The organism is Bradyrhizobium sp. AZCC 2289, assembly GCF_036924615.1.
In the GTDB taxonomy this organism is placed as follows: domain Bacteria; phylum Pseudomonadota; class Alphaproteobacteria; order Rhizobiales; family Xanthobacteraceae; genus Bradyrhizobium.
The window spans coordinates 6008867-6122331 of record NZ_JAZHRY010000001.1 but is presented as its reverse complement, the minus strand read 5'-3'; the positions used below and the strand labels follow the sequence as shown (position 1 = coordinate 6122331).

Annotated in this window: 107 protein-coding genes, 1 other RNA gene and 3 pseudogenes (2 of these 111 running past the window's edge); 33 read left to right on the top strand and 78 right to left on the bottom strand. The window is 63.0% G+C overall.

The genetic code is table 11. The annotated features are described in order from the left end of the window. A protein-coding gene (locus V1289_RS29075; RefSeq protein ID WP_334400990.1) for a M3 family oligoendopeptidase crosses the window boundary here: on the bottom strand, positions 1–857 show its 5' end (the start). Its footprint begins 1033 nt before the window's first position; the window shows 857 of its 1890 coding nt (coding positions 1–857); its start codon is at positions 855–857; the stop codon falls past the left edge of the window. 139 nt (positions 858–996) lie between these two features. Here V1289_RS29075 and V1289_RS29070 point away from each other — a divergent pair, with 139 nt between their 5' ends. From V1289_RS29070 to V1289_RS29060, 3 genes are all read left to right on the top strand, one after another. Further along, entirely contained in the window at positions 997–2496 is a 1500-nt protein-coding gene (locus tag V1289_RS29070; RefSeq protein ID WP_334400988.1) for a sigma-54-dependent transcriptional regulator, read from the top strand. A gap of 348 nt (positions 2497–2844) precedes the next feature. After that, on the top strand, positions 2845–5019 hold the full coding sequence (locus V1289_RS29065; protein WP_334400986.1) for a L,D-transpeptidase family protein: 2175 nt from the start codon (positions 2845–2847) through the stop codon (positions 5017–5019). A 267-nt stretch (positions 5020–5286) separates the two neighbouring features. Continuing rightward, a complete protein-coding gene (locus V1289_RS29060) occupies positions 5287–6894 on the top strand; it encodes a DUF882 domain-containing protein (protein ID WP_334407725.1) in 1608 nt (535 codons plus the stop codon). Between the two features lie 167 nt (positions 6895–7061). Here the strand turns inward: V1289_RS29060 and V1289_RS29055 are convergent, their stop codons facing one another. From V1289_RS29055 to V1289_RS29045, 3 genes are all read right to left on the bottom strand, one after another. Continuing rightward, complete coding sequence (locus tag V1289_RS29055; RefSeq protein WP_334400984.1) at positions 7062–8828, bottom strand: adenylate/guanylate cyclase domain-containing protein; 1767 nt, start codon at positions 8826–8828, stop codon at positions 7062–7064. Between the two features lie 98 nt (positions 8829–8926). Continuing rightward, complete coding sequence (locus V1289_RS29050; protein ID WP_074273204.1) at positions 8927–9199, bottom strand: DUF2312 domain-containing protein; 273 nt, start codon at positions 9197–9199, stop codon at positions 8927–8929. Positions 9200–9539: 340 nt separating this feature from the next. Next, positions 9540–9842, bottom strand: coding sequence for a DUF1244 domain-containing protein (locus V1289_RS29045; RefSeq protein ID WP_334400981.1), 303 nt, complete (start codon positions 9840–9842; stop codon positions 9540–9542). A 246-nt stretch (positions 9843–10088) separates the two neighbouring features. Here V1289_RS29045 and V1289_RS29040 point away from each other — a divergent pair, with 246 nt between their 5' ends. Further along, positions 10089–10694, top strand: coding sequence for a DUF1036 domain-containing protein (locus V1289_RS29040; RefSeq protein WP_074273202.1), 606 nt, complete (start codon positions 10089–10091; stop codon positions 10692–10694). Further along, entirely contained in the window at positions 10691–12127 is a 1437-nt protein-coding gene (gene pyk / locus V1289_RS29035; RefSeq protein WP_334400979.1) for a pyruvate kinase, read from the top strand. Before V1289_RS29040 ends, pyk begins: the two co-directional genes overlap by 4 nt. Positions 12128–12236: 109 nt before the next feature. On the opposite strand, the gene V1289_RS29030 is transcribed toward pyk, so the two are convergent. Continuing rightward, positions 12237–12665, bottom strand: a complete 429-nt coding sequence (locus V1289_RS29030) for an OsmC family protein (protein ID WP_334400977.1) — start codon at positions 12663–12665, stop codon at positions 12237–12239. 90 nt (positions 12666–12755) lie between these two features. Next, positions 12756–13430, bottom strand: a complete 675-nt coding sequence (locus V1289_RS29025) for a TetR/AcrR family transcriptional regulator (protein ID WP_334400974.1) — start codon at positions 13428–13430, stop codon at positions 12756–12758. Positions 13431–13840: 410 nt separating this feature from the next. Between V1289_RS29025 and V1289_RS29020 the strand changes: the two genes are divergently transcribed. Beyond that, positions 13841–15352: a hypothetical protein gene (locus V1289_RS29020; protein WP_334400973.1), complete on the top strand. Its 1512-nt coding sequence runs from the start codon at positions 13841–13843 to the stop codon at positions 15350–15352. Here the strand turns inward: V1289_RS29020 and V1289_RS29015 are convergent, their stop codons facing one another. The 36 genes and pseudogenes from V1289_RS29015 to V1289_RS28840 form a co-directional block, all read right to left on the bottom strand. Next, complete coding sequence (locus V1289_RS29015; protein WP_334400971.1) at positions 15353–16558, bottom strand: ABC transporter substrate-binding protein; 1206 nt, start codon at positions 16556–16558, stop codon at positions 15353–15355. 165 nt (positions 16559–16723) lie between these two features. Then, positions 16724–17143, bottom strand: a complete 420-nt coding sequence (locus tag V1289_RS29010) for a DUF3052 domain-containing protein (RefSeq protein WP_334400969.1) — start codon at positions 17141–17143, stop codon at positions 16724–16726. Between the two features lie 10 nt (positions 17144–17153). Then, on the bottom strand, positions 17154–19076 hold the full coding sequence (gene ftsH / locus V1289_RS29005) for an ATP-dependent zinc metalloprotease FtsH (protein WP_074273196.1): 1923 nt from the start codon (positions 19074–19076) through the stop codon (positions 17154–17156). 280 nt (positions 19077–19356) lie between these two features. Beyond that, the gene (tilS, locus tag V1289_RS29000) at positions 19357–20400 is read right to left on the bottom strand and encodes a tRNA lysidine(34) synthetase TilS (RefSeq protein WP_334400965.1); all 1044 of its coding nucleotides are present in this window, start codon (positions 20398–20400) and stop codon (positions 19357–19359) included. 47 nt (positions 20401–20447) lie between these two features. Next, positions 20448–21500 (bottom strand): tol-pal system protein YbgF, encoded by a 1053-nt coding sequence (gene ybgF / locus V1289_RS28995; RefSeq protein ID WP_334400963.1) that lies wholly within the window; start codon positions 21498–21500, stop codon positions 20448–20450. Positions 21501–21727: 227 nt separating this feature from the next. Then, complete coding sequence (gene pal / locus V1289_RS28990) at positions 21728–22219, bottom strand: peptidoglycan-associated lipoprotein Pal (protein ID WP_309179844.1); 492 nt, start codon at positions 22217–22219, stop codon at positions 21728–21730. Positions 22220–22505: 286 nt separating this feature from the next. Then, positions 22506–23243 carry an N-acyl amino acid synthase FeeM domain-containing protein gene (locus tag V1289_RS28985; protein WP_334400960.1) on the bottom strand — a complete coding sequence of 246 codons (738 nt, stop codon included), beginning with the start codon at positions 23241–23243 and terminating at the stop codon, positions 22506–22508. A 210-nt stretch (positions 23244–23453) separates the two neighbouring features. Beyond that, positions 23454–23768, bottom strand: a pseudogene (locus V1289_RS28980) (efflux RND transporter permease subunit); the annotation flags it as partial. Between the two features lie 568 nt (positions 23769–24336). Next, positions 24337–24978, bottom strand: a complete 642-nt coding sequence (locus tag V1289_RS28975; RefSeq protein WP_334400956.1) for a DUF1109 domain-containing protein — start codon at positions 24976–24978, stop codon at positions 24337–24339. A 214-nt stretch (positions 24979–25192) separates the two neighbouring features. Continuing rightward, positions 25193–25537, bottom strand: coding sequence for a hypothetical protein (locus V1289_RS28970; RefSeq protein WP_334400954.1), 345 nt, complete (start codon positions 25535–25537; stop codon positions 25193–25195). A 2-nt stretch (positions 25538–25539) separates the two neighbouring features. Then, on the bottom strand, positions 25540–25806 hold the full coding sequence (locus V1289_RS28965) for a hypothetical protein (RefSeq protein ID WP_334400952.1): 267 nt from the start codon (positions 25804–25806) through the stop codon (positions 25540–25542). 165 nt (positions 25807–25971) lie between these two features. After that, on the bottom strand, positions 25972–26157 hold the full coding sequence (locus V1289_RS28960; protein WP_334400950.1) for a hypothetical protein: 186 nt from the start codon (positions 26155–26157) through the stop codon (positions 25972–25974). A 307-nt stretch (positions 26158–26464) separates the two neighbouring features. Continuing rightward, the gene (locus tag V1289_RS28955; RefSeq protein ID WP_334400948.1) at positions 26465–27064 is read right to left on the bottom strand and encodes a cytochrome b; all 600 of its coding nucleotides are present in this window, start codon (positions 27062–27064) and stop codon (positions 26465–26467) included. A gap of 115 nt (positions 27065–27179) precedes the next feature. Then, a complete protein-coding gene (locus V1289_RS28950) occupies positions 27180–27503 on the bottom strand; it encodes a hypothetical protein (RefSeq protein ID WP_334400945.1) in 324 nt (107 codons plus the stop codon). Between the two features lie 416 nt (positions 27504–27919). Continuing rightward, positions 27920–28186, bottom strand: a complete 267-nt coding sequence (locus V1289_RS28945; protein ID WP_334400943.1) for a pentapeptide MXKDX repeat protein — start codon at positions 28184–28186, stop codon at positions 27920–27922. A gap of 221 nt (positions 28187–28407) precedes the next feature. Then, positions 28408–28698, bottom strand: a complete 291-nt coding sequence (locus V1289_RS28940; protein WP_334400941.1) for a hypothetical protein — start codon at positions 28696–28698, stop codon at positions 28408–28410. A 147-nt stretch (positions 28699–28845) separates the two neighbouring features. Further along, positions 28846–29403: a sigma-70 family RNA polymerase sigma factor gene (locus V1289_RS28935; protein ID WP_334400939.1), complete on the bottom strand. Its 558-nt coding sequence runs from the start codon at positions 29401–29403 to the stop codon at positions 28846–28848. 102 nt (positions 29404–29505) lie between these two features. Next, positions 29506–32703, bottom strand: a complete 3198-nt coding sequence (locus tag V1289_RS28930) for an efflux RND transporter permease subunit (protein ID WP_334400937.1) — start codon at positions 32701–32703, stop codon at positions 29506–29508. Continuing rightward, a pseudogene (locus tag V1289_RS28925) lies at positions 32700–34134 on the bottom strand (efflux RND transporter periplasmic adaptor subunit). Before V1289_RS28925 ends, V1289_RS28930 begins: the two are co-directional and overlap by 4 nt. Further along, positions 34131–35372: a TolC family protein gene (locus tag V1289_RS28920; RefSeq protein WP_334400935.1), complete on the bottom strand. Its 1242-nt coding sequence runs from the start codon at positions 35370–35372 to the stop codon at positions 34131–34133. The pseudogene V1289_RS28925 and the gene V1289_RS28920 overlap by 4 nt, the downstream one beginning before the upstream one ends. Continuing rightward, positions 35369–35773, bottom strand: coding sequence for a FixH family protein (locus V1289_RS28915; protein ID WP_334400933.1), 405 nt, complete (start codon positions 35771–35773; stop codon positions 35369–35371). Before V1289_RS28915 ends, V1289_RS28920 begins: the two co-directional genes overlap by 4 nt. A 98-nt stretch (positions 35774–35871) precedes the next feature. Further along, entirely contained in the window at positions 35872–36243 is a 372-nt protein-coding gene (locus tag V1289_RS28910; RefSeq protein WP_334400931.1) for a hypothetical protein, read from the bottom strand. A gap of 85 nt (positions 36244–36328) precedes the next feature. Further along, positions 36329–38662 (bottom strand): putative bifunctional diguanylate cyclase/phosphodiesterase, encoded by a 2334-nt coding sequence (locus tag V1289_RS28905; RefSeq protein WP_334400929.1) that lies wholly within the window; start codon positions 38660–38662, stop codon positions 36329–36331. Positions 38663–38847: 185 nt separating this feature from the next. Then, positions 38848–40185: a Tol-Pal system beta propeller repeat protein TolB gene (tolB, locus tag V1289_RS28900; RefSeq protein WP_309185201.1), complete on the bottom strand. Its 1338-nt coding sequence runs from the start codon at positions 40183–40185 to the stop codon at positions 38848–38850. A gap of 43 nt (positions 40186–40228) precedes the next feature. Further along, complete coding sequence (locus V1289_RS28895) at positions 40229–41158, bottom strand: cell envelope integrity protein TolA (RefSeq protein WP_334400927.1); 930 nt, start codon at positions 41156–41158, stop codon at positions 40229–40231. 112 nt (positions 41159–41270) lie between these two features. Beyond that, complete coding sequence (locus V1289_RS28890) at positions 41271–41741, bottom strand: biopolymer transporter ExbD (RefSeq protein ID WP_334400925.1); 471 nt, start codon at positions 41739–41741, stop codon at positions 41271–41273. A gap of 39 nt (positions 41742–41780) precedes the next feature. After that, positions 41781–42491 carry a protein TolQ gene (gene tolQ, locus V1289_RS28885; RefSeq protein ID WP_334400923.1) on the bottom strand — a complete coding sequence of 237 codons (711 nt, stop codon included), beginning with the start codon at positions 42489–42491 and terminating at the stop codon, positions 41781–41783. 1063 nt (positions 42492–43554) lie between these two features. Next, positions 43555–44040: a DUF2852 domain-containing protein gene (locus V1289_RS28880; protein ID WP_334400921.1), complete on the bottom strand. Its 486-nt coding sequence runs from the start codon at positions 44038–44040 to the stop codon at positions 43555–43557. A 119-nt stretch (positions 44041–44159) separates the two neighbouring features. Further along, positions 44160–44900, bottom strand: coding sequence for a TetR/AcrR family transcriptional regulator (locus tag V1289_RS28875; protein ID WP_309179864.1), 741 nt, complete (start codon positions 44898–44900; stop codon positions 44160–44162). A 296-nt stretch (positions 44901–45196) separates the two neighbouring features. Continuing rightward, entirely contained in the window at positions 45197–45616 is a 420-nt protein-coding gene (locus V1289_RS28870; protein ID WP_334400919.1) for a YciI family protein, read from the bottom strand. Between the two features lie 112 nt (positions 45617–45728). Next, a complete protein-coding gene (locus V1289_RS28865; protein ID WP_334400917.1) occupies positions 45729–46145 on the bottom strand; it encodes a YciI family protein in 417 nt (138 codons plus the stop codon). 300 nt (positions 46146–46445) lie between these two features. Continuing rightward, positions 46446–46637 (bottom strand): hypothetical protein, encoded by a 192-nt coding sequence (locus V1289_RS28860; RefSeq protein ID WP_334400914.1) that lies wholly within the window; start codon positions 46635–46637, stop codon positions 46446–46448. Positions 46638–46798: 161 nt separating this feature from the next. Next, complete coding sequence (locus V1289_RS28855) at positions 46799–48010, bottom strand: serine hydrolase domain-containing protein (RefSeq protein ID WP_334400912.1); 1212 nt, start codon at positions 48008–48010, stop codon at positions 46799–46801. Between the two features lie 70 nt (positions 48011–48080). Beyond that, positions 48081–48449, bottom strand: coding sequence for a nuclear transport factor 2 family protein (locus V1289_RS28850; protein WP_334400910.1), 369 nt, complete (start codon positions 48447–48449; stop codon positions 48081–48083). 213 nt (positions 48450–48662) lie between these two features. Further along, a complete protein-coding gene (locus V1289_RS28845) occupies positions 48663–49307 on the bottom strand; it encodes a glutathione S-transferase family protein (RefSeq protein ID WP_334400908.1) in 645 nt (214 codons plus the stop codon). A gap of 132 nt (positions 49308–49439) precedes the next feature. Continuing rightward, positions 49440–49820 carry a cupin domain-containing protein gene (locus tag V1289_RS28840; protein WP_334400906.1) on the bottom strand — a complete coding sequence of 127 codons (381 nt, stop codon included), beginning with the start codon at positions 49818–49820 and terminating at the stop codon, positions 49440–49442. A gap of 65 nt (positions 49821–49885) precedes the next feature. Here V1289_RS28840 and V1289_RS28835 point away from each other — a divergent pair, with 65 nt between their 5' ends. Beyond that, a complete protein-coding gene (locus V1289_RS28835) occupies positions 49886–50674 on the top strand; it encodes an SDR family NAD(P)-dependent oxidoreductase (RefSeq protein ID WP_334400904.1) in 789 nt (262 codons plus the stop codon). A gap of 3 nt (positions 50675–50677) precedes the next feature. On the opposite strand, the gene V1289_RS28830 is transcribed toward V1289_RS28835, so the two are convergent. Then, a complete protein-coding gene (locus V1289_RS28830; RefSeq protein ID WP_334400901.1) occupies positions 50678–51253 on the bottom strand; it encodes a histidine phosphatase family protein in 576 nt (191 codons plus the stop codon). 5 nt (positions 51254–51258) lie between these two features. Then, a complete protein-coding gene (gene cobS / locus V1289_RS28825) occupies positions 51259–52011 on the bottom strand; it encodes an adenosylcobinamide-GDP ribazoletransferase (protein WP_334400899.1) in 753 nt (250 codons plus the stop codon). 58 nt (positions 52012–52069) lie between these two features. Between cobS and cobT the strand changes: the two genes are divergently transcribed. Further along, positions 52070–53086 (top strand): nicotinate-nucleotide--dimethylbenzimidazole phosphoribosyltransferase, encoded by a 1017-nt coding sequence (cobT, locus tag V1289_RS28820; protein WP_334400897.1) that lies wholly within the window; start codon positions 52070–52072, stop codon positions 53084–53086. 67 nt (positions 53087–53153) lie between these two features. Beyond that, on the top strand, positions 53154–53603 hold the full coding sequence (locus V1289_RS28815) for a hypothetical protein (protein ID WP_334400895.1): 450 nt from the start codon (positions 53154–53156) through the stop codon (positions 53601–53603). A gap of 21 nt (positions 53604–53624) precedes the next feature. Here the strand turns inward: V1289_RS28815 and V1289_RS28810 are convergent, their stop codons facing one another. From V1289_RS28810 to V1289_RS28785, 6 genes are all read right to left on the bottom strand, one after another. Further along, on the bottom strand, positions 53625–54035 hold the full coding sequence (locus tag V1289_RS28810; RefSeq protein ID WP_309179880.1) for a VOC family protein: 411 nt from the start codon (positions 54033–54035) through the stop codon (positions 53625–53627). 52 nt (positions 54036–54087) lie between these two features. Then, positions 54088–54624 carry an SRPBCC family protein gene (locus V1289_RS28805; protein ID WP_334400894.1) on the bottom strand — a complete coding sequence of 179 codons (537 nt, stop codon included), beginning with the start codon at positions 54622–54624 and terminating at the stop codon, positions 54088–54090. A 37-nt stretch (positions 54625–54661) separates the two neighbouring features. Next, positions 54662–55075: a DoxX family protein gene (locus tag V1289_RS28800; RefSeq protein ID WP_334400892.1), complete on the bottom strand. Its 414-nt coding sequence runs from the start codon at positions 55073–55075 to the stop codon at positions 54662–54664. A gap of 75 nt (positions 55076–55150) precedes the next feature. After that, a complete protein-coding gene (locus V1289_RS28795; protein WP_334400890.1) occupies positions 55151–56428 on the bottom strand; it encodes an RNA polymerase sigma factor in 1278 nt (425 codons plus the stop codon). After that, positions 56425–56793 (bottom strand): YciI family protein, encoded by a 369-nt coding sequence (locus V1289_RS28790; RefSeq protein ID WP_309179883.1) that lies wholly within the window; start codon positions 56791–56793, stop codon positions 56425–56427. The genes V1289_RS28795 and V1289_RS28790 overlap by 4 nt, the downstream gene beginning before the upstream one ends. 149 nt (positions 56794–56942) lie before the next feature. Beyond that, positions 56943–57251, bottom strand: a complete 309-nt coding sequence (locus V1289_RS28785) for a hypothetical protein (protein WP_334400887.1) — start codon at positions 57249–57251, stop codon at positions 56943–56945. Positions 57252–57342: 91 nt separating this feature from the next. Between V1289_RS28785 and V1289_RS28780 the strand changes: the two genes are divergently transcribed. Further along, positions 57343–58308, top strand: a complete 966-nt coding sequence (locus tag V1289_RS28780) for a 2-hydroxyacid dehydrogenase (RefSeq protein ID WP_334400885.1) — start codon at positions 57343–57345, stop codon at positions 58306–58308. Between the two features lie 60 nt (positions 58309–58368). Here the strand turns inward: V1289_RS28780 and V1289_RS28775 are convergent, their stop codons facing one another. Both V1289_RS28775 and V1289_RS28770 read right to left on the bottom strand, forming a co-directional pair. Continuing rightward, a complete protein-coding gene (locus V1289_RS28775; RefSeq protein WP_334400884.1) occupies positions 58369–59025 on the bottom strand; it encodes a dihydrofolate reductase family protein in 657 nt (218 codons plus the stop codon). Positions 59026–59122: 97 nt separating this feature from the next. Next, positions 59123–59782 carry a TetR/AcrR family transcriptional regulator gene (locus V1289_RS28770; protein WP_334400882.1) on the bottom strand — a complete coding sequence of 220 codons (660 nt, stop codon included), beginning with the start codon at positions 59780–59782 and terminating at the stop codon, positions 59123–59125. 96 nt (positions 59783–59878) lie between these two features. Between V1289_RS28770 and V1289_RS28765 the strand changes: the two genes are divergently transcribed. Then, positions 59879–60523 carry a glutathione binding-like protein gene (locus tag V1289_RS28765; RefSeq protein ID WP_334400880.1) on the top strand — a complete coding sequence of 215 codons (645 nt, stop codon included), beginning with the start codon at positions 59879–59881 and terminating at the stop codon, positions 60521–60523. Positions 60524–61003: 480 nt separating this feature from the next. On the opposite strand, the gene V1289_RS28760 is transcribed toward V1289_RS28765, so the two are convergent. From V1289_RS28760 to V1289_RS28725, 8 genes are all read right to left on the bottom strand, one after another. Further along, on the bottom strand, positions 61004–61471 hold the full coding sequence (locus tag V1289_RS28760; RefSeq protein WP_334400878.1) for a nuclear transport factor 2 family protein: 468 nt from the start codon (positions 61469–61471) through the stop codon (positions 61004–61006). An 83-nt stretch (positions 61472–61554) separates the two neighbouring features. Beyond that, positions 61555–62004, bottom strand: coding sequence for a tol-pal system-associated acyl-CoA thioesterase (ybgC, locus tag V1289_RS28755; RefSeq protein WP_334400876.1), 450 nt, complete (start codon positions 62002–62004; stop codon positions 61555–61557). Positions 62005–62086: 82 nt separating this feature from the next. Next, on the bottom strand, positions 62087–62998 hold the full coding sequence (locus V1289_RS28750; protein ID WP_334400874.1) for a metallophosphoesterase: 912 nt from the start codon (positions 62996–62998) through the stop codon (positions 62087–62089). A gap of 109 nt (positions 62999–63107) precedes the next feature. After that, entirely contained in the window at positions 63108–63527 is a 420-nt protein-coding gene (locus V1289_RS28745) for an NUDIX hydrolase (RefSeq protein WP_334400872.1), read from the bottom strand. Next, positions 63527–64573 carry a Holliday junction branch migration DNA helicase RuvB gene (ruvB, locus tag V1289_RS28740; RefSeq protein ID WP_334400870.1) on the bottom strand — a complete coding sequence of 349 codons (1047 nt, stop codon included), beginning with the start codon at positions 64571–64573 and terminating at the stop codon, positions 63527–63529. Before ruvB ends, V1289_RS28745 begins: the two co-directional genes overlap by 1 nt. Beyond that, entirely contained in the window at positions 64570–65187 is a 618-nt protein-coding gene (gene ruvA, locus V1289_RS28735) for a Holliday junction branch migration protein RuvA (RefSeq protein ID WP_334400868.1), read from the bottom strand. Before ruvA ends, ruvB begins: the two co-directional genes overlap by 4 nt. Beyond that, a complete protein-coding gene (gene ruvC, locus V1289_RS28730) occupies positions 65184–65711 on the bottom strand; it encodes a crossover junction endodeoxyribonuclease RuvC (RefSeq protein ID WP_334400866.1) in 528 nt (175 codons plus the stop codon). Before ruvC ends, ruvA begins: the two co-directional genes overlap by 4 nt. A 193-nt stretch (positions 65712–65904) precedes the next feature. Next, positions 65905–66651: a YebC/PmpR family DNA-binding transcriptional regulator gene (locus V1289_RS28725; RefSeq protein WP_334400864.1), complete on the bottom strand. Its 747-nt coding sequence runs from the start codon at positions 66649–66651 to the stop codon at positions 65905–65907. Between the two features lie 200 nt (positions 66652–66851). Here V1289_RS28725 and V1289_RS28720 point away from each other — a divergent pair, with 200 nt between their 5' ends. From V1289_RS28720 to V1289_RS28700, 5 genes are all read left to right on the top strand, one after another. Further along, complete coding sequence (locus V1289_RS28720) at positions 66852–68612, top strand: methyl-accepting chemotaxis protein (protein ID WP_334400861.1); 1761 nt, start codon at positions 66852–66854, stop codon at positions 68610–68612. Between the two features lie 28 nt (positions 68613–68640). Next, on the top strand, positions 68641–70068 hold the full coding sequence (locus tag V1289_RS28715; RefSeq protein WP_334400858.1) for a methyl-accepting chemotaxis protein: 1428 nt from the start codon (positions 68641–68643) through the stop codon (positions 70066–70068). 90 nt (positions 70069–70158) lie between these two features. Beyond that, complete coding sequence (locus tag V1289_RS28710; protein WP_334400856.1) at positions 70159–70731, top strand: inner membrane-spanning protein YciB; 573 nt, start codon at positions 70159–70161, stop codon at positions 70729–70731. Positions 70732–71331: 600 nt separating this feature from the next. Continuing rightward, on the top strand, positions 71332–72528 hold the full coding sequence (locus tag V1289_RS28705; protein WP_334400854.1) for a serine hydrolase domain-containing protein: 1197 nt from the start codon (positions 71332–71334) through the stop codon (positions 72526–72528). 183 nt (positions 72529–72711) lie between these two features. Beyond that, on the top strand, positions 72712–74397 hold the full coding sequence (locus V1289_RS28700) for a flavin-containing monooxygenase (protein ID WP_334400852.1): 1686 nt from the start codon (positions 72712–72714) through the stop codon (positions 74395–74397). A gap of 296 nt (positions 74398–74693) precedes the next feature. Here V1289_RS28700 and V1289_RS28695 read toward each other — a convergent pair whose 3' ends face one another. From V1289_RS28695 to V1289_RS28665, 7 genes are all read right to left on the bottom strand, one after another. Continuing rightward, on the bottom strand, positions 74694–76043 hold the full coding sequence (locus V1289_RS28695) for an IS5 family transposase (RefSeq protein WP_334400850.1): 1350 nt from the start codon (positions 76041–76043) through the stop codon (positions 74694–74696). Between the two features lie 179 nt (positions 76044–76222). Continuing rightward, positions 76223–77998 (bottom strand): adenylate/guanylate cyclase domain-containing protein, encoded by a 1776-nt coding sequence (locus V1289_RS28690; protein WP_334400848.1) that lies wholly within the window; start codon positions 77996–77998, stop codon positions 76223–76225. A 60-nt stretch (positions 77999–78058) separates the two neighbouring features. Beyond that, complete coding sequence (locus V1289_RS28685) at positions 78059–78883, bottom strand: TIGR00282 family metallophosphoesterase (RefSeq protein WP_334400846.1); 825 nt, start codon at positions 78881–78883, stop codon at positions 78059–78061. A gap of 3 nt (positions 78884–78886) precedes the next feature. After that, positions 78887–79462: a 5-formyltetrahydrofolate cyclo-ligase gene (locus V1289_RS28680; RefSeq protein ID WP_334400844.1), complete on the bottom strand. Its 576-nt coding sequence runs from the start codon at positions 79460–79462 to the stop codon at positions 78887–78889. A 158-nt stretch (positions 79463–79620) separates the two neighbouring features. Then, positions 79621–79781: non-coding RNA, 6S RNA (gene ssrS / locus V1289_RS28675), on the bottom strand. Between the two features lie 87 nt (positions 79782–79868). Then, positions 79869–80252, bottom strand: a complete 384-nt coding sequence (locus V1289_RS28670) for a cell division protein ZapA (protein ID WP_334400842.1) — start codon at positions 80250–80252, stop codon at positions 79869–79871. Next, complete coding sequence (locus V1289_RS28665; protein WP_309179911.1) at positions 80249–80569, bottom strand: DUF4164 domain-containing protein; 321 nt, start codon at positions 80567–80569, stop codon at positions 80249–80251. Before V1289_RS28665 ends, V1289_RS28670 begins: the two co-directional genes overlap by 4 nt. Positions 80570–80886: 317 nt before the next feature. Here V1289_RS28665 and tkt point away from each other — a divergent pair, with 317 nt between their 5' ends. The 8 genes from tkt to V1289_RS28625 all read left to right on the top strand — a co-directional run bounded on the left by tkt (position 80887) and on the right by V1289_RS28625 (position 90322). Beyond that, positions 80887–82872 (top strand): transketolase, encoded by a 1986-nt coding sequence (gene tkt, locus V1289_RS28660; protein WP_334400840.1) that lies wholly within the window; start codon positions 80887–80889, stop codon positions 82870–82872. Positions 82873–83011: 139 nt separating this feature from the next. Then, on the top strand, positions 83012–84019 hold the full coding sequence (gap, locus tag V1289_RS28655) for a type I glyceraldehyde-3-phosphate dehydrogenase (protein WP_334400838.1): 1008 nt from the start codon (positions 83012–83014) through the stop codon (positions 84017–84019). A 122-nt stretch (positions 84020–84141) separates the two neighbouring features. Beyond that, entirely contained in the window at positions 84142–85338 is a 1197-nt protein-coding gene (locus V1289_RS28650; RefSeq protein WP_334400836.1) for a phosphoglycerate kinase, read from the top strand. 112 nt (positions 85339–85450) lie between these two features. After that, positions 85451–86518, top strand: coding sequence for a class II fructose-bisphosphate aldolase (gene fba / locus V1289_RS28645; RefSeq protein ID WP_334400834.1), 1068 nt, complete (start codon positions 85451–85453; stop codon positions 86516–86518). Positions 86519–86631: 113 nt separating this feature from the next. Next, positions 86632–87669: a class I fructose-bisphosphate aldolase gene (locus V1289_RS28640; protein ID WP_334400832.1), complete on the top strand. Its 1038-nt coding sequence runs from the start codon at positions 86632–86634 to the stop codon at positions 87667–87669. A gap of 2 nt (positions 87670–87671) precedes the next feature. After that, positions 87672–88352, top strand: coding sequence for a thiamine phosphate synthase (locus V1289_RS28635; protein WP_334400830.1), 681 nt, complete (start codon positions 87672–87674; stop codon positions 88350–88352). Between the two features lie 8 nt (positions 88353–88360). Further along, positions 88361–89437 (top strand): tetratricopeptide repeat protein, encoded by a 1077-nt coding sequence (locus V1289_RS28630; protein ID WP_309179917.1) that lies wholly within the window; start codon positions 88361–88363, stop codon positions 89435–89437. A gap of 90 nt (positions 89438–89527) precedes the next feature. Further along, positions 89528–90322: an inositol monophosphatase family protein gene (locus V1289_RS28625; RefSeq protein WP_309179918.1), complete on the top strand. Its 795-nt coding sequence runs from the start codon at positions 89528–89530 to the stop codon at positions 90320–90322. A gap of 125 nt (positions 90323–90447) precedes the next feature. On the opposite strand, the gene V1289_RS28620 is transcribed toward V1289_RS28625, so the two are convergent. Both V1289_RS28620 and V1289_RS28615 read right to left on the bottom strand, forming a co-directional pair. Continuing rightward, the gene (locus tag V1289_RS28620; RefSeq protein ID WP_334400827.1) at positions 90448–91473 is read right to left on the bottom strand and encodes an SAM-dependent methyltransferase; all 1026 of its coding nucleotides are present in this window, start codon (positions 91471–91473) and stop codon (positions 90448–90450) included. A 50-nt stretch (positions 91474–91523) separates the two neighbouring features. Further along, positions 91524–91703, bottom strand: a pseudogene (locus V1289_RS28615) (DUF1295 domain-containing protein); the annotation flags it as partial. A 181-nt stretch (positions 91704–91884) separates the two neighbouring features. Here V1289_RS28615 and V1289_RS28610 point away from each other — a divergent pair. From V1289_RS28610 to V1289_RS28600, 3 genes are all read left to right on the top strand, one after another. Continuing rightward, entirely contained in the window at positions 91885–92883 is a 999-nt protein-coding gene (locus V1289_RS28610; protein ID WP_334400825.1) for a flagellar motor protein MotA, read from the top strand. Between the two features lie 172 nt (positions 92884–93055). Then, on the top strand, positions 93056–94084 hold the full coding sequence (locus tag V1289_RS28605; protein WP_309179921.1) for a peptidoglycan -binding protein: 1029 nt from the start codon (positions 93056–93058) through the stop codon (positions 94082–94084). Between the two features lie 144 nt (positions 94085–94228). Then, complete coding sequence (locus V1289_RS28600) at positions 94229–94474, top strand: hypothetical protein (RefSeq protein WP_334400822.1); 246 nt, start codon at positions 94229–94231, stop codon at positions 94472–94474. 12 nt (positions 94475–94486) lie between these two features. On the opposite strand, the gene V1289_RS28595 is transcribed toward V1289_RS28600, so the two are convergent. Further along, positions 94487–96343 carry an ABC transporter ATP-binding protein/permease gene (locus V1289_RS28595; protein WP_334400820.1) on the bottom strand — a complete coding sequence of 619 codons (1857 nt, stop codon included), beginning with the start codon at positions 96341–96343 and terminating at the stop codon, positions 94487–94489. A 180-nt stretch (positions 96344–96523) separates the two neighbouring features. On the opposite strand from V1289_RS28595, the gene rpmE reads away from it, so the two are divergent. Next, the gene (rpmE, locus tag V1289_RS28590; protein WP_074273128.1) at positions 96524–96751 is read left to right on the top strand and encodes a 50S ribosomal protein L31; all 228 of its coding nucleotides are present in this window, start codon (positions 96524–96526) and stop codon (positions 96749–96751) included. A gap of 219 nt (positions 96752–96970) precedes the next feature. Here the strand turns inward: rpmE and rcdA are convergent, their stop codons facing one another. Both rcdA and V1289_RS28580 read right to left on the bottom strand, forming a co-directional pair. Then, the gene (gene rcdA / locus V1289_RS28585; RefSeq protein ID WP_334400818.1) at positions 96971–97483 is read right to left on the bottom strand and encodes a protease adaptor protein RcdA; all 513 of its coding nucleotides are present in this window, start codon (positions 97481–97483) and stop codon (positions 96971–96973) included. A 408-nt stretch (positions 97484–97891) separates the two neighbouring features. Then, entirely contained in the window at positions 97892–98083 is a 192-nt protein-coding gene (locus V1289_RS28580; protein WP_334400816.1) for a DUF1192 domain-containing protein, read from the bottom strand. A 108-nt stretch (positions 98084–98191) separates the two neighbouring features. Here V1289_RS28580 and V1289_RS28575 point away from each other — a divergent pair, with 108 nt between their 5' ends. From V1289_RS28575 to V1289_RS28565, 3 genes are all read left to right on the top strand, one after another. Then, complete coding sequence (locus V1289_RS28575; RefSeq protein ID WP_334400814.1) at positions 98192–99190, top strand: NAD(P)H-quinone oxidoreductase; 999 nt, start codon at positions 98192–98194, stop codon at positions 99188–99190. Between the two features lie 119 nt (positions 99191–99309). Further along, positions 99310–102186 carry an EAL domain-containing protein gene (locus tag V1289_RS28570; protein WP_334400812.1) on the top strand — a complete coding sequence of 959 codons (2877 nt, stop codon included), beginning with the start codon at positions 99310–99312 and terminating at the stop codon, positions 102184–102186. Positions 102187–103180: 994 nt separating this feature from the next. Beyond that, positions 103181–103477, top strand: coding sequence for a hypothetical protein (locus V1289_RS28565; RefSeq protein ID WP_334400810.1), 297 nt, complete (start codon positions 103181–103183; stop codon positions 103475–103477). 454 nt (positions 103478–103931) lie between these two features. On the opposite strand, the gene ltrA (V1289_RS28560) is transcribed toward V1289_RS28565, so the two are convergent. The 3 genes from ltrA (V1289_RS28560) to V1289_RS28550 form a co-directional block, all read right to left on the bottom strand. Further along, the gene (gene ltrA, locus V1289_RS28560) at positions 103932–105257 is read right to left on the bottom strand and encodes a group II intron reverse transcriptase/maturase (RefSeq protein ID WP_334397564.1); all 1326 of its coding nucleotides are present in this window, start codon (positions 105255–105257) and stop codon (positions 103932–103934) included. Positions 105258–105837: 580 nt separating this feature from the next. Continuing rightward, positions 105838–106938 (bottom strand): group II intron reverse transcriptase/maturase, encoded by a 1101-nt coding sequence (gene ltrA, locus V1289_RS28555; RefSeq protein ID WP_334407723.1) that lies wholly within the window; start codon positions 106936–106938, stop codon positions 105838–105840. Further along, complete coding sequence (locus tag V1289_RS28550) at positions 106829–107170, bottom strand: hypothetical protein (RefSeq protein ID WP_334408023.1); 342 nt, start codon at positions 107168–107170, stop codon at positions 106829–106831. Before V1289_RS28550 ends, ltrA (V1289_RS28555) begins: the two co-directional genes overlap by 110 nt. Before the next feature lie 576 nt (positions 107171–107746). Between V1289_RS28550 and V1289_RS28545 the strand changes: the two genes are divergently transcribed. Continuing rightward, positions 107747–109537 (top strand): adenylate/guanylate cyclase domain-containing protein, encoded by a 1791-nt coding sequence (locus tag V1289_RS28545; protein ID WP_334400808.1) that lies wholly within the window; start codon positions 107747–107749, stop codon positions 109535–109537. Positions 109538–109726: 189 nt separating this feature from the next. Here V1289_RS28545 and V1289_RS28540 read toward each other — a convergent pair whose 3' ends face one another. The 3 genes from V1289_RS28540 to V1289_RS28530 all read right to left on the bottom strand — a co-directional run bounded on the left by V1289_RS28540 (position 109727) and on the right by V1289_RS28530 (position 112357). Next, the gene (locus tag V1289_RS28540; RefSeq protein WP_334400806.1) at positions 109727–111214 is read right to left on the bottom strand and encodes a hypothetical protein; all 1488 of its coding nucleotides are present in this window, start codon (positions 111212–111214) and stop codon (positions 109727–109729) included. A gap of 289 nt (positions 111215–111503) precedes the next feature. Next, complete coding sequence (locus V1289_RS28535; RefSeq protein WP_334400804.1) at positions 111504–111638, bottom strand: hypothetical protein; 135 nt, start codon at positions 111636–111638, stop codon at positions 111504–111506. A 461-nt stretch (positions 111639–112099) separates the two neighbouring features. Continuing rightward, positions 112100–112357 (bottom strand): DUF7662 domain-containing protein, encoded by a 258-nt coding sequence (locus V1289_RS28530; protein ID WP_334400802.1) that lies wholly within the window; start codon positions 112355–112357, stop codon positions 112100–112102. Between the two features lie 158 nt (positions 112358–112515). On the opposite strand from V1289_RS28530, the gene V1289_RS28525 reads away from it, so the two are divergent. After that, a protein-coding gene (locus V1289_RS28525; RefSeq protein WP_334400800.1) for a sensor domain-containing diguanylate cyclase crosses the window boundary here: on the top strand, positions 112516–113465 show its 5' portion. It continues 553 nt past the right edge of the window; the window shows 950 of its 1503 coding nt (coding positions 1–950); its start codon is at positions 112516–112518; its stop codon lies beyond the right edge, outside the window.

Below are 113465 nucleotides of genomic sequence, written 5' to 3'. Positions count from 1 at the left end.
GCGACGTCCTGGAAACCGCGCCAGCGATCGGAAATCTCCTTGTCCTTGGCGAGCGTGTTGGTGATCAGCGCAAAGGTGCGCTCATTGTCCTTGAAGGTTTTTGCCAGCGCCTGGCCCGCCGCCTTGCGCTTTTCCGGCGCGCGGTCCTGCAGCAGGTTGAGCGTCGGCTCGATCGCCAGTTCTTTTCCCGAGACCTTGAAGCGCAGGCCGGAGATGGTCTGGTCGAACAGCCGGTTCCAGGCGGCATAGCCGCTCTGGGATTTTTCGTGGAACAGCTGCTCGACGCGATCCTCGAGCTGATACGGCTTGTCCTTGCGCAGATCCTCGATCCACGGCCGGTAATGCCCAAGCTCGGGCGTCTGCAGCGCGCGTTCGATCACGCTATCGTCAACACGGTTGAGTTCGAGCGCGAAAAACAACAGATGCACCGACGCATTGGTCATCCGTTCGGCAACGTCGCCGTAGAATTTGGTGATGGCGGGATCGACGCTGTCGCCGGCATGAATAAGGCCGGCATAGGAGCCGAGCCGGCCGGCGAGATCGTCGATCGCCTCATAGCGCCTGACCGCTTCGGCCAGCCATTTGCCGCCGTCTTCTTTTGCGGTGTGTTCCGCAAGCTTGCCTTTGTAGTCGGTCTCAAACGCGACGCAATCTGCATCCATCTTTTGCAAATCACGCGTAACTTCCGGCGCGTCGATACCGGAATAGAGATCGGCCAGATTCCATTCCGGCAATTTGCCCGGCTTGGTTGCAGATTTGGCCGCGGGTTTGGTCGAAACTTTGGACAAAGCTTTCTTGGCGGTGGATTTGCGTTGAGCGGTCGACTTGCGGAGAGCTGACGAGGAGCGCGAGGTCATCTTGTTCGAAACCTGTGTTCAATCAGAGAAGCTGCGACGGTGGAATGAAAGCGGGACGGCAAGGTTTAAGAGGGCGTTAATCGGCATCGGCGACAGTGCCCCGATTCGAGACAGATAGTCGTAACGCGCGGGGAAAACCATGGCTGCCTCCATTTTGATTGCCGACGACGACGCCGTACAGCGCCGTTTGGTTGAAAACATGGTGCAGAAATGCGGTTACGAGGCCGTCGTCGTCGCCAGCGGCGACGCGGCCGTAGCCTTACTGACTGCACCGGACGGCCAGGAGATCGACGCCGTGGTGCTCGATCTGGTCATGCCCGGCCTCGATGGCCTCGGCGTGCTCGCAAAAATTCGTGAAGCCGGCCTGAGCGTCCCCGTCATCGTGCAGACCGCGCATGGCGGCATCGACAATGTAGTGTCCGCGATGCGCGCCGGCGCCCAGGATTTTGTAGTCAAGCCGGCCAGCTTCGAACGGCTGCAGGTGTCGCTGCGCAACGCGCTCAATACCTCGGCGCTGAAGGGCGAATTGCAACGCATCCGGCACAGCCGCGAGGGCCGGCTGACCTTTGCCGACATCATCACCCGCAGCGAAACCATGGCCGCCGTGCTGCGCACCGCGCAGAAGGCGGCCTCTTCCACCATTCCGGTGCTGATCGAGGGCGAATCCGGCGTCGGCAAGGAATTGTTCGCCCGCGCCATCCACGGCAGCGGCGAGCGCAAATCAAAGCCGTTCGTGGCGGTCAATTGCGGCGCGATCCCCGACAATCTCGTGGAGTCGATCCTGTTCGGCCATGAGAAGGGCGCCTTCACCGGCGCCACCGAACGCCACATGGGCAAATTCGTCGAAGCCACCGGCGGCACGCTGTTTCTCGACGAGGTCGGCGAATTGCCGCTGGCCGCCCAAGTGAAGCTGCTGCGCGCGCTGCAGGAAGGCACGGTTGAAGCGGTCGGCGGCCGCAAGCCGGTGAAGGTCGACGTCCGCATCATTTCCGCGACCAACCGCAAGCTGCTCGACCTCGTCAAGAACGGTCAGTTCCGCGAGGATCTGTTCTATCGCCTGCACGTTTTGCCGCTGACGATCCCGCCGTTGCGGATGCGCCGCGAAGACATCCCGCATCTGTTGCGGCATTTCCTGGCGCGGTTTTGCGCCGAAGAAAATCGCACCATCACCGGCATCAGCGGCGAGGCGATGGCGCATCTTTCGCAGCTCGATTGGCCCGGCAACATCCGCCAGCTCGAAAACACCGTGTATCGCGCCGTTGTCATGAGCGAGAGCGACCAGCTTGGCCTGGCGGATTTCCCGCAAGCCGCAGCCCACAATGTTCCGGACGGTCATGTCCAGCACAGCGAACCCCTGATCGTTGGGCCTTCGACCGCGCCGGCCATGGGTTCCGGTATTGAAGTACCTATGACGCCCCTCGCGGCCGTGGGCAGCCTTGCGATGCTGACCAGCGCCGGCGAAGTGCGGCCGCTCGAGGAGATGGAGAACGAGATCATCCGGTTTGCGATCTCGCATTACCGCGGCCAGATGTCGGAAGTCGCGCGGCGGTTGAAGATCGGCCGCTCGACGCTCTATCGCAAACTCGACGAAGCCGCCGCCGACGATCCGGCCGAGGGCGGCGCGAACACCACAAGTTGAAGCGGTTGCGCGATTGTGGCGGTCCGGCGGCGACGCGCTGAGGTCGAGGAACATCTCGCTTTCCAGAACATTTGAACCGTGGCTTGCCGGTGACAGACAAACCTCCTGGAGCGTGGCAAAACCGCGCAACCTGAATGCAAGTGTGTGTGTTCGAGGTCAGTTTGTCGTGAGTTGCCCCGCATGGCGCTGGCTGCATGAGAGGGGCCCATGTATCGTCTGCGTTTGAAGCGTTGCGTCACAAGCGTACCGACTTTTGAACGATCAGGCCGGCGCTTTCGCGCAAGCTGTGATGGACGATGACCAACGACTGTTCCATGCCGGGGCAGTTTCGCCCAAGGGGGTGTGACGATGCGTGACTGTTCGAAGAGCCGTGCTGGATTTGACCGCGTGCTGATGGCCGTCGCGGCAACCTTCCTCACGGTGACCGCGACCTCTGCCCTGGCCCAGGATACGCCCCACGCCAGCGCCGCAGAACTCGCGATCGATGCGGCAATCCCGCGTCCCGAACCGGCAAACGTCCCGCCGCCCACCGCAAGTGATTTCAAGATCGACACTACCGCATTGGTGCCAGACGCCGGCAAAACGGCAGAACCCAAAGCGACTGAAGCGACTGAGAAGGCGCCAGAGACGAAAACCACCGAGAAGTCAGTCGAGCCCAAACCAACCGAAACCGCTACCGCTCCTGCGCCAGCTCCCAAAGCAAGCGACACCGCGACCGTAACGCCCGCGGCCGCTCCGGCTGCGACCGCTGTCGCGCCGGCCGCCGAGCCGGCCAAGGAGCTGGTGAAGGCTGCCAGCAATGTGGCGCCGGAAGATCAGCCGGTCGCCGACAAATTGCGCGAAATGCTGGGCGGAAAATCGCTGCGCTACTTCGATCGCAAGGCCGAGCGCGCCGCCGTCGAGAAATTCTATGGCGCCCGCGAATACGCGCCCGTTTGGACCCAGGCCGGCAAATTGACCGACAGCGGCAAGGGCGTCGTCGCGCGCCTGAAGGATGCCGCCGCCGACGGCCTCAATGCCGCCGACTACCCGGTGCCGGATTTTGCCGCCGCGACTTCGCCGGACGCGCTGGCCGACGCCGAGATGAAACTGACCGCCAGCATGCTGGACTATGCCCGTCAGGCCCAGAGCGGCCGGATGCACTGGTCGCAGGTCTCGGCCGACATCCTCTATCCGGAGCATCCGACCGATCCGGCGGAAGTGCTGGCGCATGTGACGACGGCCAATGACGCTTCCGCAGCGCTCGATGGCTACAACCCGCCGCACAAGCTCTACAAGGAATTGAAGGCCAAGCTCGCTGAACTGCGCGGCCAGGGCGAAGGCGCGGCGATCCAGATCGCCGACGGCCCGGCGCTTGTCTTCAAGCCCGGTACCAAGAAGCAGCCGGCCGTGGCGCCGGAAGATTCGCGCGTGCCGCAGCTGCGGGCCAAGCTCGGCGTTAGCGAAAACGCTGATGACACGCATTACGACGCCAAGGTCGCCGAGGCCGTGCGCAAGTTCCAGGAAGGCGCCGAACTGAAGGCGACCGGTGTCCTGGACGACCGTACCGTCAAGGCGATCAACAGCCCGAAGCGCGACAGGCAGATCGACACCGTGATCGTCAACATGGAGCGCTGGCGCTGGCTGCCGCGCCAGCTCGGCGCGTCATCGATCGGCAACGCCTATGTCATCCTGAACATCCCGGACTATACGCTGAAGGTGATGCAGAACGGCGGGCAGGTCTGGACCACCCGCGTGGTGACCGGCAAGCCGGGCCAGCACGCCACCCCGCTGCTGACCGAGACGATGAAGTACATCACGGTCAACCCGACCTGGAACGTGCCGCCGTCGATCGTTTACAACGAATATCTGCCTGCCCTGCAGCAGGACCCGACCGTCCTGCAGCGTATGGGACTAAAGCTTGAGCAGAATCGCGACGGCTCGGTCCACATCTCGCAGCCGCCCGGCGAAGCCAATGCGCTCGGCCGCATTCGCTTCAACTTCCCGAACAAGTTCCTGGTCTATCAGCACGACACCCCGGACAAGAATCTGTTTGCCAAGGAAGATCGCGCCTTCAGCCATGGCTGCATGCGGGTGCAGAATCCGGATCAATACGCCTCGGTGTTGATGAACATCGAGCAGCCGAACGACCGTTACACGCCGGAGAAGATCCGCAGCATGTATGGCTCGAGCGAAATCGACCTGAAATTCGCGACGCCGATCCCGGTGAACATCACCTATCAGACCGCCTTCGTGGATGATGCCGGCAGGCTGCAGATCCGCAAGGACGTCTACGGCCGCGATGCCACCATGCTGTCGATGCTCAAGGGCGGCCGAAGCAAGGATCTGGAAAACGTGATGGCGCATTCGCAGCCGAGCTACGGTGGTGGCGGCCGTCCAATCCTGCCGGCCGGCGTCAGCTTCGCCAGCGACAACAGCTCTTCCGGTCCGTCGTTCTTCGAGCGGCTGTTCGGCGGCGGGTCGCCGACGCCCCCGGCTCCGGTTGGCCGGCGCCAGCAGCCGCGGCGGGTGATCACCCGTTAACCCCTCGCTGGTCGCGGACAGCCTGAATTTTTAAACAAAATCAACGATTTTGCCCGCTGGGCGAGATCGTTTACGTTAACCATTATCGGTCTCGGTTTCGGCACCGGGCACTTTTTCGCCACACTCGACGGGTTAGGTTAAGCCTAACTTGGGAGGCGGGAAGGTAAACTTCGGTTAACCCTCTCGCTTTAAGAAAGCGTTCATCCTCTTTCGCTGGGGTTTTTGCGGAAGAGCTCATTGATCGCTCGTCGACTGGGTGGGCTCATAGTGCTGGCTGTTCTCGCACGCCAATTCAATCCGCTGTCGCTACCGAAGGCCGGATATCAAATCGGCCTGACTTCCCTGTTGCTCCTCGCCGGAGCCGGGTCGGTGCACGATGCGACCGCGCTGAACGAGACCCGCACGCTTTCCTTCCATCACACCCATTCCGACGAAGACCTGACCGTCACCTTCAAGCGTGACGGGCGCTACGACGAAGAAGCGCTGAAGCAGCTCAATCACTTTCTCCGCGACTGGCGCAGCCAGGAACAGACCACGATGGATCGTCATCTGTTCGACATCCTCTGGGAAGTCTACCGCGACGTCGACGGCAAGAAGCCGATCCAGATCATCTCCTCCTACCGCTCCCCCGCCACCAACGCCATGCTCCGCCGCCGCTCTTCGGGCGTGGCCCGCTTCAGCCAGCACATGCTCGGCCACGCCATGGATTTCTACATCCCGGACGTGCCGCTGGAGCAGATCCGCTTTGCCGGGCTCAGGCTGCAGCGCGGCGGCGTCGGCTTCTATCCGACCTCGGGATCGCCGTTCGTCCATCTCGATACCGGCAGCATCCGTCACTGGCCGCGCATGAACCACGACCAGCTCGCCCGGGTGTTCCCGGACGGCCGCACCGTGCATGTTCCCTCCGATGGCAAACCGCTCAAGGGCTATGAGCTCGCGCTGGCCGACATCGAAAAGCGCGGCGATGACGCCGCGACCGTGAGCAAGCCGAGCCTGTTTGCAAGACTGTTCCGGGGCAAGTCGAGCGACGACGACGAGGAAGCCGGCGCTACCGCTGTGGCCGACAAACCGGCACCGGCGACCGTCGTGGCTGCCGCCGCATCCGCAAAATCCGCCGATGCCAAGCCTGCCGACGCCGTACCGATGCCGCGCTCTAAGCCGCAGGTCACAGCGACCCTGCAATTGGCCTCGGCCGACGCGCAGATCGTCCCGGCGCCGAAGTCCGGGCCGGAGACCAGGCAGGCTGCTGCGGACAAGGCTGAGCCGCAACCGCAGAGCCCGGCCGACATCATCAACGCCCGCGGCTTCTGGGGCGACATCCCCGCCGCGCCGAACCAGGCGACGCCGGCGCAGGTCGCCGCCCTCAACGCCCGCGCGGCCATCGGCGCCGCCGATCCGCAGCCGACCGCCAGCGTTTCCGAGGCTTTCAAGAGGGCGCTCGCCTATGCACCGGCCGCCACCTCGCCGGTCGACCGCGCCAACGTCGTCGCGGCCTCCGCGGCGATCCCGCACAGCGTCCGGCCGACGCACAATGCCGCCGCCGCGACCGAGATCAACACGGTCGTCGCCAAGGGCCCGCAGGGTCAGGGCAGCGTGATCTCGACATCGACCCGGATATCGGCCGCCAAGGGCAACGATGTCTGGATGCGAGTCGTGATGCTGGCGCCGAGCGCGAGCGACGCGATGTCGACCACGGTGATGGGCGATACCGACATGACCCTGATGCGCGCCTTCTTCGTCAAGCCGCAGGCCTCGATCGCGATGACGTTCTCGGACGATCCGATGATGGGGATCGTCTGCGACCGCTTCACCGGATCGGCCACCGCCAAGCTCGCGACCCAGTCGTTCGTGCTGCGCACCGCGTCGCTGCGCTAAGCCCTGCTGCTTCCACACAGTCTGAATCGTCGTCGCGAAAGCAGGAATCCATACGACGTGTTCTGTCGTTGGCGCACGGTGTCGGACGCCCCCCTGCGCCGCCTGCCGGCGCCCAAGACAATGTCCAGGACAATTTCATTTTCCTTCCGCGTTTCCGCACCGCGGCGTCAGGCCGGCAGGCCCGCCTTGAGGAGACCGGCCTGATGACGCTCGCGGTCGACTTCGCGCTTGTAGTGCTGGGTGCCCAGGTAGGCAGCCGTCGAGAATTTCGGCTCGTGCTTTAGCGTCTCTGCCGCGTGCGCGGTGGCCGCTACCGGGTTGCCCATCTGCGCGAACGTGGCCGCGAGGAAGGCATGATGCGTGTGGTCAGGCCGCGTGATCCGCGAAAAGGCCTCGGCGGCTTCGGCGTATTTCTCGGCGCAATAGCAGGCGCGCCCGAGGTGGCTCCAGAAGCGCTCCGGATGGTAGGGGTTGAGGCGCATCGCCTTCTTGATCCAGTCGATGCCTTCCTCCGGCCGCCCCAGCCAGGTCAAGAGCTCGCCCTGCTGCACGACAACGAGGTCGTAGTTGGGGTTGAGCGCGAGCGCCCGCTCCTGGTGATACGCGGCCTTGTCATGGTCGTCGCGGTTCAGATTCAGTGCGGCGAGAATCCGGTGCACGTCGCTGTCATTGTCGTCGAGCGCCAGCGTTATCTCCAGCTCCGCCGCCACCTGCTGGAAGGTGGCATCGCGATCGGCGCACCAGTCATAGACCCAGGTCTGGCCCAGTACGCATGCCTTCCAGGCGTGAGCATGAGCATAGTTCGGGTCGAGCGAGAGGGCACGCTCGAGCAGGCGCTGCGCCTCGGCGTTGTCCTCCCGTGTCGAGCGGTGGTGCCGAATCTTGGCAGCCAGCACGCACTCATAAGCCGCCATACTGTCGGTCGGCTTGCGTTTCGCGCGGTCGTGCGTGGCGGCCTCGACCCGGCCGGGGAGCGTCGCGACGATTGCGCGGGTCATCTCGTCCTGGATCGCGAAGATATCCTCGAGCTCGCGGTCATAGCGCTCGGCCCAAATGTGCCGGTCGGTCTCTGCGTCAATCAGCTGTACGGTGACACGGATGCGACTACCTGCTTTTCGCACGCTCCCTTCCAGCACGTAGTCGACGCCGAACTCGCGCGCGACCTCCTGCACGTTCACCGCCTTGCCCTTGTGCACGAAGGTTGAGTTGCGCGAGATGACGAGCAGGTCGTGGAAGCGTGACAGCTCCGTAATGATGTCCTCGGTGAGGCCGTCCGCGAAGAACTCCTGCTCCGGATCGCCGCTCATGTTGGCGAGCGGCAGCACGGCGATGGACGGCTTCTTGGAGAACGCTGCCGCCGCCGCAGCATGCGTCGCACCCTCTGGCAAGGCTTTTGGATCCGCATCGAGCCGAATCCGGAAGACACGGATCGGACGGGCGATGTTCTTGACACTCTGGTCCCCGAGATCCTCGAATGCGACGTCGTCCAGCCGGTTACCGACCTGATCGCGCACCGCGCCCGAGATACAGATGCCACCCGGCTCGGCAAGCATTTCGAGCCGCGCCGCCACGTTGACGCCGTCGCCAAAGATGTCGTTGTCCTCGACGATCACGTCGCCCAGATTGATGCCGATGCGGAACTGGATCCATCGCGCCGGCGCGACGTCCGCATTGCGCCGCGCCATCCGGCGCTGAACCTCGGCCGCGCACAGGACGGCGTCGGCGACGCTATGGAATTCGACCAGCATTCCGTCGCCGGTGGTCTTGATGATGCGGCCGTGGTTCTTCGCGATCGCCGGATCGATGAGCTCGATCCGATGGGTCTTGAGACGCGCAAGGGTACCCGTCTCGTCAACCTCCATGAGTCGGCTGTAGCCGACCATGTCGGCGGCAAGGACCGCTGCGAGCCTGCGCTCTGGTCCAGGCACGTCCATCTCTACGGTTCCTTGACCGAGCAGATGGCCGGCAGTCTAACAGATGCGAGGCCGTTGCCCAAGCTGGCATGCGCCGGAAACGGCTCGCCGCCGGCGCCTCACAGCATCCCGAGCGCCTGCATGTAGGTTTCCAAAATGGTCTCCTCCTCGGCGCGCTCGTTGGCGTCCTGCTTGCGCAGGCGGACGATGGTGCGCAGCGCCTTGACGTCAAAGCCGTTGCCCTTGGCTTCGGCATAGACGTCGCGGATATCGTCCGAAATGGTCTTCTTTTCTTCTTCCAGCCGCTCGATGCGCTCGATGATGGCCTTGAGCTGGTCTTTTGCGAATTTCGTCGCGGGTTCGTCCTGAACGGCGGCGGCAGAGGTGGCCATCGGGTACTCCTGAGGGAACTGACGGATGAGGCTGAAAGATCAAGCGCCGCACGCTTTGCCGCGCGGCGCTTTTCCGGTTTGACCCTCAAGAGTGCGGTGCCTTGCGTCAAGGCAACAACGCATTCATCCACAGCGCGCCCACAGGAAGGTCGTAGCCGGATGAGCGGAAGCTGCATCCGGGGAAACCCCAGTCGTCATGGCCGGGCAGAAGCGCGAAGCGCGTCTTCGCGCTAGATGTCCCGGGCATCCACGCCTTGGCGACATTAAAGGAAGAAGACGTGGATGGCCGGGACAAGCCCGGCCATGACGGGACGCTGGAGAAGAGCGGAAGGATAAAGATTCAGTGCCCGCTCTGGGCCTTTTTCATCGCTTCGAGCTGCGCGGGGCTGGCGCTGCCTTGAAATTTCGACTTCCAGGTCTCATAGGGCATGCCGTAGACCGCCTCGCGGCTCTCGTCCTTGCTCATGGCGGCGCCCTTGCCGTCGGCCTCTTCCTTCATCCAGTTGGACAGGCAGTTGCGGCAGAATCCCGCCAAATTCATCAGGTCGATGTTCTGGACGTCGGTGCGGGAGCGGAGATGCTCGACCAGACGCCGGAAAACCGCAGCTTCAAGTTCCGTTCTGGTTTTGTCGTCAATCGTCATGGCCGTGATCCCGCGGTTTGGCGAGCATGATCCGGAAAACGGGGCAGATCGGCCCTCAGGACCAGGCTCCAACAATCAAATCGAGCATATTGATATCAGGTAGGAATTGTCACAGATTTTGCCACATCCGCGCGCAAAACTGGATGTTATCGGTGGTATTTTGGCCCCCGAGGTGGGAGACAGCCTCCCAGCCGGTTCCCACCGGGCCCAGGCGAAATCGTCAATCATTTGATATAGCTTCGCTGCATGACTGCAAAAGATTCTCTGCCTTCCACCCCCCTTTCCGCTCGCCTGACCGCCGGACTGATGCCGGTGCTGGCGTTTGCGGTGATGTGCCTGTGGAACAGTTCGGCGGCGGCTGATTTTCGTCTCTGCAACAACACCGCGAGCCGGGTCGGCATCGCGCTCGGCTACAAGGACGCGGAGGGCTGGACCACCGAGGGCTGGTGGAACGTGTCATCGCGCAGCTGCGAGACGCTGCTGCGCGGAACGCTTATCGCACGGTACTATTATATCTACGCCCTCGACTACGACCGCGGCGGCGAATGGTCGGGGCAGGCCTTCATGTGCTCGCGCGACAAGGAATTCACCATCAAGGGCACCGAGAATTGCCTGGCGCGCGGTTTCGACCGCACCGGCTTCTTCGAGGTCGATACCGGCGAACAGCGAGCCTGGACCGTGCAACTGACCGAAGCCAATGAACAACCGGCGCAGCGGGTACCGGGAATTCCTGGCACCGTCGGCCCAACGGGGCCCGGCGGCCTTCCTCAGGGCCTGCCCAACTCGCCGGGCGGAACGCCTCCGGGCGCGTCTGGTCTGCCACCAGCCGCAGCACCCGGAAGCAAGCAATGAGACGTCTGCGTCGTATCAAGATCCTCGCGACCCTCGGCCCCGCCTCTTCCGACAGCACGATGATCCGCAAGCTGTTCGAAGCCGGCGCCGACATGTTCCGCATCAATATGAGCCACACCCCGCACGACAAGATGCGCGAACTGGTCAAGACCATCCGCAATGTCGAGAGCAGTTACGGCCGGCCGATCGGCATCCTGGTCGATCTGCAGGGCCCGAAGCTGCGGCTCGGGTCGTTCGCCGACGGCGCAGTCCAACTCCATAACGGCCGGAGCTTTGTGCTCGATTCCGACAAGACGCCCGGCGACGAGACCCGCGTCCACCTTCCGCATCCGGAAATCCTGGCGGCGCTGCGGCCCGGCCATGCGCTGCTGCTCGACGACGGCAAGGTGCGGCTGATCGCGGAAGAGACCTCGCCCGAGCGCGCCGTGACGCGGGTGGTGATCGGCGGCAAGATGTCGGACCGCAAGGGCGTCAGCCTGCCCGACACCGACCTGCCGCTCTCGGCGATGACGCCCAAGGACCGCGCCGATCTGGAAGCCGCGCTGGTGACCGGCGTCGACTGGATCGCGTTGTCGTTCGTGCAGCGCGCCGAGGACGTCCTCGAGGCCAAGAGAATGATCCGCGGCCGTGCCGCCGTGATGGCCAAGATCGAAAAGCCGCAGGCGATCGACCGGCTTGCCGAAATCATCGAGGCGGCCGACGCGTTGATGGTGGCGCGCGGCGATCTCGGCGTCGAACTGCCGCTGGAGCGGGTACCGAGCCTGCAGAAGCAAATGACGCGGATGGCGCGCCGCGCCGGCAAGCCGGTGGTGGTGGCAACGCAGATGCTGGAATCGATGATCCAGGCTCCGGTGCCGACCCGCGCCGAAGTCTCGGACGTCGCCACCGCCGTCTATGAGGGCGCCGACGCCATCATGCTGTCGGCCGAGTCCGCTGCCGGCAAATTTCCGGTCGAGGCGGTCTCGACCATGAACCGCATCGGCGAGGAAGTGGAGCGCGATCCGACTTATCGCGGGGTGCTCAACGCGCAGCGCGCGGAGCCGGAGCCGACCGTCGGCGACGCCATCGCCGACGCCGCGCGGCAGATTGCCGAGACCCTCGATCTGTCGGCCATCATTTGCTGGACCAGTTCAGGATCGACCGCATTGCGGGTGGCGCGCGAGCGGCCGAAGCCGCCGGTCGTCGCCATCACGCCGAACATCTCGACGGGCCGCAAGCTGTCCGCGGTCTGGGGCGTGCATTGCGTGGTCGCGGAAGACGCGCACGACCAGGACGACATGGTCAACCGCGCCGGCTCGATCGCTTTCAGGGATGGCTTCGCCAAAGCCGGCCAGCGCGTGATCATCGTCGCCGGGGTGCCGCTCGGCATCCCCGGCACCACCAACATGGTGCGCATCGCCTCCGTCGGATCCGGCAGCGACGTGGATATGTGACGGCGCCGTAGATGCCCGCACCGTCATTCCGGGGCACGAGTCAGCTTGAACCTCAGATGCGCAATTGCGCATCGTAGTTCGCGTCTTCGACGCGCTCCCGGCATGACAGCTAACCCTGCAGTATCGCGTCGAGCGTGATCTTCGTATTCAGCAATTTCGACACCGGGCAACCGGCCTTGGCCATACCGGCCAGTTCCTGAAGCTTAGCGTTATCAGCGCCGGGAATCTTTGCCGTCAAGGCGAGATGCACCGAGGTGATGGCAAAACCCTCGCCGACTTTTTCGAGCGTGACGTCGGCCCTGGTTTCCATGTGTTCTGCAGTGAGCTTGGCCTCGCCCAGGATCAGCGACAGCGCCATCGTGAAGCAGGCGGCGTGGGCCGCACCGATCAGTTCTTCCGGGTTGGAGCCCGGCTTGCCCTCGAAGCGGCTGGCGAAACCGTAGGGATAGTCCTGCAGCGCACCGCTCTTGGTCGAGATCGCGCCCTTGCCGTCCCTGATACCACCCTTCCATTTGGCCGATCCGGATGTCGTCGTCATCTGTTGCTCCCTTAATCACCGATGGAGGTATCGATCACGCGTAACCTGACGAAAGGTTGCGTCAAAGGAGTGTCGCCGACTGATGATTTTTTAGGCCCCGACCAGCGCCTTCGCCGGCAGCACCGCCTGCACCACGAGGCCGCGGGCGCGGGCGTCCATCACGCCGACCGCGCGCAGCGCCAACAGCGTCACGGTCTGGACCGCGTCGCGCAGTTTCGCGGAATCGTCGGTATGGTCCGGCGCCAGCGGTCCGACCAGCGATTCATGCAGTGCACCGAGCAGGGCGGTGGCCGCAAGCGCGGTGTCCTGCGCCGGCAGATGGCCCGCGCGCACCGCGGCATCGATCCGCGTTCCGATCTCTCCGGATATTTCGCGGCGGCTGGCGAGCCTTGAAGCCGTGACATCGACATCGACCGGCTCAGCCAGAATGCCCCAGGCGAGCTTGCGCTCCGACAGCACATGCACCGCGACCGTGGTGACGGCGGCGGCCAGCGCCGACGAGGGGCCAGGCGCCGCATCCGCGGCGCGGCGGATCGCGGCCAGTTCGTCGCGCGAGACTTCCGCGATCAGCTCCGAAATCAGGTCGGCCTTGGAGGGGAAATAACGGTAGACAGTGCCGGCCGCGACGTTGGCGCGAACCGCCACCGGCGCGATCTGCACCGCGGCCATGCCGCCGTCGGCGGCGGCACTCCGCGCCGCTGCCAGAATGGCGCTGCGCCGCGCCGCCAGCCGCTTCACCACCTGATGGGTTCGCCGGTACACCATGGCGCGTTTCCCCCGTCCCCGGCGCGGTTGCCCCCGATTGGCGGGCAGAACGCGCGCATCTTCAATGTTTTGAGCGATTGAGCGCCAATCGCTTTGAAGAAGTGAACAACTATTCAGGCCGGATGACAAGACGCAAAGCAAATATGACAGCCTGGAGGATATCGCAGGCTTCCGGGTCCCACGGCATCCCTGCCGGATTCGGGGCGACCCAGCCGCTGCGCGGAACAGCGCAAAAATGTTGAGTTTTATCTTCCGAAATCACTGAGCGGTTCGGTTAACTCCTCCTTCGCCAAACATCGTCATTTTCCCGCGCTCGCGCGCGCAATTTTACCGGAGTGTATGGTGGCCGTGGTCGAGTAGCGGAGCCCCGGCGCCATCCCTTGCGCCTGTCCCACCCAGACAAGATGCAGATGTCCATTTCCTTCGCTAACCCGATCGCCAACGGCGCCAATATCCGCAGCTTCGCACGAGCGCTGGTACCGCTCCTTGCCGGTGCGGGAGCCTATCTGCTGTTTTTGTCGATGGGCGAGATCCTGCTGCGGGATTCCGACACCCTCTGGCAGATCAGGATCGGGCAGTGGATCGTCGAGCATGGCGCCATGCCCTACACGGACGTTCATTCGTTCACCCGGTTTGGCGAGCCCTGGATGTCGAGTTCCTGGCTCTCGCAGGTGCTGTTTGCCGTCGCTTATGGATCGATGGATTGGGCCGGGCCGGTTGTCCTGACCTCGCTCGCGATCGGCGTGACGGTTGCGATCTTCATCTATCTGCTCGAGGAATATATCGACCCGGCACGCTCGATCCTGATTGTCACGCTGGCGGTGCTGATGTCGGCAACGCACTTCCTGGCGCGCCCGCACATGTTGGCGTTCCCGGCGATGGTGGCTTTTATCGGCGGGCTGATGGCGGCCGCGGATCGTCGCGATCAGCCGTCGTGGCTGTTGTTGCCGGTGTTGGCGCTGTGGGCCAACCTCCATGGCGGCTTCGTTCTGGGATTGGCGCTGGTCGGACCGATCGGACTGGAAGCGGTGTGGTGCTGCGAACCCAGGCGCCGCGTTGCGCTGGCCGCGCGCTGGGCGTTGTTCGGCCTTGCCGCCGTTGCCGCGTGCTGCTGTACGCCCTATGGCTGGAACACCTTGCTGGGCGCCGTGAAAATTCTCAGCCTGGGCAAGCTGCTGACGCTGATCTGGGAGTGGATGCCGGCCAATTTCGGCTCCATCAGCTTCTTCGAAGTCGCGCTGCTCGGGCTGATCGGCCTCGCCTTCTTTCGAGGGCTGGTGCTGTCGGTGCCGAGAATCCTGCTGCTGTTGGGCCTGATCTGGATGGCCCTGTCGCATGTCAGGAACATCGAGGTCTTCGCATTCCTGGCCCCGCTGGTTCTGGCCAAGCCGTTTGCCGAGCAACTGGGAACGGGCCAAACTGCCGTCGTTCGAGAACTCCAGTCCCGGTCCCGTGTCGTGATGCTTGCCGCGCTCGCGGTCGCCGTCGCGGGATGGGCTTCCACGAAGACGTTCGCCGCGCATCATCCGTTTTCGTTCTTCGAGGCCCAGACCCCGGTCGCCGCGGTCGACGTCCTCAAGCAACGGCAGGCGCAGCGGATATTCAGCACGGCTCCGTTTGGCGGCTATCTGCTTTCCCGCGACATCAAGACTTTCATCGACGGCCGCGCCGAACTGTACGGCGAACAATTCGTCATCGATTACTTCGATGCGATCGAGGCCAAGGACGTCGATCTCCTGCTGCGCCTGCTTGAGACGTACCGGATCGATGCCACCCTGCTGAATCCGACGCTGCCCGCAACCAAGTTGCTGGATCACCTGCCGGGCTGGAAGCGGCTGTATGCGGATGACATCGCGGTCATCCATGTCCGCGACGACCGGCCAGGGACCACGCAATCCTCGGTGCCGGAATCGCCCCGCTAATCAATTCCCCGTCTGCAATTCGCCGAAACGCTCCCAGCTCTTGCCGCTGAAGCGCATGAACTGCATCTGATCGACCGGGACGTGGTCGGTCGGCGAGGTATTGATCTTGATGCCCGGCAGCAGCATCGGCAATTCCAGATCGTGAATCGAATAGGCCTGCTTCAGGATGTTCTCGGTCGACAGATCGTCGCCGCAGGCTTTCAGCACGGCCTCCAGCGCCATCGCGCTGTTGTAGGAATTGACGTAGTTGGTGTCGTGCTGGTCGGCCTCGGGCACGTATTTGGTCATGAATTCCCGCCACCCCTTGACGCCGGCATCGTCCTTCCAGGCGGGATCGTCGGGGTCTTTCACATAGGCGGTGGAGAGAATGCCGATGCCGGCCTCCAGCCCCGCGGGCTCCATCACGGTCGAAACCCAGACCGCGACGTTGGAGAGGAAAATCATCGGCCGCCAGCCGACCTCGTAGGCCTTGCGGATCGATTGCGCGGCGAATTTCGGCGTCGCCGCGATCACGAACAGATCGGCGCCGGAAGCCTTCAGCTTGACGATCTGCGAGTCGATGGTCGGATCGGATATTTCGTAGGTCGCGCCGGTGACCAGCGAATCGTATTTCTCACCGAGCACGTCCTTCAGCCCCAACAGATAATCACGGCCGAAATCGTCGTTCTGCGAGATGACGGCGAATTTGGCATTCGGATTTTTCGCCAGCGCATAGCGCGCGTAAAGCCGCGCCTCGTAGCGGAACGGCCCCTGCACGCCCAACGTCGCCTGCGGGTATTGCGTCAGGTCGGCAAATTTCGAGGCGCCCGAGCCGATGAACAATTGCGGGATGTTCTTGGCCTGCAGATATTTCGCGATCGCGGTGTTGTGGGCGGTGCCGATCGAGGAGAAGATCAGCGCGACTTCGTCGCTCTCCACCAGCCGCCGCGTCTGCTCCACCGTCTTCGGCGGCGCGTAGCTGTCGTCGAGCGAGATCAGATTGACCTTGCGGCCGTTGATGCCGCCGCGCTCGTTGATCATCCTGAAATAGCCGACCTCGCCCTTGCCGAGCGCGCCGAACGCGGACACCGGCCCGCTGTAGGGCATGGTCTGCCCGATCCTGATTTCGGTCGCGGTGACGCCGCGGATTTCGGCGGCGGTTGAGGCCCAAGGCAAAGTCAGCACCGCCAGCGCGCTCAGCGCGCCAAGTCTCGTGACGAAACGCATCGACGCCTCCCCCCGTTTATTTCGCCGCGCTCAAATGGCGACCGCGGCCGGCGCGGTTCGTCCGCGCTCTCCTGACGCGGAAACATGCCATGACGGGCGGATGGCCGCCAATCGTAATCATTATGAAACAGAAGCAAAAGGCAGCTTGTGGCAATAAGGCCGGGACTATTTCGGTCGCTTGGCCCGCTGGTCCTTCGGAATCACGAACTTCAATCCCGACCAGAGGTCATCGATCGCACAGACCTTGATGTCGATGAGGCCGAGCGGAAGCGCCGTGTCCCGCACCACGACATCCGTCAGATCGGTCGCAACGCCGGAAGCCTTCTTCGGCCACGACACCCAGATCATGCCATCCGGTTCGATCGCGGCACGATAGCTGCCCAGCTTGCCGGCGAGCCCTGCAGCTTGCGTGGCGAACACATGCACCATATCAAGCGGCGGCTTCAGCCTGACGGCCACCGTCACGTCATCGGGCAATTTACCGACGATATCGCTGTAGCCCGCAGGCGCGTGGCCTACAAAAATGCGAAAGCCCGGCTTGATGCCGAGCTTTTGCACAACCGGTTTGCCGGAATAGCCGGCCACGGCCCAGTCTTTAAGCCTGCGGCTGCGGCTCCAGGCCGGCATCCGGATCGGGACGCGGGCGCGACTTGCCGGCCGGCGGCACGGCCGAGGCACGCGGCGTGGTCGGCTCGAGCACCGACTCGCGGTTCGGCTTCTTGCCCTTGAGCAAATCCTGAATCTCGTCGCCGGAAAGCGTCTCGAATTCGAGCAGGCCTTTTGCCAGGGCTTCAAGATCGGCACGCTTCTCGGTGAGAATGCGCGTCGCTTCGTTGTAGCCGTTTTCGACAAAACGCCGGATCTCGGTGTCGATCTTCTGAACCGTCGCCTCCGATGCGTTCTGGGTGCGCGACACCGACATGCCCAGGAAAACCTCGTCCTGGTTTTCGCCATAGGACACGGTGCCGAGCGCCTCGGAGAGGCCCCAGCGCGTCACCATCATGCGCGCCAGCCTTGTGGCCTGCTCGATGTCGGACGAGGCCCCGGAGGTGACCTTTTCGCGGCCGAAGATCAATTCTTCCGCGACACGGCCGCCCATCATGATGGCCAGGCGTGAGGTCATCTGCTCCAGCGACATCGACAGTTTGTCGCGTTCCGGCAATTGCATCACCATGCCGAGCGCACGGCCGCGCGGAATGATCGTCGCCTTGTGGATCGGATCGGTCGCGACGACGTTGAGGCCGACGATGGCGTGGCCGCCCTCGTGATAGGCCGTCAGCAATTTCTCTTCCTCGGTCATGACCAGCGATTTGCGCTCGGCGCCCATCATCACCTTGTCTTTGGCTTCTTCGAATTCGGCCTGGGTCACCATGCGCTTGTTGCGGCGGGCGGCGGTCAGGGCGGCTTCATTGACGAGGTTCATCAAGTCCGCACCGGAGAAGCCGGGCGTACCGCGCGCGATGGTTTTCAGGTTGATATCCGGCGCCAGCGGCACCTTGCGGACGTGAACCTTGAGTATCTGCTCGCGGCCGACGACGTCGGGATTGGGCACCACCACCTGGCGGTCGAAACGGCCGGGACGCAGCAGTGCGGGATCGAGCACGTCGGGACGGTTGGTCGCCGCGATCAGGATCACGCCTTCATTGGCTTCAAAGCCGTCCATCTCGACCAGCAACTGGTTGAGCGTCTGTTCGCGCTCGTCATTGCCGCCGCCCAAACCTGCACCACGATGCCGGCCGACCGCGTCGATTTCGTCGATGAAGATGATGCAGGGCGCGTTCTTTTTCGCCTGCTCGAACATGTCGCGGACGCGGCTTGCGCCGACGCCGACGAACATTTCGACGAAGTCCGAGCCCGAGATCGTGAAGAACGGCACATTGGCTTCGCCCGCGACCGCACGCGCGATCAGCGTCTTGCCGGTGCCGGGAGGGCCGACCAAAAGCACGCCGCGCGGAATCCGGCCGCCGAGGCGCTGGAATTTGCCGGGGTCGCGCAGGAATTCGACGATCTCCTGCAGGTCCTGCTTGGCCTCGTCGACGCCGGCGACATCCTCAAACGTGACGCGGCCATGCGCTTCGGTCAGCATCTTGGCGCGCGACTTGCCAAAGCCCATCGCCTTGCCGGCGCCGCCCTGCATCTGCCGCGACAGGAAGATCCAGACGCCGATCAGCGCGATGAACGGCAGCCATGAGACCAGCAGCGACACGAACCACGGCACGTTGTCGCCGGGCGGCTTCGCGGTGATCGTGACCTTGCCGTTGTACAGGCGCGAGACCAGCGTCGGGTCGTTCGGCGCATAGGTCTGGAAACTGGAGCCGTTGGTGAAGGTGCCGTGGATCTCCGGCCCCTGGATCACGACGTCGCGAACGTGATTCTGGTCGACTTCGCTCAACAACTGCGAAAATGAGATGTCCTGCGAGGACGCGCGCTGACCCGGATTCTGGAAAAGCGTAAACAGCGCCAACAGCAGCAAGACGATAATGACCCAGAGGGCGAAATTCCGCAGATTGGCGTTCATCGATCTTCCTTCGTGGTCGCGCGGATCGCGGCCTCTTATCCTTTGGCAGGCGCCTCAGGGAATCCTCCTGGAGAATCCCGTCGGCCGACTGCCTACAATCTAGGTGTCGCTGGGGTTGATGCCAAGGGAACTACGCAGGACTATTTAGCGCATCCTAGCGCGATTCCCGGTCAAATAATGGCGCTGAAACTGGTGTTTTTCGGGGGTGGTTAAGAGTCCCCGGCGATTTATGGCCGAGATCGCGGCTTTCGATCAGGGTCCACACCGGAAACCCGGCAAATCAAGGGGCCATCCGACGGCGGCGAGGCGGCGCCGGTTCGACCCGGATTCGACCGCCGATGACGCCGACGACCGCGCCGGCGAGGGTCTGTTTCAGCCTCGGCCGGCCGTCCGCTACCGCCCGGTCCAGTGCCGCCAGCAAGGTCTCGACCTTGCCGAGTTCGGCCGGCCCCTCATGACCGACACGATCGATCGCGCGCTTCAACAGCCGCAGCCGGATTTCTTCAGGGATCGCGGCAAAGGCGTTTGCGTCGAAGCTATTGGCGTCGACTCCGGCGCGCGACGCGCCACGATCCCGGAGCGCGAGATAACGCTCGGCGCCATCGGCCAGCACTTCCACGGCGGCATTCGCGCGCGCCAGCCGCGCCGCCAGCCGCGCGAGATTCCTGGCATCGCCGCCCTCCTCCGCGAGAACGGGCATGATCGCGCGCAACCGCGGCCGGGTGAAGCCGGTGTCACGGTTGGTCGGATCGTCGGCAAAACCGACTTTGGCCTTGTTCAGCGTCGCGATCAGCCGTGATTTCGAAACATCCAGCAGCGGTCGCGCGAGCCGCACGCCGTCGCGCTCGCTCTCGCGCGCCATCGCCGCCAGCCCCGCGATGCCGCTGCCGCGCAGCATCCGCATCAACAGCGTCTCGGCCTGGTCGTCGCGGGTATGTGCGGTGAGGATATGCGTCGCGCCGTGCTTGCGCGCGGCTTGCGCCAGCAGGCGGTATCGCGCGGCGCGGGCCGCGGCCGGCAATCCGGTCTTTGGCTTGGCGCCGGTCCAGCGCAGGGTCTGGTGCGGCAGATCGAGCGACTTCGCCAGCCGCTTGACGTCACGGGCTTCGCGCGCGGCTTCCGCGCGCAAGCCATGATCGACGGTAACCGCGATCAGCCGCGGGCCGCGCGTCAACGCACGGCGCCAGCGTGCCGCGAGCCACATCAACGCGACGGAATCCGGACCACCGGAAATCGCGAGCACGATGGCAGGCGCGGCTTTCCAGTCCGCGAACAGATTTTTCGCGTCCTGGGCCGAAACCGGGAAATGGTCGTCGTCAGGCATGCCCGCGCCGTTGAGGCCGGAGCCCAACGGGCTCCATCAACACCGCTCTAGCACTTAACCCGCTTTTGCTCACGGTCAACGGCGGCTTTGACGCCAGCCGAGGCGCGCGGATATTTCCGCGTCACTTCGCCGAACGCGGCGCAGGCGGCTTCCTTTTCCTTCAGCGCCGCCAGCGACTGGCCGAGCCGCAGCAGAGCGTCGGCCGCCTTGGCGGATTTGTCGAATCTGGTGGTCACGCCAAGAAAGGTTTCGGCCGCATCACGATATTGCTGGCGCTGGAAATAGCTCTCGCCGAGCCAGTATTGCGAATCCGCGATCAAGGGATCGCTCGGATATTTCTGCGCAAAATTCTTCATGGTCTCTTCGGCCAGCGCATAGTCCTTGCGCTGCATGTAGCCGATGCCGAGATCGAACTCGTCCTTCGGCGTCGCCGAGGGCGGCAGCGTGGTCAGCGCGGCGCCGGCACCTGGAGCGCGCGGCGGTGGAGCGCCGGCACCGGCCGGGCTGGTGTTGCCAAGGTCGAGCGGCTCGCCCGGCCCGCGGCCGCCGGGAGCGCCGACCCCGGCATCGTTGGCGATCGGCAGCTGACCGCCACCAAGCGCGCGCGGCGCGCCGGGCGCATTCGGATTCTGGTTGGGGTCGAAGGCGTCACCGCGGCGACGGCCCGGGGCCTGCGGCGCCTGGGGCTCCTGAATGATTGGCGCCGGGGCTGCGATCTGCGGCTGCTGGTCATAGCCGCCCTGAGGTTGGCCGTAACCCGGCTGAGGTTGCCCGTAACCGGGCTGCTGGGCCTGAGGTTGCCGATAGGCCGGATTGGGCTGCGCCACGGGCGGCAATGCGGCGACGCCGGGCTGGGCGACGGGGGGCTGGCCACCGGGCGCCACCGGCGCGCCGCCGAGCTGCCGCAGCCGCTCTTCGAGCTGGCGGTTGCGGTATTGCAGCTCCTCGTTCTGGCCGGTCAGTTGCCGGAGCTGGTTTTCCAGCCGCTGGATCCGCATTTCCGCATCGGCATCGTCGGATTGCGCAAAAGCCTGGGAAGACAAAGCCAGCATCACGACGATCGCCGCGACGCCCGAAGAGTTAAGAAACCTGGATGACATTTTGCCCTGTCGACGAAATCGGCGTGACATTAAAAGCGGAACACATTGAGAGACGGAGTACGCCAGAATTGTGACTGGCGCCCGCGAATCCGGCACTGGATCGCGCTTATGGTTTAGTCTCGGCGCCCAAACAAGCAAGCGGCGGTGATCCCGGATTCTATCGCGCGCCCAAAATAAAACCGGCGCCCGAAGGCGCCGGTGAGAAATCTCTGAAAACCCGAACGGGGTCAGGAACTGGCGTTCAGCACCGTGACGGCGCGGCGGTTCTGCGACCAGCAGGAAATATCGTTACACACCGCGACCGGACGCTCCTTGCCGTAGGAGATCGTGCGCATCCGGCTCGGATCGATCCCGCGCGAGGTGAGATAGGTCTTCACGGACTGGGCGCGCCGCGCCCCCAGCGCGATATTATATTCGCGGGTGCCGCGCTCGTCCGCATGGCCCTCGATGGTGAAGGCATAGCGGTTATAGGTCTGCAGCCACTGCGCCTGCTTTTCCAGGGTCGCGATCGCCTGCGGGCTCAGATCGGTCTGGTCGCTCTCGAAGAACACGCGGTCGCCGACATTGACCACGAAGTCCTGCTGGCTGCCCGGGGTCGCCGCACTGGCCATCGCGCCTTCGGCGCCGAGGTTACTCCTGGCGCAGGCGCCCATCGACAGCGCCACCGCAAGCACCGCGGCCAGCTTCAATCCCTGGAGGATACGCATCTGATATTTCATTCCGGAGCCTCCACGCTCACGTTATTCCACTGTCATCCGGTCTACAGGGCGATGGTTAAGCGAACGTTCCGTCAACCTTGATGGGATGTTGCCAAACCCGATCAAATGCCGACGAACCGCGAAAAGCAACCGCGATGGTTAATGGTTTGTAAATGTGGCGCGACGGTGAAGGCAAGCGCCAACGAGGCCGGAATCACCGGTTCCGGCGTTCATTTTCGGCCCCTGACGGGTGGCTGACGGGATGACGGAGCAGATTCGCCGCTCAGCGCCGGTTCAGCCCTGCCGTTCAGGAATTGGGAACGATCGATGTTCGCTCCAACGGCGCCACCATGTCCAGTGGCAAATCGTGCCCGCTGCGGCGTTCGAACAGCATGCGCCGTTCAAAAGCGGTGGAGCGCATCATCGGATAACGTTCGAAAACCTTGTCGCGCAAGGCCGGAAAATCCGCCGCCATCAGCCCGACCGGCTTCAAGAGGCCTGGAAAGAACCGCGGCTCGGCGATCGTCTCGTGCAGAAACACGCGCCGATAAAATGCCTGATGCTCGGCGCGGACGATGGCAAGCCCGAGATCGGCGTTAAAATACTCACACGCCATGTAAGCCAGCCGAAGCGTGACATAGGGCAGTTCCGGAATGCGCCCCGCCGTATCGGGATCGGCGACGAAGCGGGCCGGATCGATGATGACCTCGCCCCGATCGAGCCTGGGGTAAAGAATCTCGCCGAATGCTTCCGCCGAGCACGATTCCCGCCATTCGGGCGTCAGCACACTGATCCGAACGGAACTGCAGAGGTCCCCCTGAATATAGACGCCGAAGGTCCAGGAGTTGGGCAAGTCGTCATATTGATCGGTGACGCGTTGCGCGGGCGATTCCGCGACGGCGCCTTCGCGAAGATAGGCCCGGTAGCGCAGGTTATAGATTTCTTCTTTTTCCTGCGGAGTTTCGGCGAGACGATAGTCGACTTGGTCTAACAGGTCCGAACTTCGTCCGACGGCCGTGGAAGATACTTCGGCCGGGGACCTCATATGATACTCCTTGGACGTCTGGGATTTTTGAACAACTTGTGCGAGCGAAGGAAAGATTAACAGCTAGTTAACGAAATTGCAAAGGGATCACGACGTTAGGGTTAACCTGGAACCGGGTTGGCGCGCTCCGATGACGCGCTCGACGACCCGTAAAGTTACGGGATTATCCTTGATGCAATTCTACTGGATCGATGGTTCGCTAGGATTTCGCTAGGATAATGAGCGGACGATTACCTTTCCGGCGCGCGACAGGCTCCACCCCTTGATCAAGGTGTACACGGCCGGTATCACAACCAGCGTCAGTGCCGTCGAGGAAACCATTCCCCCGATCATCGGGACGGCGATCCGCTGCATCACCTCCGATCCGGTGCCGGTGCTCCACATGATGGGAAGCAGCCCGGCCATGTTGGCGACAACCGTCATCATCTTGGGCCGCACGCACTCGACCGCTCCCAGCATGACCGCTTCGTGCAGGCCGGCCCGCGTGAACGGGGTTCCTTCCGCCAGGCGTCTGGCTTCCAGTTCGCTGGATTCCCATTCCTATCCGTGGTTGCGAGGGCCACGAACGCTCACTCCATTTTGGTGCACAAACATGAAAGGGTTGCGGAGGCCAGTGCTCATCCGCAACCCTTTGCGCGTCGGGCCGAGTTAATAGACCGCGGCCGACTCCGCGTGCGCTCCAATGGCGCGCTCTATTGCACGTTTGCGGATATCATCGAGATTTTGGGCCACCCTGGTAACGCGGCGAGGATCTAACGTCATTCGGATTCAGCACGGGCCGCAGAGGTTGCTCCGCTCGGTCGTAAGCGAGCGCGGAATTGAAATCGCTTTGCGAGCCAACAGTTCTGGTTTGCGCGCTTTGTCTGGCATCACTCGGCCAATAGCTTTTGTCCGTGATCGTCGAGCCCGCGTGGGCCGTCGCAGATATCGCCACCAGTGGCAGCAAGAGTGAAATCTTGAGAAGGTGTTTTGTTAACATGGTCCGGCTCCATCATTGTTGGAAGCGCGTCATGTGTGCGCTTCTAACAATGAGTTCGGAGCAAATCGTCTGGCGGTTACATCACCCTGACGTGACGCGGGCTGACTCCGCGCGTCACCAACGCAATAGTCGCGGCCCCAATGCTGCGCCAGCCAACGTGCACAGCACAATCGTGCCGCCGTACCAGACCGCGACGAACGGCAATGAATCGTCGGTGCAGTGAAGCGCGTAAGCCACCGCGCTGATGCCGCCGGCGACAAGACCGGCGAACGCGCCGGCCCGGCGCAGGTCGGTCGGCGCCGCCTGGCGCACCGCCCAGATCGTTAACGCAAACGGTACGATGGCAATGATCGGGATCGACAGCAGACATTCCAGCCACTCATCACCCGCGACCATTCGGTCCCAGTGCGAAACGGGCGCCGAACCGAGGCTGACGAGCGCCAGCGCGACGATCACCAGGAACGGCAGAATGACGACCAGCGTGCCGTGCCTCAGCGCACCGCCTGGACGGGACAGCCTGGTCAGGTAGGTTGTCGCCGTACCGGCGATGGCTGCGGCGAAGGCGATCTTCAGAAACAAGAATGTCCACGCGCCGACAGTGGAAAGACCTGTGCGTGGGCCAAGCCCGACCAGGATGGCAGCGACAGCAAGCAGCGATCCAGCGGCAACCGCCATGGCGATACGGCGGCCGACAGCTCTGAAGTCCGCTGGGTCGATGCGCGCGCTCAAGACCTCAACAAGATCGTCGGTTTTCATGGTCCGTTCTCCGTATCCCGCCAGCCTCCCGACAGGCGCCATCTTCCGTCCTACCCATTCTTGCTGTCTATCGCATAAGGCATTTTGCGTCCCTCTTCCGGCCAATTCGGAACGTTTCACCTTCGGGTTACGCGATCACACGGACGTGATGGCGGAGGTCGAGGCATGCCATCGAGGAGCGCTCCGCCGATGGCCGCCTCCGACCAGCGCCTTGCTACTTCTTCTCGTCCTGCTTCTCGCTCGCGCCATGATCGGAATGGCCCATGCCCTGGCCGCAGCACTTCATTTTTTGCATGCCCGACATCATGCCCATCATGCCGTTGCCATCCGAGCCCATGCCCATCATGCCGCTACCGCCGGCGTCCGTCCCCATCTTATCTGCGGCCGGCGGCGTCGCAGATTTCGCGGACGAGTCTTGCGCAAGAACAGCGGAGCCAGCGGCAATACTCACCACGACGACGAGTGCTGCAATCGCCACTTCCGCACGGCTTCTAATAAGCCTTGGCTGTTTGGTTTCCATCGAGAATGCTCCTTTGATTTCCAGTTGCTCGACCGACATGATTAAAAACCCAGGGCCCGCCTTGCGCCTGCAAGCTCGCCGATCCCGCTGCCGCCGTTCATCGCCGCGACGAGCAAGAGGAAGCTCGTCAGAAATGCGACTTGCGGCAGCGAAGTGGTGGAAGCCGGCCAGTCGAAGCTCCACAGGGCGCTTGCGAAGCCGCCTCCCGAGAACGCGCCTTGAATTCCGCCGTATCGGAGGAGCCGGCCTTCCAGGCGAGTCAGAGCCGGCACGGCGTAGACGGTTGCGGTCTTGGATAACGTAACCATAGGTAAGCTCCGGCTTGCTGGCAGCGGGCAGATCCCCGCGAGTCGAACCTTGTCGGTGAAGAGCGCTTCATGCGCCCCTTCTGCAGATGAGTTCGGGACTCTTCGATGGCCGGTTACATCATCACGCGCAGGTGAAGAGGGCGAACATAATCTCCAGCCGCGGGCTCACGATGAAGCCTGCGTCGACCTGGAGGAACGATCGCTGAAGCGACGTGCGAGGTCGAAGCAAAACCGTACGACGGCGACCGCCGCGACGGCGGCCAGCACAACCAGTAACAGAGCGGTCAGCGCCAGAGCCGCGTCGGCGAGCCGGATGCCGGCAATCGTCAAAGCGCCTGTGCCCGTATTCATGCAATTCATCATCATGTCAGCACACTCACTCCGGATGCGCCTTTAAGATTGCGACATTCGGCTCGCTACAAACGGCCTGAGGAGAGCGGCCACGGCGAGGAGAAGTGCCAGCGCCACGAGGACATGGAGGACCGGTGCAGATGTGAGGACGACCAGCAACTGCGCGGACAATCGGCCCGTAAAGCCAAGGGCTTGCGCAACGATCCCGTTCGAACTCATGTGGTGCATGTGAGACATCGTGTGGTGCATTTCAGACATGCCTTCCATGTTGGCGTTCCTCCATCCTTTTTCGTCGTTTGCTCGTGGCTCATTCAGCCGGTCGGGTTTGTGAATTCGCGAATCGCGTGTGAAGCGATACCGATCCTGCTCGTTTTCCAAGGACTGGAATCATTCTGATCAGGATCGTGTCCCGAACGACAAAATGGTGGAAAAGCGCCGCCAGCACGTGAAGGGAAATCAACGCAAGAAGCGTCCAGACAAAGAAAACATGAACGTGGTACGCCGTCATCGCGCTGACCGGACCGCCGATGGAAAGGCCGGAGCCGAGAAGATCGATGTTCGGCAACCCGGGAACGGTCATGCAGCACCCCATCTCTGAGGCGACGATCCAGCCGGTCAGCGGCGTCAGCACCATCAAGGCGTAGAGCGTCCAATGCATGGCCTCTGCGACGAGCTTGGGAATGCGAGATCCGCCGCTCTCCTCCTTGGGCCATGGCAACAACGTCCGCAGGAAGAGCCTGATGACCACGAGACCAAGCACTGTGAGGCCGGCGTAGGCGTGTGCGGCAAATGTCTCCTGGCGCGGGCCGTTTCCGTAGACGGCGCTCAAGCCGAAATACAGCGCAAGGATCATTGCCCAGGCCGCGCCCCAGTGGGCGATGACCGAGACGATGTTGGGTCGTTTCAATTGTTGGGTCACCGGTATCAATGGATGTGGGGGGGAATTGCGAAGCCGATCTTGTGGTCAAGACCGGCACATCTGGCGGATATGCCGGTCGGACCGACGTCAATGCCATTTGAGCTTAGCGACCGCCCGGATGGGTGTGCGCGAACTCACCCTGAAATGCAATCAAGCCCGACTTCGGCCCGCCCAGATATCGAGGCCCAGAGGATTCCGAGGTCTGGCCGATCGCAGCGAATGCGTCACGCGGCGCATGTTGCGTGCTGACAGTACGGTAGGCGCTGGGGCCCACTTCGCTCGGCCAATAACGCGTGTCGGAAATCGTCGCACCCGCATTCGCGGTAGCCGACATCGCTACCAGCGATGCCAGAAGGGAAATCGCAAGAACGGGTTTGGTAAACTTCGCCGACATTCTTAGCTCCTTGTCATTTGAAGAGCGCTCCATGCGCGCTTCTACAAACGAGTTCGGAAACTTTTGTGGGCCGGTTACTTAATCACGGCGAGGTGAAAACGAAGAACCGGGCCGCTGCAAAACCGGCCGTCGACGTGGCTTCTCGATTATTCGTCGCTGTTCCTGCCGATGATGGAAGCCAGCGCCTTCAGGCCGCGGTGAATGCTGATCTTCACGTTCGATTCCGACATGCCGTAGCGTGCTGCGGTTTTGTCTCGCGGCGAACTAGCTTCTTGCAATCCGAGAGAGCATTTTTGGGCCAGCAGTCGGGGCGTGAGTGACGCACCTTTTTGGCCGCGATTTATTGGCCAGGCCAGAAAAAGCAGGCCCGTTCGGTTGGCGAACGAGCCTGCTGCGGCGAGCGGAGAATCGGACGCTCTACTCTACTCGCCGATGGACGAAGAGTGGGGTCACTTCTTCGCCTCATCCTTCTTCATAGCGTCGTGGGACATTGCATCGTCCTTCTTCATGGCATCGTGAGACATCGCATCGTCCTTCTTCATGGCATCGTGAGACATCGCATCGTCCTTCCTCATGGCATCGTGGGACATTGCATCGTCCTTTTTCATGGTATCGTGGGACATCTTGTCTTGCGCGAAAGCAACAGAGGCAGACGCTGCTCCCAGCGAGATGATGACGGCGGAAGCGAGAAGCAAAACGCGAGAGGCACTTTTCATAGTCTGTATCCTTTCAAGAAGGGCGCTCCATGCGCCCTTCTGCAAATGAGTTCGGAGCTTTTCGTCGGCCGGTTACACAATCACGCCGACGTGAAAACAGAGAAGAACATTGAATTCGCATAGCCCGGCCGGTATCCCTGCTAGATTTTGAGTGCGCGATATTCAGCGCGCATCAAAATGATCAAGGATGCCGGCCGGGCCGACGTCAATGCCAATTGAGCTTAGCGACCGCCCGGATGGGTGTGCGCGAACTCACCCTGAAATGCAATCAAGCCGGACTTCGGCCCGCCCAGATATCGAGGCCCAGAGGATTCCGAGGTCTGGCCGATCGCAGCGAATGCGTCACGCGGCGCATGTTGCGTGCTGACAGTACGGTAGGCGCTGGGGCCCACTTCGCTCGGCCAATAACGCGTGTCGGAAATCGTCGCACCCGCATTCGCTGTTGCGGACATCGCCACCAGCGATGCCAGGAGTGAAATCGAAAGAAGAGGTTTGGTAAACTTCGTCGACATTGTATGCTCCTTTGTCATTTGAAGGGCGCTTCGTGCACGCTTCTGCAAATGAGTTCGGAGCTTTTCGTGGGCCAGTTACACGATAACGCCGACGTGAAAATGAGCGATCGAGCCGCCGCAACGCCCGGCGCCGACGCAGCTTCTTGATTATCCGTCGCTGTTCCTGCCGATGATGGAAGCCAGCGCCTTCAGGCCGCGGTGGATGCTGATCTTCACGTTCGATTCCGACATGCCGTAGCGCGCTGCGGTTTCGGCAACGCTCTTGCCCTCCAGCTTGACGGCTTCGATCGCCTGGCGCGTCCTCTGCGGCAGCCGGCCGAGAAGTTTCGCCATGTCGTGCGTCCCCTCGGTCGACGCGTGGTCGTCCGCCGCCATCAGTTCCTGATGATCGTCGATAGGGACATCCATCCGCGACATCTTGTTGCTGCGAAGGTGGTCGATCAGCTTGTAGCGCGCGATTGCATGAAGCCAGGGCGTGAACAGTGCATCGGGATCGTAGGTGTGACGCTTGAGATGGACCGCCAGCAGCGTCTCCTGGACCAGATCTTCCGCCTCCTCGGCGCCGCGTCCCGCCCCCATCATCCTGCGCTTGTAGTAGGCGCGAAGACGAGGCGCGAGCTTCGCGAGCAGCGTGCGGTAGGCGGCCGCATCGCCGCGCTGGCTTGCCAGCATCAGTCCTCTAAGCTCAGCTTCGGTGGTCGTCATGCCTGCGATACTCTGTTAGTTCGCTGATCGCACGGATTTGGTTACGTAGCCGGGCGTTAGCCAAGGAATCTCTTCGTTGGCGAACCTTTCGCCCTGAGGGCGTCATTCCGCTGCCTGCGAACGGTTGAGGGCACCGGCCGTCGTCCGAACCTCGAGGCCCCCTTGAACCGGAACAGCCGCATTCGGCTCTCGGGGCAACCCAAATCCCTTGATCAAGGCATAGACAGCCGGGATCACGATGAGCGTCAGGATTGTGGATGAGATCATGCCGCCGATCATCGGGACCGCAATACGCTGCATCACCTCGGAGCCGGTGCCGGTGCTCCACAGGATCGGAATGAGCCCGGCCATGATGGCGACGACGGTCATCATCTTGGGTCGCACACGCTCGACCGCGCCAAGCATGATGGCTTCGTTCAGGTCTGCTCGCGTGAACGGCTTGCCTTCCGCCAGCCGCCGGGAGTGCAGTTCCTTCATAGCCTGGTCGAGATAGATCAACATGATGACGCCGGTCTCCGCCGCGACCCCGGCGAGCGCGATAAAGCCCACGGCCACCGCGACGGACATGTTGAAGCCGAGCCACCACATCAGCCAGAAACCGCCGACGAGCGCGAACGGCAGCGACAGCATCACGATCAGCGTCTCGGTCAACCTTCGGAAATTCAGATACAGCAGCAGGAAGATGATCAGCAGCGTGACCGGCACCACGATCTTCAGCCGGGCGGTGGCGCGCTCGAGATATTCGAACTGACCGCTCCAGACGACGTAGTTTCCGGGAGGAAACTTTACGCTCGCGGCCACGGCCGCCTTGGCATCGGCGACGTAGCCGCCAAGATCGCGGTCGCGGATATCCACGAAAATGTAGACCGCGAGCTGGCCGTTCTCGGTCCGGATCGTCGTCGGACCGCGCGTCAACTTGATGGCGGCGACCTCACCCAGCGGAACAGTCCCGCCGCCCGGCATGGCCACCAGCACATCACGCGCGATCGATTGCGGGTCGCTGCGCAGATCGCGCGGATAACGCAGATTGACACCGTATCGTTCGCGACCTTCAACGGTCGTCGTGATCGTCTCGCCGCCAAGGGCGGACGAGACAGTGTCCTGCACATCGCTGACCATCAGACCATAGCGCGCCAGCGCTTCCCGGTCGGGCGCGATGTCCAGGTAGTAGCCCCCGATGACACGTTCCGCGTAGGCGCTTGAGGTGCCCGGCACCGACTTCACGACGGTTTCGATCTGCCGTGCCAATTTCTCCATCTCCGTCAGGTCTTTACCGATGATCTTTATGCCGACCGGGGTGCGAATTCCGGTCGCAAGCATGTCGGTGCGTGCCTTGATCGGCATGGTCCAGGCGTTGGAGACGCCCGGAAACTGCAAAGCCTTGTCCAGCTCGGCGATCAGCCCGTCGACGGTCAGGCCCGCGCGCCACTGCTGTTTCGGTTTGAGATTGACGATGGTCTCGAACATTTCGGTGGGAGCAGGGTCGGTCGCCGTCTCGGCCCGTCCCGCCTTGCCATAGACCGACTCAACTTCAGGAAACGTCTTGATGATCTTGTTCTGGGTCTGAAGGATTTCCGCTGCCTTGGTCACCGAGAGCCCCGGCAACGTCGTCGGCATATACATCAGCGTGCCTTCGTTCAGGCTCGGCATGAACTCGGTTCCGAGCTGCCGGGCCGGCCACAGGCTGACCACCAGGGCGACAAGCGCAAGAAAGATCGTCAGCGTCTTGGCTTTCAATACCCCCTGGATCAAGGGCCTATAGATCCAGATCAGGAACCGGTTGATCGGGTTCTTGTGCTCCGGAATGATCTTGCCGCGAATGAACAACACCATCAGAACCGGAACCAGAGTGACCGACAGGATCGCCGCCGCCGCCATCGAAAACGTCTTGGTAAAGGCGAGCGGGCTGAACAGCCGCCCCTCCTGCGATTCCATGGTGAAGATCGGCAGGAACGATACCGTGATGATCAGAAGGCTGAAAAACAGCGCGGGGCCGACTTCGCTCGCCGCTTCGATCAGAACGTCCAGCCGCGGCTTGTCGGGAGGCGCACGTTCGAGATGCTTGTGCGCGTTCTCGATCATGACAATGGCGCCGTCGATCATGGCGCCGATCGCAATCGCGATGCCGCCGAGGCTCATGATGTTCGAGCCGATGCCCAGCACCTTCATGGCGGCGAAAGCCATCAGGATGCCGACCGGCAACATGACAATCGCGACAAGAGCGCTACGCACATGCAGCAGGAACACGATGCACACGAGCGCGACGACAATGCTTTCCTCCGTGAGCGTGCGCTTGAGCGTCTCGATCGCGTTGTAGATGAGGTTCGATCGGTCATAGACCGGGATGATCTCGACGCCCTTCGGCAGGGCCGACGCCATATCGGCGAGCCGCGCCTTCACATTGTCGATGACGTCAAGTGCGTTTTGGCCGAAACGCTGCAGTGCAATGCCACTGGCGACCTCGCCCTCCCCGTTGAGCTCGGTGATGCCGCGGCGCTCGTCAGGACCAAGCTCGATCCGCGCCACGTCTTTGAGCAAGACGGGCGTGCCCTTTTCGACTTTCAGAACGACATTGGAGAGATCGGAAATGCTTTTGACATAGCCGCGTCCGCGCACGATGAATTCGAATTCCGAGAGTTCGACGGTACGGCCGCCGACATCCATGTTGCTGCCGCGGACAACGTCGCGCACCTTCGCAAGCGGGATATTGAGCGACCTCAAACGGTTCGGATCGACGATGATATTATATTGCTTGACGAAGCCGCCGACGCTTGCGACTTCGGCGACACCCTCGGCCTTGGAAATGCCGTAGCGTATGGTCCAATCCTGCAGGGATCGCAGGTCGGCCAGCGATTTGTCTTTGGACTGCAGCGCGTATTGATAGACCCAGCCAACGCCAGTCGCATCCGGTCCCAGCGTCGGCGTGACGCCGTTCGGCAGCTTGCGCGCGGCTGCATTAAGGTATTCCAGCACACGCGAGCGCGCCCAATAGATATCGGTGCCATCCTCGAAGATAATGTAGACGAACGAGACGCCGAAGAAGGAGAAGCCCCGCACCACTTTCGATTTCGGAACCGTCAGCATCGCGGTCGTCAGGGGGTATGTCACCTGATCTTCGATGACCTGCGGCGCCTGGCCTTTGTAATCGGTATAAACGATGACCTGGGTGTCGGAGAGGTCGGGAATCGCGTCCAGCGCCGAGTTTTTCAGCGCATAGACCCCGGCTGCTGCAGCGAAGACCGCGCCGATCAGGACCAGCATCAGGTTGCGGGCTGACGAGTCGATGAGCCGGGCGATCATTGCGATTTCTCCCCGGAATCCAGCCCATTGAGCGCGGCTTTGAGATTGCTTTCGGCGTCGATCAGGAAATTCGCGGAGACGACGACCTTGTCGTTTTCAGCGAGCCCTTCCTTGATCTCGACGCGGCCAGCGCCGCGCCGTCCGAGCCTGACGGCGCGTGGCTCGAAACGCCCCTCGCCCTTGTCGAGCAACACAATCTGCCGTTCGCCGCTATCGATGACCGCACTGTTGGAGACAGTTAAAACCGGAGTCTCCGCACCGGTGGTGATTTCCACATCCGCATACATGTCTGGCCGCAACAGATCTTCCGGATTTGGTAATTCGATTCTGACCCGTGCGGTCCGCGTCTCCGCCATCAGGTGCGGATAGATCAACGTGACGTTGCCGGCGAAAACCCGATCGGGATAGGCCCGAAGCCGGACGCTGGCCTTTTGTCCGACATCGATCAGGGAAAGATCGCGCTCCGCGATATCGGCCAACACCCAGACGACATCATGATCCGCGATCCGGAACAGAACATCACCCGGAGCGGCGCGCATGCCGTTAACGGCTACGCGCTCCACGATTTCGCCGTCCTGCGGCGCGAGCCAGCTCACATAAGTCGGGATTTCGCGCGTGCGCTCGATCTCGGCAATGAACTTCTCGGGGGCATCCAGATTTTCAAGGCGCCGGCGTGCGCCTTTCAAGGCTTCATTGCTGATGCCGGCGGTGGGGCGGGCATTGAGCGCCGAAAGATATTCGGCGGCGGCGCTCGACAGGCTCGGGCCGTAGATGCGCATCAGCCGCTGTCCCTTATGGACATGCGAGCCGGTGGTGACGTTTTCGACGGTGTCGATGAAGCCTTCGAAACGCAGCGATACGACCGCTTTGCGGCGCTCGTCTTCCTGAACGGTGCCTGGTGCACGAACCACCGTGCTCAGAGTGCGCCGCTCTGCCACCTCGGTCTGAACACCCGCCTTCTGCAATTTGCCCGGGCTCACCTTGACCGAGGAATCGTCGTCTTGCTCGCCCTCATAGACGGGCAAATAATCCATTCCCATCGAATCCTTCTTCGGAGTCGGCGAGGTGTCGGGAAGGCCCATCGGGTTGCGGTAGTAGCGGATTTTGCCTCGATCCCCGCCTTTAGCAGTCGTAGTTTCCGGAGCCTGCTGCTCGAAACTCACGTCTTCGCTGGCGCGGACCGCGAGATAGTCTTTGCCCGCCCGAAGTCTTCTTCGGAGTGAGCGAATAGTCCGGTAATCCGTCCGGATCGCGGTAGTAGATGACGGCTCCGGTCGCGGCTGACCGGGCCGGGCTCGGTTTCGCAGCCGCGGCCAGAACACCGTCGAGCCATCCGGGAAGCGGACCGTTCGAACGTCCGACGGCCAACCCGGCCACTCCGGCAACCATGATCGCGGATACGATCAGAAAAACGCCTGCAGGCCGTCTCATAGCGAACCTCCCGCCAGACGTTCCATCTCGGCATATTTCGTTTGCAGTTCCACCTTGAGCTTCAGCAAGTCGAGTTGGACCGTTCGAAGCCGTCGCTCCGATTCAAAAACTGAAGAAAGATCGGACGTGCCGGCCTGAAATCCGTTTCGCGCGTTGTCGACAGAAGAGCGGGCCGGCGGCAGTTGTCGCGTTGCGTAGATTTGCACGACCTTCCGAAGCGCATCGACGCTGAACCAGGCGTCAGCGATCTGTCCGTCAATCCGCAGTCGCAGCGCCTCATTGCGGGCTTGCGCCGCGCCAAGACGCGCGCCCGCCGCTCGTTGCTCGGCGTCTTTGACCTCGTAGTGTAGCGGCACATTAAATTTGGCCATAAACTCGCCAGTATCTTCCGTGCCGGGCCGCTGCACGTATTTCGCGCCGAGCGTCACGTCGGGGTAATAGTTGAGGTCGGTGAGGGACTTGGTTTGAGCTGCGGAATTGCTCTGCGCCCCAGCCAGCGCCAACATCGGGTTTGCCGATCGTGCGAGCCCCTGAACCTGGGCGAGGCTGATCGCTTTAACGTTCCGAAAGCCAGTCGGCGCAGCCAATGGAGCCAAGGACGGACGTCCGATCAGGGCATTGAGCCGTGCCGCCGCTGATTTCTGTTCGCCCTGCCGGCGAACGACATCGCCCTCGGCGGTAGCGGCTTCGATTTCAGCCTTGATGACGTCCTGCTGATCGACCGATGTCGTGCCGTATCGTGACCGCAACAGGCCGAGTATCTCGTCATAGCGCCGTTTGATTTCGACGGAGATTCCTGTGGCCTCATACGCGGCGTTGTATTCGCCGTGCGCGGCAACGACCTGCGCAATGAGATCGGTAACGATCGCGCGTCCCTGGAATTTTGCAGCATCGGCATCCGATTGCGCGATATCGCGCTCAAGGCCGTATTTGCCCCACAGCTTGACTTCTTGCTCTAAGCCAAAGCGTCGCTGTCCGACGCCAAGCCGATTGACGTCCCACGCTTCGAGAACGAGGGTCGGATCGGCAAGGACCCCGGCCGTTCCGATTTTGTGGACCGCCGCATCGAAATCGAGCGAGGCGGCCGCCACCGTCGGATTGAGGCGTTTGGCAATTGCGACAACGCTTTCCACGGTCGCGCCCGGCAAGGTTTGCTCGGCCGCTCCCACGGGAGACAACCACAGCACTGCTGTGGTTGCTCCGATCGCCAACCGAATGATGCCGCTCGCGCGGGTCACGGTGTCGCCTTCAGGACAAGCTTGTTCTCGACGGTGCCGGTTTCGCCCTGCACTTTTGCGCCCAGCGAAAGCTGCCACCCGCCGGCCATGCTCAAGGTCGCCTTGAACTTGTAGATACCGGGTTCCGAGCCGGGCATCGGCGCAATCCTGGTTGCCATCTCCTGCATTCCGTCGGGAGCCATATCCAGACGTGTCGCGAAAATGACCGCATCCGGCACGAGCTTGCCGTCGGGCTTATGGACGAGGCGAACGGAGATGATCGCGTCACCCTTCTTGACGGCCTGGTCGACCAGCTGGAATTCGTAGTCCTTGACGTCGGCGCGGGCGCCCGTGACCGAACCGATGATGGCAATGGCGATCAGCGCGGCCTGGACGGCACGCGCATAGTTGAAGCTTTTCATTTTTGAATCCTCGAAGTCCTGATGTGCCGCCAACGGCGGCATGCGTTCATCCGCGTGGCCCTGGGACCGCGCAGCAGCAGACGGCGTGGTGACGCCGATCAGGTCAGGATTCGAGGAGGATGATCTGGAGGGTCGCCGATGAGGCCGTCGGCAACAACGTCGACGATCGCGAAGGACAGCCTGCGGGTCTGGAAAGAAACCTGGATACCGTTGGTCGGCGACGGTTCGGCCTGAGCGATCGTCAGCATGCACATGGCGACCAGGGGGCAATCCTGGCAGCCATTGTTCTTCTGTTCGTCGTTCTTCTGTTCGTCCGGACAACACTGCATGTCCGCGGACATAGCAGCCATATCGCCCATCTTGCTAACAGACAGCCGCTCTGCCGCCGCCGGGGATACCAGCGGCGCAGCAACAAGCCCAACGATCACAAAGACCGCAAGCAGACGACCGATGAGCCGGCGAAGATTCATATTCGCATCATCACACGGTACCGGGAACTTGTGAAGGACCATCACTTCACATGTTCGCCAGCAGGGCGAAATCGCGTGAAAATCGTCAGGCGATCGAGCGCGAGGACACCGCGATCAGCTGGTCATCCGGCGCACGGCGGCCGTGCGAGGCGTTCAGCAACTGGCGAATCCGGACCGCCGGAACCGGCCGGCTGAACAGGTAGCCCTGCGCTTCAGTCACCGCGCCATCGGCGCTGATCAGTTCCAGCTGCTCGGTGGTCTCGATACCCTCGACCACGACCGACATTCCGAGGTCGGCCGAAAGCCGCGCCACGCCGCGCAGCAGCGTCAGCGGACGGTCGGTGTCGATGCCCTCGAGGAAGGAGCGATCGATCTTCACTTTCTGCAGCGGGAAATTATGCAGATAGCTCAGGCTCGAATAACCGGTGCCGAAATCGTCCAGCGAGATTCGCACGCCGAGCGAATGCAGTTGCGACAGCACATCGTGGGTGATCTGGGTGTTGCGCAGCAGGGATGATTCGGTGATCTCGATTTCGAGGCGGTGCGCCGGCAGGCCGGAGACCTCGAGCGCGTAGCGCACTTCGCTCAGCACGTCGCGCTGATGGAACTGCTGCGGCGAGAAATTGACCGCGACGCTGACGGCTTCGGGCCACTTCATGCATTCCATGCAGGCCTTGCGCAGGATCCAGCGGCCGAGATCGACGATCAGGCCCATGTCCTCGGCGACCGGAATGATGTCGATCGGGGAAACCGTGCCGCGCACCGGATGATTCCAGCGCAGCAGCGCTTCGCAGGTCGCGATCCTGCCGGACTTGAGATTGACCAGCGGCTGATAGAACAGCTCGAATTCCTCGTTCGCCAGCGCCTTGCGCAGGTCGAGCTCCAGGATACGGCGGGCTTCGACGGTCTGCGCCATCTCCTCGCGGAAGAAGCAGAAGGTGCCGCGGCCGTCGGCCTTGGCGCGGTACAGCGCCATGTCGGCGTTCTTCAGCAGCGTATCGGCGCTGACACCGGCCGTCGTCATGGCGATGCCGACGCTCGCGCCGATCTCGACCAGATGATTGTCGATCCTGTAACGCTCGCTCAGGCGATCGACGATGCGCCGGGCGAGCACGGCGGCGTCCTCGTGGGAACGGATGTTCTGCTGGAACACGACGAATTCGTCACCGCCGAATCGCGCCACGAAATCCTCGGGCCGCAGCATCTCGCGCATGCGGCCGGCGACCGCGCACAGCAACTGGTCGCCGCAGGGATGCCCCAGCGTGTCGTTGACCTGCTTGAACTGGTCGAGGTCGACGAACAGCAGCGCCGACAATTGATCGGCGCCCTGCTGAATGGACAGCAGGCGCCCGATCTCGTCGCGGAAATTGACCCGGTTGGGAAGCTCGGTCAGTTCGTCGTAACGCGCGAGATGGCTGATCCGGGCCTCCGCGTCGCGCCGCTCGGTGATGTCTTCGAGCAAGACCACCGCACCGCCGCCCGCCATCGGCTGGAAGGTCCAGGAGAGCGACCGGTTGCGCGCAATATCGGGGTCGGTCGTTATCATATCGCGCGTCTGCGTGTTCTCGATTTCCGCGAGGATCATCCGGCCGCTCGGCGCCGAGATGGATCCGGCGCTGACGCAGGCGTCGATGATGTCGGACGCGCTGCCGCCACGCTGCACCAGCTTGTCCGACAGGTGCATCATTTCGCTGAAGCGATGATTCATGACCGCAAGGCGGCCGTCGGCGCGGAACATGCACAGCCCGTGCGGCATGTTGTTCAAGGCGGTATCGAACTGTCCGGCCAGCGCCGCTTCCCTGAAGCTCGAGGTCAGCGCCTTGACGAAGATGGCGTGAAGACTGAGGTTGATACCCTTCAGTCCGATGAAGAACAGCACCAGCAGCACGGCAAGGCCGACATAATAGAACCCGCCGTGCAAGGCCAACGCCAGCGACATCGGGCCGCATGCCAGCAGGATGTGATACTGGATCAGCTTCGGGCTGCCGTAGTTGCGGGCCGCGCCGCCGGCGGTGTAACCGATCGTCACGGCGACACACACCATGTGCGCGACCGCATCGTCGTTGCCGAAAATGGTGAGGAAGCACCAGACGCCGAGCACGCCGGCATAGATCATGGCGCCGATCGCGTAGCGCGGCTCCCAATGTTTCGCCTGTTCGAATGTCAGCACCGCGGTGCGCCGTTCGTATTTGCGCATCTGGAAGGCGCGGACGGTGCCGATTCCGATGATCAGAACCGCGCACGGCCACAGCCAGACGTTCCCGGTCTTGAGCGCGGTCAGCAACGCCGCGACGGCGGAGCAGACCGAGCCGAACAGCATGGGCCAGAAATTCTGGCACATGGAATCGATCAGCGCCGCGTAAAGAACCGGCTCGAGCTCTTCCTGGCTGCTTCGCTTTTTTTGATCGACCAACTGCATCGGCAGTGTACGCGTCCTGTTCCGGGTGCGTACTTTTTACCCTTCCCAGATGAAGTCTTTCTGAGGGAACATCGTTACCGAGACGTTGCTTTTCATGTCGACTTGTAGAAATTTACTCGAAAAATCAGCATGCTAGGCAATGTTTGCCGATTAACGGCGCTTCTTCCGCGAGGGCGCTGTGATTCTCAGGACAACAGTGGCGACCATGCCGGATCGGACGCGAAGCCGGGGGTCGGAACGCGCTGTTCGTTGCGTCCGGAGATGTCCACGGTGAACAGCGACGGTCCGCCATTGCCGCCGGGATCGCGGAAGAACATCAGCACCCGGCCGTTCGGCGCAAAGGTCGGCCCTTCATTGTGATAACCGGAGGTCAGGATTCGTTCGCCCGAGCCATCGGTCTTCATGATGCCGATGGCGAATTGCCCGCCGCCCTGCTTGGTGAAGGCGATGTAGTCGCCGCGCGGCGACCAGACCGGCGTCGAATAGCTGCCGTCGCCGAACGAGATGCGTTGCGCCGGTCCGCCGGTTGCCGGCATCACATAGATCTGCGGCTTGCCGCCGCGGTCGGATTCGAAGCACAGCCGCGTGCCGTCAGGCGCATAGGACGGCGAGGTGTCGATCGCCGGCGTGTCGGTCAGGCGCGTGGTCGATTTCGAGCGCAGGTCCATCACGAACAGGTTGGAATTGCCGCCCTGCTGCAGGCTCATGATCACGCGCTGGCCGTCCGGCGAAAATCGCGGCGAGAACGACATGCCGGGGAAATTGCCGACGATCTCGCGCTGCCCGGTTTCGATATTGAACAGATAGACGCGCGGGTCGCCCTGGCCGAACTCCATATAGGTGATTTCCTGGGTCGACGGCGAAAACCGCGGCGTCAGCACGAGGTCGGCGCCCTTGGTCAGATAGCGCACATTGGCGCCATCCTGATCCATCAGCGCCAGCCGCTTGACGCGGCGTTCCTTGGGTCCGGTTTCATCGACGAACACCACGCGGCTGTCGAAATAGCCTTTTTCGCCGGTCAGACGCTCGTAGATCTGATCGGAGATGATGTGCGCGATCCGGCGCCAGTATTCCGGCGAGGTGAAATATTGCAGGCCGGTGAGTTGTTGGGTGGTGTTGACGTCCCAGAGGCGGAATTCGGCTTTCAGGCGGCCATCGGGCTGCCGGGTCATGCGGCCGGTGACCAGCGCCTGCGCGTTGATGCTTTTCCAGCTCTGGAACTGCGGTGCCGCATCGATATTCGAAATGCGCTCGATGTAGGCGGCCTGGTCGATCGGCGCGAACAACCCGCTGCGCTTGAGGTTGTTGGTGATGACCTGGGACACGCCGGCGCCGACTTCGGCGTCTCCTGGCGTTCCCGCCACGAAATTCGGGATCGCGATCGGAAGCGGCGCGAAATCGCCACCCTGGACCGGCACTTGTTTTGGCCCTTGCGCAAACGCGCTACGAACCGGAGCGCCCGCCAGGACGCCGAGCGAAACCATGCCGGAAACAAGCTGGCGGCGATTCAAGCGAAACGCCATTTCGCGCGATTGATCGTTGTCGGTCATTGTTTTTGGGCTTTTCTCACGTTTCAGGCTTGAAGACCGGCGCAAAATATTTCCATTCATCGTAATAGACCTGAGGCAAATTGTACGGCTGGCATTCGATGATCGCGCGTATCGCGCTTTCCTGATAGACTCGCAGGTAGGGAGTCGCCGGGATCTCTTCCGGAATCGGCGATCCCTCGAGCGTACCGTCGCGCTTCAGCTTGATGTCGATGATGGCCCGGGGATTCTGGGTTTCGATCCCACCATACGGCACCTTCCAGCAGCGATCGACCTGTCGCTTGAACAGCGCGCCCCATGTCGCGGAATTGTCCGCGGCCTTGCCCTTGGAGAGCCCGAGCGCCGCGTTGGAATTCAGCGTTTCGCCGGTCACGGCCTGGCGCGACGGATCGCGCTTGTCGAGCAGGGCTGCGATCTTCGACTGATCGAAAGTGCGTTCGGTCTTCGGCTTGGGTTGCTCAGGCGGCTTGGCGGCCTGGACCGGCGGTTTCGGCGGCGGCTTCTTCTCTTCTTTCTTGATGGCTTCCGCGATCGGATCGACCTTGGGCGGATCGGGCTTCTTCTCGATCGGCTTCGGTTCTTCCTTCGGCTTCTCGACGACCTTCGGCGGATCCGGCTTTTTCTCGACCGGCTTTTCCTCGACCTTCGGCTCCGGCGGCGGCGCGGTGTCGGTGACGACCGGCGCCTTCTCGGTCACCTTGCCGACGGCGTCGTCAACCGGCTTCGCCTCGGCAACCTTGTCGACCAGCGGTTTCGGATTTTCCTTTTTGCCGGTCTTCGAGCCAGCCATGACATGGGCGAGTTGTTCGTCGGAAACAACATCGACGGCAACGGAGTCCTCCGGCGCCATTTCGAAGGCCCTGCTCGAGAACGACACCAGTCCCCACCCGAGCACGAGGACGTGCAGGGCGATCGACGCAGCCAGTGTCTTGTCGATCTTGACCTTCACCTGAGCCTTCTTGCTCCACCGTCAGCCATCACTTGACGCGTTTCCTTCACGCGAACCGATGCACACCCCCGGATCAAGTCCGAGGGCATGCTTCGCTCGAAAACGCCATCGCTCACGAGCCCTGCTCGGGAACGATGACGATATTCGCCTTGAAGCCGGCGGTCCTAATATACCCCAATAATTTCATCATATCCGTGTAACAAACGTCCTTGTCGCCGCGCAGAAAGACCACGCTCTCGGCATCCGAGCGGGTCTCCCGGATCGCCTTGATCTTGGGCAGCAGGTCGGCGGAGGAAATCAGCGTATCCCCGAGATAGAGTTCGACATTCGAATTGCAGGCTCCGCCGGTGCGCTTGACCGACAGCGTCAAGGGCGGGGCGTTCGACGACAGCGACTTGCCGCCGCTGGCGACCGGCAGGTCGATATCGATGGTCGACGTCATCAAGGGTGCGGCCACCATGAAGATGATCAGCAGCACCAGCATGACGTCCACCATCGGGGTGACGTTGATCTCCGCCATCACGGCGGCGCGACGCCGGCCGCGGCGTCCGCCGCCGGCCGAACCTGCCATGTTCATCGCCATGATCTGATGCTCACGGGTGCGCTCGTCATAGGCCGCTCCTCACGCCCGCTCGTCGATCTGGCGCGACAGGATCGCTGAAAATTCGTCGGCGAACCCTTCCAGGCGCTGGGCCTGCCGGTTCACCTCGGAGGTGAACTTATTGTAGAAAATAGTCGCCGGAATTGCGGCGATGAGGCCGATCGCGGTGGCAAACAGCGCTTCGGCGATGCCGGGCGCCACCACCGCCAGCGAGGTGTTTTTCGAGGCCGCGATCGACTGGAAGCTCGACATGATGCCCCAGACGGTGCCGAACAGGCCGACGAACGGGCCGGCGGAACCGACGGTCGCCAGCACCAGGAGCCGCCGTTCCAGCCGCTCGACCTCGCGGGCGATCGAGACGTTCATGACCTTCTCGATCCGCATCTGCAAGCCCGCAAAGGACCGCGACTGGCTTTCGAACGACCGTTTCCATTCGCGCATGGCGGCGACGAAACAGGCCGCCATCGATTGCGTCGGCTTGGCCGAAAGCGCCCGATAAAGCTCCTCGATCGACTGCCCGGACCAGAACGCCTGTTCGAAGCGATCCATCGCGCGCTTGGTGCGCCCATACAGAATGATCTTGTCGATCGCGATCGCCCAGACCCAGACCGAACAGGCGAGCAGGCCCAGCATGACCGCTTTCACGATCCACGCGGCCTGCATGAACAGCGAAATCAGCGAGACATCGCTCGATATCATCGGCAATGCTGACTGAAGCGTGTCGGGCGTCATAAGCGGTATCCTCTCAACGCAATCTCTCGTTTGAGCATGATCTTTTCGGAAAACCGGGTCCCACTTTTCCGGATCATGCTCCGTCCCAAATCCTCCGGGAGCAAATGGCTGCCGGTTCCACAGCCGCGCGTCGGGCGCGGCGTTGAGCGCCAGCGCGAGAGCCTCATTGGTGTCGCATGGGGGGCCCGTCCAAAGCCGGGTCCTGCTTCCCCTGCCAACGTGTCAAAACGAGGGCTATTCGCGCGTCATTACGCCCCTAACCAGACGCCAATCATGGTTAATGCGAGGTTACCAAAGGGGAATTTGGCGGCGGGAAATCAAGGCGGACCGGGCGGTTACGAGAGCTGGAACCGGGTTCGAGACGCCAATCCCAGCCACCAGTCCGCGCTCTCGCGGCGCCATACGCCCGAGTCTTGCAAGAACCTTGTCCCTCCGAAAACAGAGGGCGCAGGGAAAGCCGGGTGCGCGCTGCACCCGCGGTCTCGCGCGCCATTTGTGCACAAGAACACGCACACGAGCATACAGGTTCAGCGGAGGCATCCGGCCTTCCCTGCGCAATGGTTTTACGGCTTATAGCGCGCTCTCCCCGGTGAACGGGCTTTCTTGCCACCGTCGCCCCTGAGAAGCTTGCTTCCCTGGAACTTGACGCCAGCGTCGGGGCGTCAGGACCACACGATTTCGCCGTCCGCCTCAGTGCCGTTCGTCAATGGCACATCCGCGTCCACCGCATCTCAACCCGCGTTTCGTGACGATCGCGACCCGCCCCTCTTCTCGGGTGAGACGGGCGGAGAAACACCACTGATTTGCCCGACGCGACAAGAGGAATATTTTCTTGAAGTGGACTTGACAGAAAATCACTGATTTGCCCGTCGGGCTGTTTTTTGATGGTCGGGCGCGAGGTCGCAACGCTTCCGACCAAACCCGCCAAACGCCGCGCCGGCGCAAAAGCAAACCGCCCGTCTGCTGTTCGCAAACGGGCGGTTGTGTCGCCATCAGGTGTCATGGGGGCATTACGCCTGAGGCTGAACTGTCAGCCGGAAAAACCTGAACTCCGGCGTTGCGCTCAACCCTGCTGCGGCTGATCGTTCGGCGGGGTCGGACGCTGCTTGTGCTGCGCCATGAAGGCGTCGAACTCTTCCTTGTCCTTAGCGTGGCGCAGGCGGTCGAGGAAATCGCGGAATTCGACCTGCTCTTCCTCGAGACGCCGCAGGGTTTCCATGCGGTATTCGTCGAAGGCGCGGTTGCCGCTCGAGGGTGGACCGAAGCCGCCGAACGGAAAGCCGCGGCGTTCCATGCGGCCGCGCATCCGCTCCATCTTGTACTGCATCCGCTCCATCTTGTTCTGCCAGCGATCCTGGTGGCTCCAGCAACCCATTTTTCTGCTCCCGAGTGTGAAAAAGAGTAGGGCAAGTCCGATCGGCCACCAGATGATGAAGCCGAGGATGGTCACGGCAATCCAGCCGGGATGCCAGGGGCTATCAAGCATATGCGGACGGTACGGTTCTTCCACCGGGCCGCGCCATCGATTGACATCTGCGGTGTAGGCCATTTCCCTCTCCATGACGGCATCACGCCGTTGTGAATGTAAATAACATTTACATACCTAAACCATCCAGCGGTTTTGTCAAGCCGGGCGCCATCGGCGGCCGTCAAATTATTTGCGCAATTTTATTTCGGCTTGCCCCAAGGACCACCTGAAGGACCGCCCGGCGGGATGGGCGGCGGACCCGGCGGATTCTGGTCTGCAGAATCTTTCGCCGAAGGCCGGCGGTCGGTCGGGAAACCGAGACCGCGCAGATAAATCAGCACTTCGGCTTCCAGCAGATCTTCCGGCGACATCGGCAGCTTGCGCCGGGCGGCGTCGCCACGGCCGAACAACGACGCCACGCCGTGCGACATCGACCAGATGTGCAGCGCCATCATCAACGCGGGCGGTCGCGGCATGCCGGGCGGCGCCAGCGCAGCGAGGCGCTCGGCGGCGGCGCGGATAATGGCGAAAGCACGCTCGCTTGCGGCCATTAATGTCGGATTGAGGTCGACGGGGATGCCCGATTCGAACATCGCCGAATAGAACGCCGGCTCCTCGCGGGCAAAGGCGAGATAGGCTTTGCCGACCCGCTCGAATGCAGTGACGGTGTCGGGGCGGCCATCGTCCCAGGCCTGCGTCAGCAGCGCCTCGAACTGCTCGAAGCCGCGCTGCGCGATGCTGGAAAGCAATTCCTCGCGGTCGCGAAAATGCCGGTAGGGCGCAGCCGGGCTGACGCCGGCCATTCGCGCGGCGTCGGCAAAGGTAAATCCGGCCGCGCCCTTTTGCGCGATCAGATTGAGCGCCGCCTGCAGCAGCGCCTCTTTCAGATTGCCGTGATGGTAGCCGCGCTCGGCGCGGCGCTCTTCCTTGCGCCAACTCATGTGAAAGGCTTTTACATGAGCCGGCCAGCGACGTCACTAGATGAGATTGGATCGAGTTACAGCCACGATGCAGCTGCGCGCCCTCTCCCGCTTGCGGGGAGGGTTGGGGTGGGGGTGCCGCCGCGAGTCACATTGCCCGTGGGGAGAGAGTTCCCCCACCCGCATCGCATCTCACGATGCGACATAGCCGAAGCTTCGCTTCGGCGTTCTTATCAAAGAACGGCCGCCAAAGGCGGCCTATGCTCCCCCGCAAGCGGGAGAGGTGAAGCGAGTTCACGGCTAGGCGTTCACAAAGATTAACGCCGGGCCGTCTTGCCCTGCATCTCGGTGAATTCGGCCGCGACCTGTTGCAGCTCTTCGGAGAAATCCGCCATTTCCTGCACCTGGCGGATTTCGATGGTCTCGTTCGTGGACGCCGGACACTTTTTCGCCCAGGCGATCGCCGCCTCGCGCGAGGCCACGTCGATCATCCAGTAGCCGCCGAGCACTTCCTTGGCCTCGGTGAAGGGGCCGTCGGTCACGACCGGCTTGCCGGTGGCAAACGAGACCCGCGCGCCCATCGACGGCGGATGCAGTCCGTCGAGCGTGATCAGGACGCCGGCGTCCTTCAGCGCCTCGTTGTATTTCATCATCGCCGCCATCCGATCGGGATCGAGTTGGACATCCGGCGGCGCGGTCTCATAGCCCAGGGGGATCATCAGCATCATGAATCGCATGGTGGGTGTCCTGTTTTTTGTTGTCGTTCCGGGGCGCGCCGAAGACGCGAACCCGGAACCTCGAGATTCCGGGTTCAGTCCTGCAGACTGCCCCGGAATGACGAAGGAGGCACTACTTCTTCCCGGCCTGCGCACGCAGCCGTTCTTCCTGCTCGCGCAGTTCGGGCGTCAGCGCTTCGCCGAAATCCTCCGCCGAAAAGACCTGCCGGATTTCGATCTCGTCGCCGTTGCCGAACGGCGCGCGCTTCATCCAGCCGATCGCTTCATCCAGCGATTTGGTCTTGATCAGCCAGAACCCGGCGATCAGGTCGCCGGTCAGTTCGAACGGCCCGCGGCTCAGCGCGTTTTGCCTGTCGGAATATTTGATGCGTGCGCCCCTGGACGTCGGATGCAGACCCTCGCCGGCCTCGATCACGCCGGCCTTGGCCATTTCCTCGTTGAACTTGCCCATCGCGGTGAGCAATTCCGTACTCGGCATCACACCCGCCTCGCTGTCCTTGCTGGCCTTCACAATCACCATAAATCGCATCGTCTCGCTCCGTTTGATCCTTATTGCTCCGCGCGGCGACCAGCCGGCGCTCATCAACAAGACGAACCGGGTTTTGCGGCACCGACATGTCCTGAGCAATTATTTTGGAGGTCATTGCCAACAGTTTAGGAGCACAGCGCAACCGACCAAGTGGCTAGGTGCGTCATCCTGCCAGTCTGACACGAAAAGCAGCCAATGGAAGAAAGACGTGGATGGCCGGGACGAAGCCCGGCCATGACGGAAAGTGAATCATTTTTCAGGTAGTTAGAAAGAGTCCGAAAACGCTAGCTGCTCTTTGCTCTAGGCGCCTGCCCGTTGCTTCAACTGCTCAAATTCAGCGGGCCGATAGGCGGCTCCATCCGGCATGATGATTTCCACGTTCAGGCACCCGTCCGATATCAGTTCGGCGGCCTTCTTTATCGCAGCGGGTACGGAGTCGCGGTTCAGGGTGACGGTCCCGGACGTATCGAGCGCGGTGATGTAGAACTTCATTTGCGGCTCCCCAAGTTCGGTTGCCGTCCAGTCTGACCGGGCTGGCGGCGGCGTCAAGAGGACGGTCGTCCGGGTATGGCGCTTTTTACAGAATTGCGACGTATGGCATTGGGCCTCCGGCCAGCCGGCCTGACCTCATAGTGCTGCGGCGAAGCGCACCATCAATCGTCGATCGCCTGATAGGCGCAGGTCCAGAAATCCTTGAACACCGCGGGCGGCTGCGGGGAATCCATCATCCGCTGGGTCAGCAGGATTCCGGTGAGATTTTCTTTTGGGTCGGAATACCAGGAGGTTCCATAGCCGCCGTCCCAGCCGAACCGGCCGGGTACGTTGCAGAGATCGTCACGCCCCATGAAAACCGAAAGCCCCAGGCCCCAACCCAAATTGTCGCCCAACAGCAATTCCGAGCCCTGCTTCTGTTCCGGCGTAAGCTGGTCGGTCGTCATCAGTTCGACCGAGGGCCGCGACAGGATGCGTTCGCTGCCCAGCCGCCCGCCATTCAGCATCATCTGCGCGAAGGCGTTGAGATCGTCGGCGGTCGAGACCAGACCGGCACTGCCGTTCTCGAATACCGGCGGCTGCGCGAATTTGCCGGTGGCGGGATCGTCGAACACTTTCAGCGCGCTGCTTGCGTGATCCCGCGTATAGGCGGTCGCAAAGCGGCCGAGCTTCTCCTGCGGCACGAAGAACGCCGTGTCCCTCATGCCGAGCGGCGCAAAGATGCGCTCGTGCAGGAATTTGGCAAACGACATACCGGCGACGCGCGCGATCAGCACGCCGAGGATTTCGGTGCCTGAATTGTACAGCCAGCGTTCGCCGGGCTGGTAGACCAGCGGCAGAGTGCCATAGCGCCGCATCAGTTCGTCCGGCGGAAACGATGGAAATACCGGGCCCGGCGCGAAGCCGGCTTCCGCAATCGCCTTCTGGATCGGATAGCGATCCGGAAATACCGGGATCATGCCAAGACCCAGCCGGAACGTCATGAGATCGCGCAGCGTGATCGCGCGTTTGGCCGGCACGGTGTCGTCGACCGCCGCATCGATCGCGCGCAGCACCTTGCGATCGGCCAGTTCCGGCAGCCAGCGATCGACGGGATCGTCGAGCCGCAGCTTGCATTCCTCGACCAGCATCATCGCTGCCGCCGCCGTCACCGGCTTGGTCATCGAGGTGATGCGAAGAATACTGTCGCGCCGCATCGGCGCACCGTCGATCGCCAGTTTGCCGATGGCGTCGGCGTGAATCTCGCCATCCCGGCTCACCAGCGTCACCAGGCCGGGCACCTCACCGCTTTCGACGTGGCGCGCCATGATATCGTGCATGCGGCCGAGACGCGTTTTCGAAAGTCCGCCGTTACCGGTCATTATCCGTTCCATGGGAGATATCCAATCGTGGTCGCCTTGATGTGACGGGCCGGATCGCGCCTGCCCTGCCTGTCCAGCGGGTTCATGACTGCAGTTTTGCAAACACGCCGTTGTTGTAGGTCGCGCCGAAATAGACATCGATGCGCTTGATCTTGTCGCCTTCGAAGACGAAACACTCGGTATTGCGAAAGCTCTTTCCGTCCCTGGCCATGCATTGATAGGTCACAAAGGCCGCATCGCCTTCGACCAGGATCCTTTCGAGATCCTGCCGTTCGATCCAGTCGCTGGGCTTCCAGCACCGCGCGAAATAGGTCGCCTTGTCGATGCGGTCGTCATAGGGACTGGTGAAACAGAAATCGTCGGTGAAGGACGCCTCGACGGCCTTGCGATCGTTCGACCGGTAGGCCGCAAACAGGGCGCGGATGATCTCCGCCTTGCGTGAAGAGGGCATCTCGTCTCCTTACGCCGGCCGCACGATGCCGGCGCAGGTCATGCGTGCGCCGGCCGCGACAATGAGCCAACGACAGGAAAGCTTCATGCGGTGCTCCGTCCCGATTCCCACATACGGGTCCGCGGTTCAGACAACCGTCTTCCGAACCGCGACTCCAACGTTAAGACGAACGAGCTCCCGCCAAACCGACACGCCCGCCAAAAATTTTTCGGCTTATTTCGGCACCATCCTGAAATACGGCTCGGCCTCCTCGATCACGCGGGCGATCGAGGGCCGCGCCTTCAGGCGTTCGAAATAGGCCGTCAGTTTTTTGTTATCGCCGAACGGTTCCACCATGTTGCCGTAAAACAGCGGCGGCAGCGCGGCGCAATCGGCGAGGCTGAAATCATTGCCCATCGCCCAGCCACCGCCAGCCATCTGCTGTTCGATCATGCCGTAAGACGTCCGCAGCTGCGCCCGCGCCTCTTCGACGCCATGCGCATCCTTCTTGTCTTCGGGGCGACGCCGGTCGCCCATGATCTTCTGCATCGGCAGATGCACATAGAGATCGTAGAAGCGGTCGCGCAGCCGCGTCTGCCACGCCAGCTCCGGATCGTCGGGGATGAATTTCGTCCGCCCGGGATAATACCGGTCGAGATATTCGATGATGACGCTCGACTCCGGAACGGTCTGGTTCCGCGCCTCGTCGCGCAGCACCGGAAATTTGCCGATTCCCCACAGTTTCAGCAGCGCCGCGCGCTCGGCCGGATTGCCGAGATCGACCGAATTCGGCGTGAATGGCGTGCCGTTCTCATAGAGCGCGATCAGCGCCTTCCAGCAGAACGACGCCAGCGGGTGGAAATGCAGTGTCAGCGACATGACGTCTCCTTGTATTGCCCGGCGGCTTGCCGAAGCGCCGCCCCAGGACGAACCGGATGATGCAGCACCGACATGTCCGGCGAAATTATTTCGATGGGCAAGGCACGCGTGCGCGGTGCCCGCCGCTCACGTCTACGCCCCCCACCTTCGCGTCATCTCTGCCGCACCCTCCATCATGGCTTCGAACACCGGTGACGCCAGCACGGCGTGGATGTGAAGCGTCGTGGTGCCGGAGTTGCGAAAACCGTGCTGGCGCAAGGCCGGCACGATCAGCGACTGCCCGGCCGTCAGGACGGCGCGGTCTTCATCGATCCACATTTCGGCTTCGCCCTCGCGCACCGTCAGCACCTCTTCGACCGGATGCGAATGGGTCGGCGCGCCGGCGCCGGGCGCGACCCATTGTTCGAAGATGCAGAGTTGCGTGGCGCCGTTGACGGCGGAAGCCACCATGCGGGTTTCGACGCCCGCCCGCCAATGTTCCGGATCTCTCTGCCTGGGATCGATGATCTTCATGACCCATCCTTTCGCTTCCTTCCGTGCTAGGAGAACAAGGAATCACCAAAACGACGGATAAAGCCATGGCCCCTGCCCCACAAAAAGTCGCACTCCTCACCGGCGCCGCGCGCGGCATCGGGCTTGCGACCGCAAAACGGTTTCTGGCCGAGGGCTGGCACGTGGCGCTGCTGGATATCGAAGGCGAATTGCTGGACGGCGCGGTCGCGGCGCTGGCCAATCCGGACAACACGCTGGCACTGCATTGCGACGTCAGCGATGCCGACGCGGTCGCGGCCGCCATGGCCACGTTGAGCCAGCGCTTCGGCCGGCTCGACGCATTGGTCAACAATGCCGGCGTTGCCGTGTTCGCGCCGCTGCTGGAGACCTCAGATGCGGACTGGAACCGGATCCTGTCGGTCAATCTCACCGGGCCCTTCCTGTGCACCAAGGCGGCCGCCCCCCTGATGCGCGAGCATGGCGGCGGCGCGGTGGTCAACATCACGTCCATCTCGGCGGTGCGCGCCTCGACGCTGCGCTCGGCCTACGGCACCAGCAAGGCCGGCCTTGCGCATCTGACCAAACAGCTCGCAGTCGAACTCGCTTCCCTCGGCATCCGCGTCAACGGCGTGGCGCCGGGCCCGGTCGAGACCGCGATGGCCAAGGCCGTGCATACGCCGGAGATTCGCGCCGACTATCACGACGCGATTCCGCTCAATCGCTACGGCCTCGAGGAAGAACTGGCGGAAGCCGTGTTCTTCCTGTGCTGCGATCGTTCGAGCTACATCACCGGACAGATTTTGGCGGTCGATGGCGGCTTCGATGCCGCCGGCATCGGCTTGCCGACGCTGCGCGGCGAGCGGCGAAACGGATAGCGCTCAAATCCACCAGCGCCGATTGACCGCGACGACGCGCCAACCGCCATCGAGGCGATCGATCCGGGTCAGCGACAGCGGATCGATCACAAAACGCAGCGCGCTGTCGGGCGCAAGATCGAGCGCGATCGCGAGCACGGCGCGGATGGTGCCGGAATGCACCACCAGCACGGCGTCGCCCGCGGGCAGCGATGCAAGCCCTGCCCGCGCGCGCGCGATCTGGTCGACAAAGCTTTCGCCGCCGGGCGGCCGGTTGCCGGCCGGCGATTTCCAGAATTCGCGATAGGCCTCGCCGAGCTCGGCGGTGAGATCGTCGTGACGCCGCCCGGTCCAGGCGCCAAAATCCTGTTCGCGAAAGGCCGGGTTATCGACCGCTTCAAGCCCCAGCGTGCGCGCGGTTTCCCGCGTGCGGCGCGCCGGGCTGCAGACGGCAAGCGCATTCGGCGGCAATTTGACCTTGAGCGCGGCAAAGGCCGCGGCATCGCCGAGATCGGCCGGCGCATCCGGGCCATGAATGACGCCGCGCGGCCCATCGACCGGCGCGTGCCGGATCAGCCAGAGATTTGTCTCAAGGCTCATCGCGATCAGGCCAGCCGGGCGGCGAGCAGCACGAGGATCGCGGTCTCGGCGACCTGCTCGGCGCCACCCAGCACGTCGCCGGTCTGGCCGCCGATCTGGCGCTTCGCAAGCCACGCCATGCCGATCGCGCCGGCTGCGGCCATGATGGCGGCGAGCAGCGCGTTGACAAAGGACAGCGACAGCCATGCGATCGCAAAAGCAAAAGCCGCGGCCATCGCCGCCGTCGCCGCATCGGGCCGGCCGGCATTGGCGGCGAGCCCGTCCGTGCGCGCATAGGGCTGGCTGATCGCCATCCAGGGCAGCACGCCGCGCGCCAGCGCATGCGCCGCGATCAGGCTTTGCACGACATAGCCGTCCGGGATTGCGGCCAGCGCCGAAAGTTTTGTCGCAAAACTCACCAGCAGGATCAACGCGCCATAGGTGCCGAGCCGGCTGTCGCGCATGATCTCCAGTTTCGCCGCGACATCGCGGCCGCCGCCGAATCCATCGGCGACATCGGCCAGCCCGTCCTCATGCAGCGCACCGGTCAGCATGGCGGCGGCGCCGAGCGCCAGTGCGGCCGCCGCCAGATCGGGCACGCCGATGTGCCGCAAACCGAGGCAGAGCAAGCCGACCGCGGCGCCAATCAGGGCGCCCACAATCGGAAACATCCGGTGCGCGCGCACGAAATTCGGCGGCATCGCGCCTTCCGGATGCGGCATCGGCAGCCGGGTCAGGAAACTGACCGCGGTTTTGAAATCGTCGAGCCATTCGTTCATGGTGGTGCCCAGAGAATTGCTTTAGCTTGCGACCCGCTCGACTTGCCCAGGGAATCGCATGCAGTTCGACACTTTAGACGACATCCGCGCCTTCTGTCGTGATCTGCCTCAGGGCAATGCGCATGTCGCCGACGCCGCGACGCGCCGGCAACAGAACCTCACAAAACCGCCGGGAAGCCTCGGCCGTCTCGAAGAACTGGCGATCTGGCTGGCGCGGTGGCAGGGCCGCGAAGTGCCGTGGCTCGGGCGCGTCACGATTGCGGTGTTTGCCGGCAATCACGGCGTCGCCGGCCGCGGCGTCTCCGCCTATCCGCAGGCGGTCACCGGACAGATGGTGGCGAATTTCGCCGCCGGCGGTGCGGCCATCAATCAGATCGCACAATCGGCCGGCGCCGAATTGCGCGTGGTGCCGATCGAACTCGACCGGCCGACGCGCGATTTCACCGTGGCATCCGCGATGGATGCGGACGAGTTTCTCGCCGCGATCGATATCGGCTACCGCACCGTGCCCGGCGATTGCGACCTCCTCGCCGTCGGCGAGATGGGCATTGCGAATACCACGACGGCGGCGATGCTGTGCGCGGCGCTGCTCGGCGGCGGCGGCAAACGCTGGGCCGGGCGCGGCACCGGGGTCGACGAGGGCGGGCTGTTGCGCAAGCGCGCGGCGATCGATGCCGGGCTGGATTTTCATCGCGGCATGCTCGGCGATCCCTTAAGGGTAGCGGCAGCGCTCGGCGGCCGCGAGCTTGCCGCGATAGCGGGCGCCGTCCTGGCGGCGCGGCGTCAGGGGATTCCGGTGCTGCTCGACGGCTTCGTGGCGACCGCCGCGGTGCTGCCGCTCGCACGCCTTGAGCGAGGCGCGCTCGATCATTGCCGCGCCGGGCATGTCTCCGCCGAATCCGGCCACCGCGAATTGCTGCGCGAACTCACGCTCGACCCGCTGCTCGATCTCGGCATGCGGCTCGGCGAGGCCTCCGGCGCGGCGGTTGCGATCCTGCTGGCGCGCGCGGCGCTCGCCTGCCACGCCGGGATGGCGACTTTCGCCGAGGCCGGGGTTTCCGGCGCCGGCGACTGAAAGGGCCCTTGCCGCGTGCGCCAAGCCTGATTAACTCAAATGATCATCAGACGCGAAGGAGCCGCTGATGCGAAGGGCCGTGATTAAATTGGTGATTAAATTGGCTGTTGCGATCGTGGCGCTGTGCGCGGCGATCTCGCCCACAGAGGCCGAGGTGCGCATTCTGGCGAGCCCGGGCGGACAGGTCGGCCCGTTCCTCGACTTGTTCGAACAAGTGCGCGCCTCCGGCGAACGCGTCGTGATCGACGGACCGTGCCTGTCGGCCTGCACGCTGGTGCTGTCCATCGTACCGGACAGCCGTATCTGCGTAACGCGGCGCGCGGTGCTCGGATTTCATGCCGCGCGATCGATCGACGGGCGCGGCCAGATGTATGCCGAGCCGGAAGCGTCGCAAGCGGTGCTGGAAGCCTATCCCGCGGCGGTGCGCGGCTGGATCAGCCGCCGCGGCGGATTGACGTCGCGGCTGCTGCTGCTGCGCGGGCGGGAACTCGCCGCGATCTACCCGAGGTGCAGGTAGAGATTTCGTATTGCCCGCAGCTCACATGCCTTCCAGCGGGCAATTCACCATCCAGGGTATGCCGAACTGGTCGACGCACATGCCAAAGCCCTTGGAGAAGAAGGTCTTGCCGAACGGCATGTTGACGCTGCCGCCTTCCGAGAGTGCCTTGAACTTGCGCTCGGCCTCGGCGGGATCGCCGACCGTCAGCGACACCGAAAAGCCCTGCGGCTTTTGAAAGTGATCGGGCGGCGCGTCGGACGCCATCAGCACCTGACTGCCGATCGACATCCGCGCATGCATGATCTTTTGCTTGCGCTCCGGCGGCGACGCCATCTCGGGCGGCCCCTCTTCATTTCGGAGCATCATCTCGATCTTGCCGCCGAGCGTCTTTTCATAGAACTTGAACGCCGCCTCGCAGTTGCTGTTGTAGAACAGGTAGGGATTAAGCATCGTTTACTCCTTGCTGAAGTTTGCCGTTAAACCGGCGGTCTTGAACGTCGGATTATTTCTCGGCGAGCTTTTTCAGATTGGCGAGACCAACTTCGAAATCCTTGCCGATCATGTTGTCCAGGTTGATGAACACCTGCATCAGCCGGGACATGAAGACCGCGGGTCCGTGCATCACCCAGGTAAGATTGGTGGCATCGCCCTGCGGCAGCATTGTGAATTCGGCGGTGTTGTGGCCCTCGAACGGTTTGAAGAAATCGAGCTTGATGACGATCTTCGACGGCATGATCGTGTCGAGGATTTCCATCCGGCCGGAACCGACGTTGTTGTTGCCGTCCCACGCATAGACCGCGCTCTTGCCGCTTTCCGCACCGCTATAGGTACGCTTCATTGCGCGATCCTTGTTCTCGTACGGCGACCAGGCCACCCACTGGTGGAAATCATTGATCAAGGGAAATATTTTTTCCGCCGGCGCCTTGATGCTGATCGCGCGCTGTACGGCGAAGGTATTGGGTTTGGTCAGCGCAAGCACCAGCACGATGGCGATGGCAATGGCAAGAATGACGGCGATGATGGCAATGACTTCGAACATGGTGGGCTCCGTGTCGTTGAAATACCGATAAGACAAATTAGCGGCGGAATGGTAGCAGCGAACGCAGGTTGCGGTCGCGCAACCACAACCCGCCCCATAGCATCAGGCCGAGATAAAGTCCGAACAGGGTGTGGCTGAACAAGGGGCTGCCGATCCGCACATGCGAAGCGATTGCGCCACCGAGATAGCCGGTCACAAGGATCGCTCCGAGGATCGAGGTCGGCGGGATCGAATAGAGCACGGTGCAGACGACGGTGATGACCCCGAGGCTTCGCGCCAGGCTTTCGTTCGAGCCATAGCCCATTTTGTCCATCGTTTCCGTGACAACCGGCCACGGCACCAGCTTGATGGCGCCGTCGAACAGCAGGAAGACGATCACCAGACCGCTGAGAATTCGGCCCAGCAAGCGCGCGCATTTTGAGTCCGGCACGGTCTCGGCGATATCGGACATGGCTCGCTCCGTGAAGGGATCGTGTTGCTCTGCCCCTAGGACGAATGGGCGGAGCGAAATCCGACAGGGGGCGAATTATTTTTTTGAAATTTTGCCGCCGCGCGGCTGGCTGTCGCGCATCAGGCGGTCGAGATGCATCCGGATATGGGCGGCTTCGGCTGACGTGTGGGCCAGCGCGATAGCGCGGTCAAAGGCTACCCGGGCTTCGTCATTGCGGCCGAGCTGCATCAGGAACGCGCCGCGCACGCCGAAGAAATGAAAGTAATTCGACAGCCGCGGCGCCAAAGGCTCGATCATCTGAAGCGCCGCCTCCGGCCCCCGCACCTTGGAGACCGCGACCGCGCGGTTGAGCGTGACCACCGGCGACGGCTGCATGATCTCGAGCGCGCCATAGAGCAGGTCGATCTGGGTCCAGTCGGTATCCTCAGGTTTTTCGGCGCGGGCGTGCAAGGCCGCGATCGCGGCCTGGACCTGGTAGGGCCCGCTGCGGCGATGGCGCATCGCCTTGTCGATCAGCGCCAGCCCTTCGGCGATCGTCTTCTGGTTCCACAGGCTACGGTCCTGATCGTCGAGCAGGATCACCGCGCCGTCCTGGTCGAATCGTGCCGCGGCGCGGGCATGCTGGAGCAACAACAGCGCTGTCAGCCCCATGATCTCGGCCTCGCTCTGGAACAGCCGCAGCAACAGCCGCGCCAGGCGAATCGCCTCCTCGCACAGGGGGCTGCGGATCTCTGCGGTATCGCCGCTGGCCGAATAGCCCTCGTTGAAGATCAGATAGATCATCGCGGCCACCGCCGACAGCCGCTCGCTACGCTCCACCGCGCCCGGCGTCTCGAACGGCACGCTGGCTTCGGCTACGCGGGCCTTGGCGCGGGTGATGCGCTGCTCCATCGCGGCTTCCGAGACCAGGAAGGCGCGCGCGATCTGTTTGACCGTCAGCCCCGAGACGATGCGCAGCGCCAGCGCGATCTGCTGCGTCGCCGGCAAATCCGGATGGCAGCAGATGAACAGCAGCCGCAAAATGTCGTCGCGATAATGCGAGCCGTCGAGCCGTTCGGCGAGCGCAGCCTCGGCGTCGTCGGTGTCGGAAATCGCCTGGTCGTCCTCGGGCAGCGGCTGCTGCTTGCGGCCGCGCCTGATATCGTCGATCGCAACATTGCGCCCGACCATGATCAGCCAGCCGGCGGGATCGCGCGGCGGGCCGTTCTGCGGCCAGCTTTTGAGCGCGCGCAGGCAGGCGTTCTGGAATGCTTCCTCGGCGGTGTCGAGATTACGGAAATAGCGCAGCAGCGCGCCGACCGCCTGGGGACGCGCCGAGGTCAACGCGGCATCTATCCAGGCGGTGTCGGTCACGTCGCGAGGCTCCCGGGGTTCAAGAGCCCGACCGGGCGGATCTCATAGGCGCCGCCGGGATTGGCCTTGCCGAGATCGCGGGCGACGTCGAGCGCCTCGTCGAGGTTCTTGCAGTCGACGATGTAGAAGCCGAGCAATTGTTCCTTGGTCTCGGCAAAGGGGCCGTCGAGCACGATCGGCGGGTCGTCCTTGCGCAGCGTGGTTGCCGATGTCGTCGGCAACAGCCGCGCCACCGGACCGAGCCGGCCCTGTTTGGTCAATTTGTCCTGCACGACGGCGAGTTTCTGCATCACCGCGGCGTCCTGTTCCTTGGTCCAGGAGCCGGTGAAGTCTTCGTCGTGATAGCAAAGGATGGCGTACAGCATGGGATGCGGCATCTCCGTTGTCTCTAGGACGAACGATTATGCCCGCAGCCGACAGATGCGGTAAGAAATTTTCAGTCGCACGTCGCGGTGATTGTTCCGTCAGCAAGACGCCAGGCGGAGCATCGCCGCAACGATGGAAAACTTACGGATTACCAGTAGACGCCGTACCGGGCGGCGATCCGGCGCGCCTTGGCCTCGTCGGCCTCATAGCCCCGCACATGGGACTTCCCAGCCTGCCTGGAGGCGTAATGCCTGGAGCCTTCCGGCTTGGCGGCGTCGGTCTTGACGTCAGCATTGGATTCTTGGGCGTTGGTCTGCTGAGCCTGGGTGTCTTGCGGCTTGGCGGTCTCGACGGCCCTGGTCTCATCATTGGCGGCCAGTGTCATGTTGCGGCTCTCGCCGGCGTGAGCCGACATCGAGGCCAGCACGAAAGCGGATATCAGGATCAATTTGCGCATCGGAGGTCTCCCCTCGTTGACGAAAGGAGGCTAAAGCAACGGTTCAATTCGTAATGTGACGCAGGTCACGCTGGGTGCGGAAGGTGTTGGAATGGGTAAAGGTGCGCTCGCTCTGCTGGTGCATGGCGGGACTGAAAACTGGTCGCCACGGCGGTGGAAGGCCCGATTCGATGAGGTCTGCCGGGACCGGCCGGTTTTGCTGTTGCCGGACGCTTCGTTCGATCCCGCCGCGGTCCATTACGCCGCGGTGTGGAAGCCGCAGCCGGGCGAACTGGCCGCATTCCCCCATCTGCGCGTCATCTTCAATCTGGGCGCGGGCGTCGACGCGCTGATGGCGGACAAGTCGCTGCCCGACGTGCCGCTGGTGCGGGTCGCGGTCTCCGATCTCACCGCGCGGATGACGGAATATGTCGTGCTGCATGTGCTGATGCATCACCGGCAGGAGTTGTACTTACGGGAGTCGCAGCGCGAAAAACGCTGGGCGCCGAAATCGCAATGGGCGGCCGGCGCCATCACGGTCGGCATCATGGGGCTGGGCACGCTCGGGGCGGACGCGGCCGAGGTGCTGCGGCGGATCGGCTTTCGTGTCGTGGGCTGGAGCCGGAGCCCGAAGCGGATCGACGGCGTCGAATGCTTTCACGGCGAAGCGCTGCTCGAACCGTTCCTGCTCCAGACCGACATCCTGGTCTGCCTGCTGCCGTTGACGCCGGAAACGCGGCACGTTCTGGGTCGCGGCCTGTTCGCCAAGCTCAACCGCAAGAGCCCGATGGGCGCGCCGGTCCTGATCAACGCCGGACGCGGCGGCCTGCAAAACGAGGCCGACATCCTGCAATGCCTTGATGACGGCACGCTCGGCGCGGCCTCGCTCGACGTCTACGCCACCGAGCCGCTGCCCACGGACAGTCCGTTCTGGAGCCATCCCAGGGTGGTGCTGACGCCGCACAATGCGGCCGACACCGACGCGGACGAAATCTCGAAATATGTCGCGCAGCAGATCGAACGCTTCGAGGCCGGCGGCGCGCTGGAGAACATCGTCGATCGCGGACGGGGGTATTGATACTCACTGTCGTCCCTGCGAAAGCAGGGACGACATCTGTGTATGTTCGCGCACTTCGCGTCACGCCATCGCGGTCCGTCGCCGTACAGTGACGTGGGTCGCGTTCGCTCCCGCAACGCTCTTGGCACAGACAAAGCCCAGCGCCGGCAAGTCGAGCCCCGCGAACAGGTTCTCTCCCCTCCCCAGAAGGACCGGAGAAACGGCCAGATGAAGTTCGTCGAGCAGACCTGCCTGCAGATATTGTCTGACAACGGAGACACCGCCGCCGATGCGAACGTCCTTGCCACCGGCCACATCTGCCGCCCGCTTTAGCGCCGCCTCGATACCGTCGGTCACGAAGTGAAACACGGTGCCGCCTGCCATCTCGATGGAAGGGCGCGGATGATGCGTCAGGACGAACACCGGCACGTGGTAGGGCGGATTGTCTCCCCACCAGCCCTTCCAGGAGTGGTCGGGCCATTGGCCGCGGATCGGGCCGAACATGTTTCGCCCCATGATCCATGCGCCCAAATTTTCCATCGACGTTCGGGCGATGTGATCGTCGGTGTCGGTCGTTCCGCCCTCCTGGCCGATCATTTCATGAAACATCCGTGTCTTGCGCATCCAATTGGTCACCTCAATACCGGGAACACCAAATGGATGCTCCAGGTCCTGATTTGGACCCGCCCCAAATCCGTCGAGCGATACCGAGAACGCGGAAGCCCTTACTTTTCCCATTGTGTCTCTCTTTCATCGTGAACCACCTCCGGGGACGAACGGGGAAGCGGTGGGCCGACAAATCATGTTGCAAATATTTTGAAGCGAAATGCCCGGGCTATTTCACGCCCAGCATCACGTCGATCGCGCCGTTGACGATCGCTTCCAGCTCCTTGCGCGGGACGCGGGCGCGGGCGCGGATCGCGATGGTGTGGACGGTGGCGGAGGCGAGATGGGCCAGCACGGTGGCGTCGGCGCCGGCGGGCAATTCGCCGTTCTGCTTCGCGAGGCGGAAACAGGCCGCAAAAGCCTTGTCGAGTTCGATAAATCCTTCCAGCACCATGGCGCGGATCTCGGGATCGGACACCGCCTCGGAGGCCGCGGTCATCACCGTGAAGCAGCCGCGCGGGCCGGCTTCGCCGGAGAGATAGATATCGAGCGCGACGGCATAGATGCGCTGTAGCCGCTGCCGGATCGGCAGTTCGTCACGAAAGATGTCGATCATCGCCGCACGCGCATCGGCGCGGTAGCGCTGATAGCTCTTGATGTAGAGCTCGCGCTTGTCGCCGAACGCGCCATAGAGGCTCGGCCGGTTCATGCCGGTGGCGGCGCTGAGATCGTCCAGCGAGGTCGCCGCAAATCCGTCTTTGCGGAACAGATCGAGCGCCTTGCCGAGTGCGATTTCCGGCTGATAGGCGCGCGGTCGTCCGCGGCGTTTTGGCTCGGCCGCGACCTCGATTTTGGCGGCAGCCAGCGGCTCCTTGGTTTTTTGTACCATTTCGCAATAAATCCCTTGACGTGATTTATAATATGCGAAACAGTATAAAAATCAACCGAGCTCGAAAGTCTCGGGCCAACCACCAAGGAGGCACCCATGGACCTGTATTTTTCGCCGCTCGCCTGTTCGCTGGCGACAAGGATCGCGCTGTATGAAGCCGGTGCTACGGCCAACTATCTCGAGGTCGATCCCAAGACCAAGGTGGTGCAGAACGACGGCTCGGATTTCCGCAAAGTGAACCCGCTCGGGCTGGTGCCGACGTTACGCACCGACGAGGGGCTGCTGCTGACCGAGAACGCGGCGATCCTGCAATACGTCGCCGACCGCTTTCCGCAGGCCGGCATCGCCACCGGACCCGGCATGGAACGCAGCCAGTTGCACCAATGGCTCTGCTTCATCGGCACCGAACTGCACAAGGGATTGTTCGTACCGGTGCTCGACAAGACGGCGTCGCCGGAGGTCAAGACCTACATCCTCGGCAAGGGCCTTTCGCGGCTCGACTATCTCGAAAACTATTTGAAGGGCCGCGAATTCCTGCTCGACCATTTCAGCGTCGCCGACGCCTACCTCGTCACCGTCATCAACTGGACGATGGCGACGCCGCCGATCGAACTGGCGAAATGGCCGGCCGTGAAGGCGTATTACGAGCGGCTGCGCACGCGCCCGAGCATCGCGAAAGCGGTCGCGGAAGAGTTCGAGCTGTATAAGGCCGAACTCGCGCGGCACAAGGCGGCGGCATAAGGCTGCAAATGGCGGGGACACCACGAGACGGCGTCCTCGCGCCCCAAGCGAGGGCAACGAATTTCAGCCAGCCTCATGCTTAACACATCTTTGATTTCGCAAGTTTCGACAATTTGTTGCTGGGAAATGTACCGATCTTTACGCTTTCGTGCGCAGTATGACGGTGCCACACCTATGGGGAGCAGCAGAATGCCGCAGCCGCGGTTGTACAGAAGAGTTGTGCCGTCGGGCCAGATGTCGAGAACGGGAAAGATCATCCTCGGCCCGAAGGAACCGATCGTGACTTGCACCGTCGTCGATTATTCCGCCGGTGGCGCCTGTCTCGAAGTCTGCGGTCGGAGTTCGATACCGGACCGTTTCGAATTCCTCTATGGCAGCGTGAGAAAGAAAAGCCGCGTCGTTTGGCGACGCGGCATACGGTTTGGGGTGGCATTCTAGGGCCGTGAAGAGCGGTTCGATTATCGACGCTCGAGGGTCCCCTTAAAACGGGCTCTCGCCCAATCCCGGCACATCCGCCGGCCGCGGTCCCGGCGCGGCCCAGTGAAAGCGCCGGTCTTTCTCCGCAATCGCGACATCGTTGATGCTGGCTTCACGCCGGCGCATCAGGCCGTGCGCGTCGAACTCCCACTGCTCGTTGCCATAGGAGCGGTGCCACTGCCCGGCGGCGTCGTGCCATTCATATTGAAAGCGCACCGCGATACGGTTTTGATCGAACGCCCAGAGATCCTTGATCAGGCGATAGTCTTTCTCCTTTTCCCATTTGCGGGTGAGGAAAGTGACAATCGCGGCGCGGCCTTCAAAAAATTCGGAGCGGTTACGCCAGCGGCTGTCCTCGGTATAGGCCAGCGCCACCCGTTCGGGATCGCGCGAATTCCAGGCGTCTTCGGCCATGCGGGCCTTTTGGGCGGCGGTTTCCCGGGTGAACGGCGGCAGCGGCGGACGTGTCATGGAGTGGCCTCGGCTGTTGGTGTGGCCGCGACTCTACCGCTCCGTCTTGCAGAGTCGATGGCTGATTGCCTATCGGCCAATAGCTAGATCACATCGGCCTTCATCAGCAGCCGCAGCGATTTCGGGATCGGATGCGCCTTGCCCTCGGAGATGAAGGCGACGCGCACCTGCGCCTTCACGAGGATTTCATCGCCGCGCCGCACCTCCTGCGCCAGCGTGATCGAGGCGCCCTTCACCACCACCGGCCACGTCACCACGTCGAGCACGTCATCCATCCGCGCCGGCCGCAAATAGTCGATCGCCATCGAGCGCACCACAAAGGCAAAGCCCGGCGATTCCTGCTGCGCCTGCTCGAACAGCGCGCACTGCTCCGCACCCATCAGCCGCAGATGATTGGTCCGCCCCCGCTCCATGAAGCGCAGATAATTGGCGTGATAGACGATGCCGGAAAAATCCGTGTCCTCGTAATAGACCCGGATCTGCATGTGATGGCGGCCGTCGCGGATCTCGCCGTCGAGATGGGGAAAAGTCACTTGCGGCCCTCGATCGCCCTGGAAAGCAATCGTTTTGCGCAAAATCCGTTTGGCGCGCAAGCGTAGTGGCGCCCAAAGCGGGCTAAGACAGCGTCGGACCCGACCTGCCCAGCGTGACCAGCCCGATTTCCGGCGGGACGCCGAGACGGAACGGCATGATGCTGCAGCCGAGGCCGCCGGAGACGATGATGTCGCAGTTCATGCGAAGATGGCCATAAGTCAGCTTTTGTCCGGACGGCGCCACCGGCGACCAGCCCAAGAGGCGCACCTGGCCGCCATGGGTATGGCCGGACAGTTGCACCGCGACCCGTGACGGCACGCGAGCGGCGACATCGGGCTCATGCGCCAGAAGGATGACCGGCGCATCGTCGGTCACCTTCTTCAGCGTCGCGCCGAGATCGTCGACACCGATGCGCCGAACGGGACGGAAATGCCGCGCCGGAAGATAAGCCAGCTGGTCGCCGAGACCCGCCAGCCAGAACGGATGGCCGTCCTTGCTCAGGCGTTTGGCGTCATTTTCGTAAACCGGGATGCCGGCATCTTCCAGCGCGCGCCGGGCATTGACCGTCCCGCGCCCCTCGCGCTGCACGGTCTTGTCTTCCCAGTAATCGTGATTGCCGAGAATCGCATGCACGCCAAGCGGCGCCTTGAGGGTGGCCAGCACCGGCGCCCATTCGTTGGCGGGAATGAAGCGCGTGACATGGCGATGTCCGGCGACATAGTCGCCGAGCATGACGATGATATCGGCATCGAGCGCATTGGTGCGTTCGACGATGGCGTGAATCCGCTCCAGCGACATCCAGGGATCGCAGGCGTGAAGGTCGGCGACGACGGCGACCTTGAGCTGGAGATCGGCCGGCCATTTCGGCGGCGTCAGGTGATAGCGCACGACCCGAAGCTGGAGCACCGGTTCGCCGAAGCCGTAAGCCGCGGTGGAGACGCCGAGCGCACCCAAGCCACCCAAACCCTGAAAGAATTGTCGTCGTGAAAACATGGCGGCCAATCGTGATGCAGGTGCTTGCTAATGCGGGATTCAAGCAGAATTGGGTCGCGTTTGTGCAGAATGTCAGCAGCGCCGCCCGCCTTCGTCGCCACACAATCCATCAGACGGCGCCGGCAGCCCGCCTCTGCGACGCCAGCGGCAACACATGGTCGCGGGTCAAGGGCGCCAGCGGAAGATCGGCCGGCGCCGCCGGGTCGACCCAGACCATCGCCTCGATCTCGGCTTGCGGCGCAATGTGGCCGGTGACATCGATCTCGTACAGCGATGCGCGGACCCGAAAGCCGGGCTCGTTGGCCGAGACGGCGTCAAACTCGCCGAGACGCTGGATCGAGTCGGGGACCAAACGGCAACCAAGCTCCTCGTCGATTTCGCGCGCCAGCGCCGTGACGTCGTCTTCGCCGGAATCGCGTTTTCCGCCCGGCTGCATGAACGCCGTCGTCCCGCGCTTGCGCACCAGCAACACCCGGCCGGCCGGATCACGGATCAGGGCCGCGACGATCTCGATGGTGCCCGACATCATCACTCCTCTTCGCTTTGCCCGAACAATCCGAATTGGGCGGGATCGCGCGCCGGCTCGGCGAGGCCGAGATGGCGGAACGCGTGCGACGTCAAGAGCCGGCCGCGCGGGGTGCGCTGCAGATAACCGCACTGGATCAGAAACGGCTCGATGATGTCCTCGATCGCGTCGCGCGGCTCCGACAACGCCGCCGCCATGGTCTCGACGCCGACCGGACCGCCGCCATAGTTCATCGCGATGGTGGTGAGATAGCGCCGGTCCATCGCATCGAGGCCGGCGGCGTCGACCTCGAGCGCGCTCAGCGCATGGTCGGCGATGGCGCGGTCGATCGAACTGGCGTCCGCGGCGGACGCAAAATCCCGCACCCGCCGCAGCAGCCGGCCGGCGATCCGCGGCGTGCCGCGGGCGCGGCGCGCGATCTCGTTGGCGCCGTCCGCCGTCATGCCGATATTGAGCACGCGGGCGCCGCGGGTGACGATCTTCTCCAGTTCTTCCTCGGTATAAAAGTTCAGCCGCACCGGAATGCCAAAGCGGTCGCGCAGCGGATTGGTGAGCAGCCCTGCGCGCGTGGTGGCGCCGACCAGGGTGAATTTGGCCAGATCGATCTTGACCGAGCGCGCCGCCGGTCCCTCGCCGATGATGAGGTCGAGCTGAAAATCCTCCATCGCGGGATAGAGCACTTCCTCGACCGCCGGGCTGAGGCGATGGATTTCATCGATGAACAAAACGTCGCGCTCTTCGAGATTGGTCAGGAGTGCGGCGAGATCGCCGGCCTTGGCAATCACCGGGCCGGAGGTGGCGCGAAATCCGACGCCGAGTTCGCGCGCGACGATCTGCGCCAGCGTGGTCTTGCCGAGTCCGGGCGGGCCGACGAACAACACGTGATCCAGTGCCTCGCCGCGTTTGCGCGCGGCCTCGATGAAGATCGAAAGATTGGCCCGCGCCTGCGCCTGGCCGACGAATTCGGACAGCAATTGCGGCCGCAGCGCGGTGTCGCCGACATCGTCGCTGCGGCGCTCGGGTGTGACGATGCGGGAGGGCGGGTTCACTTCGACAATTCCTTCAGCCCCAACCGGATCAGTTGCGCGGTTTCCGCCTTCTCGCCGGCGCTGCGCGAGGCGGCGGCGATCGCGGCGGCCGCCTGCGGCTGGCCGTAGCCGAGATTGACCAGCGCCGAGATTGCGTCGGTGACCGGGCGCGGCGCGCGGTCATTGTCGAGCGCGCCGCTCAGATGCACCAGCGCCGGATCGACACTGGCGAACGCCGGCGCCTTGTCCTTCAATTCGGTGACGATGCGCTCGGCCACTTTGGGACCGACGCCCGGCGTGCGCGTCACCGCGGCCTTGTCGCGCAGCGCGATCGCGTTCGCAAGATCCGCCGGCGGCAGCGTGGAGAGCACGGCGAGCGCGACCTTGGCGCCGACGCCCTGCACGGTCTGCAACAGCCGGAACCATTCGCGCTCCATGTCGCTGCGAAAGCCGAACAGTTTGATCTGATCCTCGCGCACATAGGTCTCGATCGACAGCACCGCGGCCTCACCGGGCGCCGGCAGCGCCTGCAACGTGCGCGACGAGCAATGCACCTGATAGCCGACGCCGCCGACATCGAGGATGACATAATCCTCGCCGTAGCTGTCGATCAGGCCCTTGAGTTTGCCGATCATAGCCCGGCCACCTTCAGCCGCAGCGATGCGCTCTGGCGGTGATGCGCATGCGTAATGGCAATCGCCAGCGCGTCGGCGGCGTCGGCGGATTTCGGTTCGGCCTTGGGCAGTAATATCCTCAGCATCACCGCGATCTGGTTCTTGTCGGCGTGGCCGGCGCCGACCACCGTCTTCTTGACCTGGTTGGGGGCATACTCCGCAACGGAGATGCCGAACATCGCCGGCGCCAGCATGGCAACCCCGCGCGCCTGGCCGAGTTTCAGCGTGGCGACGCCGTCCTTGTTGACAAAGGTCTGCTCGACCGCGGCCTCGGCCGGCTTGAAATCGCCGAGCACAGCGGCAAGCCCCTCATGGATCGCCAATAGCCGGCTTGCCAGCGGCAGATTGTCCGGCGCCTCCACCGAGCCGCAGCCGATGAAGACCAGCCGGTTGCCCTCGGTCTCGATCACGCCCCAGCCGGTGCGGCGCAGGCCGGGGTCGATGCCGATGATCCGGACGGGATGGCGAATCGGTGGGGATGTCATGGCGTAGTGATAACGCCAGAGGCCGGTGAACGAAACATAAACAGAGCGTCATCCCCTGCCGGGTCGTCATACCCCGCGAAAGCGGGGTATCCAGTACGCCGCGGCGTTGCGGCTCTTACGCCGGTCTCTGGAATACTGGATCGCCCGGTCAAGCGGGACGACGACAGCGGAGTGTGAAGCGGCAACCGTGGCCTCACCCGCCCATCTTCGCCATTAGCGCGTCCGACACCTCGAAATTGGCGTAGACGTTCTGCACGTCGTCATGTTCGTTCAACAGATCGATCAGCTTCAACAGCTTCTCGCCGGTCTCGTCGTCGACCGCGACCGTGTTGTGCGGTTTCCAGGTCAGCGCCGCCTTGCGGGCTTCGCCGAATTTGGCCTCCAGCGCCTTCGCCACCTCGCGGAAGGTTTCCTGCGAGGCATAGATCTCGTGGCCGCTCGCGCTCGAGATCACGTCGTCGGCGCCGGCCTCGATCGCCGCGTCCAGCATCGCATCGTCGGAGGCCACGCTTGAATCATATTCGATGATGCCGGTGTGATCGAACATGAAGGCCACCGAACCGGTTTCGCCGAGATTGCCGCCGGATTTGGTGAAGTAGGAGCGGATGTCGGAAGCGGCGCGGTTGCGGTTGTCGGTCAGGGCTTCGACGATCACGGCGACGCCGCCGGGGCCATACCCCTCGTAGCGCATTTCGTCGTAGTGTTCGCCGCCAGTGCCGGTCGCCTTCTTGATGGCGCGTTCAATCGAGTCCTTCGACATGTTTTCCTGGCGGGCGGAGATGATCGCCGCGCGCAGCCGCGCGTTCATTGCCGGATCGGGCTGGCCCATCTTGGCCGCGACCGTGATTTCCCGCGCCAATTTGCCGAAAAGCTTCGACCTCTGGGCATCCTGCCGGCCCTTGCGGTGCATGATGTTCTTGAATTGGGAATGGCCGGCCATGCGGGGTCTCTTGGATTCGCCAGGGGAATTTGGGGGTGAAAGCGCGGCCTTATAAGCCCGTGACCGGCCAAAATCAAAGATTTGACGCCGTTTTGGGTATGAAAGTAGTGCCGCCTGCTGGAATATGAGGCAGTTGTTAACCATGACTTCATGCCCGGATGAGAGGATGTCCCACCCAATTTCAACTTTTAAGAGTTCCCATGGCGTTCGGTTTGTTTCGAAAGCGAGTGCCGGAACCGGCTGCGCCTGCCGTCGAACCCAAGGTTCCGGCAAGCGCCGCCGTGGCCGGCGCAACCGCCTCCCCCGAGAGTGATTCGGCCAAGGAAATCCTCGAACTGCTCGAACTCGAACTCGGCGCCATGATCCGCCAGCTCGAGCGCGCGGCCGGTTCGGTCGCCAGCGGCGCCGAAGCGACCGCGGCAACACTATCGACCATCCGCCAGCGCACCGACGCCCTCACCGGCCGCACCAGCGCCGCGCAGTCCACGGCGACGACATTCTCGCAGGCCGCCGACAAATTCACCCACTCGGCACAGGGCATAGGAGCGCAGGTACGCGACGCCGGCAAGCTCGCGGATCTCGCCAGCGACGCTGCCCGCGAAGCCAGCGCCAATGTGGATCGCTTAAGGGAATCCTCCGCCGCCATCGGCAACGTCGTCAATCTGATTGCACAGATTGCGCGGCAAACCACGCTGCTGGCGCTCAATTCCACCATCGAGGCAGCGCGCGCCGGCGACGCCGGCCGCGGCTTTGCCGTGGTCGCCACCGAGGTCAAGGCGCTCGCGGTGCAGACCCAGCACGCCACCGAGGAGATCACCAAAAAGATCGAAGCGCTGCAGAAGGATGCCGCGGGTTCGGTCGATGCGGTGCATCGGATTTCGCAGGCGATCGAGGCGATCCGGCCGGTATTCGAGAACGTCAACGGCGCTGTGGCCGAGCAGAACCAGACCACCGGCGAAATGTCCGAGAACGCCGCCTCCGCTTCCCATTTCATCGTCTCGGTCGGCGACAGCGCCACCGAGATCGGCAGCGCGACCAAGGAAGCCGAGGCGCATGGCGAGAACGTCGCCAAAGCGGGCCAGGCGGTCACGACGTTCGCGCAGAAGCTCAAATCGCGCTGCGCCGTGCTGCTGCGCCAGGGCGAGCGGACGGACCACCGCAAGGGCGAAAAGCTGCCCTGCAACCTCAAGATCGAAATCCAGACCGCGCGCGGCCCGATCAGTGCGCCGGTCTATGAGATTTCCATGGAAGGCATCTTGGTCTGCGGCCCCGCTGCCGACGGCCTGCCGCAACACCAGAGCCTCAGTGCGACGCTGCAGGACATCGGCGCCTGCAGGATTCGGATCGGCGAACGCACCAACGCGGGCGCGCAGGCACGGTTCGAGGCGCCGAATGCCGAGCTCAGCGAAAAGATCGAAGACAAATTGTGGTCGATCCGCGACGAGAACACCGAATTCGTCACCCGCGCCATGGAAGCCGGCGCAGCGCTGACCAGGATTTTCGAAGGCGGGGTCGCAAGCGGCGCCATCTCCATCGAAGACATGTTCGATACCGACTATGTCGAGATCGCAGGCACCAACCCGGTCCAGCATCGCACCAAGATTCTGGACTGGGCGGATCGTACGCTGCCACCGTTCCAGGAAGCTTTCCTTGCCAAGGATCCGCGCATGGCGTTCTGCGTGATGATCGATCGCAATGGCTACCTGCCGGTGCACAACAAGATCTACTCGCACCCGCAGCGCCCCGGCGACGTCGCCTTCAACACCGCCAACAGCCGCAACCGCCGCATCTTCAACGACACGGCGGGCCTGGCCGCCGGCCGCAATCAGCGTACCTATCTGATCCAGAGCTATGCCCGCGACATGGGCAACGGCAAGACCGTCATGATGCGCGAGATCGACGTCCCGGTCCGCGTCAACGGCCGCCATTGGGGTGGCTTCCGCACCGCGTACAGACTGTGACCCGCATTTCAACGAAGGGGATGCCGTGATGCCGGCAGCTCAGAGTTCGGAACTGAATCACGCCCAGGCCGCGCCGTCGGCCAGCGAGCGCCTGGTCGACCAGCTTGCCAACCGGATCGGCGGCCTCGGGGTCGAACTTGCCGACGTCGCCGGCAACCTCCAGGAGGTCGCGGGCCGCGTCTTCGGCCAATCCGACCGGTTCGGCCAGTTGCAGAAAACCGCCGAGACCATGGTCTCCGCCAATCACGGCATCGCCGGCGCGTCGCAGGCGGTGCAGTCGGCCGCCACGGCCGCGGTCGGAGAAATCACCCAGTCGCGCGCCGTGGTGGAGACCGCGGTCCAGCACATCGCCGAACTGATCGAGGCGGTCGGCCGTATCGAGCATCGCCTGAGTTCGGTCGGCGCCGCGCTGTCCGAAGTCGCAAAAGTATCCGGATCGATCGAGGCGATCGCGCGGCAAACCAATTTGCTGGCGCTGAACGCCACCATCGAGGCCGCGCGCGCGGGTGCGGCGGGAAGAGGATTTGCGGTCGTCGCCAGCGAGGTGAAGAATCTCGCCGAAGCGACCCGGCAGGCGACCCATCTGATCGACGATACCGTTCGCGGCCTCGATGGCCAGGTCAACAGCCTGATCGGCGAAAGCGGCGAGGCTTCGCTCCGGGCCAAGAATGCCGGCGAAGGCGCTGCCCAGATCCAAGGCATCATCGCCCGCGTCCAGAATGGCTTTACGGCGGTCGGGAGCGAGATCGACGGCGTAGCCAAGGCGGCCACCTCCAATCTCTCGCACTGCGACAAGGTCATCGACGAGCTCGGCAACCTTGCCAAGGGCGTCGATCTCTCATCGACCGAGTTGAAGCATGCCGACGACCGGGTCGCCAAGCTGCTCGAGATCTCGGAAGGGCTGATTGCCCTCATTGCCGACAGCGGCGTGGAGACCTCGGACGCGCCATTGATCCGTGTCGTGATCGATACGGCGAAGCAAATCTCGGCCGCCTTCGAAAGCGCGATCGCGCGCGGCGAGATCAGCCTCGATCAGTTGATGGACGAGAAATACCACGAAATCGCCGGCACCGATCCGAAGCAATACATGACCGACTACGTCACCTTCACCGACCGCGTCCTGCCGGCGATCCAGGATCCAATTCAAAAATGCGATCCGAGAATCGTGTTTTGTGTCGCATGGGCCAAAGGCGGCTATCTGCCGACCCATAATCCGAACTATCGCCACCCGCAGGGGCCGGACCCGGTCTGGAACAACGCGAACTGCCGGAACCGGCGGCTGTTCAGCGATCGCGCGGTCAAGAAAGTGGCGGCGAATACCAAACCGTTCCTGCTGCAAACCTACCGGCGCGACATGGGCGGCGGCAATTTCGTGCTGATGAAGGATCTGTCGTCGCCGATCGTCATCCGCGGCCGCCACTGGGGCGCCTTCCGCATGGGTTTTCGGCAGTCCTGAGCAACCGGCCGGTTGCGCCAGCGAAGCTTCTCGTCCGAATGCAATCCGGGGTGTAACAATGACCGGGCCCGTGACGGAGTTGAACAACCCATGAAACACCTGCTCGATGCCGGGAAGCTGCTGCTGCTCGACATGGCGTCGACATTGTTTTTCCTGGTCGTTTACCTCACGACGGGGAACGTCACCTTGGCGGTCGTGCTCGGCATGGCGCTGGGTGCAGCCCAGATCGGCTGGCAGTTTCTGCGCAAGAAGCCGATCGACACCATGCAGTGGATGAGCCTCTTCCTGGTGTTGGGCGCGGGCGCCGCCACGTTGATCACCCGCGACCCGCGCTTCGTGATGATCAAGCCGACCGTGATCTACACCGTCGTCGGCATCGTGATGCTCAGGCCCGGATGGATCAACCGCTATCTGCCGCCGGTCGCGATCGAAATGGTGCCGGATATCGCCTTCATCTTCGGCTACGTCTGGGCCGGCCTGATGTTCTTTTCCGCCGGCCTGAACCTGATCGTGGCCCTCAACTATAGCGTGGCGACCTGGTCGGTGTTCATGTCGATCTACGGCATCGTCAGCAAGCTTGTCCTGTTCCTGATCGGCTTTGCCACCATGCGCACCATCGGCGTCCGCCGCCGCCGCGCCCAAATGATCGCTGCCGCTTCCTGACGGCGAAGCGATCAGCGCTTGCGCATGGTCCACGAACCGCCGGCGATTTCAGCTAGGGCGTGAACCCATAAATCCAGAGTGGTCGGCGGACGTCCGCTTTAGTGTGCATTCCGGACTCACGTCGGACGTCGCGTGAGGTCCGAAAAGTGCCAACAGCGGACCTTCTACAACGCAACGGTCACGTCAGCTTTGTGCCCCACAAGCGGAACATCGCCGCCTAACTCGACGAGAATGCCATGGTGGCTTGATGCGCCTCGGAGGAAACATCAAGTGTCAGCATCGCTGACATGCCTGAGCAAAAAAAGTCGGCACTTTCGATGACAAACGCAAATGCGTAGCCGCGTGCAAGAATTCGTTCTAGTCTTCCCGACGCTCGGTCGGCGTTCGAGACTGACCTAGAGCCAGATCATGATCAAAACGCCAACCACGATTGCTGCTAAGGTCGCAGTGGGATTTTCGTTTGCGCAACAGGCGTTGGGATAGTCGGACTGGAGCCCTACTGAACACCTCACCATGGTTGACATCGTTCCACGCGAACCGCCCGCGGTCTGTGGAGAAGACAGGATCAGAACTGGCGAATTTCAAACGGGAGGAACGGCAATGGCTGACAACTTGAGAGGCGCATGTGACGGGATCTTGCAAAGGATCGTGACTGGCAAGCCCCGCGTTCCCGGCGTAGTGGCGATGATCACCAGCCGCTCGGCCAATATCTATGAAGGCGCCGCCGGCGAGCGTCTTCTTGGCGGGCAGGCAATGACGACCGACACTGTGTTCGCCATCTACTCAACCACGAAAGCGATCGCCGGCACGGCCGTTATGCAATGCGTCGAGGAAGGCAAGCTCGACCTGGACGCCCCTGCCAAAACTTACGTCCCCGACATCGGCAAGCTCGAAGTGCTCGACGGATTTGGCGCCGACGGGACGCCGAAGCTGCGGGCGCCGAAGCGAGACATCACCACCCGGATGCTGATGCTGCATACGGCCGGCCTCGGCTACGACTTCTTCAACGCCAACTATTTCCGCCTCGCGCAGGAGCGCGGTCAGCCGAGCGTAATCACCTGCTCGAAGGCATCCCTGATGACACCGCTGCTGTTCGATCCCGGTGACAAATGGGAATATGGCAGCAACATTGATTGGTGCGGCCAGGTCGTCGAGAGCATCCGCGGCAAGCGCCTCGGAGAGGTGATGAAGGAGCGGATCTTCGCGCCGCTCGGGATGGAGGACATCGCCTTCTCGCTGACTCCTTCGATGCGGGCGCGTCTCGCCGTCATCCATCAACGCGGGGCCGACGGGTCGCTTACCCCGCTTCCCGATATGCAATTGCCGCCCGATCCGGAAGTCGACATGGGCGGCCACGGACTCCACGCCTCGATCGGCGAGTACATGAAATTCATCCGCATGTGGCTGAACGATGGAACTGGGCCGCATGGCCGGGTGCTCAAGAAGGAGACTGTCGAGGCCGCGGTACGCAATGGCCTGCAAGCGCACCAGACGGTCACGATGCTGCCCGGCGTCATTCCGGCGCTGTCGAACGATGCCGAGTTCTTCCCCGGCCTGAAGAAATCCTGGTCTTACACCTTCATGGTCAACGACGAGGATGCGCCGACCGGCCGGCCGGCCGGGGCGATCGGCTGGGCCGGTCTCCCCAACCTGTTCTTCTGGATCGACCGGAAGAACGGCTTCGGAGGATATTGGGCGACGCAGATCCTGCCGTTCGGCGACCCGACTTCATTCGGTGGCTACCTGGAGTTCGAGACGACTGCCTATGCGACGGGTGAGGCGCGCGCGGCGGCGTAATGCTGGCGAGCGCCTTGTTGTGCCACGGCGCCTCCCGGGTTTTCGAAATTGAACGGATCGAGGGGCGTCGCGAGCGCGTGCATTGCGATGTTGCCGGCGGACGTCGGCCTGTCATTGGCGCAGGCTGGCGACAGGACAACTGACCAAAGATACAGGGAGAAGGCTCACAACAGGAGGAGTGTCATGACGAATGTGCAAGGCGAGTCACAAAGGGCTGGCGCGAAAACGGAGTTCGATGCCGTCATCATCGGCGCCGGATTTTCCGGCATGTACATGCTGCATTCGCTGCGCGACAAGCTCGACCTGAACGTTACCGTGTTCGAGGCCGGCGACGGAGTCGGCGGCACCTGGTACTGGAATCGCTATCCCGGCGCACGCTGTGACTCCGACAGCTACATCTACTGCTACACGTTCGACAAGAACCTATTGCAGGAATGGAACTGGTCCGAGCGCTATCCGGAACAGGACGAGATCCTGCGCTACCTCGAGCACTGCGCCGAGCGCTTCGACCTTAAGCCCGACATCCAGTTCGGCAAGCGCGTCATCGAGGTCGTCTTCGACGATGATACCGAGCTTTGGACGGTGCGCACGGACAAAGGCGACGTGGTCAGGGCTCGCTTCGTCATCGCCGCGGTCGGCGCCTTGTCGGCCGCCAACATGCCGCCGTTCAAGGGCTTGGAGTCATTCAAGGGCAAGTGCTACCACACCAGCAAATGGCCGCACGACGGCGTCGACTTCACCGCCAAGCGGGTCGGCGTCATTGGCACGGGCGCTACCGGAGTGCAGGCGATTCCGGAAATCGCGCAGCAGGCCAAGCACCTGACGGTGTTCCAGCGCACGCCGGCCTTCTGCGTGCCGGCGCGCAACGGCCGTGTCGACCCCGAAGTCACAAGGGCGCGCAAGGCCGACTACGACGAGATCCGCCAGCGCATCAAGAACTCGTTCTTCGGCTTCGAGCTGAACTTCATCCCGAAGTCGGTGCTCGATACTACGCCCGAGGAGCGAGAGCAGGAGTTCGACAGGATGTGGGAGGTCGGCGGCTTTCCCTTCTGGCTGGCCAACTACCAGGACATGTTCTTCTCCAAGGAGGCGAACGATATTATCGCCGACTACCTCAAGAGGAAGATCCGCGCGACGATCAACGACCCGGTGGTCGCCGAGAAACTGACTCCGAAGACCTATCCCTACGGCACCAAGCGCCAACCGCTGGACACCAACTACTTCGAGACCTTCAACAAGAAGAACGTGCTGCTGGTGGATGCGAGCACCGACGGCCCGATCGAGGAGATCACGCCGAACGGGATTCGCGCGGGCGGCAAGGAATACCCGCTCGACATTATCGTCGTCGCCACCGGCTTCGACGCGCTGACCGGCTCGCTAAAGAACCTCGGCATCAAGGGCCGCGGCGGCAGGGTGCTGGCGCAAGAGTGGGAGGACGGCCCGCAGACTTATCTCGGCCTTGCCACGGCCGGCTACCCGAACCTGTTCACGATCACCGGCCCGCAGAGCCCCTCGGTGCTGTCGAACGTGCCGGTGTCGATCGAACAGCACGTCGAGTGGATTACAGAATGCATCGCCCATATGCGCAGAAACAAGCTTGCAACGATCGAGGCGACCCCGCAGGCGCAAGACGCGTGGGCCGACCATGTCTCCGAGGTGGTGAACGGTACCTTGTTGCCGGGCGCCAATTCCTGGTACATGGGCGCCAACATCGCCGGCAAGCCGCGCCGCTTCTTGCCCTATCTCGGCCCGGAAGGCGTCGGCGGCTATCGCAGGAAGTGCGCGGAGGTCGCCGAGAAGGGCTACGACGGGTTCGTGTTCGTGAGCGAAGGCCAGCGCGGGACCGTGCACACAGTTGCGGCCGAATAAACTTGACGAAGCTGGACCGGGGGGGTTGCGTTCAACGGCGCGACTCCCGGCATAGCAGGCGTGGAAGCGCTCGATTTCCGGAGCACACGTTGAGAACCTTGCGGAGAAGCTCAAGGGTTCGCGCGCCCATAAGCATATGATCGCCTCGATGACCGCTTGGGGTCATTCGCGTCGATTTTGGCATGTCCGCGGCATGTCCGGTTAGGGGGGTAATCTCGGAAATGCCGGTTGTCCGGTTTTGCAGCTTGAAGACATCAGCTTGGACGTGAATCAGTCGTCCGTGAAGAACCCGGACTTCAGTTCGGAACGAGCTGAATTCGGCGGATGAGCTGGACGAGGATTTGGCGCAAAAAGAACTCCAGCCAGCGGAGGAGGCGGCGGAAGTTGTAGCCGGCAGCGGCGAGGACGGCGTTGATGGCATCGCCTTGGCGGTGCCAGAGATAGTTCCGGCCCATCCGGTGTTCGGATTTGAGGTGCCCGATCACCGGCTCGACGGCGGAGCGCCTGCGTAGCTCGCGCTTGATCTGCGGGGTCACCCGCCGCTTCTGGCCTGAGGTGAACACCCTGAACTTGTATTCGGGCGGCGCATTGTGGCCGCGATAGCCTTTGTCGAGAACGAGGCGCTCGATGATGTTGCCGATCAGCACCTCCATGTCCGGGATCACGGTCTTGAGCGTATGACCGTCATAGGGATTGCCGGGCAGCGCCTTCACATGGGTAACGAACTGACCGCCCTTGGCGTGCGCCAGCGTGGTGGCGACGGAGACCTTGACCCCGAACTCGTAAGGCCGGTGCGCCTTGCCCTTGCCGATGCACTCCACTTCCGGCGCGTGCAGCGAGTAGACCTTGGGGCCGCGCTGGTGCTGCTTCTGGTCAAGCACCCGTCGCGCCAGCGCCAGCATGCGTCCAAGGACAATCTCGCCGAGCGGGTCGGTGCGGCCTTCGATCTTGCGGGCAATGTCGCGGATGACGCGTCCGAGATAGGTTCTGAGCGTCTTCAAGGCCCGGTTGGCGCGCTTGAACTGCTTGGCGTGGGCATAGCGCTGGTGCTTGATCAGGGCGAACTTGCCCACCCGTGCATAGGATTGCCGCAACGCGAGGCCCTGCCGCTTTGCCAGCCGGACCAGGATCTCGCGGGCTCGGTTGAGAAGCCTGGCATCGGTCGGGAACATCACGTTCTTGGGCTGCACCGTGGTGTCGACAATGACGCGGTTGAGGTCGGACGGCTTGATCGCCTCGGTCTTGGTCGCGACCGAAAGGCTCTCCTGGAGCAGGGCTTGCAGCTTCTCCTCGCCCATGCGCTGGCGCCAGCGCGTCAGCGAGGAGCGGTCAAACACCAGGCGATGCTGGAAGAACTCCTCGCCACAGAAGAACTGGTAATAGGGATTCTCCACCCAGCGCTCGCACAACACCTCATCGGAGAGATCGCAGGTGTGCTTGAGGATGGCCAGCCCCGCCATCAAGCGCGTCGGCAGCGGCGGCCGGCCCGGCTTGTCCTCGTAGACCGCGCCGAACCGTTCCTCGAGGAACGACCAGTCGATCGTCCGCGCCAGCTTCACCAGCGCATGGTTCATGTCGATGATCGCGTCCAGCCGCGAGCGCAGAAGATCGGCCTGTCCGCTGTCCCGTCGTTCCTTGGGTCGCATCGTCCCCTCCGATGCGACCAAGGAATCACGACCCGCGACTCCCGCCCAATGGCTTGGACAGTTCTTCACGGACGACTGAATCAAGCGCCCAAACCGGGGCCTGAAGCGGCAGCCCAGGGCGCGTGGGTTTTGATTGCAACGGGGCCGGCTGCCGATCCGGCAAAAATGGCGGGCGAAGCCTACTCCGGCAAACCCGCGTCGCGAAGTGCGGCAGCTATTTGATCCCGCCGCTCGGGCCAGCGGACGGGAAATGCCTCGCTGGCGTGAGAGACGCGAAAGCCGGGCTGCAGCTTCAAAACCCGGCTGATCGCCTTGTTCGCCTCCTCCTTGCGTCCGATGCGGACAGCGTTCATGGCGAAGGTCAACAGCGAATGCGCGTTGGCATCGAACTGCATCGATTTCATCGCCGCCGCGCAGCCATCCTCGTGACGCGAGAGACAGAAAAATGCATGCGACGAACCGTTCCAGGCGCTTAATCGCAGCGGGTCCAGCGGACTCAGCCTGATCATGTGGTCGAAGCTCTCAATCGCGCGTTCGGCCTCGTCGCACAGCAGATAGACGAAGCCGCGCGAATACCATGCGATGGCAAGATTTGGATTGAGCGCGACCGCCTGTTCCACCATGGCTACGCCGCGTTCATACTCCTGTCCCAGATAGGTCAGTACGTGGCCGGCTGTCGCCAGCACATACGGATCCTCCTCGGCCAGTCTCGCCGCCAGCCGTGCATGCCGGATCGCCTCGGCGCGGGCATCGGCTTTTAGCGGCATGCCATAGATGGCCTGCCGCGCCATCCACATCCAGGCCACCATGGCGTGGGCCATGGCATATTCCGGGTCTCGCTCGATCGCCTTCCTGAACAACTCATGCGTTTCGAGCGGCGAGGACCGCTGATGCAGCAGCGCCATGCCGCGCAGGTAGAAATCGTAGCTGTCGAGCTTCTCGGTAGGCTTTTGTCGCGCCCGTTCGAACTCGGCCTGCTCGAGTCTGGGGGCGATCAATCCCACCACACTGGCGGCGACCTGGTCCTGCAGGCCGAACACGTCCTCGAACCCGCCTTCGAACCTGTCCGCCCAGATATGATTGCCGGTCGCAGCCTCGATCAGCTGGCCGGAAATGCGAACCCGGTTGCCTACCCGGCGGACGCTTCCCTCGAGCACGTAGCGCACCCCGAGTTCACGCCCAACCTGCTTGATATCGACGGATTTTCCCTTGTAGGCGAAACTCGAATTGCGCGCGATCACGAACAGCGACTTGAACCGCGACAGCGCGGTGATGATCTCCTCAACCATGCCGTCGGCGAAATATTCCTGCTCGGGATCGGCGCTCATGTTATCGAACGGCAGCACCGCGATCGATGGCCGATCGGGAAGCGCCAGCGGCTGGCTGGGCGCGGCGGGATTTATCGCGGGCGCCGATGTGCGCTCCTCGCCAATCCGGATATGCCATACCCGCATCGGCTCGGCGATGTTCTTCAGATTTTGCGAACCCATGTCGTCGAAGGTGACACGGACCTTGCCGCGGACCTGGCGTTGCGTGTCGTCGGAGATGCAGATGCCGCCGGGCTCCGCGATCTGCAGAAGACGCGCGGCGATATTGACGCCGTCGCCGAATATATCGTCGGCTTCGATCATCACGTCACCAAGGTGAATGCCGATGCGGAATTCGATTCTGACATCCAGCGGCAGCGCGGCGTTCTGTTCCGCCATACTGCGCTGTACTTCGATCGCGCAGCGCGCCGCGTCGACGGCGCTGGGGAATTCGACCAGCATTTCGTCACCGGCGGTCTTGACGATGCGGCCGCGATGCGTGGCGACGGCGGGACCAATCAAAGACCGCCGGAGCCTCTTGAGATCGGCCCGCGCCCGCTCCGCATCGACGCGCATCAAACGAGCGTAGTCGGCGACATCCGCCACCACCACCGCCGCCAATCGTCGTTCCACGCGCTCGCTGGTCAAAGGTTCCTCGGGATCGAACAATCTTCCTCGCCGCATCAAAGCATGGCGACGTGATGCAGGCTAGCTCGACCAAAAGCCCGGTGTCGCCGGCTCCAGCCTGCCGCCGGCCCGCACCGGCGCGATTCGCAGCGCCAGCCCGGTGGCATTGTCGGTTTCGACCGCGACGCCGCTCAGTGTTGCAACGCCGAAGGCCGGCTCGAAACGGCCCGATGAAATGCCGGTCGTGAAGCGGTGCAGCGGCTCTTCCTTCTGCATGCCGATGATCGAATCGTAATCGCCGGTCATGCCGGCATCGGTCATATAGGCGGTGCCGCCCGGCAGCACCTGATGATCGGCGGTCGGGACATGGGTGTGGGTGCCGACCACGAGGCTGGCGCGGCCGTCGCAGAAGAATCCCATGCCCTGCTTCTCGCTGGACGCCTCGCCGTGGAAATCGACCACGATGGCATCGGCCGCCTCGCGCAGCGGACAGGCCTCGAGTTCGCGGCCGACCGCGTTGAAGGGATCGTTGAGCGGCTCCATGAAGACGCGGCCCATGGCGTTGATGACCAGCGCGCGTTTGCCGTTCTTGGTGTCGATCAGGGCGGCACCCCGGCCCGGCGTATGGCGCGGAAAATTCACCGGCCGGATCAGGCGCGGCGCGCGCTCGATGAAGACCAGCGCTTCCTTCTGATTCCAGGCGTGGTTGCCGAGCGTGATCGCATCGGCCCCGGCGTCGAGGAAATCCTGGTAGATCGCCTCGGTGATGCCGAACCCTCCGGCGGAATTCTCCCCATTGACGATGACGAGATCGAGCGACCAGTCACGGACCATGCCGGGCAGATGCTCCGAGATAGCGGTGCGGCCGGTCTTGCCGACGACGTCACCGATAAAGAGAATTCGCAAAATTCAGCTCCGGAAATCGAACACTTTCTTTTCGGTTAGCACATAATCCAGCGCCACGTCGTGCGGCAGCGCCGGGACAGCCTTTATTTGCTGTGCGGAAAATCCGATGCCGACGGCCGTGATGGCCTTCATCTTGCGCAAATGTGCAAGCGTGTAGTCGTAATGTCCGGCGCCATAACCAATGCGGTGCCCCAGGGGATCGAACGCCGCCAGCGGCACCAGCATGATGTCGGGAACGGCCTCGGCGGCAGCAGGCGACGGCTCGAGAATACCGAGCGGCCCGAGCATCAGCCGGTCGTCGGGCGACCACGCACGAAACGCCAGCGACTTGCCGCGCGCCAAAACCGCCGGCAGCGCCAGCTTCGCCCCCTGTTCGGCGAGCCTTCGCATCAACGGTGCCGGATCGATCTCGCTGCGGATCGGCGAGTAGCCGGAGACGATCATCCCGGGAGCGATTTCGAACGGCAGCCCGCGTCTGGCGATGGCTTCCGCCGCGGCGGCGCGTTGCTCGTCGCTCAATGCATCGCGCTTTGCCAGCGCAATGGCACGAAGCTCTGCTTTGGATGAACTTCCCGACATGCAGTGTTCTATTCCACCGTCATTGCCCGCCAACCGGTCGGCCGAATGGCCGCCCGATGACAGACTCCGGCGGGCGATCCCGGATTGCAGGTTCGTTCGTCTTCAGATTGCGATGCCGGTAGTGTACGGCTCGACGCAGAAATCAACAGAAACAAAAGTGCGAAGCCGCAGAGGCCGTTGAAGCGCTCGATCCCGGAGTTCCCTACGAAAGTAGGTGGGCACCATATGACCGGATCCACGGACCCGGCCAGGGACAGTTCCCTAAAGGATCGATAAGGCCCCGGGGATATATGGCTCCTGACGCGCAACGCAGCTTCGCCCGGCCAATGTAGCTACGATAGGGCCGCTCCGCCAGCGGTAAGAAAACACTCGTCGTCCCGGCCTTGAGCCGGGACGACGAAAACTTCTACCCGATCGCGACGCCGCCCCCAATGGTGCGGTTCAGCACCTGCGTGGTCTTTTCGATGCGGTCGGCGGCCGCATTGAGCGCATTGGCGACCGCGACCTGCGTCGTCCGGGCGCGATCGGCGGCGGCGATACGAACATTGCGCAAGGCGTCGAGCTCTTCCTCGAGGCTACGGATGCGATGGCTGGCGTCGAGCAGTTCGTCGCACACCGTCAAGGCCGCCATCACCACGAGCCGCGCGTCGCCGATTTCGCCGAATTTGCCGCGCAGGCTGCCGATGCGCGATTCCAGACTCTCGGCGAGCTTGAGCAGCCGCACCTCCTGGCCTTCCTCGCAGGCCATGCGGTATTGCCGGCCATTGATGGTGACGTTGATGTGACTCATGATCCCTCTCCGGCATCGAGAACGGCACGGATGGTGCCGATCGCCGCATCCAGCTTTTCGGCGATCTCGCGATTGGTGCGCTCCAGCCGCCGCGACTTCACCAGCGAGCCGTCGAGTTCGTCGGCCAGCCGCGAGCGATCCGCGCCGAGCGCCTGGATCCGGCTCGCCAGCTCGTTCTCGTCGCGGTCCGCTTCGCGCCGCCGCTCGGCCGCACTTTCCAGCGCGTCAAGTGCCGCCATCAGCCGCCGCGTCGCGGCCTCGATGTCGGCGAAGCTAGGCTCGGCGTTGCCGGAGCCGTTGGCGGGACGATCGCTCATGGGTGACAGCGCAGACCTCAGGTCGAGCCAGCCGCACAGCAAAATCCGCGGTTCGGCAAGCGGTTAGGCGGTGAAATTTACGTTGCAAGCGAGGCCAGCGCAACGCCGCCGCAAAGCTATGCACCGGTAGATCAGGATCCCGCTTTTCGAAGCATGCTTTAGGCAACTTTTCCCGCAATAAGCGCGTTTCCTCGCCTTGGACTCAGGGGATTGAGGTGCTATCCAGCCCTGACTTCCCGTAGCCATAACGCTCGTATTGCGGCCTCCCGGCCGGTACGTACCGCAACCAAGCACCTCATTTCAGGCGGATTTTCATCATGACGCAGGTCGATCATACCCGTATGGCCAATGCGATCCGTGGCCTCGCCATGGACGCCGTCGAGAAGGCGAAATCCGGCCATCCCGGCCTGCCGATGGGCGCCGCCGATATCGCGACCGTCTTGTTCACACAGTTCCTGAAATACGATGCCGCCGAGCCAAACTGGCCGGACCGCGACCGTTTTGTGCTGTCGGCCGGGCACGGCTCGATGCTGCTGTATGCGTTGCTTTATCTCACCGGCAACAAGGACATGACGCTCGACCAGCTCAAGCATTTCCGCCAGCTGGGATCGCTGACCCCGGGGCATCCGGAAAACTTCCACACCAAGGGCATCGAGACCACGACCGGACCGCTCGGCCAGGGCATCGCGACATCGGTCGGCATGGCGCTGGCGGAGAAGATGCTGGCCGCGGAGTTCGGCAAGAAGATCGTCGGCCATCATACGTATGTGCTCGCCTCCGACGGCGACCTGATGGAGGGCGTGTCGCAGGAAGCGATCGCGATGGCGGGCCACTGGAAGCTCAACAAGCTGATCGTGCTCTATGACGACAACGGCATTTCGATCGACGGCCCGACCTCGATCTCCGACTCCGTCGACCAGGTGAAGCGCTTCAAGTCCGCCGGCTGGGCGGCCGAACTGATCGACGGCCAGGATCAAAAGGCGATTGCGGCCGCGATCACCCGCGCGCAGAAATCCAACAAGCCGTCCTTGATCGCGTGCAAGACCACCATCGGTTATGGCGCCCCGACCCGGGCCGGCACGGCAAAGGCCCATGGCGAGGCGCTCGGCGCCGACGAGCTCAAGGGCGCCAAGGAAAAGCTCGGCATTTCGCTGGAGCCGTTCTCGGTGCCCGACGATGTGTTGAAAGCCTGGCGCGAAGCCGGCGGCCGGGGTGCCGCGGCCCGCACGGCCTGGCAGGCGCAGTTTGAACAATTGGGCAACCGCAAGCGCGCCGAATTCGAGCGCCGGTTGCGCCATGAGCGGCCGGCCTCGCTGGCAAAGGCGCTGAAGGCCCACAAGAAGGCGCTGCTGGAGACGCCGCAGAATATCGCCACCCGCAAATCGTCGGAATCCGCGATCGAGGCGATCGCGGCGGCGATGCCGATGGAGTTTTTGGCGGGCTCCGCCGATCTCACCGGCTCCAACAACAACAAGGCGAAATCGGCGGTGGCGTTTTCCGCCAAGACGCCGAAGGGCCGCTTCATCCATTACGGCATCCGCGAGCACGGCATGGCTGCTGCGATGAACGGCATCTTCCTGCATGGCGGCTTTGCGCCGAACGGCGCCACCTTCCTGGTGTTCACCGACTATGCGCGGCCGGCGATGCGGCTGGCGGCGCTGATGGGCACCGGCGTCGTCTATGTCATGACCCACGATTCGATCGGGCTCGGCGAAGACGGCCCGACGCACCAGCCGGTCGAACATCTGGCGGCGCTGCGCGCGATTCCCAATATGCGCGTGTTCCGGCCCTGCGACGCCATGGAGACGACCGAGTGCTGGGAACTCGCGCTGAATCGGATCGACGGCCCGACGGTGCTGGCGTTGACCCGCCAGAACCTGCCGCAGCTACGAACCACCGCGCCGTCGGAAAATCCCTGCGGCCACGGCGCCTATGAACTGGTCGCCGCCCAGGGCGAGGCAAAAGTGTCGTTGTTCGCCTCGGGTTCCGAGGTCGAAATCGCGGTGGCCGCCCAGAAGCAATTGGCCGAACGCGGCATCGCGTCGCGGGTGGTGTCGGTGCCCTCGCTCGAATTGCTGCTGGCGCAGTCGGCGGTGCGTCAGCAGTCGATCATCGGCAACGCGCCGGTCAAGATCGCGATCGAGGCCGCGGTGCGCTGGGGCTGGGACGCCGTGATCGGCCAGGATGGCGAATTCGTGGGTATGCACGGTTTCGGCGCCAGTGCGCCTGCCAAGGATCTTTACAAGCACTTCGGAATTACCGCCGAGGCTGCGGTTAACGCCGCCCTGAAGCGCTTGGGCTAGTGGTTGAGCTTGCCCGGAAAAAGGACTAGGTAATTTCGATCTTGTCCGTTCTCGCCCGGCCGAACCGGGCGATCCGCCGTCAGCACCTCCGGAGAGCCCCTCCGCGGGGTCGTCAATAGCTATTAAGGGAGAAACGAGCATGGCAATCCGCGTCGCGATCAACGGGTTCGGCCGTATCGGCCGCAATGTGCTGCGTGCCATCGCCGAGTCCGGCCGCAAGGATATCGAGGTGGTCGCGATCAACGATCTCGGCCCGGTCGAGACCAACGCCCATCTCCTGCGCTTCGATTCCGTGCATGGCCGGTTCCCGGGAACCGTGACCGTCGACGGCGACTCGATCAGCCTCGGCAACGGCAAGATCAAGGTCACCGCGCACCGCGATCCGGCGACGCTGCCCTGGAAAGACCTCGGCGTCGATATCGCGCTGGAATGCACCGGCATCTTCACCGCCAAGGACAAGGCCTCCGCGCATCTGACCGCCGGCGCCAAGCGCGTGCTGGTCTCAGCGCCCGCCGACAATGCGGACGCGACCATCGTCTATGGCGTCAACCACGACAAACTGACCAGGGATCATCTGGTCGTCTCCAACGGCTCCTGCACCACCAACTGCCTCGCGCCGATCGCAAAAGTCCTGAACGACACCGTCGGCATCGAGACCGGCTTCATGACCACGATCCACGCCTATACCGGCGACCAGCCGACGCTCGATACCCTGCACAAGGATCTCTATCGCGGCCGTGCCGCGGCGATGTCGATGATCCCGACCTCGACCGGTGCCGCCAAGGCGATCGGTCTGGTGCTGCCGGAATTGAAGGGCAAGCTCGACGGCGTCGCGATCCGCGTGCCGACCCCGAACGTCTCGGTGGTCGACCTCAAGATCGTCGCCAAGCGCGCGACCGAGGTGAAGGAAATCAACGAGGCGATGAAGCGCGCTTCCGAGCAGGAGCTGAAGGGCATTCTGGGCTACACCACCGCGCCCAACGTCTCGATCGACTTCAACCACGATCCGCACTCGTCCACCTATCATGTGGACCAGACCAAGGTGCTGAACGGCACGCTGGTGCGGGTGATGGCCTGGTACGACAACGAATGGGGTTTCTCCAACCGCATGGCGGACACCGCCGTGGCGATGGGGAAGCTGCTGTAAATTCCTAGCCTCATGGTTCGAGACGCGCGCAAAGAGCGCGCTCCTCACCATGAGGGAGAAACCTCATCCTGAGGAGCCGCGCACAGCGCGGCGTCTCGAAGGATGAGCAGCGTGAGACCCAGATGTCCAAATCATTCCGCACGCTCGATGACGTCGACGTAAGGGGCAAGCGCGTGCTGCTGCGCGTCGACCTCAACGTACCCATGGAGAACGGCCGCGTCACCGACGCAACCAGGCTCGAACGCGTTGCGCCGACCATCGCCGAAATCTCCGGCAAGGGCGGCAAGGTCATCCTGCTGGCACATTTCGGCCGGCCCAAGGGACGCGATCCCAAGGAATCGCTGAAGCCCGTTGCTGACGCGCTTTCACAGGTCATCAAGCAGCCGGTCGCCTTCGCGGAGGATTGCGTCGGTGAAGCCGCCGCCAGGGCCGTCGATGCGATGAAGGATGGCGACATCCTTTGTCTCGAAAACACCCGCTTCCACAAAGAGGAAGAAAAGAACGATCCGGCCTTCGTCGCCGAACTGGCAAAGCTTGGCGACATCTGGGTCAACGACGCGTTCTCTGCAGCGCACCGCGCGCATGCCTCGACCGAAGGGCTCGGCCACAGGTTGCCGGCCTATGCCGGCCGCACCATGCAGGCCGAACTCGACGCGCTCGGCAAGGCGCTGGAGGCGCCGACCAAACCGGTGATCGCGATCATCGGCGGCGCAAAGGTTTCCACCAAGATCGATCTGTTGGAAAACCTCGTCAGCAAGGTCGACGCGCTGGTGATCGGCGGCGGCATGGCCAACACCTTCCTGCACGCCCAGGGCGTCGGCGTCGGCAAATCGCTGGCGGAGAAGGATCTGGCCGCGACCGCGTTGCGGATCATGGAAAAGGCGGAAGCCGCGAATTGCGCGATCATCCTGCCGGTGGATGCCGTGGTCGCCTATCATTTCGCGGCCAATTCGCCGTCGCACGCCTATGGCCTCGACGCCATTCCGGCCGACGGCATGATCCTCGATGTCGGCCCGCAATCGATCGCGCGAATCCATGCCGCGATCGACGATGCCGCAACGCTGGTCTGGAACGGCCCGCTCGGGGCGTTCGAGATGACCCCGTTCGACCGCGGCACCGTGGTGGCGGCCAAGCATGCGGCCGAGCGGACCAAGGCCAGGAAGCTGGTTTCGGTCGCCGGCGGCGGCGACACCGTCGCGGCGCTGAACCAGGCCGGCGTGGCCGGCGATTTTTCCTATGTTTCGACCGCAGGTGGTGCGTTTCTTGAATGGATGGAAGGCAAACCGTTGCCCGGCGTCGAAGTTCTAAAATTACGCTAGCAGAGCGTTTTCAAGCGAAGTGGGCACCGGTTCGCGGCAAGAAAACGCGTCAAAACAAAGAGATTTGACCAGATCGAGCGCCCAGGGCGCTGTAAAGACAGGGAGAATTCGGATGGCTCGGATCACGTTGCGTCAATTGCTCGACCACGCGGCAGAGCACGATTACGGCGTGCCGGCCTTCAACATCAACAATATGGAGCAGGCGCTCGCCATCATGGACGCCGCCTCCTCGCTCGACGCTCCCGTCATCATCCAGGCCTCGCGCGGCGCGCGCTCCTACGCCAACGACATCATGCTGAAGCACATGATGGATGCAGTCACCGAGATCTATCCGCAGATTCCGGTCTGCGTGCATCTCGACCACGGCAACGGGCCCGACACCTGCATGACCGCGATCCAGGCCGGCTTCACCTCGGTCATGATGGACGGCTCGCTGAAGGCCGACGGCAAGAGCCCGGCCGACTGGAACTACAATGTCGGCGTCACCAAGACCGTCACCGACATGGCCCATCTCGGCGGCATCTCGGTCGAAGGCGAACTCGGCGTGCTCGGCTCGCTGGAAACCGGCATGGGCGACAAGGAAGACGGCCACGGCGCCGAAGGCAAATTGTCCCACGACCAGCTGCTGACCAATCCCGACGAAGCCGTAAAATTCGTCCAGGAGACAAAGGTCGACGCGCTGGCGATCGCGATGGGCACCTCGCACGGCGCCTACAAATTCACCCGCAAGCCGGACGGCGATATCCTCGCCATGAACGTGATCGAGGAGATTCACCGCAAGCTGCCGAACACGCATCTGGTCATGCACGGCTCCTCCTCGGTGCCGCAGGATCTGCAGGAGATCATCAACGCCAATGGCGGCAAGATGAAGCCGACCTGGGGCGTGCCGGTCTCCGAGATCCAGCGCGGCATCAAGAACGGTGTCCGCAAGATCAACATCGACACCGACAACCGGATGGCGATGACGGGGCAGATCCGCAAAGTCCTGAAAGACAATCCGGAAGAGTTCGACCCGCGCAAATATCTTAAACCCGCGATGGAAGCGATGGCCAAACTGTGCAAGCAGCGGCTGCAGGAATTCAACACCGCGGGGCAAGCCGGCAAGATCAAGAAGGTGCTGACGACGGCCGAGATGGCCAGGCGCTACAGCAAGGGCGAACTTGATCCGAGAGTAGCCTGACCCCGCGCCATTGCGCCGCGGGGGGCCGCCGGCCGCGACGAACGTTTTCTAGGCAATTGCCCGAGAACCGCCTATTTTGGCTTGCAAGGGCAGTTGATCTGGAGAACGGTTCAATGAATCTCGCTGACCTCAACAAGGTTGCGCTTGCCATGGTCACCCCGGGCAAGGGCATCCTCGCCGCCGACGAATCCTCAGGCACGATCAAGAAGCGTTTTGACGCCATCGGGGTCGAATCGACCGAGGAGACGCGCCGCGACTACCGGGAAATGCTGTTGCGCTCCCAGGAGGCGATGAGCAAATACATCTCGGGCGTCATCCTCTATGACGAAACCATCTGGCAGAACGCCAAGGACGGCACGCCGCTGGTCAAACTGATCGAGCAGTCCGGCGCCGTCCCCGGCATCAAGGTCGATGAGGGAACCCAGGCGTTGCCGAATTGCCCCGGCGAATTGATCACCGCCGGCCTCGACAAACTCGCCGAGCGCTTGAAGAAATATTACGAGCGCGGCGCGCGGTTCGCCAAATGGCGGGCGGTGATCGATATCGGCGCGGACATTCCCACCATGACCGCGATCCATGTCAACGCGCATGCGCTGGCCCGCTACGCCGCGTTGTGCCAGGCCGCGCAGATCGTGCCGATCGTCGAGCCGGAAGTGCTGATGGACGGCGATCACGACATCGACCGCTGCTTTGAGGTGACCCAGCACGTCCTGGACAAGACGTTCCAGGAGTTGCGGGTCCAGCGCGTCGCGCTGGAGGGCATGATCCTGAAGCCCAACATGGCGATATCAGGCAAGAAAAGCGCAAAGCCGTCGCCCGTTGAAGAGGTTGCGGAGAAAACCATCCGGCTGCTGAAGGCGTGCGTTCCCGCTGCCGTGCCCGGTATCGCCTTTTTGTCCGGCGGACAGTCCGACGAGGAAGCAACCGCCCACCTCAACGCCATGAACCGGATCGGCGGCCTGCCTTCTAATCTGCCTTGGCGGCTGACCTTCTCCTACGGCCGCGCGCTGCAGGCAGCGCCGCAAAAGGCGTGGTCGGGCAGGCCTGAGAACGCCGCCGCGGGCCAACGCGCCTTTATCCACCGTGCGCGGATGAATGCGCTGGCGAGCAAGGGCGAGTGGGAAACCGGCCTGGAAAAGAAGGTCGCATAGACTTGGCCGCAAAACCTGTTCCACCGCGCCCGGTGCCGCGGCTCTACCTCGCAACGCCCGAAATAGACGATCCGTCGCAGCTGGCGGCCGGCCTCTCCGGCTTGCTCGCCGCCGCCGATGTCGCAGCCGTGCTGCTGCGGCTGAAACAGACCGACCAGCGCACCCTGATCTCGCGCATCAAGACGCTGGCGCCGGTGGTGCAGGACGGCGGCGCGGCACTGCTGCTCGATGGCCATGTCGAACTGGTGGCCCGGGCCGGCGCCGACGGCGCGCATCTGACCGGCATTGCCGCCATGGAAGACGCGCTGCCATCGTTGAAGCCCGACCGTATCGCCGGCGTCGGCGGCCTCACCACGCGGCACGATTCGATGGCTGCGGGCGAAGCCGGCGCGGACTATGTGCTGTTCGGCGAACCCGACGCGCGCGGGCAGCGGCCCTCGGTGGAGGCGATCGCCGAACGCCTGCAATGGTGGGCCGAACTGTTCGAGCCGCCGTGCGTGGGCTTTGCCGCCTCGCGCGAAGAGGCCGGCGAATTCGCCGCCGCGGGAGCGGATTTCATCCTGGTCGGCGACTTCGTCTGGGCCGATCCGCGCGGCGCGGAGACGGCGCTGATCGAGGTCGAGCAGGCGATCCGGCAGGCGCACGCTACGGCGTCAGACAAAACCAGGGCGGAGCAGGGATAGCGCCGGAAATGAAACTCCTGCGTCCCATATCGATCTTCGCGGGTTGCCTGATGCTGGCGGCCGGCGCATCGGCGCAAATCCAGCTCACACCGCCGGCAGCCCAAACGCCGCCGAGCAAACCGGCCGCCAGGAAAGAGACACCAAAGCCAAAAGCGGCGGCGGCGGCCAAGAAACCCGCGGCAACGCCAAAGCCTGCGGCGACGCCGACCCCCACCCCCACGCCGACGCCCACCTTCGACGATCCCAATGTCGATTCCGTCTACGGCGCCTATCAGCGCGGCCTCTACAAGACCACGTTCGATCTCGCGACCACGCGCGCGCAATATGCGCGTGACCCGAAGGCGATGACCATGCTGGGCGAGCTCTACGCCAACGCGCTCGGCGTCAAGCGTGACTACGCGAAAGCCGCTGAATGGTACCAGCGCGCCGCCGACGGCGGCGACCGCGAGGGCATGTTCGCGCTGGCCATGATGCGGCTCGCCGGCCGCGGTGGTCCGGTCAACCGCGAGGAAGCGGTAAAGCTGCTGGCGTCGTCAGCAAAACTCGGCAACCCAAAGGCGGCCTATAATCTCGCGCTGCTTTATCTCGACGGTCAGACGCTGCCGCAGGACCTCAAGCGCGCCGCCGAGCTGCTGCGCGTCGCCGCCGACGCCGGCAGTCCCGAGGCGCAATATGCGCTCGCGACTTTCTACAAGGAGGGCACCGGCGTCCCGAAGGACATCGACAAGGCGGTGCGGCTGCTGCAGGCCGCCTCGCTCGCCGACAATGTCGATGCCGAAGTCGAATATGCCATTGCGCTCTACAACGGCACCGGCACGCCGAAGAACCAGGCCGCCGGCGTCGCGCTGCTGCGCAAGGCAGCCCGGCAAAACAGCCCGATCGCGCAGAACCGCCTCGCCCGCGTGCTGGTGAGCGGACAGGGCGCGCCGATGGACAAGATCGAGGGCCTGAAATGGCACATCGTCGCCAAAACCGCCGGCAAAGGCGACCTGGAGCTGGACGAGGCGCTGGCGAACCTCAGCGCCGAGGATCGCGCCAAGGCCGAGGAAGCTGCGCGCAAATGGATCGGCAAAGACGTCAAATGACGCCTTGACGGCGCCGTTTCGAGAGGGCACCCAGTCCAAGCCCCGGCGGCACCGAGCCGCCTGTCTCCGACCCCCCTTAAGCCCCAGAACATGCTATCTTCCGCCCTCATCAACGTCATGGTCAAGGCCGCGCGCCGCGCCGGCCGCAGCCTCAGTCGCGACCTCGGCGAAATCGAGAATCTGCAGGTGTCGCTGAAGGGTCCGGCGAATTTCGTCTCGCTCGCCGACAAGCGCGCCGAGGAAATGCTCTACGCGGATCTCGCCAAGTCGCGGCCGGGTTATGGCTTCATCGGCGAGGAAGGCGGCAATCGCGAAGGCGCCGACAAGAGCCACACCTGGATCGTCGATCCCCTGGACGGCACCACCAACTTCCTGCACGGCATTCCGCAATTTGCGATCTCGATCGGCCTGCAGCGCGAGGGCACCATCATCGCCGGCGTGATTTACAATCCCGCCAATGACGAGCTCTACATCGCCGAACGCGGCAAGGGCGCGTTCCTCAACGACCAGCGGCTGCGCGTCGCCGGCCGCCGCAAGCTCGACGAATGCGTGGTGGCCTGCGGCCTGCCCCATATCGGGCGCGGCGATCACGAATTGGCGCTCCGCGAAATGGCCGTCCTCCAGAACAAGGTCGCAGGCTTCCGCCGCTTCGGCGCCGCCTCCCTCGACATGGCCTTCGTTGCCGCCGGCCGCCTCGATGGCTACTGGGAACGCAATTTGCAGCCCTGGGACATGGCCGCCGGCCAGATCATGATCCGCGAGGCTGGCGGCGTGGTCTCGGGCATGCAGGGCAGCGACGATCCGCTGAAGACGGGAGACGTCATCTGCGGCAATGAGTTCGTGCACGGGGAATTGGTGAAGATACTGAAGCCGCTGGGGAAGTGAGCCACAGCTGTCATGCGCGGGCTCGACCTGCGCATCCATCGTCTTCGCGAGAGTCCTTGCTCGATGGATTGCCGGGTCTCTGATCTCAAGACGCGCTCCGCACTTTTGCCCGGCAACATGAGCGACTACGCCGCCCTCATCCGGTAATGGCTGACGCCCCACTCGCTGCCGTCGGCGTAACCGAACAAGCCTGATGTCGCGAGGAAGAACCAACGCCAGCGGCGCATCCACAAAGCGGTGTCGTCGCCATAGACTTCGCGGAGAATGCCTTCGATCTCGTCGCGGTTCGCATCGAAATTCACCAGCCAGTCCTGGGCGGTGCGCTGGTAATGCGTGCCGCTCCAGCGCCATTCCTTCTCGATCCTGAGCAGATCGGCATATTGCCGGATCAAATGATGGCTCGGCATCACGCGGCCAACGAAGAAATGCTGCGCGATCCAGTCCTCGGCATCGGCGCGGTCGAACAGATAGGCTCCGGAGCGATGGGTGAAGATGTGCACGAAGAAACGGCCGTCGGGCTTCAGCCATGAACGAACACCCGTCATCAGTTCGCGCCAGTTCATCATGTGTTCGAACATCTCGACCGAGACGATACGGTCGAACTGCGCGTTCGCGTCGAACACATTCATGTCAGCGGTGACGACGCGCAGATTTGGCAATCCGCGTTTCGCCGCTTCGCGCTCGATATGTTCGCGCTGCGAATTCGAATTCGACACCGCCGTCACCTCTGAGCGCGGAAATTGCCGCGCCATCCACAGCGACAGCGAGCCCCAACCGCAGCCGAGTTCGAGGATCGATTGTCCATCGAAGAGATCGGCATGCTCGACGGTCTGGCGCAGCGATTCTTCCTCGGCCTCCCGCAGCGTGGTGGCCGGCTCCCTGTAGAAGCACGACGAATATTTGCGATTGGGGCCGAGCACATGGGCGAAGAACGCCGCCGGCACTTCGTAACGCTGGACATTGGCTGCGTCGGTATGTTCGGCAATCGCACGGGCCGCCATCTCGTCGGCAAACCAGGCGTCGCTTTCGGCATTGCCGGTGGCGAGTTTGGTGGCGGTGCGCGAGCACAGCCGGTGGATCGCGGCGCGGATGATGACGTCCGGCAGCGGCACCCGTTCGGCGGTGCCGATGATGGTCGAGACGAAGCTCATGTGACCACTCCCTTCATTTTGAGCACGATCTTTTCCGAAAACCGGGCTCCACTGGCGCGCGCGACCGGCCACAGCGCGCTGCCGGCGCCGGTGAGGCCAAGCGAGAAGGTCCAGATGGTGTCGACCCAGCCGGAATTGCCGGTGCGCTGCTGCACCAGGAAGGCGCCCGCCATCAGGATCGACAGCGAAACGGCGATGGCGCCCCGCGCTTCCAGATACAAAATGGTCATGCAAAATCCCGCTTGGGTGGGCTAAGATTCCGAACGCCACGATATACGCCTGAAACAAAGCCGGCTTTCAGCCTGAAGTTCCCGGCCGGCCGGCCTGAATCAGGGCTTTCCAGCTTTTTTCCCCCCGCCGCTGTGCCATATTGGTGGCCGAAACCGAATCTTCGCAACGGATATGCCCGCAATGCCCTCAGGTCCCGCCGCCCGCTCCGAAATGGAGATCGAACTGAGCAAGTTGTCCTCGCCGCGGATCTTTCTGGTGCGGATGCTGGTGTTTCTGGTGCTGTGCGCGCTCGTGACGATTGTGCTTTACAAGCAGATCATCAACGCCTTCTTCGCCAATCCCGGCCTCAACGCACTGATCGGCATGGTGCTTTTGATCGGCACCATCCTGTCGTTCCGGCAGGTGATCCGGCTCTATCCCGAAGTGGCATGGGTCAATAATTTCCGCATCGCCGATCCCGGCCTCGCGATCGACCGGCGTCCGAGGCTGCTGGCGCCGATGGCGGCGATCCTGGGCGGCGAGCGCACTGGGCGGATGTCGATCTCGCAGCAGACCATGCGGCATTTGCTGGATTCGATCGCGACAAGGCTGGACGAAGCCCGCGACATCTCCCGCTACATGACGGGTTTGCTGGTTTTCCTCGGCCTGCTCGGCACCTTCTGGGGCCTGATCGAGACCGTCGGTTCCGTCGGCAAGGTGATCGACGGGCTGAAAGTCGGCGGCGACGCGGGCGCCCTGTTCGATACCCTGAAGGAGGGTCTCGCCGCGCCGCTCGGCGGCATGGGCATTTCGTTCTCGTCCTCGCTGTTCGGTCTCGCTGGCTCGCTGATCCTCGGCTTCCTCGATCTGCAATCGAGCCAGGCTCAGAACCGCTTCTATACCGATCTCGAGGACTGGCTTGCCTCGACCGTGCGCGAATATTCCGGCGAGGGTGCCGCCGGCGTCAGCGGCGAGTTGCAGCATGCGATGGAAAAGCTGCGTGCCGTCGTCGAGGAAGGCGGCGGCACCCGTGGCACGACCGCAGCGATGGCCAATCTCGCCGAAGCGATTCAGGGCCTGGTCGCGCATATGCGCACCGAGCAGCAGATGATCCGCGAATGGGCCGACGGTCAGGGCGAGCAAAACCGCGAGATCAAGAAGCTGCTGGAGCGGATCGCCCGGCAGCCCGAGAAGAGTTAGAAACGAACTCGTGTCCCGGACGCGGCGTAGCACCATAAGCGCGTTTACGCGCGTCTCTACGACGCGCTATGGTGATGCGACGCGGAGCCGGGACCCAACATCCAGGTCCCGGCTCTGCGGAGCAGCGTTACACGCTGCACCGCGTCCGGGACACGATACCGGAGAATCTTGAATGGCCCTCGCCCGTGCACGCCGCAGCGAATCCGGTTTCAACTACTGGCCGGGATTCGTCGACGCACTGTCGACGCTGGTGCTCTCGATCGTGTTCCTGCTCTCGGTGTTTTTGGTGGTGCAGTTCTTCCTGTCGCAGGAGGTCACCGGCAAGGACAAGGCGCTGGAGCAGCTCAACGCCAAGATCGCGCAACTGAGCGATCTGCTGTCGCTGGAAAAGCTCGGCAAGCTCTCCCTCGACGACCAGGTATCGCAGTTGCGCGCGGGCCTCGCGTCCGCCGAGGGTGAGCGCGACCGCATCAAGGGGCTCTATGAAGGGCTTGCCGGCGCCGGCAGCGACGCCCAGGGCCGCGCCAATGAACTCAACAAGGCGCTGGATTCCGAAAAAGCCGTGACGGCGCGGGCGCTGGCGCAGATCGAGGTGCTGAACCAGCAGATCAGCGCGCTGCGCCGTCAGTTGGCGGCGCTGGAAGAAGCGCTCGACGCCTCCGAAAAACGCGACAAGGAATCGCAGGGCCGCATCGCCGACCTCGGCCAGCGCCTGAACGTTGCGCTGGCGCAGCGGGTGCAGGAATTGTCGCGCTACCGTTCGGAATTCTTCGGCCGCCTGCGCACCATTCTCGGCAACCGGCCGGATATCCGCATCGTCGGCGACCGGTTTGTGTTCCAGTCGGAAGTGTTCTTCGACACCGGACAGGCCTTGCTGTTGCCCGAGGGCCGCGCCGAGCTCGACAAGCTCGCGACCGCGCTCATTGATCTGGACAAGCAGATCCCGAGCGAAATCGCCTGGGTGCTGCGGGTCGACGGCCACACCGACGTGCGGCCGATCAACAGCCCCTTGTTCAAGTCGAACTGGGAATTATCGTCCGCGCGCGCCATCTCGGTGGTGCAATATCTGGTCTCGCTCGGCGTGCCGGCGCAGCGGCTGGTCGCGGCTGGCTTTGCCGAATTCCAGCCGCTCGACACCGCGCCTACGGAAGAGGCCTACAAGCGCAACCGCCGCATCGAGTTGAAGCTGACGGAACGGTGAGTGTGGCGTTGGCACGAAAAGCGCCACACCTGGCCGGGCTTGTCCCGGCCATCCACGTCTCAAGACGGTTGAAAGAAGGACGCAGATGCCGGGACAGGCCCGGGCATGACGGCATTGTGCGCAGCGCAAGAGCGGAGGCGATCGATGACGCGGGCCGAATTTGCCAAGGGCTCAGCGACGTTTTTGGCGGTGATCGTCGCAGGATTTCTATCCACGACCTATGCCAATCAGCGCATCGCCGCGGTCGACCGGAATGCAGCGCCGACCGATCGTCCCAAAGCATCGGCGCCCGGCACATCCCCAACAGCCTGCGTCCGAAAGGACGGCTCCTGGAAAAACTGGCCGTGGTCGAATGTGCCGACGCTTTCACCGAAATGCGCCGACGATTGATAGATTAGGCGCTCAAATCCCCTCGAACTGCAGCCGCGCCAGCCGCGCATAGAGCCCGTTGGCCGCGACCAGCGAGGCATGGGTGCCCTGCTCGACGATCTTGCCCTGGTCCATCACCATGATGCGGTCGCAGGACAAAACCGTGGCCAGCCGGTGCGCGATGACGAGCGTGGTGCGATGGCGCATCAGTTCTTCCAGCGCGGTCTGCACCAGCGTTTCGCTTTCCGCGTCCAGCGCCGACGTCGCCTCGTCGAGCAGCAACAGCGGCGCATCGCGCAGGATCGCGCGCGCGATCGCGATGCGCTGGCGCTGGCCGCCCGACAGCGTCACGCCGCGCTCCCCAAGCTGCGCCTCGAAGCCGCCGGGCAGACGTCGCAGGAATTCGCTGGCGTGCGCTAGATCGGCGGCGCGCTCGACCTCGGCATCGCTGGCGTCGGGCCGGCCGAAGCGGATGTTTTCGCGCGCGGAAGCCGCGAACACCACGGAGTCCTGCGGCACCAGCGCGATGCGCGCGCGCACGTCGACCGGATCGGCCGACTTGATCGGCACGCCGTCGAGCGAGATCGCCCCCGACGCCGGGTCGTAGAACCGCAGCAGCAGATGAAACAGGGTGCTCTTGCCCGCGCCCGACGGACCGACGATCGCGACCTTCTCTCCCGCTTTCACCGACAGCGAAACGCCATCGATCGCCAGCACATCCGGCCGCGCCGGATAGGCGAAGCTGACATCATCGAAACCGACATCGCCGCGCGGCGGCGCCGGCAGCGCCAGCGGCGACGACGGCGCCGTGATCTGCGATTTCACCCGCAGGATCTCGAACAGCCGTTCGGCCGCACCGGAGGCCGCCGAGACTTCGCCCCAGACCTCGCTGAGCTGGCCGAGGCCGGTCGCGGCGAATGCCGCGTACAGCACGAACTGGCCGAGCCGGCCGGGACTGATCGAGCCGGTCAGCACGTCGTGCGATCCGACCCACAGGATCGCGACAACGCTGGAGAACACGATGAAGATGATGATGAAGGTCAGCACCGCGCGGGCCCGGGTGGAACTGCGCGCCGCCTCATAGGCCTGTTCGACATTGCCGCCGAACCGCGCATTGGCCAGTTGCTCGCTGGTAAAGGCCTGCACGGTCCGGATCGCGCCGAGCAGTTCGGACGCATAGGACGTCGCGTCCGCCAGCGTATCCTGTGCGTTGCGCGACAGCCGCCGCACCCAGCGCCCGAACGCCACCAGCGGGATCACGATCACCGGGATCGCCAGCAGCACGAAGCCCGAGAGCCTTGCGCTTGTGATCACCATCATGGTGGTGGCGCCGAAGAACAGCATCAGATTGCGCAGCGCGATCGATACCGATGCGCCGACCGCAGATTTAATCTGGGTGGTATCGGCCGTCAGCCGCGACACCAGTTCGCCGCTGCGCGCGGAATCGAAGAAGGCGGGCGACAGCGCGATCAGATGCGCGAACACGTCGCGCCGGAGATCGGCGACGATGCGCTCGCCGATGGTCATGACCAGATAGTACCGCGATGCGCTGGCGCCGGCCAGCATCGCGACCACCGCGATCATGACGCTGAAATAGCTGTTGATCATGGCGATGCCTTCGGGACTGAAGCCGAAGTCGATCATGCGCCGGACCGCGACCGGCACGACCAGGGTCGTGATCGCAGCGATGGTGAGCGAGACAAAGGCGAGCATCGCGCGGCCGCGATATCGCGCCACGTAAGGCGCCAGCGCCAGCAGCGGACGCAGCTTGGCGCCGCTCTTCGCCGGATGCGTCAGCTGGGTTTCGATGAAGGCCTCTTCCTCGAGCAGCGTGTCGCGCCGCGGCGGCGCGCCGCCACCGGTGTCTTCAAGCTGTTCCGCTGTGCTCATGTCATCCGACCCGGTTGCAAGCCCCCAGATAGGCTTCGCCGCCCCCTTAGGCAAATCCGGGAGATTCCCAATCAGGCAGGATACGTAGCTTGTTTTAACCGCCCGGCTGCGTTATAGACCCGGCCAAATCCGTACCCTTTGACACTTTGAGACGGGCGCCGGCGCGCCGAAGGATATGCCATGAAAGCCGAAATTCACCCGAATTATCATACGATTACGGTCGTCATGACCGACGGTACGGAGTATCTGACCCGCTCCACCTGGGGCAAGGAAGGCGACAAGCTGAACCTCGACATCGACTCCAAGTCGCACCCGGCCTGGACCGGCGGCACCCAGCAAATGCTCGATCGCGGCGGCCGCGTGTCCCGGTTCCAGAAGAAGTTTTCGGGCTTCCTCAAGAAGGACTGAGGGTTTCGAACCTCGTCGTTTCAGCCCAGAAATGCAAAACGCCCCTGAACAGGGGCGTTTTTTGTTGGGCAACCCCATCCCGTCATTGCGAGCCACCGGGTCGCGCGAACGCGCGCCCGATGACAGGCTCCGCGAAGCAATCCATAGGGCAACGATGCGGAAAGCTGGATTGCTTCGTCGCTTCGCTCCTCGCAATGACGATGTTGATAGAAGCCCGGCTTACTGCTCGAACGCCGCCTTCAGCCGGTTGAGCTGCGGCACCAGCGGATTGCCGATCGGCGCGCGTTCGGTCGCCGGCGCATGGATCGTGACATCGAGCCTGCGCACCCTCGATTGCAGGTTCATCGAACGCGAAATCAGGTCCTGCAATTGTTGGGGCAATTTTGCGATCATGTCTTCGGGGCCGGGATCGGCGGCCGAGAGCTTGACCTTGGTCTTTTCGCGGTTGGCCTGGCTCAGCGTCATCTCGCCTTCCTTCACCGCGCGATGCAGCAACAGCCAGGACGCAAGCTGCATCAGCCGCGTGGTCAGCCGCATGCTTTCGGTCGCATAGGTGAGGCTGACGGAGCGTTCGAGCGCCTTGGCTTCGGTGCGGCCGTCGCCATCGAGATAGGCGGCGGTCTGCTCGACGAGATCCATGCCTTCCCGGAACAAGGTTCCGAATGCCGCCGAATTAGTCAGCCGCTCGCTGAACTGAACGAGCGCGGATTCGCTTTGCAAACGGTCCGCCATGGTTAACGCCCTCACGCCACTGCTACGCTGCCGGCTTGGAAAACCGCCGGCTTATGATGAACAAGTCATTGCGCTTGTGCGGGCGAGAGTCCAGCCGCAACCGGATTTATGGTTTCCAGCGCAGTGACGGGACAGGCGAAAGGCAGAATCCGCAACCGCGCCAAAAAAGAGCCGCCGTTTCCGGCGGCTTTTGAAGTTGATAACAGGGAGGCGTCAAACAGAGTGGACAGGAGCCACTCGGTGTCCAAACGAGGACGATCCAAGTCATAATCGAGAAAGCTTAACCGATCGTAAATGAGCGATTTTCTTTAGGCTTCGTTTGCCATGTCGGCCATTGGCCTAGTTTGGGACAGGCGCGCTCGTCGTCCCGGCGGTAGGCCGCGACGACGTGTGGCGAGTTCGAATTCTCTACGACTTGAAAAAACTGTTCGCCGCATCCTTCGATGCGCGCTTCTTGGCCGACGCTTGCTGCAGCCGTTCGATTTCCGAATTCATCAATGCGATGCGCTCGGTCAGTTCCTCGACCGACAACAGCGACAGGTCCTGTCCGATCTCGTGGGTGACCTTGTTCCGCGGCTTGTCGTCATCCTCGGCGGCCATGCGTTTTGCTCCGTGTTCGGCGATCCCCTGAGGCGGTTGCCAGCCGCTATGCGGCTGGCTAATGCAGGGGCCGCTTTCAAAATTCTCAGCCTTTCGCAAGGACAAATCATGGAAAAGCTGCCCGCGCAAATGACCGTCATCGGCATCAGCAAGCCCGGCAGCCCCGAGGTGCTGTTGCCGGAAACCCGCAGCGTCCCAGTGCCCGGTCCCGGCGAAATCCTGGTCAAGGTGTTGGCCGCCGGCGTCAACCGTCCCGACGTCGCACAGCGCTCCGGCGCCTACCCGCCGCCGCCCGGCGCCAGCGATCTGCCCGGCCTTGAAATCGCCGGCGAAGTGGTCGCGCTCGGCGCGGGCGCCACCAGGCACAAGCTTGGCGACAAGGTGATGTCGCTGGTGGCCGGTGGCGGCTACGCCCAATATTGCATCGCGCAAGATGGGCAGGCGATGGCGGTGCCGCCGAGCCTGTCGATGCAGGAAGCCGGCGCGGTCCCGGAAACGCTGATGACGGTCTGGCACAATGTGTTCGAGCGCGGCGCCCTGAAGCCGGGCGAGACGCTCTTGATCCATGGCGGCTCGTCCGGCATCGGCACCATGGCGATCCAGCTCGCCAAGGCGCTCGGTTCCAAGGTCATGGTCACCGTCGGCTCCAAGGACAAGGCCGACGCCTGCCTCAAGCTCGGCGCCGACCGCGCCATCAACTACAAGACCGAAGATTTCGTCGCCGTGGTCAAGGCGGAGACCAATAATGCGGGCGCCAACCTCATTCTCGATATGGTCGCCGGCGACTACGTCGATCGCAACTATGATGCCGCCGCGATCGACGGCCGTATCGTCCAGATCGCAACGCTCAACGGCCCCAAGGTGACCGTCAACATTGCCAAGGTGATGGTGAAGCGCCTGACCCACACTGGCTCGACGCTCCGCCCCCGTAGTAATGCGGACAAGGCCGCGATGGTCGCCGCCATCGAGGCCAAAGTGATGCCGCTATTGCGCGAGGGACGGGTAAAACCCCTGATGGACAGCACATTCCCGCTGGAAAAGGCCGCTGACGCGCACCGCCGGATGGAGACCAGTGAACATATTGGCAAAATTGTGTTGGCGGTTTAACGATCCCGAGCGAAGCGGAGGCGGAAACCCTTTGATTTCCTTCGCTTTCATGTCATTTATCGCGGCAACGAAGGGCCATTCGCTGCGCCCGGAATGATGTTGATCGCGGAGTACTGACATTGCGTCTGATCAGGTGCCTTGCGCCGCTCGCGCTGGGCCTCATGATTGTTGCCGCCGCGCCGCCCGCGCGCGCCATCGACGCGGTCAGCGTCCGCAGCGACGCGCCTGCAATCGATCTCACCGCGGTGCTCGATCATCAGCGCAGCGATACCGACCGTATCCAGGTTTCCACCGCGCCCGGCACCGACGGCATCGTCCGCCGCATCGAAGTCCGCGCCCGCGAAGGCGGCCAGTACTGGGTGGTGTTCGCGCTCGCCAACAACACCGATGATCAGCTCGACCGCCTGATCGTCGCTCCTCACTATCGCATCGTATCTTCGGGGCTCTTGTGGCCCGATTTGGGACTGTCGCGCATCGCCACCATCACGCCGTCGACCGGCGACCGCCCCGAGCGTCAGGAGAGCGCGACCGCCGACATCTTCCGCATCACGCTCGATCCCGGCGCCGTCATCACCTTCGTCGCGGAATTGCGCACCGATAAATTGCCGCAGCTCTATCTGTGGGAACCCGACGCCTACAAGGACAAGGTCAACTCGTTCACGCTCTACCAGGGCATCGTGATCGGTATTTCCGGCCTGCTGGCGCTGGTGCTGACCATCCTGTTCGTGGTCAAGGGCAGCATCATGTTCCCGGCCGCCGCGGCGCTGGCCTGGGCGGTGCTGGTCTATATCGGGGTCGATTTCGGCTTCTGGGGCAAGGTGCTCGACATGTCGAACAACGCCGAGCGCGTCTGGCGCGCGGCGGGCGAGGCGATCCTGGCGGCGACGCTTTTGGTGTTTTTGTTCGCCTATCTCAATCTGAGCCGCTGGCATGTGCGTTATTCCCACATCACCGTCGGCTGGCTCACTTTCCTGGGCTCGCTGGTGGCGCTGGCGCTGTTCGATCCGGCGGTGGCCTCGGGCATCGCGCGGATGTCGCTGGTGCTGATTGCCTTCGCCGGCTTTGCCCTCATCGTCTATCTCTCCACCCACGGTTTCGACCGCGCGGTGCTGTTGATCCCGACCTGGTTCCTGCTGGTGGTCTGGGTGGTCGCCGCCGGCATGGCGGTGGCAGGCTCCGTCACCAACGACATCGTCGGCCCGGCACTGCTCGGCGGCCTCGTGCTGATCGTGATGCTGATCGGATTTACGGTCATGCAGCACGCTTTTGCGGGCGGCGGCGCTACCACCGGCGTGGTTTCCGACGTCGAGCGCCGCGCGCTGGCGCTGACCGGCTCGGGCGATTTGATCTGGGACTGGGACGTTTCCGCCGACAAGGTGTTCACCAGCCCCGAGACCGAAAGCCTGCTCGGCCTCAAGCGCGGCACCTTGGAAGGCCCGGCCGCAAAATGGCTCGAGGTGCTGCATCCCCTCGACCAGGACCGCTTCCGCGCCGCGCTCGACAGCGTGCTCGACCAGCGCCGCGGCCGCCTGGTGCAGGATTTCCGCTTGCGCACCCCCGACGGCCACTTCATGTGGTTTGCGCTCAAAGCGCGCCCGGTGGTCGGCTCCGACGGCGAGGTCTCGCGCGTGGTCGGCACGCTGACCGACGTGACCGAGGCCAAGAACGCCGAAGAGCGCATGCTGCACGATAGCGTGCATGACAATTTGACCGGCCTGCCGAACCGCAAATTGTTCATCGACCGCCTCGGCGCGGTCGCCAATTTCGCCAAGACCATGCCGAACCTGCGGCCGACGCTGATGGTGATCGACCTCGACCGCTTCAAGCAGGTCAATGATTCCGTCGGCATCGCAGTCGGCGACTCGATCCTGCTGACGCTGGCGCGGCGGCTGACCCGGATCCTCAAACCGCAGGATACGCTGGCCCGACTCGCCGGCGACCAGTTCGGCCTGATCCTGATGTCGGAACAGGATCCGGCGCGCATCACCGCCTTCGCCGAAACCATCCGCAAGACCATCCGTGCGCCGATCGCCTTCAACGACCGCGAGATCTTTCTGACCGCCTCGATCGGGCTCGCATTGTCCGATCCGCAGACACAGCTCTCTGATGAAATCATCAAGGATGCTGAGCTCGCGATGTATCATTCCAAGCGCATCGGCGGCGACCGCATCGACGTCTACAAGCCGGCGATGCGTGCGCGCAAAACCGACCGGCTGACGCTGGAATCGGAACTGCGCCGCGCCATCGAGCGCCAGGAAATCACCATCCTGTACCAGCCGATCGTGCGGCTCGAGGATCGCTCGATCGCCGGCTTCGAGGCGCTGGCGCGTTGGGATCATCCAAAACTCGGGCGGATGTCGCCGTCGGAATTCATCTCGATCGCCGAAGAGATCGGCCTGATCGTCGATCTCGGCATGTTCGTGATGGACCAGACCGCCAAACAGCTTGCGATCTGGCAGCGCGCGATGCGCTCGCGCGAGCCGATCTTCGCCAGCGTCAACGTCTCCTCGCGGCAATTGCTGCGCCACGATCTGATCCACGATATCCGCACCGTGCTGTCGCGCTCCTCGGTGGCGCGCGGCACGCTGAAGCTGGAATTGACGGAATCGCTGGTCATGGAGAATCCGGAGCACGCGGCGCAGATGCTGACCCGCATCCGCGAACTCGGCACCGGCCTGTCGCTGGACGATTTCGGCACCGGCCATTCGTCGCTGGCCTACCTGCAGCGTTTCCCGTTCGACACCATCAAGATCGACCAGTCCTTCGTGCGCACCACCAGCCGCGGCACCCGCCCGGTGATCCTGAAATCGATCATCGCACTCGCCCACGACCTCGGCATGGACGTCGTCGCCGAGGGCGCGGAGACGGATTCGGATGCGGTCGAGCTCTATCAACTGGGCTGCGAATACGCGCAAGGCTTTGCCTTCGGCGAGCCGATGGACGCCGATGCCGCGATGCGGCTGTTGACCGAAGAGCGGCTGGAAGCGGCGAGTTAGGCCGTCCAGAAGCGGACGCGACTCTCTCCGTCGTCCCGGCGAACGCCAGGCGAACGCCGGGACCCATAACCACCGATATTGGTTATGAAGGGGATTGGAGCTCCAGCCTGAAATAACATAGGCATCGGTGGTTATGGGTCCCGGATCGCGTTCGCGGAGCCTGTCATCGGGCCGGCCAGAGGCCGGACCCGTTGGCTCACTTGTCCGGGACGACGAAAATTATTCCCGCGGCGCGGATAGCGTCCGGGTTTTGCGTCGCCACCCTCGGAATGAGAGGGAGCAGGGAATGCCGGGTGCGCGCTGCACCCGCGGTCTCGTGTGCAAAATTGCACAAGGAAAAACGCACACGAGCATACAGGTTCAGCGGAGGCAATCCGGCATTCCCCGCGCAATGGTTTTACGGCTTATGCCGTGCTCCCCGGCGACGAATTCGTCTTGTCACCGTCATCGGCGGATTAAGGCTGGTCAAGCTCGGTTGAGTTGACTTCGCCTCCGCCAACTTGACACCAGCAACGGGTGCCAGGACCACACGGTTTTGCCGTACGCGATAGCGTCGTTCGTCTTGCGCACCACTGATTGCTCACAGGCTTGAAACCCACCCTGCAACCACAAGCGCGCGCAACGCTGCCGCGTCCACCGCATCCCATCTCAACGTCCGCGATACGCCCCTGTGAGGGACGGGATGGCGAGAGTTCTGAACTGATTTGGGGTCAATTGAAAACAGGAATATTTTTCTTATGATAGACTCGACAGCTATTTTGCTGATTTGCCCGTCAGGCAAGACTCTGGGGAATTTCACGGCGCCCACAGCCGCTTCGGCCACTCTTCGGAAGTTGCTTCTGACCTCCTGCACGTCGGTTCGTGGTCGCCAAGCGGGCATCGTTCAGGATCGAACTGAAGTCGGAAATGACCCGACTCGGAAGTAGGCCCTAGTCCAGCAGCGGCCCGATATGCTTTGATGCGTGGGGCTGGAACTGAGCCGCATGGTGGCCTCATGTACATAGTCATTCGAAAGTACACCAAGGTTCGCTCGGTTGCGGATGCTGCTCGCCGCGCCAAAAGCGGCATCGGTCAGATCCTAAGGGAATCGCGCGGATTCAGATCTTATTATGTACTGGATGGGGGCGAAGGCGTCGGTGTCGCTGTGATGATATTCGAGGACCGCGAAACCGCCAATGCGGCGAACGAAAAAGTACGGGAGTTCGTTCAAGCAAGCCTGCATGACCTGGATCTTGGAGACCCCGAAATCATCGCCGGGGAAGTTTTGGTGAATATAGAATCTGATGCGTAATTGTTCGTAAAGGCTACCTATCCGCTGCATGCGCAAGCATGGCGTCGAGAGGCGGTCGCAGCGCTTGTCAACAAGAAAAGTCGCGTTCACTTCGACCTTTGCGGGTGAACGCCAAGTCTTCACTCAGAAAATTGTCCCGAGGAGTGCACGCGCGATGTCCGCCTGTTGGCACTTTTGAGACATGCTGACAGGCCCCGAGCATGTCTGCTTACCGGGGAAGACCGGAAGTGGCCGGTGCACGGTCAAAACGTCGCGAATGGTGGAGTCGAGATGTGGCGCGGTGGCTTTAGGTTCGAACATATCTGTTTTCCGCCTCTTTCGTTTGGCGGTGCCTTAGTGGTTCCACCATGGCTCCGTTTCCACATCCACCGGGTCGCCGGAGGCAGTTGCCCGCCTCCGGCTCCCACAGAACGTAGCATGCGGATTTGCCGCACTACGCTCTTCGACAGTTGATTCACAGCACTGCAAGAGCCTGCAACTCCGTATATGGGAGGCGCAGCTTTGGTTTCAGTAACGGCGTCCGTTCGTTGATCTGGTTGAACATGCTCCAGTTGAGGGCTCGTCCGGCCCAGCTGCGGCTGCGCAACATCCGATGCCAGTAACGCTCCACGGCGCGGTACACCTTCACGAGACACCGAAGATTCCCGGCGACACCGTAATAGGCATAGTGGCCGCGTAGGAAGGCGTTGATTTCGCCGACCTGGTCACTGATCGTGTGATGTCGTATTTGCCGCATAAGCTCCTGCAGAGACGTAAGGCTGCGCCACAAGCGAGATTTCTCGGTGCGCATCCCAACCTTGAAGTTACCCTTCTGGTTTCGCGTGCAATACAGCGTCAGACCCAAGAAGTAGATGGTCTCCGGGCGTTTTCTGCCGCGTTTGCCTGCGTGTCGCTGCGCGAACCGACCAAACTCAACCAATTTGGTCTTGGTCGGCTCAAGAGTGAGGCCGAACTTTCCCAACCGAAGGCGTAAGGCGTCCTGAACACGGATGGCGTCCGATCGATATTGGAAGCAGATCACAAAGTCATCGATATAGCGCACCAGCCGGGCTTCGCCCCGCAACCGGCTCTTCACCACGCGTTCGAACCAGAGGTCGAGCACGTAGTGAAGATAGAGGTTACTCAAAAGTACGCTGATCGATCCCCCTTGCGGTGTTCCTTCCTCGTTCGGATGGACCTTTCCATCTTCTAAGACACCCGCTTTCAGCCAGCGCCGGATCAAACTGATCAGGCGTGGATCACCGACTCGATGCGCGACGAACCGGAGCACCCAATCATGATTGAGACTCCCGAAGAAGTTCTTGAGATCCGCCTCCAGCACCCAGCCCATCTTGCCGCCGGCGATGACCTCATTGAGGGTCGCCAGAGCATGATGAGCGCTGAGCTTTGGCCGGCCACCGAATGAGCAGGGCAGAAAGTCCTGCTCATAAATGGCAGACAACACTTCGGCCGTGCTGCGCTGGAGCGCCCGGTCGGCGACAGTCGGCACGCCAAGTGGCCGCTTTTCCGTCTTGCCGGGTTTGGGGATATAGACCCGCCGGATATCCGGCGCTCTATATCCTTGGCGGTGAATGGACTGGAGCATCGGCTCTATCCATCCATCGAAGCTCTTCTTCGCCGTCTCCACCGTCTGTCCATCCACCCCAGTGGCCGACCGCTTCGGAATCTGCAACAGATTCTTCCGCACCCGATCGCGCGTGATGTGATGAGCCAGCGACGTGAAACGGAGTTTTGGTTCGCGTCGAGCTTTCACTGCTATTTGTTCAAGTTTCGTTTCCATGGTCAGCTGATCTTCTCACTGAGTAGAAGGCCGTAACTCCCGTTGAATGGAGCCCATGTCGCCCAAGAACAATTCAACTACCGCTGACCGCTTCCCCATGTAGCCGGCTTTCCCGTCCTCGGAGTACTACCAGTCAGTCTGACTTCCACCCGGTCATCAGACCCTTCTCACCTCTTCGGCTTGGCAGGTCCTACAGGCTTGCGCCTGAACCGGATGGATCTCCCTTGTTCACGTTGCTTCCTATGGTTGCATGCTGGCGGTACGAACCCCGGGAGCATCTCAGACCGCTCGCGTTGTCGCGGCCTGCGATTCCGCCTTCCCCTTTGAGCGACAGGGTCGGCTACTCCGATCACGTTCGATTTCGGGGCTATTTTCCCGTTCACTTCATTCCGGCCTACAACCTCCCTGTCTACGCTTCGCAACGGCCGTTACCGGACGCCACGCAAGACTCGGTTCGCGGCTGCTCGCTAGGCTTTGCCGCGGCCGTCATCGCAGACGGCAGACTTCAACGCGCTTGCAAGGCGCAACGCTCATCGAACCGGACAGGCAGATTTCCCGCATCCGGCTCTCGGACAAGACTTCACGCCTTCACCCACGGCACGTCGTGTCCAAGCGCAGTTAAGCGTACGAGCCCGAAGTGCCCGTAGAGGTGCGAGAGTGGATAAGCCCCGCCCTTACGTCGCCTGACCTTGTGCTTGGAGCGCAACCACCGGCGCAACCGCACAGCGGTGTAGTTGTCGATCGCCCGGTACGCCTTGTTGACGGTGCCTACCTTGAAGTAGTTCGCCCATCCGCGCAGCATGCGGTTCAACTTACCCACCAGCTCTGTGGTTTCTTGCCATATCCCAGATCGGACGGTCAGCGCGTGAATGTTCTCCACCATGCGCTTGATGCTTTTCTTCGATGGCCGGTACCCCAGGCGCGCCTGGCCGGTTCTCGCTGAGTACATCCGTCCGAACGAGTATCCCAGGAAGTCGAACTCCTCTTCCGGTACCTTGCAGATTCGTGTCTTCTCCTCGTTGACCGTTAGCTTCAGCTTGCTCATGATCTTGCGCAGTTGCTGCAAGGCTTCTTCGGCTTTGCCCCTCCGGCACAAGATCACGAGGTCGTCGGCATAGGTCACGATGCGAGAGCCGAGGCTTTGCTCCAGCCCGAGCATCTTCCATCCCAACACAAACCGGCGCATGTAGAGATTCGCCAGCAGCGGTGAGATGGGTGAGCCCTGCGGAATGCCTCGCCGCCTGTCACGGGCTTCGGTCGTGCGTTTCGTCCGTCCTCGATCGTCGGTTTCTTCCACGGGACATTCCAGCCACATCTTGATCAGATGCAGCACGCGCCGATCAACAATCCGGCGCGCTACCGACTTTAGAAGTTCGGCATGCGGAATGCTCCCGAAGTAGTCCGCGAGGTCGGCGTCAACGACTTCCGGATGGCCGCGGAACAGCTGCGCTTCCACCTCGACCACCGCCTGTTGGGCATTGCGCCCGGGACGGTAGGCATACTGCTCTGGCGGAAGATCGGCCTCAAAGATCGGTTCCAGCACCAGCATCGCTGCCGTCATGCAGACCCGATCACGCAAGGTCGAAATGCCCAATGGCCTGAGTTTGCCATTGGCCTTCGGTATGTACACTCTTCTGATAGGATCCGGTCGATACGTCTCCTGCCTGAGCGCAAGCGCCAGTTCGCCAAGCCACCGCTGCACCCCCGTACGCCTCGATGTCCGCGAAGTCCTGACCATCCACACCCGGTGCGCCCTTGTTGGAACGGCACTGGGCATAAGCATGGGCCAGAATGTCCTCGCGGCTGATCTTGTCGTACAGGGCATAGAACCGATAGCCGGCTTCTGCCTTCGCTTTCGCGTGCAACGCCGTCTGCAGTTTCTGAACACTCTTCGGAGTTGATAGGTTGCCCAATCTCCAAATCCCTCACCACTTGTTGCGTCTGTTTTGAACTGAGGTCCCTTCCCTCCACCGGCATTACCCGGCTTCAGCGGTACTACGAACCTCTCCGCCACCCCCGGGGCGCCCAGCCTGTCCCTCGCGGGCTTCCGGTTGGTCATTGCTGACCACGCCATGGGGCTTCCCGTGTTGCGTACGCTTTCCTTGTGTACATGCTGTCGCCACTACCCCGGCGCAGCGGTTGGGCGTACTCTTCGCTCTACTCCACCCAGCCGTATCAGCCCTCCCCGAAAGGGTTGTCGGGTCGGCCTGCGCATCGTCCTTTTCGAGGCTTGCTCGGCGTTCACTCGCGTTACGGCCTGCACACTCGCGCTGTCACCAATTCGTGACACGCTAATCGAAGGCTTCAGCCACTTCGTTACCTCCATGACTGCTCCGATTGCTTCCGGCTGGAGCGGTTGCCGGGTGGGGCTTGCACCCACTGGAAAGCGCCGCCTTTGCACGGCGCACACCCATCTCGGACATTGGGCAATCGGACATCGGCTTATTTTTCTGCTAAATAGTTATTTGATTTCCCGGCCGAGGTGCGTCTTGAGCGAAGAGCGCGTGGAACGGCGACTGGCGGCTATTCTTGCGGCGGACATCGCGGGATATAGTCGGCTGATGGGCGCCAACGAAGAAGGTACGGTAGCCCAGTTAAAGTCGATTAGAAAAGCGCTTGTCGACCCCGCAATCGCGGCGCATCGCGGCCACATCGTCAAGACTACGGGCGACGGAATGCTGGTCGAGTTTGCCAGCGCCGTCGATGCGGTGCACAATGCGGTTGAAATCCAGCGCAGCATGGCCGAGCAAAATACCGCCGTGCCGCAGGATCAAAGGATCGAATTCCGCATCGGCATTCATGTCGGTGACATCATTTTTGATGATAATGATATCTTCGGCGACGGCGTCAATATTGCTGCCCGCCTTGAAGGCATCGCCGAACCGGGCGGGGTCTGCATGTCCGATGATGCCTATCGGCAGGTTCGAGGCAAGGTCGAGATCGCCTGTGATGATATGGGACAGCAGTCCCTTAGAAATATAGCTGAGCCGATGCGAGCGTGGCGGGTACGGCTGACTGGTCAAGCCCCTTCCGCAGTAAAATCAGGTCTGGCTATGAGCCAACCTCAGGTCCTCCCTCCCCCCGACAAGCCGTCCATCGCCGTGCTCCCGTTTCAGAACATGAGCGGCGATCCGGAACAGGAATACTTTGCCGATGGAATGGCCGAGGACATCATCACGGCGCTGTCCCGTTTCAAGGCGCTATTTGTCATCGCCCGAAACTCCAGCTTCACCTACAAGGCGCACGCCGTCGACGTGAAGCAGGTGGGGCGCGAGCTTGGGGTGCGCTACGTGTTGGAAGGGAGCGTTCGCAAGGCGGCAAAACGAGTGCGCATCACGGGACAACTGGTCGATACCGCTACTGGAGCACATCTTTGGGCCGATCGGTTTGATGGCGGGCTCGGCGACATCTTCGATCTGCAGGACCAGGTGACTGAGAGCGTTGTCGGGGCGATCGCGCCTGCGGTGGAAAAAGCCGAGATCGAGCGCGCCAAGCGCAAGCCGACCGCGAGTCTCGACGCTTATGCCCTCTATTTGCGCGGTCTGGCCCGGCTTTATCAGTTTGGTAACCGGCAAGCGAACGACGAGGCATTGCGCCTGTTCAACAGCGCGATCGAGCTCGACCCGGAATTTGCCTCCGCCTACGGTCGTGCAGCCTTTTGCTACGTCATTGCCAAGATCAATGGCTGGATTTCAGACACAGCGAACGCGATTGCCGAAGTGAAGAGGCTCACCCAACGGGCGGTTGAGTTGGGCAAGGATGACGCGATCGCGCTCGCCGCTGGCGGGAATGCGTTAGCGTTTGTTGTTCGGGATCTCGGGGTAGGCGCCGGCTTAGTCGATCGCGCGCTTGTGCTTAATTCCAATTTGGCCGAGGCATGGAATTTCGGCGGCTGGGTAAAAATCTGGCTCGGCGAGCCGGAAACGGCGATCGAGCGCTTCGCACGTGCCATGCGCCTGAGCCCACTTGATCCGTGGCTGATGGGAATGCGAGCCGGGACCGCGTATGCACATTTCTTCCTGGGCCGCTATGACGAAGCGGCATCATGGGCGGCAATGGCATTGCAGTGCAGTCCGGACTATCTACCTGGATTACGTATCACCGCCGCAAGCAACGCAATGGCCGGGCGGCCGGAGCAAGCACACAAGGCAGCGGCTCGGCTGCGAGAACTGAACCCCACGCGCCTTTCCAATTTCAAAGACGTGCTTGGCCCTTATCGACGTGCTGAGGACGTCGCGCGATATGAAGAAGGATTGCGGCAAGCAGGGCTGCCCGAGTGACTATCCCGGCCAAGGTACGTCGCCCTTGGCGACGAGGTGATCGAATGAGCGCGACTTCCGCTAACGGCACTTTTGAGACATGCTGACAGGCTCCCAGCATATCTGCTTACAGGGGAAGACCGGAAGTCACCGTCGGATAGTCAAAACGACGCGAATGCCCCCAACTCGGACATCGAGGGCAGCGGATCGCTACGATACCGATGAGCCGCTGCCGGGGCCGGAAGGCATCGCACGTCTGATCGTCGCAGAGCGGGCCGCGTGATCAGCCATTGTTGTTTCGGCCAGTTCGACGGCGAACAGGGACAGCATGAGCCCTACCATTGGCACTGCGGGAATCAGGTATCGCCAGACGTCGAGGGTGTGGGCGCCGGCGGCGGTCACGATCGAAGCCGCCCACATCACGAGCACGATACCCGCGCGCGTCACGAAGCCGGGGCGCCGACGCCGCACAGCGGTCACCGTCCAAAACATGACGGCGATAACGAAGGCGGTAGACAATGCCCTGAACAGATAGGCGGAGATGCCTGGGAGATCGGACAACAGGCCGATCCGAACTGGTCCGCCTTGCAGATCGATCGGCTGAGCCGCCCGGCCATGCCGCATCATGATGTCGGACACGTGCGGCACGTCGTCGGTCGACACCGGTATGGCAGGGTCGAGTCCGTAGGCCGGCCATGCGACCGAGACCCCATAGGCCATCTGACGGACGAACTTGCCCGCGTAGGCCAGCGGCCGGTCACGTACGGCGGCCAGGAAGATGCGCCGATAGGCTGCGGCCGCGCCTGCGGCGTTCCCGGCACCGCCGGCGACGTCTCGATCCAGTGCGGTGTCGAAGAGGCACGCGTCGCCGAAGAACCCGAGCACGGGCCAGCGACCCGGCTCCGCGGCGAAGTCGGCGGCAAGCCGCGCCATCGTGGCGTCCGCGCTGTCGCCGGCCGCCGACACGATCTCGCGTCGCGCTGCATCGCTTGCAAGCACGATGTTCAGGTGATTGCAGAACAGTGTCTTGGGGACGAACACGACCGAGGCTTGGTCGGAGTCGGAAGCCCCGAACCGGGAACCGGCGGCGAGGAGTGCCAGCGCTGCCGCGACGGACACGGCAATCACGGCAAGGCGCGCGGACGTGTCTGGCCGGGCGAGGCGGGCGCCCACCACGACGGCGGCGATTGGGACCAGGACTCCCTGCGATCTGAAGCACGCCGCGAGCGCCGCGCACAGGACGGAGACAGCGACCGCGCAGCACCGCGCTGTTTTGCCGACGCAGGTGGCAACGAGCAATCCAGCCGTCGCCAGATTGAGGAAGACCGCAAACAGAAGCTCTGCGGTGAGGACGTTCCTGAACAGCAGCAGGCCCGGATACGTCGCGACGAGGATGATCGGCACGAGCCCACCGGCGTTGCGCGTCGCCGCATGGGCGGTTGCCGCAAGCGCCAGCATCAGGACGGCCCACGCCGCCTGCTGCAGGCGTACCACCGTTCCGAGGTCGCCTCCGAACGCAAACGTCACGGCCAGGAACGCCGGGTAGCCCGGATCGCGCCCACCCGCCACGGTCGGCCTTCCAGCCTCGAGCGTGCGAAGCGCAGATTCCACGAAGGACGGCGTGTCGCCCCAGATGACCGGGACCGCCGGCCTGAACGATACCACGATCGCCACCAGCAGCGCGGCCCACGCCAGCACGGCCCATGGCCCCGGGGACGCGACGCCGCCCCGGGGGGCGGCTCCGCCCGTTGTTCGCGCTGGAGCTTCGCGGTCGGACCGCACGATATCGCCGTCCACACGGGATGAAGTTCGAATACCGCCCCTGGTTCACGCTAGACCAAAACGATCTGCAAGACCATCGGAGGGCACGGCGCGCTCCCGTTCGTGACGACCCGCGACCGCCCCTCTTGCCGGGAAAGGATGGGACGAGCTGGCAGCGCTGATTTGCCCGACGGGTTAAGAGCTGACTTGACGACGAAATATGGCGTCACTTCTGTCGGACGAACGGCTCTGCCGACACGCCGTTGATGGTGCAGCTTCCTTGCTGGATACCGGCGCCGAGGGGCAGCACGTTCCACGGGTAATCGAGATCCGGCTTGGTGAGGGCGTTGAGTTCGGCCACAACCGCATCGTCCAGATGTATGAAGGAGCTGCGTCGGCGATGTTCGCCGACCGAAGATCAGGCCATCGATCGATGGTGGTATGCTCCCCATCACCGGTCGCGTAACGAGAGACGATGTCCACCATCTCACTATAGATTGTTTTGCTGCCGTTCATGACATCGTACCTGCCAACGTTATCCTGCTGCGGCGCAAGGATATCCGATCCTGCAAACAGATCCACAGCGCTCGGCGCCCTTTTGCAGGATCGTGGATGAATCTTGCAGGTCCAGATCACGGCCGGGGGCCATTGCATCCGTGCTGCTAGAGTTCCGCTTCTGGCACTTTTCGGACCTCGCGGAATTTCCGACTCGAGTCCGTAGCGCACCAAAGCGGACGTCCGCTAACGCTGCGGATTTATGGGTTCACGCCCGGTCAGTTCGGGGGAACGAACCGCGGAACGACGGCCTGTTGCGCGGCGAAACTATTTCCCCGCCTTCATCTTCTTGAACCTCACGCTCTTCCCGTCGGCCTGCCGCGTCGCGATATAGCCGGCTTCGAGGCAGGCTTCGCGCTGCGGCATCTTCTCCTGCGGGCTGCGTAGCGTTTCCCACCATGAGGCGCGATGCGCCGCGCGCGGCAGGGCGGCGTCGATGATCTCCTCGATCTGCTCGAAGCTCAGCACGAATTCGGGAAGCTTTTGCTTCTTCAGGTAGTCCCGCAACAGGTCGTAGTCGTTCACAGGGGGGTCTCGGGGCAGGTAGGTCTGGGGCAGTTGTCGCGTGGCACGGTCGCGTTGACACGAATCCGGCAACCAATCGTTAACTCATTACCGCGTCGCTGTCGCGATTTAAGGCAGCGACAAGGTTTCCGGTGCATCCAAGGAGGTTGGAGCGGACGATGCCATTCGGACGGCGAAAAGACGCGGCTGGAACCAGCAGGCGCTGGCGGCTATCGGCAAAGCTGCTGATCGCCTCGTCGGTTGCGACCGTGATCGGCTTTTCCGCGATTTGCGCCTGCGTCATGCTCGACATGCGCCGCGGCGAGGAAGAGCTGGCGCGGCAGACGCTCGAGAATCTGGCCTCCGGCATCGACACCGATATCAGCCGCAATATCGAATTGTACGACCTGTCGCTGCGCGCGGTCGCCAGCAATCTGGTGATGCCGGAGATCAAGGACGTCAGCAAGGAGCTGCGGCACCTGATCCTGTTTGATCACGCTGCGACCGCCAAGCATTTCGGCGCGATCCAGGTGTTCGACGCGAAGGGCAAGCTGACCATCGACGCTTCGAGCCTCGATCCGGTGCCGGAAGATCGCAGCGACGAAGAGTATTTTCGGGTTCATCGCGAGGATCCCGACATCGGCCTGTTCATCAGCAAGCCGATGCTGCACCGGAGCGCCTATGCGATCGTGCTGAGCCAGCGCATCACCGGCCCCGACGGCAGCTTTCTCGGCGTGGTCGCCGGCTCGATCCGGTTTTCCTATTTCCATGACCTGTTCGGGCGGCTGAGCCTCAACCCCGGCGACATCATCACCGTGCTGCGTCGCGATCGAACGATCATCATGCGGACACCGTTCGACCTCGACGTCATCGGCAAGAACCTGGCGGAGCGGTCAAACTGGAATCCGGCGAACCTGCAGAGCAACGGGTCCTATTCCGGTGTCGGCCCGGTAGACGGGATTGCCCGGCTATACGTGCGGCGCAGCAGCACCAGTCCCCTCTACACCGTGGTCGGCAAGCCCCTGGACGGCATCTTCAGCCTCTGGCGCACCGAGGCGATCCGGATCGGCGCGATCATGACGGCGCTGATCCTGTTCGTGCTCGGCACCGCGCTGTTCCTGGCGCGCGA

What these genes read in the sequence shown, in the direction of transcription:
- rcdA (WP_334400818.1), bottom strand. Translation starts at nt 97,483, where the DNA reads ATGGCGGACCGTTTGCAAAGCGAATCCGCGCTCGTTCAGTTCAGCGAG.
- ruvA (WP_334400868.1), bottom strand. Translation starts at nt 65,187, where the DNA reads ATGATCGGCAAACTCAAGGGCCTGATCGACAGCTACGGCGAGGATTAT.
- V1289_RS28890 (WP_334400925.1), bottom strand. Translation starts at nt 41,741, where the DNA reads ATGGCGATGAACATGGCAGGTTCGGCCGGCGGCGGACGCCGCGGCCGG.
- V1289_RS28915 (WP_334400933.1), bottom strand. Translation starts at nt 35,773, where the DNA reads ATGAAAAGCTTCAACTATGCGCGTGCCGTCCAGGCCGCGCTGATCGCC.
- V1289_RS28770 (WP_334400882.1), bottom strand. Translation starts at nt 59,782, where the DNA reads ATGGTACAAAAAACCAAGGAGCCGCTGGCTGCCGCCAAAATCGAGGTC.
- V1289_RS28850 (WP_334400910.1), bottom strand. Translation starts at nt 48,449, where the DNA reads ATGCCCTCTTCACGCAAGGCGGAGATCATCCGCGCCCTGTTTGCGGCC.
- V1289_RS28830 (WP_334400901.1), bottom strand. Translation starts at nt 51,253, where the DNA reads ATGAGCCTTGAGACAAATCTCTGGCTGATCCGGCACGCGCCGGTCGAT.
- V1289_RS28680 (WP_334400844.1), bottom strand. Translation starts at nt 79,462, where the DNA reads ATGTCGGGAAGTTCATCCAAAGCAGAGCTTCGTGCCATTGCGCTGGCA.
- tilS (WP_334400965.1), bottom strand. Translation starts at nt 20,400, where the DNA reads ATGCCTGACGACGACCATTTCCCGGTTTCGGCCCAGGACGCGAAAAAT.
- V1289_RS28625 (WP_309179918.1), top strand. Translation starts at nt 89,528, where the DNA reads ATGCTATCTTCCGCCCTCATCAACGTCATGGTCAAGGCCGCGCGCCGC.
- V1289_RS28595 (WP_334400820.1), bottom strand. Translation starts at nt 96,343, where the DNA reads ATGAGCACAGCGGAACAGCTTGAAGACACCGGTGGCGGCGCGCCGCCG.
- V1289_RS28860 (WP_334400914.1), bottom strand. Translation starts at nt 46,637, where the DNA reads ATGAAGTTCTACATCACCGCGCTCGATACGTCCGGGACCGTCACCCTG.
- ybgF (WP_334400963.1), bottom strand. Translation starts at nt 21,500, where the DNA reads ATGTCATCCAGGTTTCTTAACTCTTCGGGCGTCGCGGCGATCGTCGTG.
- V1289_RS28725 (WP_334400864.1), bottom strand. Translation starts at nt 66,651, where the DNA reads ATGGCCGGCCATTCCCAATTCAAGAACATCATGCACCGCAAGGGCCGG.
- V1289_RS28910 (WP_334400931.1), bottom strand. Translation starts at nt 36,243, where the DNA reads ATGAATCTTCGCCGGCTCATCGGTCGTCTGCTTGCGGTCTTTGTGATC.
- V1289_RS28630 (WP_309179917.1), top strand. Translation starts at nt 88,361, where the DNA reads ATGAAACTCCTGCGTCCCATATCGATCTTCGCGGGTTGCCTGATGCTG.
- V1289_RS28950 (WP_334400945.1), bottom strand. Translation starts at nt 27,503, where the DNA reads ATGGAGCGCTCTTCAAATGACAAGGAGCTAAGAATGTCGGCGAAGTTT.
- V1289_RS28805 (WP_334400894.1), bottom strand. Translation starts at nt 54,624, where the DNA reads ATGTTCGAAGTCATTGCCATCATCGCCGTCATTCTTGCCATTGCCATC.
- V1289_RS29055 (WP_334400984.1), bottom strand. Translation starts at nt 8,828, where the DNA reads ATGGACGTGCCTGGACCAGAGCGCAGGCTCGCAGCGGTCCTTGCCGCC.
- V1289_RS28575 (WP_334400814.1), top strand. Translation starts at nt 98,192, where the DNA reads ATGGAAAAGCTGCCCGCGCAAATGACCGTCATCGGCATCAGCAAGCCC.
- V1289_RS28750 (WP_334400874.1), bottom strand. Translation starts at nt 62,998, where the DNA reads ATGTTTTCACGACGACAATTCTTTCAGGGTTTGGGTGGCTTGGGTGCG.
- V1289_RS28600 (WP_334400822.1), top strand. Translation starts at nt 94,229, where the DNA reads ATGACGCGGGCCGAATTTGCCAAGGGCTCAGCGACGTTTTTGGCGGTG.
- V1289_RS28870 (WP_334400919.1), bottom strand. Translation starts at nt 45,616, where the DNA reads ATGCGATTCATGATGCTGATGATCCCCCTGGGCTATGAGACCGCGCCG.
- ltrA (WP_334397564.1), bottom strand. Translation starts at nt 105,257, where the DNA reads ATGGAAACGAAACTTGAACAAATAGCAGTGAAAGCTCGACGCGAACCA.
- V1289_RS28840 (WP_334400906.1), bottom strand. Translation starts at nt 49,820, where the DNA reads ATGAAGATCATCGATCCCAGGCAGAGAGATCCGGAACATTGGCGGGCG.
- V1289_RS28580 (WP_334400816.1), bottom strand. Translation starts at nt 98,083, where the DNA reads ATGGCCGCCGAGGATGACGACAAGCCGCGGAACAAGGTCACCCACGAG.
- V1289_RS28935 (WP_334400939.1), bottom strand. Translation starts at nt 29,403, where the DNA reads ATGACGACCACCGAAGCTGAGCTTAGAGGACTGATGCTGGCAAGCCAG.
- V1289_RS29050 (WP_074273204.1), bottom strand. Translation starts at nt 9,199, where the DNA reads ATGGCCACCTCTGCCGCCGCCGTTCAGGACGAACCCGCGACGAAATTC.
- V1289_RS28905 (WP_334400929.1), bottom strand. Translation starts at nt 38,662, where the DNA reads ATGCAGTTGGTCGATCAAAAAAAGCGAAGCAGCCAGGAAGAGCTCGAG.
- V1289_RS29040 (WP_074273202.1), top strand. Translation starts at nt 10,089, where the DNA reads ATGACTGCAAAAGATTCTCTGCCTTCCACCCCCCTTTCCGCTCGCCTG.
- V1289_RS28665 (WP_309179911.1), bottom strand. Translation starts at nt 80,569, where the DNA reads ATGAGCGATCGTCCCGCCAACGGCTCCGGCAACGCCGAGCCTAGCTTC.
- V1289_RS28640 (WP_334400832.1), top strand. Translation starts at nt 86,632, where the DNA reads ATGAATCTCGCTGACCTCAACAAGGTTGCGCTTGCCATGGTCACCCCG.
- V1289_RS28940 (WP_334400941.1), bottom strand. Translation starts at nt 28,698, where the DNA reads ATGTCGACGAAGTTTACCAAACCTCTTCTTTCGATTTCACTCCTGGCA.
- V1289_RS28865 (WP_334400917.1), bottom strand. Translation starts at nt 46,145, where the DNA reads ATGCGATTTATGGTGATTGTGAAGGCCAGCAAGGACAGCGAGGCGGGT.
- V1289_RS29015 (WP_334400971.1), bottom strand. Translation starts at nt 16,558, where the DNA reads ATGCGTTTCGTCACGAGACTTGGCGCGCTGAGCGCGCTGGCGGTGCTG.
- V1289_RS28965 (WP_334400952.1), bottom strand. Translation starts at nt 25,806, where the DNA reads ATGGTTACGTTATCCAAGACCGCAACCGTCTACGCCGTGCCGGCTCTG.
- ftsH (WP_074273196.1), bottom strand. Translation starts at nt 19,076, where the DNA reads ATGAACGCCAATCTGCGGAATTTCGCCCTCTGGGTCATTATCGTCTTG.
- V1289_RS28765 (WP_334400880.1), top strand. Translation starts at nt 59,879, where the DNA reads ATGGACCTGTATTTTTCGCCGCTCGCCTGTTCGCTGGCGACAAGGATC.
- V1289_RS28875 (WP_309179864.1), bottom strand. Translation starts at nt 44,900, where the DNA reads ATGAGTTGGCGCAAGGAAGAGCGCCGCGCCGAGCGCGGCTACCATCAC.
- V1289_RS28700 (WP_334400852.1), top strand. Translation starts at nt 72,712, where the DNA reads ATGACGAATGTGCAAGGCGAGTCACAAAGGGCTGGCGCGAAAACGGAG.
- ruvC (WP_334400866.1), bottom strand. Translation starts at nt 65,711, where the DNA reads ATGACATCCCCACCGATTCGCCATCCCGTCCGGATCATCGGCATCGAC.
- V1289_RS28650 (WP_334400836.1), top strand. Translation starts at nt 84,142, where the DNA reads ATGTCCAAATCATTCCGCACGCTCGATGACGTCGACGTAAGGGGCAAG.
- V1289_RS28855 (WP_334400912.1), bottom strand. Translation starts at nt 48,010, where the DNA reads ATGGAACGGATAATGACCGGTAACGGCGGACTTTCGAAAACGCGTCTC.
- V1289_RS28785 (WP_334400887.1), bottom strand. Translation starts at nt 57,251, where the DNA reads ATGCGCAAATTGATCCTGATATCCGCTTTCGTGCTGGCCTCGATGTCG.
- cobT (WP_334400897.1), top strand. Translation starts at nt 52,070, where the DNA reads ATGCAGTTCGACACTTTAGACGACATCCGCGCCTTCTGTCGTGATCTG.
- V1289_RS28760 (WP_334400878.1), bottom strand. Translation starts at nt 61,471, where the DNA reads ATGACACGTCCGCCGCTGCCGCCGTTCACCCGGGAAACCGCCGCCCAA.
- V1289_RS28985 (WP_334400960.1), bottom strand. Translation starts at nt 23,243, where the DNA reads ATGAGGTCCCCGGCCGAAGTATCTTCCACGGCCGTCGGACGAAGTTCG.
- V1289_RS29020 (WP_334400973.1), top strand. Translation starts at nt 13,841, where the DNA reads ATGTCCATTTCCTTCGCTAACCCGATCGCCAACGGCGCCAATATCCGC.
- V1289_RS28710 (WP_334400856.1), top strand. Translation starts at nt 70,159, where the DNA reads ATGAAACACCTGCTCGATGCCGGGAAGCTGCTGCTGCTCGACATGGCG.
- pal (WP_309179844.1), bottom strand. Translation starts at nt 22,219, where the DNA reads ATGAAATATCAGATGCGTATCCTCCAGGGATTGAAGCTGGCCGCGGTG.
- V1289_RS28670 (WP_334400842.1), bottom strand. Translation starts at nt 80,252, where the DNA reads ATGAGTCACATCAACGTCACCATCAATGGCCGGCAATACCGCATGGCC.
- V1289_RS28790 (WP_309179883.1), bottom strand. Translation starts at nt 56,793, where the DNA reads ATGCTGTACGCCATCCTTTGCTATCACGACGAAGACTTCACCGGCTCC.
- V1289_RS28835 (WP_334400904.1), top strand. Translation starts at nt 49,886, where the DNA reads ATGGCCCCTGCCCCACAAAAAGTCGCACTCCTCACCGGCGCCGCGCGC.
- tolQ (WP_334400923.1), bottom strand. Translation starts at nt 42,491, where the DNA reads ATGACGCCCGACACGCTTCAGTCAGCATTGCCGATGATATCGAGCGAT.
- gap (WP_334400838.1), top strand. Translation starts at nt 83,012, where the DNA reads ATGGCAATCCGCGTCGCGATCAACGGGTTCGGCCGTATCGGCCGCAAT.
- V1289_RS29030 (WP_334400977.1), bottom strand. Translation starts at nt 12,665, where the DNA reads ATGACGACGACATCCGGATCGGCCAAATGGAAGGGTGGTATCAGGGAC.
- V1289_RS28775 (WP_334400884.1), bottom strand. Translation starts at nt 59,025, where the DNA reads ATGGGAAAAGTAAGGGCTTCCGCGTTCTCGGTATCGCTCGACGGATTT.
- V1289_RS28880 (WP_334400921.1), bottom strand. Translation starts at nt 44,040, where the DNA reads ATGGCCTACACCGCAGATGTCAATCGATGGCGCGGCCCGGTGGAAGAA.
- V1289_RS29070 (WP_334400988.1), top strand. Translation starts at nt 997, where the DNA reads ATGGCTGCCTCCATTTTGATTGCCGACGACGACGCCGTACAGCGCCGT.
- V1289_RS28970 (WP_334400954.1), bottom strand. Translation starts at nt 25,537, where the DNA reads ATGTCGGTCGAGCAACTGGAAATCAAAGGAGCATTCTCGATGGAAACC.
- V1289_RS28815 (WP_334400895.1), top strand. Translation starts at nt 53,154, where the DNA reads ATGCGAAGGGCCGTGATTAAATTGGTGATTAAATTGGCTGTTGCGATC.
- V1289_RS28695 (WP_334400850.1), bottom strand. Translation starts at nt 76,043, where the DNA reads ATGCGACCCAAGGAACGACGGGACAGCGGACAGGCCGATCTTCTGCGC.
- V1289_RS28705 (WP_334400854.1), top strand. Translation starts at nt 71,332, where the DNA reads ATGGCTGACAACTTGAGAGGCGCATGTGACGGGATCTTGCAAAGGATC.
- V1289_RS28930 (WP_334400937.1), bottom strand. Translation starts at nt 32,703, where the DNA reads ATGATCGCCCGGCTCATCGACTCGTCAGCCCGCAACCTGATGCTGGTC.
- V1289_RS28810 (WP_309179880.1), bottom strand. Translation starts at nt 54,035, where the DNA reads ATGCTTAATCCCTACCTGTTCTACAACAGCAACTGCGAGGCGGCGTTC.
- V1289_RS28720 (WP_334400861.1), top strand. Translation starts at nt 66,852, where the DNA reads ATGGCGTTCGGTTTGTTTCGAAAGCGAGTGCCGGAACCGGCTGCGCCT.
- tkt (WP_334400840.1), top strand. Translation starts at nt 80,887, where the DNA reads ATGACGCAGGTCGATCATACCCGTATGGCCAATGCGATCCGTGGCCTC.
- V1289_RS28960 (WP_334400950.1), bottom strand. Translation starts at nt 26,157, where the DNA reads ATGAATACGGGCACAGGCGCTTTGACGATTGCCGGCATCCGGCTCGCC.
- V1289_RS28780 (WP_334400885.1), top strand. Translation starts at nt 57,343, where the DNA reads ATGGGTAAAGGTGCGCTCGCTCTGCTGGTGCATGGCGGGACTGAAAAC.
- pyk (WP_334400979.1), top strand. Translation starts at nt 10,691, where the DNA reads ATGAGACGTCTGCGTCGTATCAAGATCCTCGCGACCCTCGGCCCCGCC.
- rpmE (WP_074273128.1), top strand. Translation starts at nt 96,524, where the DNA reads ATGAAAGCCGAAATTCACCCGAATTATCATACGATTACGGTCGTCATG.
- V1289_RS28745 (WP_334400872.1), bottom strand. Translation starts at nt 63,527, where the DNA reads ATGATGTCGGGCACCATCGAGATCGTCGCGGCCCTGATCCGTGATCCG.
- V1289_RS28715 (WP_334400858.1), top strand. Translation starts at nt 68,641, where the DNA reads ATGCCGGCAGCTCAGAGTTCGGAACTGAATCACGCCCAGGCCGCGCCG.
- V1289_RS28845 (WP_334400908.1), bottom strand. Translation starts at nt 49,307, where the DNA reads ATGTCGCTGACACTGCATTTCCACCCGCTGGCGTCGTTCTGCTGGAAG.
- V1289_RS29045 (WP_334400981.1), bottom strand. Translation starts at nt 9,842, where the DNA reads ATGACGATTGACGACAAAACCAGAACGGAACTTGAAGCTGCGGTTTTC.
- V1289_RS28620 (WP_334400827.1), bottom strand. Translation starts at nt 91,473, where the DNA reads ATGAGCTTCGTCTCGACCATCATCGGCACCGCCGAACGGGTGCCGCTG.
- V1289_RS28605 (WP_309179921.1), top strand. Translation starts at nt 93,056, where the DNA reads ATGGCCCTCGCCCGTGCACGCCGCAGCGAATCCGGTTTCAACTACTGG.
- tolB (WP_309185201.1), bottom strand. Translation starts at nt 40,185, where the DNA reads ATGGCGTTTCGCTTGAATCGCCGCCAGCTTGTTTCCGGCATGGTTTCG.
- V1289_RS29025 (WP_334400974.1), bottom strand. Translation starts at nt 13,430, where the DNA reads ATGGTGTACCGGCGAACCCATCAGGTGGTGAAGCGGCTGGCGGCGCGG.
- V1289_RS28975 (WP_334400956.1), bottom strand. Translation starts at nt 24,978, where the DNA reads ATGAAAACCGACGATCTTGTTGAGGTCTTGAGCGCGCGCATCGACCCA.
- V1289_RS28945 (WP_334400943.1), bottom strand. Translation starts at nt 28,186, where the DNA reads ATGAAAAGTGCCTCTCGCGTTTTGCTTCTCGCTTCCGCCGTCATCATC.
- fba (WP_334400834.1), top strand. Translation starts at nt 85,451, where the DNA reads ATGGCTCGGATCACGTTGCGTCAATTGCTCGACCACGCGGCAGAGCAC.
- V1289_RS28800 (WP_334400892.1), bottom strand. Translation starts at nt 55,075, where the DNA reads ATGTCCGATATCGCCGAGACCGTGCCGGACTCAAAATGCGCGCGCTTG.
- V1289_RS29065 (WP_334400986.1), top strand. Translation starts at nt 2,845, where the DNA reads ATGCGTGACTGTTCGAAGAGCCGTGCTGGATTTGACCGCGTGCTGATG.
- V1289_RS28610 (WP_334400825.1), top strand. Translation starts at nt 91,885, where the DNA reads ATGCCCTCAGGTCCCGCCGCCCGCTCCGAAATGGAGATCGAACTGAGC.
- V1289_RS28565 (WP_334400810.1), top strand. Translation starts at nt 103,181, where the DNA reads ATGTACATAGTCATTCGAAAGTACACCAAGGTTCGCTCGGTTGCGGAT.
- cobS (WP_334400899.1), bottom strand. Translation starts at nt 52,011, where the DNA reads ATGAACGAATGGCTCGACGATTTCAAAACCGCGGTCAGTTTCCTGACC.